Origin of the sequence: Candidatus Tenderia electrophaga (genome assembly GCA_001447805.1) — a bacterium.
Classification (GTDB): domain Bacteria; phylum Pseudomonadota; class Gammaproteobacteria; order Tenderiales; family Tenderiaceae; genus Tenderia; species Tenderia electrophaga.
In genome coordinates, this window is sequence record CP013099.1 from 1,494,782 (window position 1) to 1,610,124 (window position 115,343).

94 protein-coding genes, 1 tRNA gene and 2 pseudogenes (2 of these 97 running past the window's edge) are annotated in these 115,343 nt (G+C 59.4%); 61 read left to right on the forward strand and 36 right to left on the reverse strand.

Translation table 11 applies throughout. The features are described 5' to 3' along the window. Positions 1-2,211, forward strand: partial view of a hypothetical protein gene (locus Tel_06905; protein ALP52905.1) — the 3' portion only. The gene continues 5,154 nt to the left of window position 1, outside the view; the window shows 2,211 of its 7,365 coding nt (coding positions 5,155-7,365); its start codon lies off the left edge, out of view; its stop codon occupies positions 2,209-2,211. Between the two features lie 757 nt (positions 2,212-2,968). Here Tel_06905 and Tel_06910 read toward each other — a convergent pair. Together Tel_06910 and Tel_06915 are read right to left on the reverse strand one after the other, a co-directional pair. Then, positions 2,969-4,354 (reverse strand): annotated as a pseudogene (locus Tel_06910) (transposase). Between the two features lie 861 nt (positions 4,355-5,215). Continuing rightward, positions 5,216-6,853, reverse strand: coding sequence for a hypothetical protein (locus Tel_06915; protein ID ALP52906.1), 1,638 nt, complete (start codon positions 6,851-6,853; stop codon positions 5,216-5,218). Between the two features lie 473 nt (positions 6,854-7,326). Here Tel_06915 and Tel_06920 point away from each other — a divergent pair, with 473 nt between their 5' ends. The 9 genes from Tel_06920 to Tel_06960 all read left to right on the forward strand — a co-directional run bounded on the left by Tel_06920 (position 7,327) and on the right by Tel_06960 (position 18,671). Next, a complete protein-coding gene (locus Tel_06920; GenBank protein ID ALP52907.1) occupies positions 7,327-7,788 on the forward strand; it encodes a single-stranded DNA-binding protein in 462 nt (153 codons plus the stop codon). 139 nt (positions 7,789-7,927) lie between these two features. Further along, positions 7,928-9,097, forward strand: coding sequence for a succinyl-CoA synthetase subunit beta (sucC, locus tag Tel_06925; GenBank protein ID ALP54764.1), 1,170 nt, complete (start codon positions 7,928-7,930; stop codon positions 9,095-9,097). Continuing rightward, positions 9,097-9,969 (forward strand): succinyl-CoA synthetase subunit alpha, encoded by an 873-nt coding sequence (locus Tel_06930; GenBank protein ALP52908.1) that lies wholly within the window; start codon positions 9,097-9,099, stop codon positions 9,967-9,969. Before sucC ends, Tel_06930 begins: the two co-directional genes overlap by 1 nt. A gap of 8 nt (positions 9,970-9,977) precedes the next feature. Next, on the forward strand, positions 9,978-11,594 hold the full coding sequence (locus Tel_06935; GenBank protein ALP52909.1) for an NAD synthetase: 1,617 nt from the start codon (positions 9,978-9,980) through the stop codon (positions 11,592-11,594). A 61-nt stretch (positions 11,595-11,655) separates the two neighbouring features. Beyond that, complete coding sequence (locus Tel_06940) at positions 11,656-11,994, forward strand: transcriptional regulator (GenBank protein ID ALP52910.1); 339 nt, start codon at positions 11,656-11,658, stop codon at positions 11,992-11,994. A 197-nt stretch (positions 11,995-12,191) separates the two neighbouring features. Continuing rightward, positions 12,192-15,071 carry a 2-oxoglutarate dehydrogenase subunit E1 gene (sucA, locus tag Tel_06945; protein ALP52911.1) on the forward strand — a complete coding sequence of 960 codons (2,880 nt, stop codon included), beginning with the start codon at positions 12,192-12,194 and terminating at the stop codon, positions 15,069-15,071. Between the two features lie 57 nt (positions 15,072-15,128). Then, entirely contained in the window at positions 15,129-16,379 is a 1,251-nt protein-coding gene (locus tag Tel_06950; protein ID ALP52912.1) for a dihydrolipoamide succinyltransferase, read from the forward strand. An 8-nt stretch (positions 16,380-16,387) separates the two neighbouring features. After that, positions 16,388-17,824 carry a dihydrolipoamide dehydrogenase gene (locus Tel_06955; protein ID ALP52913.1) on the forward strand — a complete coding sequence of 479 codons (1,437 nt, stop codon included), beginning with the start codon at positions 16,388-16,390 and terminating at the stop codon, positions 17,822-17,824. Between the two features lie 322 nt (positions 17,825-18,146). Beyond that, positions 18,147-18,671, forward strand: coding sequence for a hypothetical protein (locus tag Tel_06960; protein ALP52914.1), 525 nt, complete (start codon positions 18,147-18,149; stop codon positions 18,669-18,671). Positions 18,672-18,682: 11 nt separating this feature from the next. Here Tel_06960 and Tel_06965 read toward each other — a convergent pair whose 3' ends face one another. After that, positions 18,683-19,012, reverse strand: a complete 330-nt coding sequence (locus Tel_06965) for a hypothetical protein (protein ALP52915.1) — start codon at positions 19,010-19,012, stop codon at positions 18,683-18,685. A gap of 120 nt (positions 19,013-19,132) precedes the next feature. After that, complete coding sequence (locus tag Tel_06970) at positions 19,133-21,013, reverse strand: histidine kinase (protein ALP52916.1); 1,881 nt, start codon at positions 21,011-21,013, stop codon at positions 19,133-19,135. 343 nt (positions 21,014-21,356) lie between these two features. Between Tel_06970 and Tel_06975 the strand changes: the two genes are divergently transcribed. The 17 genes from Tel_06975 to Tel_07055 all read left to right on the forward strand — a co-directional run bounded on the left by Tel_06975 (position 21,357) and on the right by Tel_07055 (position 41,637). Next, on the forward strand, positions 21,357-22,772 hold the full coding sequence (locus Tel_06975; GenBank protein ALP52917.1) for a nitrate ABC transporter substrate-binding protein: 1,416 nt from the start codon (positions 21,357-21,359) through the stop codon (positions 22,770-22,772). A 2-nt stretch (positions 22,773-22,774) separates the two neighbouring features. Beyond that, entirely contained in the window at positions 22,775-23,602 is an 828-nt protein-coding gene (locus Tel_06980; protein ID ALP54765.1) for a nitrate ABC transporter permease, read from the forward strand. A 4-nt stretch (positions 23,603-23,606) separates the two neighbouring features. Then, positions 23,607-24,506 (forward strand): nitrate/sulfonate/bicarbonate ABC transporter ATP-binding protein, encoded by a 900-nt coding sequence (locus Tel_06985; protein ID ALP52918.1) that lies wholly within the window; start codon positions 23,607-23,609, stop codon positions 24,504-24,506. A gap of 3 nt (positions 24,507-24,509) precedes the next feature. Continuing rightward, entirely contained in the window at positions 24,510-24,923 is a 414-nt protein-coding gene (locus tag Tel_06990) for a histidine kinase (protein ALP52919.1), read from the forward strand. Positions 24,924-24,956: 33 nt separating this feature from the next. Then, positions 24,957-25,397, forward strand: a complete 441-nt coding sequence (locus Tel_06995) for a cyanate hydratase (GenBank protein ID ALP52920.1) — start codon at positions 24,957-24,959, stop codon at positions 25,395-25,397. A 133-nt stretch (positions 25,398-25,530) separates the two neighbouring features. Continuing rightward, a complete protein-coding gene (locus Tel_07000; GenBank protein ALP54766.1) occupies positions 25,531-26,466 on the forward strand; it encodes a hypothetical protein in 936 nt (311 codons plus the stop codon). A gap of 199 nt (positions 26,467-26,665) precedes the next feature. Continuing rightward, positions 26,666-27,364, forward strand: a complete 699-nt coding sequence (locus Tel_07005; protein ID ALP52921.1) for an ABC transporter ATP-binding protein — start codon at positions 26,666-26,668, stop codon at positions 27,362-27,364. After that, positions 27,345-29,891, forward strand: a complete 2,547-nt coding sequence (locus tag Tel_07010) for a hypothetical protein (GenBank protein ALP54767.1) — start codon at positions 27,345-27,347, stop codon at positions 29,889-29,891. Before Tel_07005 ends, Tel_07010 begins: the two co-directional genes overlap by 20 nt. Beyond that, positions 29,888-31,039 (forward strand): hydrolase, encoded by a 1,152-nt coding sequence (locus Tel_07015; GenBank protein ID ALP52922.1) that lies wholly within the window; start codon positions 29,888-29,890, stop codon positions 31,037-31,039. Before Tel_07010 ends, Tel_07015 begins: the two co-directional genes overlap by 4 nt. Positions 31,040-31,464: 425 nt before the next feature. Continuing rightward, positions 31,465-32,142 (forward strand): flagellar biosynthesis protein FlgJ, encoded by a 678-nt coding sequence (locus tag Tel_07020; GenBank protein ID ALP54768.1) that lies wholly within the window; start codon positions 31,465-31,467, stop codon positions 32,140-32,142. 92 nt (positions 32,143-32,234) lie between these two features. Further along, positions 32,235-33,041, forward strand: a complete 807-nt coding sequence (locus Tel_07025; GenBank protein ID ALP52923.1) for a hypothetical protein — start codon at positions 32,235-32,237, stop codon at positions 33,039-33,041. A 23-nt stretch (positions 33,042-33,064) separates the two neighbouring features. Further along, the gene (locus Tel_07030; protein ALP52924.1) at positions 33,065-33,481 is read left to right on the forward strand and encodes a hypothetical protein; all 417 of its coding nucleotides are present in this window, start codon (positions 33,065-33,067) and stop codon (positions 33,479-33,481) included. A 110-nt stretch (positions 33,482-33,591) separates the two neighbouring features. Further along, complete coding sequence (locus tag Tel_07035) at positions 33,592-34,257, forward strand: hypothetical protein (protein ALP52925.1); 666 nt, start codon at positions 33,592-33,594, stop codon at positions 34,255-34,257. A gap of 164 nt (positions 34,258-34,421) precedes the next feature. Next, entirely contained in the window at positions 34,422-35,636 is a 1,215-nt protein-coding gene (locus tag Tel_07040; protein ALP52926.1) for a hypothetical protein, read from the forward strand. Between the two features lie 128 nt (positions 35,637-35,764). Next, positions 35,765-37,753, forward strand: coding sequence for a choline transporter (locus Tel_07045; GenBank protein ALP52927.1), 1,989 nt, complete (start codon positions 35,765-35,767; stop codon positions 37,751-37,753). 1 nt (position 37,754) lies between these two features. Next, positions 37,755-38,336, forward strand: coding sequence for a hypothetical protein (locus Tel_07050; protein ALP52928.1), 582 nt, complete (start codon positions 37,755-37,757; stop codon positions 38,334-38,336). Positions 38,337-38,610: 274 nt separating this feature from the next. Beyond that, positions 38,611-41,637, forward strand: a complete 3,027-nt coding sequence (locus tag Tel_07055; protein ID ALP52929.1) for a hypothetical protein — start codon at positions 38,611-38,613, stop codon at positions 41,635-41,637. 10 nt (positions 41,638-41,647) lie between these two features. Here Tel_07055 and Tel_07060 read toward each other — a convergent pair whose 3' ends face one another. Continuing rightward, positions 41,648-42,289, reverse strand: coding sequence for a hypothetical protein (locus Tel_07060; protein ALP52930.1), 642 nt, complete (start codon positions 42,287-42,289; stop codon positions 41,648-41,650). An 87-nt stretch (positions 42,290-42,376) separates the two neighbouring features. Between Tel_07060 and Tel_07065 the strand changes: the two genes are divergently transcribed. Then, positions 42,377-43,744, forward strand: coding sequence for a DNA repair protein RadA (locus Tel_07065; GenBank protein ID ALP52931.1), 1,368 nt, complete (start codon positions 42,377-42,379; stop codon positions 43,742-43,744). A gap of 71 nt (positions 43,745-43,815) precedes the next feature. Here the strand turns inward: Tel_07065 and Tel_07070 are convergent, their stop codons facing one another. Both Tel_07070 and Tel_07075 read right to left on the reverse strand, forming a co-directional pair. After that, complete coding sequence (locus Tel_07070) at positions 43,816-44,178, reverse strand: hypothetical protein (GenBank protein ID ALP52932.1); 363 nt, start codon at positions 44,176-44,178, stop codon at positions 43,816-43,818. A gap of 35 nt (positions 44,179-44,213) precedes the next feature. Further along, on the reverse strand, positions 44,214-45,356 hold the full coding sequence (locus Tel_07075) for a succinyl-diaminopimelate desuccinylase (protein ALP52933.1): 1,143 nt from the start codon (positions 45,354-45,356) through the stop codon (positions 44,214-44,216). 156 nt (positions 45,357-45,512) lie between these two features. Between Tel_07075 and Tel_07080 the strand changes: the two genes are divergently transcribed. Then, positions 45,513-46,265, forward strand: coding sequence for a hypothetical protein (locus Tel_07080; protein ALP54769.1), 753 nt, complete (start codon positions 45,513-45,515; stop codon positions 46,263-46,265). Between the two features lie 20 nt (positions 46,266-46,285). Here Tel_07080 and Tel_07085 read toward each other — a convergent pair whose 3' ends face one another. Further along, positions 46,286-46,960: a hypothetical protein gene (locus Tel_07085; GenBank protein ID ALP52934.1), complete on the reverse strand. Its 675-nt coding sequence runs from the start codon at positions 46,958-46,960 to the stop codon at positions 46,286-46,288. A gap of 236 nt (positions 46,961-47,196) precedes the next feature. On the opposite strand from Tel_07085, the gene Tel_07090 reads away from it, so the two are divergent. Next, on the forward strand, positions 47,197-47,490 hold the full coding sequence (locus Tel_07090; protein ID ALP52935.1) for a hypothetical protein: 294 nt from the start codon (positions 47,197-47,199) through the stop codon (positions 47,488-47,490). 39 nt (positions 47,491-47,529) lie between these two features. Here the strand turns inward: Tel_07090 and Tel_07095 are convergent, their stop codons facing one another. The 3 genes from Tel_07095 to Tel_07105 form a co-directional block, all read right to left on the reverse strand. Next, positions 47,530-47,877: an arsenate reductase gene (locus Tel_07095; GenBank protein ID ALP52936.1), complete on the reverse strand. Its 348-nt coding sequence runs from the start codon at positions 47,875-47,877 to the stop codon at positions 47,530-47,532. 90 nt (positions 47,878-47,967) lie between these two features. Next, complete coding sequence (dapD, locus tag Tel_07100; protein ALP52937.1) at positions 47,968-48,789, reverse strand: 2,3,4,5-tetrahydropyridine-2,6-dicarboxylate N-succinyltransferase; 822 nt, start codon at positions 48,787-48,789, stop codon at positions 47,968-47,970. A 23-nt stretch (positions 48,790-48,812) separates the two neighbouring features. Beyond that, complete coding sequence (locus Tel_07105; GenBank protein ALP52938.1) at positions 48,813-50,012, reverse strand: succinyldiaminopimelate transaminase; 1,200 nt, start codon at positions 50,010-50,012, stop codon at positions 48,813-48,815. A 75-nt stretch (positions 50,013-50,087) separates the two neighbouring features. Between Tel_07105 and Tel_07110 the strand changes: the two genes are divergently transcribed. Continuing rightward, entirely contained in the window at positions 50,088-50,972 is an 885-nt protein-coding gene (locus tag Tel_07110; protein ID ALP52939.1) for a hypothetical protein, read from the forward strand. Between the two features lie 351 nt (positions 50,973-51,323). Here Tel_07110 and Tel_07115 read toward each other — a convergent pair whose 3' ends face one another. Then, the gene (locus Tel_07115; GenBank protein ALP52940.1) at positions 51,324-53,717 is read right to left on the reverse strand and encodes a hypothetical protein; all 2,394 of its coding nucleotides are present in this window, start codon (positions 53,715-53,717) and stop codon (positions 51,324-51,326) included. 192 nt (positions 53,718-53,909) lie between these two features. Here Tel_07115 and Tel_07120 point away from each other — a divergent pair, with 192 nt between their 5' ends. Both Tel_07120 and Tel_07125 read left to right on the forward strand, forming a co-directional pair. Next, complete coding sequence (locus tag Tel_07120) at positions 53,910-54,476, forward strand: hypothetical protein (protein ALP52941.1); 567 nt, start codon at positions 53,910-53,912, stop codon at positions 54,474-54,476. A 321-nt stretch (positions 54,477-54,797) separates the two neighbouring features. Continuing rightward, positions 54,798-56,726, forward strand: coding sequence for a hypothetical protein (locus Tel_07125; GenBank protein ALP52942.1), 1,929 nt, complete (start codon positions 54,798-54,800; stop codon positions 56,724-56,726). Here the strand turns inward: Tel_07125 and Tel_07130 are convergent. The 7 genes from Tel_07130 to Tel_07160 form a co-directional block, all read right to left on the reverse strand. After that, positions 56,723-57,415 (reverse strand): hypothetical protein, encoded by a 693-nt coding sequence (locus Tel_07130; protein ALP52943.1) that lies wholly within the window; start codon positions 57,413-57,415, stop codon positions 56,723-56,725. The two genes, Tel_07125 and Tel_07130, sit on opposite strands and share 4 nt — an antisense overlap. 7 nt (positions 57,416-57,422) lie before the next feature. Beyond that, positions 57,423-59,666, reverse strand: coding sequence for a secretion system protein E (locus Tel_07135; GenBank protein ALP52944.1), 2,244 nt, complete (start codon positions 59,664-59,666; stop codon positions 57,423-57,425). 39 nt (positions 59,667-59,705) lie between these two features. After that, on the reverse strand, positions 59,706-60,959 hold the full coding sequence (locus tag Tel_07140) for a hypothetical protein (protein ALP52945.1): 1,254 nt from the start codon (positions 60,957-60,959) through the stop codon (positions 59,706-59,708). Then, positions 60,952-61,611: a GTPase gene (locus Tel_07145; GenBank protein ALP52946.1), complete on the reverse strand. Its 660-nt coding sequence runs from the start codon at positions 61,609-61,611 to the stop codon at positions 60,952-60,954. Before Tel_07145 ends, Tel_07140 begins: the two co-directional genes overlap by 8 nt. 31 nt (positions 61,612-61,642) lie before the next feature. Continuing rightward, positions 61,643-62,938: a two-component system response regulator gene (locus Tel_07150; GenBank protein ID ALP52947.1), complete on the reverse strand. Its 1,296-nt coding sequence runs from the start codon at positions 62,936-62,938 to the stop codon at positions 61,643-61,645. A gap of 134 nt (positions 62,939-63,072) precedes the next feature. Further along, entirely contained in the window at positions 63,073-64,305 is a 1,233-nt protein-coding gene (locus tag Tel_07155) for a hypothetical protein (GenBank protein ID ALP52948.1), read from the reverse strand. Positions 64,306-64,506: 201 nt separating this feature from the next. Next, positions 64,507-65,253, reverse strand: coding sequence for a hypothetical protein (locus tag Tel_07160; GenBank protein ALP52949.1), 747 nt, complete (start codon positions 65,251-65,253; stop codon positions 64,507-64,509). Positions 65,254-65,435: 182 nt separating this feature from the next. Here Tel_07160 and Tel_07165 point away from each other — a divergent pair, with 182 nt between their 5' ends. The 6 genes from Tel_07165 to Tel_07190 are packed head-to-tail and all read left to right on the forward strand — an operon-like array spanning position 65,436 to position 69,200. Further along, positions 65,436-65,696: a hypothetical protein gene (locus tag Tel_07165; protein ALP52950.1), complete on the forward strand. Its 261-nt coding sequence runs from the start codon at positions 65,436-65,438 to the stop codon at positions 65,694-65,696. Beyond that, positions 65,696-66,037, forward strand: coding sequence for a hydrogenase nickel incorporation protein HypA (locus Tel_07170; protein ID ALP52951.1), 342 nt, complete (start codon positions 65,696-65,698; stop codon positions 66,035-66,037). Before Tel_07165 ends, Tel_07170 begins: the two co-directional genes overlap by 1 nt. Beyond that, positions 66,037-66,810, forward strand: coding sequence for a hydrogenase nickel incorporation protein HypB (locus Tel_07175; protein ID ALP52952.1), 774 nt, complete (start codon positions 66,037-66,039; stop codon positions 66,808-66,810). Before Tel_07170 ends, Tel_07175 begins: the two co-directional genes overlap by 1 nt. A gap of 1 nt (position 66,811) precedes the next feature. Next, complete coding sequence (locus Tel_07180; GenBank protein ALP52953.1) at positions 66,812-67,045, forward strand: hypothetical protein; 234 nt, start codon at positions 66,812-66,814, stop codon at positions 67,043-67,045. Next, the gene (locus Tel_07185; protein ID ALP52954.1) at positions 67,042-68,175 is read left to right on the forward strand and encodes a hydrogenase formation protein HupD; all 1,134 of its coding nucleotides are present in this window, start codon (positions 67,042-67,044) and stop codon (positions 68,173-68,175) included. Before Tel_07180 ends, Tel_07185 begins: the two co-directional genes overlap by 4 nt. After that, positions 68,172-69,200, forward strand: a complete 1,029-nt coding sequence (locus Tel_07190; GenBank protein ALP52955.1) for a hydrogenase expression/formation protein HypE — start codon at positions 68,172-68,174, stop codon at positions 69,198-69,200. Before Tel_07185 ends, Tel_07190 begins: the two co-directional genes overlap by 4 nt. 46 nt (positions 69,201-69,246) lie before the next feature. On the opposite strand, the gene Tel_07195 is transcribed toward Tel_07190, so the two are convergent. Continuing rightward, positions 69,247-70,377, reverse strand: a complete 1,131-nt coding sequence (locus Tel_07195; protein ALP52956.1) for a phosphohydrolase — start codon at positions 70,375-70,377, stop codon at positions 69,247-69,249. Positions 70,378-70,740: 363 nt separating this feature from the next. Here Tel_07195 and Tel_07200 point away from each other — a divergent pair, with 363 nt between their 5' ends. From Tel_07200 to Tel_07210, 3 genes are all read left to right on the forward strand, one after another. Then, the gene (locus tag Tel_07200; GenBank protein ID ALP52957.1) at positions 70,741-71,823 is read left to right on the forward strand and encodes a hypothetical protein; all 1,083 of its coding nucleotides are present in this window, start codon (positions 70,741-70,743) and stop codon (positions 71,821-71,823) included. Next, positions 71,823-74,966, forward strand: a complete 3,144-nt coding sequence (locus tag Tel_07205) for an acriflavin resistance protein (GenBank protein ID ALP52958.1) — start codon at positions 71,823-71,825, stop codon at positions 74,964-74,966. Before Tel_07200 ends, Tel_07205 begins: the two co-directional genes overlap by 1 nt. Before the next feature lie 223 nt (positions 74,967-75,189). After that, entirely contained in the window at positions 75,190-75,876 is a 687-nt protein-coding gene (locus tag Tel_07210; GenBank protein ID ALP52959.1) for a hypothetical protein, read from the forward strand. 243 nt (positions 75,877-76,119) lie between these two features. On the opposite strand, the gene Tel_07215 is transcribed toward Tel_07210, so the two are convergent. From Tel_07215 to Tel_07230, 4 genes are all read right to left on the reverse strand, one after another. After that, on the reverse strand, positions 76,120-76,788 hold the full coding sequence (locus tag Tel_07215) for a hypothetical protein (GenBank protein ID ALP52960.1): 669 nt from the start codon (positions 76,786-76,788) through the stop codon (positions 76,120-76,122). 474 nt (positions 76,789-77,262) lie between these two features. Beyond that, positions 77,263-78,705: an urea transporter gene (locus tag Tel_07220; protein ID ALP52961.1), complete on the reverse strand. Its 1,443-nt coding sequence runs from the start codon at positions 78,703-78,705 to the stop codon at positions 77,263-77,265. A gap of 37 nt (positions 78,706-78,742) precedes the next feature. Next, complete coding sequence (locus Tel_07225; GenBank protein ID ALP52962.1) at positions 78,743-79,183, reverse strand: hypothetical protein; 441 nt, start codon at positions 79,181-79,183, stop codon at positions 78,743-78,745. 368 nt (positions 79,184-79,551) lie between these two features. Then, positions 79,552-81,156 (reverse strand): hypothetical protein, encoded by a 1,605-nt coding sequence (locus Tel_07230; GenBank protein ALP52963.1) that lies wholly within the window; start codon positions 81,154-81,156, stop codon positions 79,552-79,554. Positions 81,157-81,516: 360 nt separating this feature from the next. On the opposite strand from Tel_07230, the gene Tel_07235 reads away from it, so the two are divergent. The 3 genes from Tel_07235 to Tel_07245 are packed head-to-tail and all read left to right on the forward strand — an operon-like array spanning position 81,517 to position 83,651. Beyond that, the gene (locus tag Tel_07235) at positions 81,517-82,524 is read left to right on the forward strand and encodes an alpha-L-fucosidase (protein ID ALP52964.1); all 1,008 of its coding nucleotides are present in this window, start codon (positions 81,517-81,519) and stop codon (positions 82,522-82,524) included. Further along, positions 82,497-83,192: a peptidase C26 gene (locus Tel_07240; GenBank protein ID ALP52965.1), complete on the forward strand. Its 696-nt coding sequence runs from the start codon at positions 82,497-82,499 to the stop codon at positions 83,190-83,192. Before Tel_07235 ends, Tel_07240 begins: the two co-directional genes overlap by 28 nt. A gap of 12 nt (positions 83,193-83,204) precedes the next feature. After that, positions 83,205-83,651: a hypothetical protein gene (locus Tel_07245; protein ALP52966.1), complete on the forward strand. Its 447-nt coding sequence runs from the start codon at positions 83,205-83,207 to the stop codon at positions 83,649-83,651. On the opposite strand, the gene Tel_07250 is transcribed toward Tel_07245, so the two are convergent. The 4 genes from Tel_07250 to Tel_07265 form a co-directional block, all read right to left on the reverse strand. After that, positions 83,601-85,868 carry a carbamoyltransferase gene (locus Tel_07250; protein ALP52967.1) on the reverse strand — a complete coding sequence of 756 codons (2,268 nt, stop codon included), beginning with the start codon at positions 85,866-85,868 and terminating at the stop codon, positions 83,601-83,603. The two genes, Tel_07245 and Tel_07250, sit on opposite strands and share 51 nt — an antisense overlap. Continuing rightward, positions 85,852-86,910 (reverse strand): succinylglutamate desuccinylase, encoded by a 1,059-nt coding sequence (locus tag Tel_07255; GenBank protein ALP52968.1) that lies wholly within the window; start codon positions 86,908-86,910, stop codon positions 85,852-85,854. The genes Tel_07250 and Tel_07255 overlap by 17 nt, the downstream gene beginning before the upstream one ends. Further along, positions 86,910-87,815: a ribosomal protein S6 modification protein gene (locus Tel_07260; GenBank protein ALP52969.1), complete on the reverse strand. Its 906-nt coding sequence runs from the start codon at positions 87,813-87,815 to the stop codon at positions 86,910-86,912. Before Tel_07260 ends, Tel_07255 begins: the two co-directional genes overlap by 1 nt. Positions 87,816-87,885: 70 nt before the next feature. Then, on the reverse strand, positions 87,886-88,368 hold the full coding sequence (locus tag Tel_07265) for a ribosomal protein S6 modification protein (protein ID ALP52970.1): 483 nt from the start codon (positions 88,366-88,368) through the stop codon (positions 87,886-87,888). Positions 88,369-88,535: 167 nt separating this feature from the next. On the opposite strand from Tel_07265, the gene Tel_07270 reads away from it, so the two are divergent. Then, the gene (locus Tel_07270) at positions 88,536-89,741 is read left to right on the forward strand and encodes an S-adenosylmethionine synthase (GenBank protein ID ALP52971.1); all 1,206 of its coding nucleotides are present in this window, start codon (positions 88,536-88,538) and stop codon (positions 89,739-89,741) included. Positions 89,742-89,900: 159 nt separating this feature from the next. Then, positions 89,901-91,229, forward strand: coding sequence for a nicotinate phosphoribosyltransferase (locus Tel_07275; GenBank protein ALP52972.1), 1,329 nt, complete (start codon positions 89,901-89,903; stop codon positions 91,227-91,229). Between the two features lie 9 nt (positions 91,230-91,238). On the opposite strand, the gene Tel_07280 is transcribed toward Tel_07275, so the two are convergent. The 6 genes from Tel_07280 to Tel_07305 all read right to left on the reverse strand — a co-directional run bounded on the left by Tel_07280 (position 91,239) and on the right by Tel_07305 (position 97,070). After that, complete coding sequence (locus Tel_07280; protein ALP52973.1) at positions 91,239-91,739, reverse strand: hypothetical protein; 501 nt, start codon at positions 91,737-91,739, stop codon at positions 91,239-91,241. Between the two features lie 15 nt (positions 91,740-91,754). Then, positions 91,755-92,294, reverse strand: coding sequence for a hypothetical protein (locus Tel_07285; protein ALP52974.1), 540 nt, complete (start codon positions 92,292-92,294; stop codon positions 91,755-91,757). Positions 92,295-92,380: 86 nt separating this feature from the next. Beyond that, positions 92,381-94,192 (reverse strand): potassium transporter KefB, encoded by a 1,812-nt coding sequence (locus tag Tel_07290; GenBank protein ID ALP52975.1) that lies wholly within the window; start codon positions 94,190-94,192, stop codon positions 92,381-92,383. 56 nt (positions 94,193-94,248) lie between these two features. Then, positions 94,249-94,848: a nitroreductase gene (locus Tel_07295; GenBank protein ALP52976.1), complete on the reverse strand. Its 600-nt coding sequence runs from the start codon at positions 94,846-94,848 to the stop codon at positions 94,249-94,251. 321 nt (positions 94,849-95,169) lie between these two features. After that, positions 95,170-96,783 (reverse strand): nitroreductase, encoded by a 1,614-nt coding sequence (locus Tel_07300; GenBank protein ID ALP52977.1) that lies wholly within the window; start codon positions 96,781-96,783, stop codon positions 95,170-95,172. A 200-nt stretch (positions 96,784-96,983) separates the two neighbouring features. After that, positions 96,984-97,070 (reverse strand) — tRNA-Leu (locus tag Tel_07305). 123 nt (positions 97,071-97,193) lie between these two features. On the opposite strand from Tel_07305, the gene Tel_07310 reads away from it, so the two are divergent. From Tel_07310 to Tel_07365, 12 genes are all read left to right on the forward strand, one after another. Further along, a complete protein-coding gene (locus Tel_07310; protein ID ALP52978.1) occupies positions 97,194-99,524 on the forward strand; it encodes an exoribonuclease R in 2,331 nt (776 codons plus the stop codon). A gap of 6 nt (positions 99,525-99,530) precedes the next feature. Then, positions 99,531-100,268, forward strand: a complete 738-nt coding sequence (locus Tel_07315) for a 23S rRNA methyltransferase (protein ID ALP52979.1) — start codon at positions 99,531-99,533, stop codon at positions 100,266-100,268. A 129-nt stretch (positions 100,269-100,397) separates the two neighbouring features. Next, positions 100,398-100,781 (forward strand): 30S ribosomal protein S6, encoded by a 384-nt coding sequence (locus Tel_07320; GenBank protein ID ALP52980.1) that lies wholly within the window; start codon positions 100,398-100,400, stop codon positions 100,779-100,781. A 15-nt stretch (positions 100,782-100,796) separates the two neighbouring features. Beyond that, entirely contained in the window at positions 100,797-101,117 is a 321-nt protein-coding gene (locus tag Tel_07325) for a primosomal replication protein N (GenBank protein ID ALP52981.1), read from the forward strand. Between the two features lie 18 nt (positions 101,118-101,135). After that, the gene (gene rpsR / locus Tel_07330) at positions 101,136-101,366 is read left to right on the forward strand and encodes a 30S ribosomal protein S18 (GenBank protein ID ALP52982.1); all 231 of its coding nucleotides are present in this window, start codon (positions 101,136-101,138) and stop codon (positions 101,364-101,366) included. An 88-nt stretch (positions 101,367-101,454) separates the two neighbouring features. After that, entirely contained in the window at positions 101,455-102,378 is a 924-nt protein-coding gene (locus Tel_07335; GenBank protein ALP52983.1) for a hypothetical protein, read from the forward strand. Between the two features lie 31 nt (positions 102,379-102,409). Beyond that, a complete protein-coding gene (gene rplI, locus Tel_07340) occupies positions 102,410-102,862 on the forward strand; it encodes a 50S ribosomal protein L9 (GenBank protein ID ALP52984.1) in 453 nt (150 codons plus the stop codon). Positions 102,863-102,980: 118 nt separating this feature from the next. Beyond that, on the forward strand, positions 102,981-104,381 hold the full coding sequence (locus Tel_07345; GenBank protein ID ALP52985.1) for a replicative DNA helicase: 1,401 nt from the start codon (positions 102,981-102,983) through the stop codon (positions 104,379-104,381). Next, positions 104,378-105,454, forward strand: coding sequence for an alanine racemase (gene alr, locus Tel_07350; GenBank protein ID ALP52986.1), 1,077 nt, complete (start codon positions 104,378-104,380; stop codon positions 105,452-105,454). The genes Tel_07345 and alr overlap by 4 nt, the downstream gene beginning before the upstream one ends. A gap of 38 nt (positions 105,455-105,492) precedes the next feature. Beyond that, positions 105,493-107,670: an acyl-[ACP]--phospholipid O-acyltransferase gene (locus Tel_07355; GenBank protein ID ALP52987.1), complete on the forward strand. Its 2,178-nt coding sequence runs from the start codon at positions 105,493-105,495 to the stop codon at positions 107,668-107,670. A 9-nt stretch (positions 107,671-107,679) separates the two neighbouring features. Further along, the gene (locus Tel_07360; protein ID ALP52988.1) at positions 107,680-108,906 is read left to right on the forward strand and encodes a hypothetical protein; all 1,227 of its coding nucleotides are present in this window, start codon (positions 107,680-107,682) and stop codon (positions 108,904-108,906) included. A 251-nt stretch (positions 108,907-109,157) separates the two neighbouring features. Then, positions 109,158-109,844 (forward strand): hypothetical protein, encoded by a 687-nt coding sequence (locus tag Tel_07365; protein ID ALP52989.1) that lies wholly within the window; start codon positions 109,158-109,160, stop codon positions 109,842-109,844. 46 nt (positions 109,845-109,890) lie between these two features. Here Tel_07365 and Tel_07370 read toward each other — a convergent pair whose 3' ends face one another. Both Tel_07370 and Tel_07375 read right to left on the reverse strand, forming a co-directional pair. Then, positions 109,891-111,519, reverse strand: coding sequence for a diguanylate cyclase (locus Tel_07370; protein ALP54770.1), 1,629 nt, complete (start codon positions 111,517-111,519; stop codon positions 109,891-109,893). Positions 111,520-111,620: 101 nt separating this feature from the next. Then, positions 111,621-112,235: a hypothetical protein gene (locus tag Tel_07375; protein ID ALP52990.1), complete on the reverse strand. Its 615-nt coding sequence runs from the start codon at positions 112,233-112,235 to the stop codon at positions 111,621-111,623. 373 nt (positions 112,236-112,608) lie between these two features. On the opposite strand from Tel_07375, the gene Tel_07380 reads away from it, so the two are divergent. Together Tel_07380 and Tel_07385 are read left to right on the forward strand one after the other, a co-directional pair. Then, the gene (locus Tel_07380) at positions 112,609-113,115 is read left to right on the forward strand and encodes a hypothetical protein (protein ALP52991.1); all 507 of its coding nucleotides are present in this window, start codon (positions 112,609-112,611) and stop codon (positions 113,113-113,115) included. Between the two features lie 7 nt (positions 113,116-113,122). Further along, positions 113,123-115,343 (forward strand): annotated as a pseudogene (locus Tel_07385) (ATPase P); it runs 245 nt beyond the window's last position.

The following is a 115,343-nucleotide window of genomic DNA, read 5'->3' on the forward strand; positions in this document are numbered from 1 at the left end:
TTCACCAGCGCCGAAAGCCGTACCGCCAACACGGTTCTTGACGCTCTGGCGCGTCCAATACAGACACAAGCGGCGGGCCTCGAAGCGATCAGCCTGAGTTACGATGCCCGCGGCCGTCTTGCCACATTATCCCAAGGGCAAGGCGATGAACTCCGTACTACTACATTCGGGTATCACAGCAGCGGACCACAGGCCGGCCGACTCTCCAGCGCCACTGACGCCGTAGGGCGTCAAGCCCAATACAGTTACGATGCCGCTGGAAACGTGATCCGACAAACCTTGGCCGATGGCAGAATGATCGACTTCACCTATGATGCCAATGGCAACATGACCTCAATCACACCGCCCGGTCGGACCGCGCACCTGTTTACATACAGCGCCGGCGATCAGACCGCCCAATATAACCCGCCGGATGTAGGCGCCGGAACCAACGTCACCCAATACAACTACAACCTCGACAAACAACTGGAACTCATCACCCGTCCCGACGGTCAGACCGTAGATCCGGTCTACAACACCGTCAGCGGTAAACTGGAAATGCTTATTATCCCTAAGGGGAACTACCAGTACGGCTATGACACTGTGACAGGCCAACTGAACCAGATCACCGCGCCGGGCAATGAGGTCCTCAACTATACTTATGACGGTTTCCTGCCAATAATAGATACCTGGAGCGGCAGCATCGATGGCGTGCTGACCCGCACTTACAATAACGACTTCCGGATTACGAGCCTGTCAGTGAACGGCAATCCAATCAACTACAGCCACGACAACGACGGCCTGCTGACCGGTGTCGGGGCCCTGACACTCACCCGCGATGCTCAGAACGGCCTGCTAACCGGTACAGTCATCAACAGCCTATCGACCGGGCTGACCTACAATATCTTTGGAGAAGCCACGAACTACGCGGTCTCCAACGGCACTACATCCCTATATGATGCCGCCTACACCCGCGACAAACTCGGGCGCATCACCCGGAAGACCGAGACCATTGCAGGCGCCACCACCACCTATGATTACACCTACGATCTCGCAGGACGCCTGACGGCAGTCAAAACCAATGGCGCTACCACGGCCACCTACAGCTATGACGCCAACGGCAACAGAAGTGGTGGCACCTATGATGCCCAGGACCGCCTGCTCACCTTTGGCGCCAACAGCTACACCTACACCCCCAACGGCGAGCTTGAAACCAAAACCAACACCGGCCTGACCACCAGCTACACCTACGATATGCTGGGCAACCTCACCCAGGTCATCCTCCCCGGGGGGATGACCATTGACTACATTATCGATGGCCAGAACCGCAGGATCGGCAAGAAGATCAATGGCACCTTGACACAGGGCTTACTCTACCAGGATCAGCTCAACCCCATAGCCGAACTGGATGGCACAGGTGCCGTCGTATCGAGATTCGTCTACGGCACCAAGCCCAACGTGCCGGATTACATGGTCAAGAATGGCACAACATACAGAATCATCAGCGACCACCTGGGCAGTCCGAGGCTCGTTATCAACACCACTGACGGATCTGTCGCCCAGCGCATCGATTATGACGTATGGGGCAAAATCATCAATGATACCAATCCCGGCTTTCAACCGTTCGGCTTTGCCGGAGGCGTCTATGATCAGCATACCCAACTCACCCGATTCGGGGCCAGGGACTATGATGCCGAGACGGGAAGGTGGACCGCAAAGGATCCGATTCGGTTTGAGGGTGGGGATACCAATCTGTATACATACGTTTATTCAAATCCTCTTTCTTATATTGATCCATATGGGTTATGGGCTTGGAGCTTTGATGCCTTTGCAGGTCCTGGCGGCGGAATTACTATAGGTAGAAATGAAGATACGAGGGGTTGGTTTATAGAAGGTCGCGTAGGTATAGGTATAGGTGGTGGAGTTGCCTTTGATCCTTTTGATCAAGGTCCCGTAGCTAGACCTCAGTTGCCCCATCCATATTCTGAAGAGCCGTGCTCAGATTCTTCTTCATCTTCTACCGGGACAAGCGCTGGTGGTGCTGTTAATGCAGGTGTGACCATTGGAGCGTGGAATTTGGGTTATGGCGCTGAAGGAGGTGAAAATTTTGATGGTTCCAATACTTTCTATGGAAATAGTGGCCAATGGGGATCAAGTACTAATCCTAGACCTCCAAGGATCGGGGTCTCAGTAGGAGGAAGTGCAGTTGTAGAAGTAGGTGGTTGGTTCTAGGTCAATTGAAGAAGATAATAAAAAATTTTAGTTCTATGCCAGGGATTATGAAAGTAGTCTTTTTGGCAATGCTGATATCGCCTTTAGCAGTGGTTTCGGCTGCTTTTCCTGGAGTGGAAGGTTTAAGCTCTATGCTTGGTCATTTAAATCCTGATGAAAAACCAATAGCATTGATTTTATCTTTAATTGCTTCGATCCCTTCGTTTGTCTGTGCGATTTTGTTGGCGAAAAAAAAACGGGGGGCAATATTGTTGTTTCCCTTTGCTTTTGCTTTAGTTAGTGCTGGCCCGTTCGCATTTGAAATTATTTCAAATGGTTCTTCCGTTCTTTTGCCCTATTTATGGGGAATCATAGGGATTAGTGTCGGATTTACTGGGTATTTTTATTTTTCCAAAGAGTCAAAATTATATTTTTCAAACCAGACAGGTAGAGTGCGCTCAACGCACCAAAACGGTGGATGAAAAGCAAGTGTTGGGTTCAGTGCTACAGGTACGTTCCAAGGGTCATGGGGGATAGGGGATTTAGGCGATAGTCTAAATTGGTGGATGGATCTTTTTGGATTTCCTTCTGATAGCGCTTCAACCAGGGTAGTGTAAAGAATCTTTCGCACTTTTTGATCTGGCGGCTATTCATGCGGTCAGTTGTTCCTCCAGATGTTGCTTGTGCAACGCCTCCATGGAGAGGTAGCGTTTAATGCCCCATTTGGTGCCCGCGATGTGCCTAAGCCAAAATCAATAGGGTCAGTGTCGAATGGCACTTACTTAAGCTTCTTAGGGTGACCATTTTTCATCACTTCCGCTCTTGCTTCATGCCGTGTTCTCGTCAATAAGGGATAGGCTTTCGGTCTTCGCTTCACCGCTCTCGGTTCGATTCGGCCGGGACGATTCCCCACCTTTTTCTGCACCATCATGCGGAATAAATAACCGATATATTCATCATCCAAATACTGCGCGTTTTGTAGATAGATCAGCCATATCTGCAAGCAGTGCTTGAAACTTATACGTCTTGGGCTGATATCCGCCAGCAAGGCGGATTGTGCCATCATGAGGCGGATCAGGTTATAGGCAAGTAGATGGATCCATATTTCCTTGATCGCCATCTCGGGCGTTTTGCAACTGAGCACATTCATGCCCATAGTGTCTTTGATGTTGCGCAGGTCCAGCTCGATATGCCAGCGCATTTTGTACAGGGCTTTTAGCTTCTCTTTCGGGTAGTTGTTGTGATCGTCCAAAGTCGTGATCATTGTTTTGCCGCCGGCCTGGAATTCCCTGACCGTGAGTCTTTCTGGCGCCGTGTTATAGTCCTCTTCACTCATCCACTCCGGTCGTCGCTTGGGCTTGTCGATCACGATCAGATGATCGCGTTCTCCCAGCCTTTGACCGAGACGAAAATCTGTCACGCGCTTTCTGGAACCGTTCTGCTCCATTAGAATATCGATCCCGTCGGCCTGCATGGCGGCAATAAAGAAATAGGTGGCAAAGAAGGCATCGCCGAGCGCGATATCACCGGGCTGCAAGGTGTTCTGTATGGCGCGCAACAGGGTTTGTTCGTCACCCCCCTTGCCGTTGAAACGGCCGATCGCTGCATTCAATAGCGCACCGCTGGCCAGACTGGTGATGCCGACGATGCGACAAATGGGAAACCCTAAACCAGGCTGTTGACCGCGTTGTTGTGGGAATACGGCTTGGTTGGCAGCCGTGTCGGGCATCGTGACGGTGGTGCCGTCGATAATCCTGATGTGTCGACCCTGCCATTACCATTCATCAGGCGCTCGTTCGTCAAGCTGGTCGCCCAGATGTTGGGTCAGTTCTGCGACCATCGTCAAAGGCAATCGTTGCCTGGCACGACAATAGCCACCCGTGTATGTGCTTCGGGCGCTAAACCCGCCGGCGAGTCGCTGGACTGCTGCCTGGTTAACAATGCTCTGACAGGAACGATCGGCGCTCATGGCTTGGGCCAGGAACATGGATAAGGTTTCCGTAGGTGGATAGAGGCGTTCCCGGTGCTCGGGCAAGAGCGCTTCCACTTTGTCCAGCAGCGTGTCGCTGGTGAGAAGATTGAAGAAACGATAGCTGTTGCTGTTTCCACGGTATGCCTCAACTCGAGTATGTTGATGTTTTTTGGCAGTATGGCTAAGCTTCATCGAGACCGGTTCCTTTTGGTAGGTTGTGGGTTTGGCGATTTACACCCTACCATGGTGCCGGTCTTTCTATTTGATAATCAAGTGCTTGGGCTTAAGTAAGTGCCATTCGGGTCAGTGTCATTGATTTGTTCCAGTTCAGGATCAATAGAGTCAGAGTCATTGATTGCTAGTCCCGGCGGGATCAACTTCGTATGCTTGATCTCAACAAGGAAGATCAAATGGCCCGGTTACCACGACTCTATTTACCCGGCTGTGCCCAGCATATCATCCAACGGGGCAATAACCGGGACGCCTGCTTTTATGGCGAAGCGGATTACCAGGCCTATCTGGCATTCCTCAAAGACGCCGCAGCCAAATACCAGGTTGATATTCATGCCTTTGTATTGATGACCAACCATGTACATTTGCTGGCGACCCCGGCTGATGAACAGGGGATTGGCCGTCTGATGCAGGCGCTAGGCCGCAAGTATGTTCAATATTTTAATCACACCTATGGCCGCACAGGAACGCTGTGGGAAGGGCGCTATAAATCGACCCTGGTTGATGCTAACGCCTACCTGCTTACCGTGTATCGCTATATCGAACTGAATCCGGTACGGGCGGGAATGGTCGCCCATGCTTCTGAATACCCCTGGTCCAGTTACCCATCCAATGCAATGGGTAAAGCCATCCAACTGTTAACACCCCACCCTCAGTATGCTCAACTGGGCAAGACGGCGAAGGAACGGCAAAAAGCTTACCGGGCGTTATTCCGGGGTAGGATGTCGGAGCGAGACCTGGTGGCGATCCGTGAATTGATTTTCCGTATCCTGTCTCATCCGATTATGCGGATCAGCCCGGGGCGTCAGGCGCCGAGTTGTTTCATCGCGTTTCGAGGGGCTTCATCAATTTGCTCGCGCTCATATCGAAAATGACGCCCTCCAAGGCAATGGGCTGGTCGGCGTCGTAGATACCCGACCCCTGTTCCTGTACCCATTTGGTTTCACCGTCGAGGGTGATGATGCGATATTCGAGGCAAAAGGATTGTCCTTGAATCAGGGCCTCTTGGACGGCGTTCCAGACATCGTCTCGGTCCTCAGGATGAATCAATTCGCCGTAGGCGATACTTCGGTCGAGTATGAATTCATCGGCACGATAGCCGGTCAGGGCGTAGCAGTAGTCGCTGATGAACTCCATCGTCCAGTTGCGGTTGTACTGGCAGCGGTAAGTAATGCCGGGGATGTTGTTGATCAGGGTTTCCAGCGCCCGCTTGGTTTCCTGAATCTGCTTTTCGTAGTGCTTGCGTGTGGTGACATCCCATTCGAAGCCGGTGCAGCGCAGCGGGCGGCCCGTCGCGTCGCAGATCATGGCGCCCTTGCAGTGTAACCAGCGCATACTGCCGTCTTTGTGCCGGGCGCGGTATTCCACTTCAAACGGATGTTGCGGGTGGTGTTTGCTGGCTTCCAGGGTCTGATCGACGGCGACGCGATCCTCGACCAGAATGCGGCGACGCCAAGCGGCCAATGAGTTGGGCATTTCATCATCGGCGAATCCGAGAAAGCCTTTCATTTGCGGCGACGGATAAAATTCGATGCTTTCCCCTTGTTGTTCGTCGTATTTGAAATGCATGTCCCAGACACCGGCCTGCGATCCCTGCAGCGCCAGATTGAGGCTGTCTTGGGTTTCGGACATTTCTTGCAAGGCCCGATCGCGCTCGGCTACGGCGCTGACAAGTCGGCGATTATGTGCTTGCATCAAGCGGTAACGGTAGGTGAAGAAACAGGCGCCTAACAGCAGGCCCAACACGCCGACCAGCCACACTACCTTGGTGCCGTCCCAGTAGGCCGGCGGAGTGCCGTACCAGCGCCGATAGATGGCTTTGTATTCCTCGCTGACCAGCAACGGGGTGAGGGCCTGGTTGATGCGATTCAAGAGATCCGGATGCTTGGGCGCCACCGCCACGGCGCGTTTGATCTTCAGAATGTGCGGCGCCGCGACTTTGAGTCGCGCCGCCACGCCGCTGTCGACGGCAAAGCGCCAGCCCGCGCCCTCCGGATAGACCACCGCGTCCACCTGTTTGCTGAGCAGGGCGAACATGGCCTCGGCGATGGAGGGAAATACGATCTGCTGCGCCGACGACGTAGAGGTGACCGGGCCACCGATATTGGTTTCCACCACCGCCAGTTTATGCTCGGCCTGCAACTGAGCGTAGCTCATGTCGGCAGCGTCGCGGCGGGTGAACAAGACCAGCCGGGTGGTTGCCAGCGGCAGACTGAAGTCCATCATCTGGGCACGCTGTGCGCTGATGCCCATATTCGGAATCAGTTGGGCCCGGCCGTCGGCCAAGGCGCTTAGTACCTCACTCCAGTTGTCGAAGACGATGTATTCGACCGTGAAGTTTGCTTGCCGCGCCACTGCCTCCATGAGGTCGATGGCGAAACCGGCGGGTTTGCCGTCGCTGACGTGATAATGAGGCGGAAAGTGGCGCGGTACCGCGGCGATGACGGTGTCTGGTTCCACATCGGCGAGCCCGGGCTTCTCGCCACCGTGTGTGGCGTTTCCGGGGGTCGTCGCAGTCGCAGGGGGGTGGGAAATCTGCGCTGGCTGTGTCGGCTGAGACAGGGCGTGAGTCGACCAAGCCATGCAGAGAAGCATGGCGCAACCGAGCCGTAAACTGAATTTTGCAAATATTGGCTGCATCCGTGCCTATTCGAATTGCCGGCGCTCCGCGGTAATAGATTGGGCGCCAGTGCTCCCATCCTGTAACAAGGTATCGGCGTCGGCTGCGGCAAGTTTACGGCGGCCGGCGCGGGGCGTGGAAAATCGGCCGGAAAAATGGGATCATAGCCGCTACCGGGGGCGGAGTTCAGCGCTGTGGCCAGCGCCACGCCGGCGTCTGTGATGAACACAAGCTCATCACTAACTGTATGAATCATCGGGATTTGTCGGCTTCGGGCCGGGCGGCCCACATCATTTTATTAGGAGTTTTTTCCATGGCAAGAGGTATCAACAAGGTTATTTTAATCGGCAATCTGGGGCGCGACCCGGAAGTGCGCTATATGCCCAGCGGCGGCGCGGTCGCCAATCTGGCGGTGGCCACCTCTGAGAACTGGAAGGATAAAAATACCGGCGAGAATCAGGAGCGCACCGAATGGCACCGGGTGGTGATGTTCAACCGTCTCGGTGAGATCGCCGGTGAGTATCTGAAAAAGGGCTCCAAGGTCTATATCGAAGGCAAGTTGCAGACCCGCAAGTGGCAGGGTCAGGACGGCCAGGATCGCTACACCACCGAGATCGTCGCCAGTGAGATGCAGATGCTGGACAGCCGCGGCGGCGGCAGTTCCGATTACAGCGGCGACAGCGCCGGCAGTCGCGGCACCCAGCAGTCCGCCGCCCCGGCGGCCTCCGGCGGCAATAACGGCTTTGACGACTTCGACGACGATATCCCGTTTTAAACGAATCGCTTGAGTTGCCGTTATCCATGCCGAGTTGCAGCTGCGGCGTCTCCACCGCGACTCATCGCCCTGTCCGGGGCGGGTTCGCGGCGCAGACGCCGCTGTTGCATTGCGCAGCAATAAAAAGGGCGAATACGCGATGAATCTTCACGAATATCAGGCAAAACAACTGTTCTCGGAGTACGGTATCCCCGTCCTCAAAGGTGTGGCGGCCACCAGTGTGGCCGAGGCGCAGGCAGCGGCCAATGCCTTGGGCGGCGAGGGTTGGGTGATCAAGGCCCAAGTACATGCCGGCGGCCGCGGCAAGGCCGGCGGGGTGAAGCTGGTCAAGAGTCTGGACGAACTCAAGCGGGCGGCCGAGGGCTATCTCGGTTCGCGTCTGGTGACGCACCAAACCGACGCCAAAGGCTTGCCCATCAACACCGTGCTGATCGAATCCCTGTGCGCCATCGATAACGAACTTTACGTCAGCCTGATGGTGGACCGCGCCAGCGAGCGGGTAGTCATCATGGCCTCCAGCATGGGCGGCATGGACATCGAAGAGGTGGCCGCCACCCAGCCTGAAGCATTAATAAAAGTGGCGGTGGACCCGGTGACCGGGCTGATGCCTTACCAGTGCCGCAAGATCAGCTTCGGCATGGGGCTGCCGGGCGCACTGGCCGGGCCCATGACCAAATTGCTGATGGCGCTTTATAAGCTGTTCGTCGAGCGCGACGCCAGCCTGGTGGAGATCAATCCGCTGGTGATCACCCAACAGGGCGAGCTGCTGGCCCTGGATGCCAAGGTCGGCATCGACGGCAGCGCCCTGTACCGTCATAAAGACCTGGCCGCCATGCAGGACGCCTCGCAGGAGGACCCCACCGAGCACGAGGCGGAGCAGCACGGTCTGAATTACGTCACCCTGGACGGCGAGATCGGCTGCATGGTCAACGGCGCCGGGCTGGCCATGGCCACCATGGATCTGATCAAACTGCAGGGCGGCAATCCCGCCAACTTCCTCGACGTGGGCGGCGGCACCACTGCCGAGAAGGTGGCCGAGGCATTTAAATTGATTCTGGCGGATACCAAAGTGAAGGCGGTGCTGGTCAATATCTTCGGCGGTATCGTGCGCTGCAACCTGATCGCCGAGGGCATCATCGCCGCGGTGAAGGAGGTGGGGGTGTCCATCCCGGTGGTGGTGCGCCTGGAGGGGACCAACGCCCAGCAGGGCCGCGAGCTGCTGGACAACAGCGGCCTGTCCATCGCCAGTGCCGCCGATCTCACCGATGCGGCGCAGCAGGTTGTTGCAGCATCGAAAGGAGGTAACTGATGTCGGTACTGGTCAACAAGCATACCAAAGTGATCTGCCAGGGCTTCACCGGCAAGCAGGGCACCTTCCATTCCGAACAGGCCATCGCCTACGGCACCCAAATGGTCGGCGGCGTCACCCCCGGCAAGGGGGGGCAAACGCATCTCGATCTGCCGGTGTTCGACACCGTCGCCGATGCAGTGAAAGACACGGGCGCCGATGCCTCCATGATCTACGTGCCCGCCGCCTTTGCCGCCGACGCCATCCTGGAAGCGGCCGACGCCGGCATCAAGGTCATCGCCTGCATCACCGAGGGCATACCGGTGCAGGACATGCTGAAAGTGAAGGCCGCCCTGAAAGGGTCGGATGCACGCCTGATCGGCCCCAACTGCCCCGGTCTGATAACCCCCGGCGAGTGCAAGATCGGCATTATGCCCGGCGCCATCCATACGCCGGGCAAGATCGGCATTGTGTCGCGCTCCGGCACGCTCACCTATGAAGCGGTGTTCCAGACCAGCAACAACGGCCTGGGCCAGAGCACCTGCGTGGGCATCGGCGGCGACCCAATCCAGGGCACCAATTTCATCGATTGTCTGGAACTGTTTCAGAACGATCCCCAGACCGAAGGCATCGTCATGGTGGGCGAGATCGGCGGCACGGCGGAAGAGGCGGCGGCCGAGTATATCCAGGCCAATGTCACCAAACCTGTCGTGGCCTACATCGCCGGTGTCACCGCGCCGCCGGGCAAACGCATGGGCCACGCCGGCGCCATTATCGCCGGCGGCAAGGGCACGGCCGAGGAGAAGTTCAAGGCCCTGGAGGCGGCCGGGGTGGCGGTGGTACGCTCGCCGGCCGAGATCGGTGACAAGATGTTGGACGTGTTGGGCGGCTAAACTCACTCATGGTTAATCGTCTTCGCATCGCCATCGCCCAGCAGAACTTCATGGTAGGCGATATACCCGCCAATGTCGCCAAAGTCATCCACACTGCCGAGCGCGCCCGCGACGCGCTGCAGGCCGACCTGGTGCTGTTTCCAGAACTGACCTTGACCGGCTATCCGCCCGAAGACCTGCTGTTGCGTCCCGGTCTGCAAAAGCGGGTGCAAGAGGGGTTGGAGATGCTCAAGTCGGTGACCGGCATCGGCATGGTGGTGGGCTATCCCGAAGTGGCGGGTGAGTACCAATACAACAGCGCCGCCTTGATTGCCTCGGGTGGGATCCAGGCGGTCTATCGTAAACAGCACCTGCCTAATTACAGCGTCTTCGACGAGAAGCGTTATTTCGAGCCGGGTGAGGGCGCCTGCGTGTTCGAGATCAAAGGGGTCAAGCTGGCCCTGTCCATCTGCGAGGATCTGTGGCAGCCCGGAGTGATGGCCCGGGCCGCCGCCGCCGGGGCACAGGTGATGCTCAATCTCAATGCATCGCCCTTTCATATCAATAAATGGCAGGAGCGTGAGGCGGCCATGCGTGCGCGGCTGGCCGAGGCCGCCATGCCCATCGTCTATTGCAACCTGGTGGGCGGCCAGGACGAGTTGGTCTTCGATGGCCAGTCATTCGTGATGGCCGCCGACGGTACGGTGACCCAGCGCGCCGAAAGCTGTGTCGAGGGCCTGTACGTGGCTGAGCTGGAATCAGGCGAACAGGTCAAGCCTGTGCCCGCGACCATGGTCGAGCCCCTGCCAGTAGAGGCCGCCGTGTATGAGGTGCTGGTGTTGGGTACGCGCGATTATATCGAGAAAAACGGTTTTCGCGGCGTGGTCATCGGCCTGTCCGGTGGCATCGATTCCGCATTGACCCTGGCCATCGCCGTGGATGCCATCGGCCCCGAGCGGGTCGAAGGGGTGCGTATGCCGTCGCGCTTCACCGCCGATATGAGCCTGGACGATGCCGAGGCCGAGGCCCAAGCCTTGGGTGTGGAGTGTCACACCATCGCCATCGAGCCGGCCTTCGAGGCCTTTCTGGAATTGCTCAAAGATGAATTCGCCGGCAAGCCCTGGGACACCACTGAGGAGAACATCCAGGCCCGTTGCCGCGGCATCATTCTGATGGCGGTCTCCAACAAGAAACGCAAGATCGTGCTCACCACCGGTAATAAGAGCGAGATGTCGGTGGGGTATTGCACCCTCTACGGCGACATGGCCGGCGGCTACGCGCCCATCAAGGACGTACCCAAGACCCTGGTCTACCGGCTGGCCGAGTATCGCAATACCATTTCTCAGGTGATTCCGCAGCGCGTCATCGACCGGCCGCCCTCGGCCGAGCTGGCGCCAGACCAGCGGGACAGCGACAGCCTGCCGCCCTATGACATCCTCGATCCGATCCTGGAAAAATACATCGAAGCGGATCAGTCCATCGAAGACATCGTGGCTCAGGGTTTCGACGAGGCTGACGTCAGCCGGGTTGCCCACTTGGTGATCCGCAATGAATACAAACGGCGTCAGGCGCCGCCCGGCGTACGCATCAGCCGCAAGGCCTTCGGCCGTGATCGCCGTTATCCCATCACCTCCGGATACAAATAGGCCCTGCAAAGGCAGGCGGAAAGTGGCAGAATACAAACATAGTTAGCGCAAGGGGAGTGCGATGAAAAAAATCGAAGCAATTATCAAGCCTTTCAAATTGGACGATGTGCGCGAGGCGCTGTCCGAGATCGGCGTCACCGGCATGACCGTCCTCGAGGTCAAGGGCTTTGGGCGCCAGAAGGGGCATACCGAACTTTACCGCGGCGCCGAATACGTGGTGGATTTTCTGCCCAAGGTCAAGATCGAGGCCGTGGTGGCGGAAGACCAGGTGGAGCGCTGTGTGGAGGTGATCGCCGGCGCCGCCCGCACCGGCAAGATCGGCGACGGCAAGATCTTCATCACGCCGGTTGAACGTGTTGTCCGTATCCGCACCGGGGAAGAAGACGAATCGGCGATCTAATCCGATTTTTTCTGTCTAACAAAGGGCCCGGCCACGGCGGTTTGCGGGCCTTTTGTTTTTCCGGGCCGCCGTCAATGGTGGTAGGGCGCGGCAATTTAAAACTTTTTTGCAAAAATAGGCTTCAGAATGCTTGAGTTTTGTCTAAGCTTGACGACTAAGTGTATGGAGAATAAACAGAAACGGGCGAACAGCAGGAAATGAGCCAGGATAACTCGACGGATCGATACCAGCGCTTCTTGGCGCACAGTCACTTGTTCGGGGCGAATGCCCCGTTTATCGAAGAATTATATCAGCGTTATCTTCAGGATCCCGAGTCGGTGGAGCCGAGATGGCAGGCCTATTTCGAGCAGTTGCAGCTCGAGCCCGGCCCGGTCGCCTCGGACATCGACCACAGCGCGGTACGCAAGGAATTTTACCAATTGGTCCATGCGCGCCGCGGTACGCCGTCCACCGATACCAGCGGCGCGTCCGTGGCCATGGCCGCCAGCAAACAGGTGGCGGTGCTGCAGCTGATTAATGCCTATCGCGTGCGCGGCCATCAGCAGGCTGTACTCGACCCGCTGGGCTTGCAGGAACAGACCTCTATCTCTGAGCTGGACCCGTCCTACCATGCCTTGACCGAGGCAGACATGGACACGGTGTTCAGCACCGGTTCCCTGGTCGGCGCGCCGCAGGCCAAACTGCGCGACATCCTCGTCCACCTGCAGCAGACCTATTGCCGCTCCGTCGGCGCCGAATACATGCACATCACCGACACCATCCAAAAGCGCTGGGTGCAGCAGCAGCTGGAAGGCAGTCGCAGCACACCCAAATTCTCGCCGCAGATGCGCCATCACATCCTGCGCAAGTTGGTGGGCGCCGAGGGCTTGGAGCAATATCTGCATACCAAATACGTCGGCCAGAAGCGCTTCTCTCTGGAAGGCGGCGAGACCTTGATTCCACTACTGGATGAATTGATCTGGCGCGCCGGCAGCCAGAACGTCAAAGAGGCGGTCGTTGGCATGGCACATCGCGGTCGCCTCAACGTGCTGGTCAATATCATGGGCAAGAATCCGGCCCACATGTTCCAGGAATTCGAGGGCGTCTGCGATACGGAGAACAACACCTGCGGTGACGTGAAATATCATCAAGGGTTTTCTTCCGACATGAAAACGCCGGGCGGCACGGTGCACCTGGCGCTGGCCTTCAATCCCTCCCATCTGGAGATCGTCAATCCGGTGGTGGAGGGCTCGGTGCGCGCGCGTCAGCATCGTCGCCGCGATATTACCGGCAGTCAGGTGCTGCCGGTGTTGATTCATGGCGATGCCGCCTTCGCCGGCCAGGGCGTGGTGATGGAGACCTTGAATATGTCCCAGGCGCGCGGTTTTACCACCGGCGGTACGGTGCATCTCATCATCAATAATCAGATCGGTTTTACCACCAGCAACCCGCTCGACGCGCGCTCCACCATGTATTGCACCGAGGTGGCGCGCATGATTCAGGCACCTGTTTTTCATGTCAACGGCGACGATCCCGAGGCGGTGGTGTTTGTCACCCAGTTGGCGCTGGATTACCGTCAGCAGTTCGGCCGTGACGTGGTCATCGACTTGGTCTGTTATCGTCGCCACGGCCACAACGAGGCGGACGAACCCGCGGTTACCCAGCCGATCATGTATCAATCCATCCGCAGCCACGAGACCACCGTCAAGATGTATGCCCGGCGCCTGATTGAAGAGGGCGTGGTAAGCCAGGAAGAGGCCGACGGCATGCTCGATGATTACCGTGCCATGCTGGACGAGGGCAAGCTGGTATCGCGTGAACTGGCCACCGATGTGGATAAGGAGTTCGCCGTCGATTGGTCGCCGTATAAAAATGTGCATTGGACCCATGAGACTGACACCGCCCTGAGCCTGAAACAGGTCAGGGAGATTGCCCGCAAACTCACCACCATGCCCGATGGTTTTGAACTCCACTCGCGCGCCGCACGTTTGGTCGAAGACCGCAAGAAGATGGCGGCCGGTGAGAGTCCGCTGGACTGGGGCTTTGCCGAAAACGTCGCCTATGGCGGCCTGTTGCTGGAGGGTCATCCCATTCGCCTGTCGGGCCAGGACAGTGGCCGCGGCACGTTCTTCCATCGCCATGCCGTCTTCCACAATCAGAAAAAGCGCGGCATCTATGTGCCGCTGCAGAACCTGAGTGAGGACCAGGCCCACTTCCGTGTCATCGATTCCCTGTTGTCGGAAGAGGCGGTGCTCGGTTTCGAATACGGTTATGCCAGTGCGTCACCGGAATCGTTGGTGATCTGGGAGGCCCAATTCGGCGACTTCGCCAACGGCGCCCAAGTAGTGATCGATCAGTTCATCAGCGCCGGTGAAGTGAAATGGGGTCGGCTGTGCGGCTTGGTCATGTTTCTGCCGCACGGATATGACGGTCAGGGACCGGAACATTCTTCGGCGCGTCTGGAGCGATTCCTGCAGCTGTGCGCCGGCGACAACATGCAGGTGGTTTATCCCACCACGCCGGCGCAGATGTTCCATATGCTGCGGCGCCAGGCGCTGCGTCCCTACCGCAAGCCCCTGGTGGTGATGTCGCCCAAGAGCTTGTTGCGCCACAAGCTTTCCACCTCCAGTCTGGATGACCTGACCAAAGGTAAGTTTGAGGTGGTGATCGACGAGATCGATGCCATCAAACCGGCCCGCGTGAAACGCATCGTGGTGTGCACCGGCAAGGTCTATTTCGATCTGTTGGAAAAGCGCCGCGAGCACGATCTTGACGATGTCGCCATCATTCGCTTGGAGCAGCTCTATCCCTTGCCGGAGGAACGGCTGGCCGAGGTCTTAGGCCGCTATAATCAGGCCGCTGAAATCGTCTGGTGTCAGGAAGAGCCCAAAAACCAGGGGGCCTGGTATTTCATTCATCCGCGTCTGCGCGATTTGGCCGGCGACAACCAGCGGGTGCTGTATGCCGGCCGACCCGAATATGCCGCGCCGGCGGAAGGCCTGCTGTATTCGCATCAGGCGGCGCAGGCCGAACTGGTGGACGCAGCCCTCAAGGGCAAGGCGGAAGCGCAACAGCGCACCTTGCGCGCCGTCGGTTAAACAACAACAAACCTGTCTCTGCCGCTGCGAAGGCGGAACTGATTGAAGGGAGTCAATATGATTGAAGTCAAAGTGCCGGTCTTATCGGAATCCGTTTCGGATGCAACCTTGGCTCAGTGGCACAAGAAGGTCGGTGACTACGTCAAGCGTGACGAAAATCTGGTCGATCTGGAGACGGATAAGGTCATGCTGGAAGTGGTGGCGCCCCATGACGGTATGCTGGCCGAGATCAAGCAAGAGTCGGGGGCCGTGGTGGGCAGCGGCGAGGTGTTGGCGCTGATCGACGAAAACGCCGAGAAGCCGCACAGCGACGACAAGCCCGCGGCCGAAGCGGGAGACGAAAAACAAGCGCCCCGGGAAGAACCCGAGCCGGCCGAGACCGAAGCCAAAAAGGAGACGCCCGAGCCGGAGGCGCCGGCCGCAGCCATGAACTTCAGCCCCGCGGTGCGCAAGCTGATCACCGAAAACAAGCTCGACCCGTCTGCTATCACGGGCACCGGCCGCGACGGCCGCATCACCAAGGCCGATGTGCTCAAACATATCGAACAGCGCGATCAGCCCGCCGCCGCGCCGGCGGCACCGTCTACCTCGGAAGTGGGGGCCGGCGGCCGTCCCGAACGGCGCATGCCCATGACCCGCCTACGGACGCGCATCGCCGAGCGTTTGCTGGAGGCGCAGCAGACCACCGCCATGTTGACCACCTTCAACGAGATCAACATGAAACCGGTGATGGATTTGCGCGCCAAATATCAGGACAAGTTCATCAAGAAACACGACATTAAACTGGGCTTCATGTCCTTTTTTATCCAGGCCTGTTGCGAGGCCTTGAAAGAGTATCCGGTGGTGAATGCCTCCATCGACGGCAGCGACATCGTCTATCACGGCTTTTTCGATATCGGCGTCGCCGTGTCCACCGAGCGCGGCCTGGTGGTGCCCATTATCCGCGATGCCGATCAGATGAATCTGGCTGAAATGGAACAGGCCGTCGCCGAGTTCGCCGGCAAGGCACGCCAGGGCAAACTCTCCATGGAAGAGCTGAGCGGCGGCACCTTCAGCATCACCAACGGCGGTATTTTCGGTTCGCTGCTCTCGACGCCGATCCTGAACCCACCCCAAAGCGCCATCCTGGGCATGCATAAGATCGAGCAACGTCCGGTGGTGGAAGACGGTGAAATCGTCATTCGCCCCATGATGTACGTCGCCATGTCATACGATCATCGCATTGTCGACGGCAAGGAGGCAGTCTCCTTCCTGGTCAAGGTCAAGGACGTCCTGGAAGACCCCGCCCGCATGTTGCTGCAGGTATAACAAGGAGAATAATCATGGATCATTATGATGTAGTGGTTATCGGTGGTGGGCCCGGCGGTTATGTCGCGGCCATCCGCTGCGCCCAGCTCGGTCTGGAAACGGCCTGCATCGACGCCTGGCTCGACGAGGACAACACGCCGGCCCTGGGGGGCACCTGTCTCAATGTGGGCTGCATTCCGTCCAAGGCCTTGCTGGATACTTCACACCATTATCATCGCCTGCAACACGAATTCGCCGGTCACGGCATCAACGTCAAGGGCGCCAGTCTGGACATCAAACAGATGATGGCGCGCAAGGACGAGGTGGTCAAAAGTCTTACCGGCGGTGTCGCCGCCTTATTTGCTAAGAACAAGGTCACCTGGCTGCAGGGCTACGGCAAGCTGCTGGGCGAGAGCCAAGTGGAGTTCACCCCCCACACCAAAGGCAAGAAAAAGCCCAAGGCTGAAGCCCTCGAGGCGGACAATATCATCATCGCCACCGGCTCGGTACCGGCCACGGTCGATGCCCTGCCCGTGGACGGCAATCGCATCGTCGATTCCACCGGCGCGCTGAGCTTTACCGAGGTGCCTAAGCGTCTGGCGGTGATCGGCGGCGGCGTCATCGGCCTGGAGCTGGGTAGTGTCTGGAGCCGGCTCGGCAGCGAAGTGTCCGTATTGATTCGCCGCGATGAGTTCCTGCCCACGGTCGATCGTCATCTGGCCAACGCCGCGTTGAAAGAGCTGACCGAACAAGGTGTGGATATCCGCCTGGCCACCAAGACCAAGGCGGCCAAGGCCACCAGCCGCCAGGTGGTGGTGACTATTGAGGACAATAATGGCGAACAGGATGTTAAATTTGACAAGGTATTGGTGGCCACCGGTCGCTCGCCGAACACCGAAAACCTGAATGCCGAAGCGGCCGGTCTGGAGCTGGACGAGCGCGGCTTTATCGTGGTTGACGAACTCTGCCGCACCAATCTGCCCGGCGTCTACGCCGTCGGCGACGTGGTGCGCGGCCCCATGCTGGCGCACAAGGCCTCGGAGGAGGGCGTTGCCGTGGCCGAGCATATCGCCGGCGAGTTCAGCCACATCAACTACGCGACCATCCCCTGGGTCATTTATACCTGGCCCGAAATTGCCTGGGTGGGCAAGACCTCCCAGGAACTAAAAAAGTCCGGCGTCGATTTTAAAGAAGGCGTGTTTCCCTTCAAGGCCAACGGCCGCGCCCGCGCCATGGGCGACATGAGCGGTCTGGTCAAGATTATCGCCGATGCCCAGGACGATACCATTCTGGGCGTGCATATCATCGGCCCCAGTGCTTCCGAAATGATCGCCGAAGCGGTACTGGCCATGGAGTTCTCCGCCAGCAGTGAAGACCTGGCGCGGACCATCCATGCCCATCCCACCCTGTCGGAGGCCATGCACGAGGCGGCCTTGGGCGTGGAAAAGCGCAGTCTGCATATCTGACTCATGCGCGTTTATTCCCGCCTTTGCAAAAGGGGGCGTTCACCGCGCGGCAGGACACCGAACCCCTAATTTCCGTCGATCCCTTTTCCCAAGGGGAGGCCGGAGACGATACCGGCCATGCCGCCTTCGTCGTGCCTGCGACGTCAACCGGCGCCTGTTAAACACCCCCGACCACCTCTCGGGTTCTTTCTTCCTAACACAAGGGATGTCGCAATAAAATAGCGTCAATCCAAGATTTTACGGCCCGGAGAAATCAGGGTAGCATTGATCCCATCAAGCGTTTGGATCGGAACATCTTTATCATGACCGGTAGAAAACAATAATGAACCCACTGGAAAAGACCGTTGAGTCCCTGATCTTTCGCAGCCGCTGGCTGCTGGCGCCGTTCTTCATCGGCCTGCTCGTCGCCATCATCGCCCTGCTGGTGAAATTTGCCAAGGAATTGATTCATCTCATGGCCGGTTTGTTTACCAGTAGCGCGGAAGAGGCCATTGTCAGTATTCTGACCCTGGTGGACACGGCCCTGATCGCCAGCCTGCTCTTGATCATCACCTTCAGCGGCTATGAAAACTTCGTCTCCAAACTCAGTGTCGGCGAACATGAAGACCGTCCCGCCTGGATGGGCAAGGTGGGGTTTTCCGACCTCAAGCTCAAGCTTATCGGCGCCATTGTCGCCATCTCGGCAGTGGAACTGTTGAAGGCCTTCATCAACGTCCACCAACTGACTAACGAGCAACTGGCCTGGAAAGTGGGCATCCATCTGACCTTCGTCGTCTCGGGCGTGCTGTTCGCCGTCACCGATTGGATCGCGGAGAAGGGCAAGCACAAAGATGAGTCTCCTCACTAAGAAATACAGCCTCAGCAGGGGCTGCGCCTGAAGACGAAATGGCCGTAGCCCTCCACCTTAAATACAAATTCGTTTTCGCTCAGAGTCAAGATATCCATGTACACTGCGCCCGTCTCGTATTCGTGGCGTTGGAACAGCCGTCCGGCGCCTGAGTGACCGTCCACATTGAAACGATAGATCTGGTTTTCACCGGACGAATAGATTTGGCCATGGATTTGAAACCAGTCGCCATAGCGCTCGACGTTGACAAAGGCCTTGGCGGGTTGGCCGAGAGAATCCTTGCCGATAAAACAGCCACTTTGTGGCTGACCCTGGGCTGTTGCCGATAGCACGAAGACCATTAAGGCCGCAAAAACCCTTGTTTTTCGCAGGCACGGTTTTCGAATTTTTATCATGATGACCACCCGCAAGAATAGAGGCGATGGCATGAGTATAGACCCGAGGTCGGGGGTTTGCGCCCGCTAACAGCGGCTATAGTCCACTTTATTGATATTGAAACGCTTGATACGCGATGCCAGGGTGGTCGGCTTGATATCCAGCAACTGCGCGGCGCCGTTGGGGCCGAAGACCTTGCCGCCCGTGGCCTTGAGGGCGTTGATGATGTTTTCCCGCTCCCGTTGCCGGCGCTGCGTATCGGACATGATCTTGATTGGTCCCGTATCGGTCCGTTCCAGCGGATCCCCCGCGTCCACGGCCTCGGGCAGATCGAGCGTGAGCCGTTCGCCTTGGGCCAGGATCACGGCCCGTTCGATGACATTGATCAGTTCGCGGATATTGCCTGGCCAGGGGTAGGCCTGCAGTCGCTGCATGTCGGCCTTGCTTGGCTTTACCGCCGTCTTGTTGAATTTCTCACAGGCACGCTGAATGAAGTGGGAGGCGAGCAGGGGGACGTCATCGCGACGGCTGCGCAGCGCTACGGACTCGATGGGGAAGACATTGAGGCGAAAATAGAGGTCTTCGCGAAAGCCCTTGTCGCTCACCGCTTGTTTCAAATCGCGATTGGTGGCGGCGATGACGCGCACGTCGACGGCCCGGGTGCGGTTATCGCCGACACGTTCGAATTGTTGTTCCTGTAGTACGCGCAGCAGTTTGCTCTGCAACTCCAGGGGAATCTCGCCCACCTCGTCCAGAAACAGGGTGCCGCCGTCGGCCAATTCGAAGCGGCCGGCGCGGTCCGAGACCGCGCCGGTAAATGCGCCTTTCACATGGCCGAAGAACTCGCTCTCGAACAGTTCGCGTGGGATGGAGGCGCAGTTGACCCGGATCAGGGGACGACCGCTGCGCGCGCTGCTTTCATGAATGGCGCGGGCGATGAGTTCCTTGCCGGTGCCCGACTCGCCGCTGATCAGCACGCTGGCATCGGTGGGGGCCACCAGTTCGATCTGCTTGATGACATTGCGAATGGCGGCGCTGGCGCCGACGATCTCCTTGTAGTTGTGTTCGTTGCGGATCTCCTCCAGCAGGTAGGCGTTTTCCTGTTCCAGTTTGTTTCTCAGCGTCTCCACCTCGGCCAGGGCGTGGCGTAGTCTGGCCTCGGCCTCCTTGCGTTCGCTGATGTCGCGAAAGATCACCACCGCGCCCACCAGCTGACCGTTGTCCTCGATGGGGGTGCTGGTGTATTCCACCGGCAGGGCGCGGCCGTCCTTGCGCCAGAAGACCTCGTTGTCGACGAAATGGACCTCGCCGTCGGCAAAGGCGGCATAGATGGGGCAGCTGCGGCTGGGGTAGAGACTGCCGTCACCATGGCTGTGATGGATGGCGCCGTGGATGTCGCGGCCGATCAATTCTTCGGCCTTGAAGCCCAGCATGCGCTCGGCGGCCGGGTTGACGAAGGTGGTCTTGCCGTCGGCGTTGATGCCGTAGATGCCCTCGCCGGCGGCGCTGAGGATGAGGGCGTTCTCCCGTTCGATCTCCTGGAAGATATTCTCGATGGTCTTCCAACGGCGGATGCCGGCGCGGTGATAGCGCAGCGCCTCGGCGCGTTCCCGTTGCGCCAGCAGTTGCTCCTGATCGGCCAGGTTGAGAACGAGGTAGGGATGCTCGCCGTGCTCGACGCGACTGCCGGCCATCTCCACGGTGATGGGGTCGCCGTGGCGGTGATAACAGATGATGTCGTTGCACCAGCGACGGCCCTGGGTCATGACCGCCTCGGTAAACACCACCACGGCGGGGAGCTGGTCACGGAACAGTTCACTGGCCTTGAGGCATTGCATCGCCTCGCTGTCATACCCGAGTAATGTGCGCGCCGCGCGGTTGGCCTGGATGATGCGATTGCCCCAGGGATCGAGCACCAGGCAGGCATCGGCCTGGTATTCCAATGTTTGTGCCGCTAGTGACTGCATTGCTGCTCCGCGCTGTGGATGTATTCAATTTAAAACCCTATCAACATCCATGCCATGGCTACGAAGCTTCGTGGCGATGACTATGAAACTTCGTAGCATTACGAAGTTTCGTTGCCTGATTCACAGCTCAGTGATTTCGATGCAGGCATTCAAAAACAAGCGCTTAGGGTACTTTTACGGGGTTGGCACAGTCTCTGCAATAACGCTTTCGTAGGGCAATGAGAGCCGTCGGTGACACTTTATATAAACCGATTCGATCTGATTGCCGAGACAGGCGCGGCCGCACCTTTTCTGTGCGGCACGCTGAGATGACGAACCATTTGCAAGCAGAGGAAGCACGAGCATGTCCAACAAGAGCCTAGGTAACCCCTTCGATCCCCATATCAGTCTCAAACACGCCAAAGGCTGCGGCTGTTCTACCTGTGCAACAGGTCAGACGGTCGACGGCGAACTCAAGCAGCCGCTCGAGCAGGGCGCCGCTGAGTCTGAGGCACTGAACAGTTCCGAAGCAATCATGGACCGCGCCATCGAGAGCGCCATCGTGCGCGGCATGTTCGGCCATGACGAAATGAGCCGGCGTTCCTTCATGGGCATGGTGGGTGGCGGCACCATGGCGGCTATTCTTGGTTCGCTGTTGCCCATGGATGCGGTCAAGGCGGCGGTCAAGGACAGCCTGGGTCCATTGGAGAAGAAGAAACTCAATATCGGCTTCGTGCCCATCACCTGCGCCACGCCCATCATCATGGCCCATCCCATGGGCTTTTATGAGAAGTACGGCCTGGACGTGGATGTGATCAAGACCGCCGGCTGGGCGGTGGCGCGCGACAAATCGCTCAACAAGGAATACGACGCCTCGCACATGCTCACCCCTATGCCCTTGGCTATGAGCATGGGCGCCGGCTCCAGCGCCGAGCCCTACATCATGCCGGCGGTGGAGAACATCAACGGCCAGGCCATCGTGCTGCATGTGGATCACAAGGACAAACGCGATCCCAAGCAGTGGAAGGGCTTCAAGTTCGGCGTGCCCTTCGAATACTCCATGCATAATTTCCTGCTGCGCTACTACGTCGCCGAGCACGGCCTGGACCCGGACCAGGACATCCAGATCCGCGTGGTGCCGCCGCCCGAGATGGTGGCCAACCTGCGCGCCGGCAACCTGGACGGTTATCTCTCCCCCGATCCGTTCAACCAGCGTGCCGTGTGGGAGAAGGTGGGCTTTCTGCACACCCTCACCAAGGACATCTGGGAGGGCCACCCCTGCTGTGCCTTCGCCTGTTCCAAGGAGTTTGCGGTGAGCAACCCCAACACCTACGGTGCCTTGCTGCGTGCCATCATCGATGCTACTCATTATTCCTCCAATACCAACAACCGCAAGGAGATCTCCGAGGCCATCGCGCCCAAGAACTATCTCAACCAACCGGTGCCGGTGATCGAGCAAGTGCTGACCGGTTATTACGCCGATGGCCTGGGCGAGATCAAGAACGTGCCCGATCGCATCGACTTCGATCCCTTCCCCTGGCACTCCATGGCGGTGTGGATCCTCACCCAGATGAAACGCTGGGGCTATATCGAGGGCGATGTGGACTACAAGAAGATCGCCGAAGAGGTCTATCTGGCCGCCGATTGCGCCCAGGTGATGAAGGAGCTGGGCTACGAGCCGCCCGGCAAGACCTATGAAAACTACACCATCATGGGCAAGACCTTCGACTACAACAAGCCGGAGGAATACCTGAAGAGCTTCGCTATCGGGAGGACATGATGCTGCAGTCCATTAACATGCGCGCGGCGCTGGTCTCCGTCGGCCTGCTGATCCTCGCCCTGGGGATCTGGGAAGTGACGAGCCAGCCGCCCGAGGCCAGCAAGGCGATGACGGAGTACCAACGGCTGATGGGCGGTGCGGACCAGGAGGCCCGCGTCCCGCCGCCCTCGGCCATCATCGCCCTGGCCATCGAGGAGTTGAGCAACCCCTTCTATGATGCCGGACCCAACGACAAGGGCATCGGCATCCAGTTGGCCTATTCCATCTATCGTGTCCTGGCCGGATTTTTCATGGCCGCGGCGGTGGCCATCCCCATCGGTTTCGTGGTGGGCATGTCGCCGTTGATGTACAAGGCCCTGAATCCCTACATCCAGGTGCTGCGGCCCATCTCGCCGCTGGCCTGGATGCCCCTGGCCCTGTTCATCATCAAGGACTCGGAGGCCTCGGCCATCTTTGTCATCTTTATCTGTTCCATCTGGCCCATGCTCATCAACACCGCCTTCGGCGTGGCCGGGGTGCGCAAGGACTGGGTCAATGTGGCGCGCACCCACGAGCTGAGTCCGGTGCGCACCGCGCTGACCGTGATCCTGCCCGCCGCCGCGCCGACCATTCTCACTGGCATGCGTATCTCCATCGGCATCGCCTGGCTGGTCATCGTCGCCGCCGAGATGTTGGTGGGCGGCACCGGCATCGGCTACTACGTCTGGAACGAGTGGAACAATCTGGACCTGGCCAGCGTGATCTTCTCCATCCTCATGATCGGGTTGGTGGGCATGGTGCTGGATTTGATGTTGTCGGCGGCGGCCCGCTTCGTGCAGTACAAGGAGTAAACCCATGACACATGCATTTCTAGAAGTCGAAGGACTGGCCAAGCGTTTTCCCGGCGCCGACAACGGCGCGGGCCTGACCGTATTCGAAGACGCCAGTTTCCAGATCGAAAAGGGCGAGTTCGTCTGCGTCATCGGCCATTCCGGTTGCGGCAAGTCCACCATTCTCAATGTCCTGGCGGGGCTGGATCAGCCCTCCGACGGGGTGGTGATTATGAACGGCAAAGAGGTGGCCGGCCCCAGTCTGGAGCGCGGCGTGATCTTTCAGAACTACAGCCTGCTGCCCTGGCTGTCCACGGTGAAGAACGTCGCCTTCGGGGTGAAGGCGCGCTGGCCCCATTGGAACAAGGAGCAGGTTCACGAGCACAGCATTAAGTACCTGGAGATGGTGGGGCTGAAGGAGGCGGCCGATAAAAAGCCCAGTGAACTCTCCGGCGGCATGCGCCAGCGTGTCAGTATCGCCCGGGCCTTCGCCACCCAGCCGCAACTGCTGTTGATGGATGAACCCTTCGGCGCCCTGGACGCCCTGACCCGCGGCGTCATTCAGGAGGAGCTGATCAAGATCTGGTCGGCGAGCAAGCAGACCGTGTTCATGATCACTCACGACGTGGACGAGGCCATCCTGCTCTCGGACCGCATCCTGCTCATGACCAACGGGCCCTATGCCCGCATCGCCGAGTCGGTGCAGGTCTCCATCGAACGGCCGCGCAATCGCAACAGCGTCATCCACGATCCGGGCTATTACAAGATCCGTAATCACCTGGTGGACTTTCTGGTGACCCGTTCCAAAGAGTTGGCCGGCGGTGCCGGCGAGGCGACGGTGGAGACCCGCTTTGTCGATCCGGCCAAGGACGCGGGGGATATGCCCAAGGAAGAGGCCGAGCGTCTGGCCCGCACCGGGAGTTGAGCCATGGAGGGCCGACCCCCGTTTCCACCCTTTGACCTGGAGACCGCCCGGCAAAAGGTCCAGGCCGCCGAGGACGCCTGGAATAGCCGTGACCCGGCACGGGTCTGCCTGGCCTACACCGAGGACACCGAGTGGCGCAACCGCGACGAGTTTCTCAACGGCCGCGCCGAGGTCAAGGCCTTTCTGGAGCGCAAGTGGGCCAAGGAGCTGGATTACCGCTTGAGGAAATCGCTCTGGGCCTTCACCGGCGACCGCATCGCGGTGCGCTTTGAATATGAATGGCATGACGCCGCGGGGCAGTGGTACCGCGCCTACGGCAATGAAAACTGGGAATTCGCGGCCAACGGTCTGATGCACAAGCGCTATGCCAGTATCAACGACCTGGCCATTGCGGCCGAGGCGCGTAAATTCCTGTAACAACCTTAAGCAACGCTAGACTGGAGAAAACCCATGACCAAGACCGAAATGACCGCAATGATCCTGGCCGCCAAAGAGGCCAAGGGCAAGCGCTGGGAGGCCGTCGCCGAGGGCGTCGGCATGTCCCCGGTGTGGACCACCTCCGCCTGCCTGGGGATGAACTCCATGTCCGCCGACCAGGCCGCCGCCCTGTGCGAGACCCTGGACCTGCCCGACGAAGTGGCCAGCGCCCTGCAGGCTTGCCCGCACAAGCACTGGGACAAGACCATCCCCACCGACCCCTTGATCTATCGTTTTTATGAAATGATCAATGTCTATGGTGAGACCATGAAACAGATCATCCATGAAAAATTCGGCGACGGCATCATGAGTGCCATCGATTTCTCCATGGACATCGACAAAGAGGAAAACCCCGCCGGGGATCGGGTGGTGATCACCCTCAACGGCAAGTTTCTGCCCTACAAATCCTGGTAAGCACCTGCGCGCAGGCCCCGGCAGGACAGCCCTGCCGGGGGGCTTTGCCGTGGTGGATGCCGCGTGCGCAGGAACTGTGCTAAGGTCGTTGCGAGAGTTGTTCTAACGGACTAGACAGCGATACCCGATGGCCATGGCAGCACCCGAGACCCCGGCGCCCTTGCAATTCACTCAGCTCCACATCGATGTGGCGCGCAACGCCACCGACGACTTCAATCTGTTTCATGACCCCAACAAGTGGCAGCGCATCCGCGGCAATCCCTTCGGCGGTCCCATCGCGTTGGGTTTCCAGCTGGAGTGTCTGATTGAAGAACAGCTGCGCCTCTATCGTCAGGCCCATGACGAGACCGCTTTGGTGAGCGAGCACGGGCTGAGATTCAGTAACTATCAGTTCACCTTCGCCGGTGCCGCCAGGCCGGGTGAGGCGCTGCAGGTGGACATCAAAAAGTCACGCTTGACCACGACTGAACAGCCCGGTCTCAGCAATCGTGTGGTGATCAAGAACGGACGCGGGGTGGTGCTGATCGGACACAAGCGCGAATCACCGGCGCCTTTATGTCTCGCCGACGTCGACCTCGCTCATCTACCCGATCTCAGGCGGCTGCCGGATCGCAGTTATGTCCCGGGCGGTGATCTGTTCTGTAAACGCAAATTCATGAGCACCGGCCATGCCAAGAATTTTCTCACCGGCTCGCTGGCGGATCAGGCCGCCTGGTTCGACGAACTGGAGGAGAAGGTCAGATTTCCCGAAATGTTCCCCGCCGCGCTGATCTCCTGTGCCCTGCTGGAGCGGGCCTTCAAGGCGGGGCATGATTTCGAACAGGCGCCCATGGTCTATACCAGCCACCACATCTCGGTGGACCGCGCGTTGGCCGCCGGGCTGATGAGCAATGATGTCTTGCACCTGCTGGTGGACCAGGGCGAGGAGACCATGGCGGGGGGGCTGGGCGGGGCCGGCATCCCGCAACTGCGGCATCGCTGTTTCGGTCTGCTGGGCGACGGCGCTGTGTTATTTCGGGCCGAGATCGCCCTGGCGCCGTTGGCGGCGATTGTTACGAATCCGGCATAGTCGCTTAAAATCCCCCCTAGCCCCCCTTTACAAAGGGGGGAACTTGGAGCGGGCCGGCGCGTTTGGATTACGGGTATGAGAAGTCTAATGGTGCGGGCAGTGCACCCTACTCAAAAGTGAATCGTCTCCCGGATATTCCCCCCTTTGAAAAAGGGGGGTTAGGGGGGATTTATATTGCTCAGGCATAGCGCATCCCGAGATGCGCTACCCTATGGCCATGAGCGACGACACGTTTATCCAACTCCGACACATCCGCAAGGCCTATCAGGAAGGCGAATGCCAGCACTGGGTGTTCCGCGATCTCAGCATCGACTTCCGCCGCGGCGAGTCGGTGGCCCTGCTGGGGCGCAGCGGCACGGGCAAGACCACCTTGCTCAATCTGCTCAGCGGCATCGATCTGCCCGATGCCGGCGAGATCTGGATCGACGGCGATAATATCGCGCGCCGCTCGGAGACGCAGCGCACCCTGTTTCGCCGTCGACACATCGGTTTCGTGTTCCAGTTCTTCAATCTCATCCCCACCCTGACCGTGCTGGAGAATCTGTTGTTGCCGTTATCCCTGTCGGGGCGCCTGGATGATCAGGGCGAGGCCCGGGCCCTGGCGCTGTTGCAGCAGGTGGATCTGCATGGGCGCGCCCAGAGCTATCCCGATGTGCTCTCCGGCGGTGAGCAGCAGCGCGTGGCCATCGCCCGCGCCTTGGTGCACCACCCCAGCCTGTTGTTGGCCGACGAAGCCACCGGCAATCTGGACACCGAGACCGGCGCCCAGGTGCTGGCGCTGTTGTTTGACATGGTGGCCCAATCCGGCAGCACCCTGATCATGGTCACTCACAGCGAGGAGGCGGCGCGCCAGGCGCGGCGGGTGTTGAGCTTGCATGATGGCCGCTTTGTCGAGTAAGCGCCTGTTGTGGCGCTCGGCCGGGCGCCACCTGTTGCGCCACCCCTGGTTGATGGCCTTATCCCTGTTGGGGGTGGCCCTGGGGGTGGCGGTAGTGGTGGCCATCGACCTGGTCAACCACAGCGCCCAGCGCAGTCTGGAACTGGCCAATCAGGCCGTCGCCGGGCGCAGCACCCATCAAATCGTCGCCGGGCCGGCCGGGGTGGATGAGGCCCTGTATCTGCAACTGCGTATAGCGCAGGGCCTGCGCGACTCCGCCCCGGTGGTTGAAGGCCCGGTGGTGGCGCTGGATTTTCCCGGACGGACCTTTCAACTGTTGGGTACGGACCCGCTGGCCGACTCGCCGCTGCGCGATTACCGCAGTGAGCTGCAGGGCGAACGATTTCTGCGTCAATTGATGACTGTGCCCAACGCGGTGATGATGGCGGCGGGCACGGCCCGGGCCCTGGGGCTGGCGGTGGGGGACAGCCTGCGGGTGCGCAGCGCCGGCACGCTGCACAGTCTGCGGCTGGTGGGCCTGATGCAGCCGCAGGACCCCTTGGCGGCCCAGGGCATGGCCGATCTGTTGTTGGCCGATATCGCCACGGCACAGAGCCTCCTGGATCGTGTCGGTCGGCTGTCGCGTATCGACTTGGTGCTGGATGATGGCGCGCAGCTGGAACGGCTGCGCCAGGGCTTGCCCCCCGGTGTGCAGCTCATTGATCGCCAAGGGGCCGACCAGGCCCAGACCCAGATGACCGCCGCCTTTCGCACCAATCTCACCGCCATGAGTCTGCTGGCCCTGCTGGTGGGCGGCTTCATCATCTTCAACACCATGAGCTTCTCGGTGTTGCAGCGACGTCGTCTGTTCGGCTTGCAGCGGGCGCTGGGGGTGACGGCGGCGCAGCTGTGGCAGGTGGTGCTGGGTGAGGCCCTGGTGGTGGGGCTGCTGGGGGCGGGACTGGGTCTGCTGTTGGGCGTGGTCCTGGCCGAGGGCCTGCTGGGGCTGGTGACCCGCACCATCAATGATCTCTATTACACCCTGGAGCTGCGGGCGCTGCATATCTCTTATTGGGGCCTGGGCAAGGGCCTGTTGCTGGGCGTGGGCGCCACCGTCCTGGCCAGCCTGGTGCCCACCTGGGAGGCCACTCATACCCCGGCGCGCGCCACCCTGACGCGCTCCTATCTGGAGGCCCGGACCCGCCGTGCAGTGCGCCGGCTGGCCTGGGTCGGACTGCTGGCCATCCTCTGCGGGGCAATCTTGCTGGCCTATTCGGGCACCGGCCTGGGGCCGGCCTTTGTCGGACTGTTCGCCCTGGTGATCGGCTATGCCCTGCTGACGCCGCGCCTGGTGATGGGGGCGATCCACGTCGCTGCGGCCCTGTGGCCCCGCGGTCGCGCCCTGTTGGGGCGCATGGCCCTGCTGGGGGTGGTCAACGCCCTGAGCCGTACCGGCGTGGCCCTGGCGGCGCTGCTGGTGGCCGTGGCCACCATGGTGGGGGTGAGCACCATGGTGCACAGCTTTCGCGGCTCGGTGGTGGACTGGATCGAACACAGCCTGCGCGCCGACATCTATCTCAGCGTCGCCGAGGCGCCCGATCTGCGTCGCCATGGGCTGTCCCGCGACCTGGTCGACGCCATTCGCCGTCTGCCGGGGGTGACGGCCTTGAGCCTGGGGCGGGGCGTTGAGGTGCCGGTGGGCGCGCGCCGCCAAGCGATCGTCGCCCTGGACCTGCCGCCGCAGGGCTTCGCCGGCTATCAATGGCTGCAGGCAGTGGCGCGGCCCTATGCGGCGTTTCAGTCCGGCATGACCGTGCTGGTATCTGAGCCCTATGCCTATCGCCACGGCGTCGCGCTGGGCGATACCCTGTCCCTGCCCACGGCCCAGGGCGAGCGGAGCTTCCGGGTGATCGGCATCTATCGCGATTACGGCGCCGAGCACGGTCGTATTACCCTGCGCCGGGAACTCTACGAACGGCTGTGGCAGGACCCGGTGATTTCCACCATCGGTGTTTATCTTCAGGAATCGGCCGATGTCGCGCACATCATGGATCGTGTGCGCGCCCTGTTGCCAGCGCAAGCGCCCCTGCGTCTGCGCGCCAATGCCGAGATCCGCGCCGCCACCCTCCAAGTCTTCGATCGCACCTTCGCCATTACCGACGTGCTGCGCCTGCTCACCCTGCTGGTGGCCTTCGTCGGCATCCTCACCGCCTTGATGGCCCTGCAGCTGGAACGCGCGCGGGAGTTGGCCGTGTTGCGCGCCATCGGGCTGACGCCGCGGCAACTGTGGCTGTTGGTCAGCGGCGAGACCGGGCTGATGGGGCTGCTGGCCGGATTGTTGGCCCTGCCCTTGGGCCTGGTGCTGGCCTGGGTGTTGATCCATGTGATCAACCGCCGCGCCTTCGGTTGGGGTATGCCGATGGACGTGGATTTCATGCAATTGGCGTCGGCGCTGGGCTTTGCCGTGCTGGCCGCACTGCTGGCGGGACTCTATCCCGCCTGGCGCATGGCGCGCACCTCACCCGCCCTGGCCTTGAGGGGGGAGTGATGCGTCGTCTGCTGTTACTCAGTATGGTGCTGGTATTGATGCTGATGCTGGGGTGGTGGCTGCAACCGGGCCACCAGATACCGACGCCCGCGCAACAACAGGGTAGCGGCCTGGCCGAGACCCTGGCGGGCGACAGTGCGGGCTGGGCCCGCGCCACCGAGCGGCGTGAATTCTCATTCCCCGCAGACCACGGCCCCCATCCCGCGTACAAGACCGAGTGGTGGTATTTCACCGGCAATCTGCAGACCGAGGACGGGCGCCGCTTCGGCTATCAGCTCACCTTGTTTCGTATCGGCCTCAAGCCGGGCAGGGTAGCAGGCGCGCCGTCGGCGTGGCGCGCCAACCATCTCTACATGGCCCACTTCGCCCTCACCGATGTGCAGGGCGAACGTTTCCATTCATTCGAACGCTTCGCCCGCGCCGACCAACGTCTCGCCGGTGCCCAGACCCAGCCCTTCGCCGTGTGGCTGGAGGATTGGCGCGTCGAAGGGGGGCATGACGGCTTTCTGCCCCTGAAGCTTCGCGCAGCGCAGGGTGATATCGCCGTCTCCTTGAGACTCGACAGCGCCAAGCCGCCGGTATTGCAGGGCGAACAAGGTCTGAGTCAGAAGAGCGCCGAGCCCGGCAATGCATCCTATTATTACTCCTTCACGCGCATGCCGACTCGAGGTGAGATCCGTATCAAGGATCAGACCTTTCGGGTCCAAGGCCACAGCTGGTTGGACCGGGAGTGGTCCACCTCGGCGTTGGCGCCGGACCAGGCCGGCTGGGACTGGTTCGCCCTGCAACTCGACGACGGTCGGGACTTGATGTATTACCGCCTGCGCCACAAAGACGGCAGTGTCGATCGCCATAGCGCCGGCGTATTGGTCGGCCCGCAAGGGGATGTACAACGATTGGAATGGGATGATGTGCAGCTGGAGGTGCTGGACCACTGGATCAGTCCGCAGACCCGCATCCGCTATCCGGTCCACTGGCGTCTCACTCTCCCGGATCATGGCCTGCGACTGGACGTCACGCCGCGCCTGCAGCAGCAGGAGATGACTCTCTCGGTGCGTTACTGGGAAGGTGCCGTGGCGGTGACGGGGCAGGCCGACGGCGAGCCGATCATCGGCAGCGGCTATTTGGAATTGGCGGGCTACGAATAAAAAGGGGACGTTAGCTTTTATAGTTCGAAAGGCCTATGTGGTGGGCAGTAATACCTTCAACATTTCAGCGGCACTAAGATCAGCCGCGCAGAGGGGACCCTCTTGCTGGGCTACTATGTGGCGTATATCCTGTATCTGATTCCGGCTGCGGCACAGCACGATGCCTTGCCCCGTTTCAGTGCCGTCATGTTCTATTTCGTGGTCCCGCTCACGCTCATTACCTTGCTTACCTTAGTGCTCAGACAGCTCGGCCGTAATAAGAGTGCGGCGTCGTGAGTTATTGTATTGTGAGGCCAAGGACTATAATGGAGACATAAGTGAGGCACAACATGGATACGTCTGTATCAAAAGGAGAGGCTATGTCTATCGCGCCTTATGCCAAGCACTTGATCGCCTTCGCCGCCCCGATCGTATTGGCGCTGGTGATGGGGTTTGCAGTTCAGCGTCCCGGCGTGCCCGATTTTCAAGGATATGTCGCGGGTCCGGAACGTAAGCAGGCATTTTTTGAATATCTCTTGCCCCTGGTGGAGCAGCGCAACCAGGAAATTTTGCAGACTCGCCGTCGGCTCCAGAGCTGGAACCGAAATCGCCATGCCATCGGCGGCTGGGATGAGCGCCGCATCAAGGTGCTGGCGCAACGCTATCGCGTGGACGCTTTCGATATCCACAGTGATGCGGATTGGCAGACCCTGCTCAGACGAGTGGATGTGGTACCGCCCTCGTTGGCGCTGGTGCAGGCGGCCAACGAGAGTGCCTGGGGCACCTCGCGGTTTGCCCAGCAGGGCTACAATTTTTTCGGGCAATGGTGTTTCGAGGCGGGCTGCGGCCTGGTGCCCTCGAGTCGCGACGCAGGCAAGCGCCACGAAGTGGCCGTATACGACTCGCCGCGGGGCTCGGTGGAGAGCTATATTCGCAACCTTAATACCCATGCCGCCTATCGGCCGTTGCGCGAGCTGCGCGCCCAGTTGCGGGCCGCGGACAAGGCGGTGACCGGCGCCAAATTGGCGGCAGGATTGGAACGCTACTCGGAGCGCGGCAGTGAATATATCAGCGAGTTGCGGGCCATGATTCGCCACAATGAGTTGAGTCAATACGATCTGTGAGGGGGGTTCGTCCATGCCAGCGTCAGGTTTCGTGGTGCTTGGTGCGATAATGTCACTCCACATCCATTTTAATGTCATAACAGGGAGACCTCATGGTTTTACTTGAAGCGTTAGCGTTGCGGCAGACCTGGGGGCGCCGTATGTTGGCGTGCCTGGTCATGTGTTCCGGCCTGTCGGTGCATGCCGCCGCGGCGCAGGGCGTGGCCACGGAACTCACTGTGCGGGTAGTGGCGCAAGACGCCAAGTTGATCCAGGACTCGGTGGGTGGGGCGGCGATCGTGGTGCGTGACGCCGACACCGGCGAGGTGTTGGCCGAGGGGCGGCAACGCGGTGATTCCGGCAGTACCGACAAGATCATGCGCCAGGCGCATAATCGCGGCGAGACGATCTATGCCGTGCCGGGCGCGGCCCAGTTTGCTACTACGTTAAATTTGTCCCGGCCGACTCGAGTGGCGATCAGCGCCGAGGGTCCGTTGGATTTTTCTCAGGCCTTACAGTCGGTATCCACCACCTTGTTGATGCTGCCGGGTCATCACATAAGCGGTGACGGCGTGGTGCTGACACTGCACGGTTTTATCGTTGAAGTACTGGCGCCGGGCGAGCTGTCTGGGGCAGAAGCGGGCGCAGAGGTGGCCGTTGAGGCGCGGGTGCGCATGATGTGTGGTTGTCCCACCCAGCCCGGCGGCCTCTGGGATTCCAATCAATACACCATCAAGGCACAGCTGCTTAACGGCGATGAGGTGGTCGCCGAGACGCCTTTGCGCTATGCCGGCCGCAGCAGTGTCTTCAACGGCCAGATCACCGTGCCTGCTGTAGGCACGCAGCGGCTGCGCGTGGTGGCCAGCGATCCGGACGGGATCAACTTCGGTATGGCGCAGCTGCAATTGACGCATCAATGATCGCTGAATCCATATAGCACACCATGGCGGGTGAATCGGACAAGGAAATACTTTTGGTGTATGACAGGGAGTGCCCCGTCTGCGAACGATATTCTCAGGTGCTGCGCATCAAAGAGAGTGTCGGCGAGCTGAAGATCGTTAATGCCCGGGAAGACAGCGAGATCATGAAGGAGATTACCGCACGGGGCCTGGATGTGGATCAGGGCATGGTGCTGAAAATGGGTGATCAATACTACTATGGCTCCGATGCCATCCATGCCCTGGCGCTGATCAGCAGCCGCTCGGGTCTGTTCAATCGTCTCAATTATTGGATGTTTCGTTCCCGCACCTTGTCACGTATTCTTTATCCGTTGTTGCGCTGGTGTCGCAACCTGTTGCTCAAGATGCTGGGCAGGACAAGGATCAATAATCTCAACAGGGCGGGTAAGGAGAAATTCTAGAGAGCCTCGCCGGTGGGACGCACTTGAATTGATGGTTTCATCCCCCGTGTTTTGGATGCCCGATTGAGAGCGGTTACAATGGCGGCACATTTTTCGTCCTTGGCCATTGTATGAAAGCCGAATCCATACATCGTCGTTTGAGCTTCTTGTTGAAGGGGATCCTGCTGTTGGAGGCCGGTGTTGCCTTGTGGGGACAGCAATGGCTCACCGCGGCGATTACCCTCGGGATTATCGCCATTACCCTGATTCCCGTGCTGTTGCATCGGCGCTTTCGGGTTTATATTCCCCCCGAGTTCGAACTGCTCGCCATCGGCTTCATTTTCGCCTCTTTGTACCTCGGCGAAGTGCATGGTTATTACACCCGCTTCTGGTGGTGGGACATCGCCCTGCATACCAGTTCCGGGCTGCTGCTGGGAATCGTCGGCTTTTTGTTGGTGTATGTACTCAACGAAACGGAAAAGATCGACCTGCACATGAATCCCGGTTTCGTTGCCTTTTTCGCCTTCCTGTTTGCGCTGGGGATTGGTGTCCTGTGGGAGATCTTTGAATACGCCATGGACAGTCTGTTGGGGATGAATATGCAAAAGGCCATGTTCGGCGACCCTTCCGGCCTGACCGATACCATGTGGGACCTGATCGTCGACGCCTTGGGGGCTTTGGTGATCTCGATGCTGGGCTATGGTTATCTCAAGGCGGCCCGCAATGAATCATTCCTGTATCGCTGGATACAGGCCTTTATCAAACACAATCCGGCGTTATTTGATCGGCGCCGCTGACTGTCCCTGGCGTCTGGCCGGGCGGCTTGACGCCATTCTGCCCACGCATCGGGATTGAGATACGTCAATGCCTTTTTTCCCCAGGCCGTCAATAGTTGAAGCCCTCGTCCAGCGGTGCCCTCGTGTGTTCCGCAGTGCCCGCGGCGGCCTTGGAGCTTTGATCAATGCAGGTCACATGGTTAAAAATTAGCGTCACGGGGATGTGCTTGATCACCCCGGCATTGTTGTATGCGGCGCAGCAGGTCGACGCTCTGGAGCCCCCGGCCACACCCACCTCAGACGACATCCAGTTTGGTCCCTTGAGCGTCGGCGGCGCCATGCGGGTGAACTATACCGTTGGCGATTATCCGGAGACCGAGGGCGCCTCGCGCGCCGTGCGCGACGGCGGCAATTTTTCCCTGGACACCTTCCGCCTTAACCTGGACCTGCTCAGTGGCGCCTACCTCGGCAAGCTGGAGTACCGTTGGTATGACGGTTACAATTTTCTGCATACCGGTTGGCTGGGTTACCGCTTCGCGGATCAAAGCGAGTTGCAAGTCGGCGTGAATCGGGTGCCGTTCGGGCCGCATCCACACTACGGTGTATCGCAGAGCTGGTTTTTCGATCAACACTACTACGTCGGACTGGCCGACGATATGGATTTGGGCGTGCGCTATTCCAAGGCCCTGGGCGACTGGCAGTGGGACGTCGGCTATTATCTCACCGATGAAGGCAGCTATATCGGTTTTTCCGAAGATAGCGCCCGCTATTCCTATGATGTGGTGAACGAAAGCGGCGGCGGCTACGCAGAACGCCATCAAGTCAATCTACGCGGCGTCTACACCTTGTCCTATCACGACATCACCAATGAACTGGGCTTTTCCCTGCAATACGGGCAATTGGAGAGTCAGGGCCGCCACGACGACGGTGACCATCGCGCCGCCTCCTTGCACATGATCAACCGCTGGGGCGACTTTGCACTCACGAGTCAGCTCACTTACTATAGATATGATGTGGATGCCGCGCAGCCGCTGGGGACGGATCAGTTGGTGCAAATGGGCGCCTACGATTTTCCGGTGAGCGTGGCGGCAGAGGCGTGGATCCCGGCCTTGTCCTTGATTTACCGCCTCGAAACACCGGGCGTCGGCTGGCTCGATTCCGTCACGCCCTACGTCGAATACAGCGCGGTGCATAAACAGGTCAACGGCTTTAACGACAGCGAACTCATGACCTTGGGCGCAGCCTGGGCCAACGGCGGCTGGTACATCTACACCGATTTGGTGTATTCCAACGGCAATGAGTTTGTCGGCGGTGAAGCCGCTTTCGGCGATCGCCTCGGCGCCAACGCCGACGATACATGGCAGGCGCGCTTCAATATCAATTTCGGCCTCTATTTTTGATGGCCGGATGAAGCCTCGATTCCGGCTTGGGCGTAGCGGCGCTGCCTCAGGTCTTCGCCGTAGCGGCGCTGTTTCAGGTCTGCGCCGTAGCGGCGCAAGGGCGAACGCATTCCAACAGGAGTATTAGCGTGAATGATAATCAGACCGCGGAATTCCCCGCTGAGAAGAAAAAGTCGCAAATCAATCCGCCGGTGTTCTTCGGCTCTGCGGCGTTGATTCTGGCCTTTGTCCTCTTCGGCGTTATCGCCCCCGAGTTCGCCGCTACCGTGTTCACCGATGTGCAGGGGTGGATCGTCCATACCTTCGGTTGGTTTTACTTATTGGCGGTGGCGTTTTTTTTGTTGTTCAGTGTCACACTGGCCTTGAGTTCTTACGGCGATATCAAGCTCGGCCCCGAGCATTCCACCCCTGATTACAGCTATATGTCCTGGTTTGCCATGCTGTTCAGCGCCGGCATGGGAATCGGTTTGTTATTCTTTGGGGTTGCCGAGCCGGTCATGCACTTTACCAGTCCGCCGGTGGGCGAGGGCAGCACGGTGGAGTCGGCACGTGAGGCCATGTCCATCACCTTTTTCCACTGGGGCCTGCATGCTTGGGCAATTTATGCAGTGGTGGGTCTGGCGTTGGCCTATTTCGGTTTTCGTCACGGTCTGCCGTTGACCATACGATCGGCCCTATATCCGCTTATCGGTGAACGTATTTATGGCCCTATCGGTCATGTGGTGGACATATTTGCCGTGCTCGGCACCATGTTCGGTGTGGCCACGTCGTTGGGCTTGGGGGTGTTGCAAGTCAACGCGGGGCTGAATTATCTGTTTGAGATCCCCGAGTCTACCTTCGTCCAAATCGGTCTGATCGCCGTAATTACCGTATTTGCCACCGCTTCGGTGGTGGCGGGCCTGAATGCCGGCATCAAGCGGCTTTCCGAACTTAATCTGATACTCGCCGTCGCCCTGCTGCTGTTCGTGCTGGTCGCCGGCCCCACCCTGTTTCTGTTGCAGACGCTGGTGCAAAACACCGGGCTGTATCTCAGCGAAGTGATCAGTAAGACCTTCAACCTCTATGCCTATGAACCCAGCGGCTGGATCGGCGGTTGGACCCTGTTCTATTGGGGCTGGTGGATTGCATGGTCGCCTTTTGTGGGCATGTTCATCGCGCGCGTGTCGCGTGGCCGAACCATTCGTGAATTTATCTTGGGGGTGCTGTTCGTGCCGGTGGGATTTACCTTCATGTGGATGACCTTTTTCGGCGGTACCGCCATCAGTATGGAATTGGGTGATCTCCCCGGTACCATCTCCGAGGCCGTCGCCGCCAATGTGCCCACGGCGATATTTGTATTGTTCGAGCAGCTGCCATGGAGCCTGCTCGCCTCGGGTATCGCCACGCTTTTGGTGGTAACCTTTTTCGTGACTTCGTCAGACTCCGGCTCATTGGTGATAGACATCATCACCTCCGGCGGCCATGCCGATCCGCCGGTGTGGCAACGTATTTTCTGGGCAGTGATGGAAGGCGTGGTGGCCGCCGTGTTGTTGCTGGCCGGGGGGCTCACGGCATTGCAGACCGCCTCTATCGCCGGGGCACTGCCGTTTACCCTGATCATGCTGGTGATCTGCTACGGCCTGGTGAAGGGGCTGCGTATGGAGGGGGCGAAGCGCCTGGCGCAGGGGGTGCCGGCGACGCCGATCATGGGCGGCGCCAAGGTGAATTGGCGGCAGCAGCTTAAAAAACTGATCAGCTATCCGGATGAGGCCGAGATCTCCCGTTTTCTCGCCGCGGTGGTGAAACCGGCGTTGGATGAGGTGGCGGCGGAGATTCACAAGTCCGGTTTGGAGGTGAATGTCGCGCATGGGGACAAGAGTGTCGAACTCACCGTGCAGCAAGGCGAGTCCCAAGCCTTTGTCTACGGCGTATACGCGGTCAGTCATCTATTGCCGACTTTTGCCTTTCCCGAGTTCGACGCCAGCGTGGACGAGAGCAAGCGCTATTACCGCGCCGAGGTTCATCTCAGCGAAGGCAGTCAGCATTACGATGTGCACAGTTATACCAAGGAGCAGTTGATCGGTGACGTCCTGGCCCAGTATGAAAAGCATATGCACTTTCTTCACTTGGCGCGCTAGCGTGGCCGGATACGGTATAGGGGCGCTGTGCGCGGCCCTGGTCCTGTATGCGGGGGCGCCGGCCGCGGCGCAATCGCCGTCATTGCCCAAGGCGGTATTCGGCTTTGAGCTCGGCACGGTGTTGGATCAATCATTGCGCCGGGGCTGCGATTTGGGGGAGTGGTGCGCGGTGTTGCCCCGCCAGCGCCAGCCCGAATTCGATCGCTATTCGGTGCGCATCACGCCGTCACAAGGGCGCATCTATCGTATCGCCGCCACGCGGTTTGTGGATGATCTACACACCTGCAAGGCCCAGGCGCGGGACTTGATGGCGATGCTTGAGCGTAACCACGGGATCCGCTTTGAGACGGTCGCGCCGGAGCGCGTCGCGCCCCTGGTGCGCGCTGCCTGGCGTTGGGCGCTTACGCCGCCGCCTGATTGGCAGGTTGAATATGATACCGCCTATGAGATCGATATCCGGTGCAAGGGACCGGCCGTGGGGGTCAATGCCGGCGGCGCCGGTCGTTCGGTGCCGGCGGCGACTTTGAAGGTGTTTTTCAACGATTTCAGACTGCTGCAACAAGAGCAGCCCGACAAACCTTAAGGGGTTTTTAAGGGGGGCTGCAAGTGGGTGCATCGACACGACGCCGGGTTGAAGCTATACATAGTGTGACGGCTGGTTCGGCCGTGGGTCTGCAGTCTCACTGTCAGTGGATTGCAATAATGCCCATGTGGCGCATAAACCGCTGCATAGGCCCTAAACTCGTAAAGAATGCCTCTGTCCTCGTGACGGGGACGCCGGTTCCGGCGCGGCTGCAGTCCTTGGGGGTGCGACTTCCATGATGTCACGTTTTCGGCTCAATCGAAGCCATACACAATTGCTTATTGTCTACCTGGTACTGTCTGCGGTCTGGATCGTGTTGTCCGACTACGGATTACGTTTACTGATCGATGACGTGGACAGCTTGACCCGTGGGCAAACCTTCAAGGGTTGGGTCTTTATCACACTCACCGGATTGTTACTCTATTTATTACTGCGCTGGCAGGAGCGTAAGACCCTCAGTCTGAAAAACCAGGTGGAGCGTTTTGCACAGACATTCGGTCACGTCCCCTTGGGGGTGGCCTATCTCAATATCAGCGGTGAATGGGTGGAGGTTAACGACAGTTTGTGTCGCATGTTGGGCTGCGGCCGCGGTGAACTCCGACAGTTGGATTTTGTGACAATGTGCACCGTCGGGAACACGGCGGTGGATAGCACTGATATGCGCCGCTTGTTTTGGGGGGATGTGGATACCCTGTCCGTAGAAACGGACTTTAGACGCGCCGACGGGGCGCGACTGCCGCTACGGGTGACAGGCACCCTGGTGCGAAATGCCCGCGGCGAACCCAGTTATGTGGTCGCTTTTTTTGAAAATCTGAGTCGCCAGCGGCACATCGAGCAGCGCCTGCGCGATCATTTGGAGAACTCGCCGCTGGCCGTGCTGGAATTGGACAGAAATCTATGCGTTAGCTATTGGTCGCCGCAGGCCGAGATCATGTTCGGCTGGTCGGCCGCCGAGGTGTTGGGCCGCCCGTGGATAACCTGGCGCTTTATCCACGATGAGGACCGGCAATGGGTCGAGGACGCCACCGCCGAACTGTTGAGCCGGCGCAGCAGCCGCTCAGTGATTCGCAATCGTAACTACACCCGTAGCGGCGAGGTGCGCGATTGCATTTGGTATAACTCCATTCTCATCGATGAGCAGGGGGATGTGTTGTCCATACTCAGTCAGGGCAACGATATCACCGAGCGTGAGCAGGCTTACCGCGAACTCAGAGATGCAAAAAAGCTGTTGGAAAAGATCTTCGTCAGCCTGCGCGAAGCGGTGTTCGTAATCGACCCCAAAGACCGCCGCATTGTCGCATGTAACGATGCGGTCACCGAAATCCTGGGTTATCGGCCCGAAGAACTCATCGGCCGGGATACCGAGATGCTGCATGTAGACCATGAGCACTTCGAACGATTTAGCCGAGACTACGACGCCAAACTGGCGGAAACGGGTACGGTGCAAATGGAATATCAGCTGCGGCGTCGTGACGGTACGATTATTGATACGGAAAACACCATCACGATGATCGACGCCGGCGAGGCGTTGGAAGCGACTCAAGTCGTCAGTGTGGTGCGCGATATCAGCGCCCGCAAGCAAGCGGCCGAGCAGCAGCGTCTTGCGGCCATGGTGTTCGATAATGCCAATGAGGCGATCGTAATCGCGGATGCCGAGCGCAGCATCGTGTACACCAACCCGGCATTTCATAAAATGACCGGCTACGCCGCCGAGGAAGTGAAAGGTCAAGGACCGACCATGCTGGATCCAGGCATTCACGACGATACCTTCTACAACACTATGTGGGAGACCGTCGACCACGACGGCCATTGGCAGGGCGAGGTGGCCAGCCGGCGGCGCAACGGGCAGACCTATCCGACCTGGTTGTCTATCAGTGCCGTGCGTAATGCAGCGGGTGCGGTGATGAACTATATCCTTATCGCCACCGATCTCAGCGAGCAGCGCCGCCTGGACGAACGTGTGCGCTATCTGTCGTTTCATGATTCGGTAACCGGCCTGCTCAACCGGCCTGCTATGGTTGAGCGTCTTGAACAGGCCATAATTCATTGCCAACGAGCCAAGCGCGATGTGGCCGTGCTAATCCTCAATATCGACCGTTTCAAAATGGTCAACGATTCCCTCGGACATGCCGTCGGCGATCTGCTCCTCAAGCAGGTGGCGCGAGACTTGCGGGGCGCCGTGCGGGCGGGGGATAGTGTCGCGCGCTTGGCGGCGGACCAGTTTGTTGTGGTGCTCTCGGAGCTGGCACGGCCCGACGATGTCGGTCCGGTATTGGAAAAGATCACTGCGAGTGTCGGCAACCTTCAATCCATCGACGGACAGGAAGTGTATGTGGGTTTCAGCATCGGCGTCGCCCTGTATCCCCGTGACGGCGACCGCAGTGAGGTGCTGGTGCGAAATGCCGACGTGGCGATGAACCAGGCGCGGGCGGAAGGCGGCGGGCGCTACCGTTTCTTTACCCGCCAGATGCACGACCGGGCCGTCGACCTTCTGGCCATGGAGGGCGAGCTGCGCCGTGCCGTTGAGCGCGGTGAATTAAAGGTGTGTTATCAGCCACAGATCAGTGTTGTAAATGAAAGGATCGTCGGCGCCGAAGCCCTGCTGCGTTGGCAGTCTAAGCGTTATGGCGCGGTTTCGCCGGCGCGCTTTATTCCCGTGGCCGAGGCCAGCGGCTTGATTTTGCCCATCGGTCGTTGGATCTTTGAACAGGTGGTCCGGCAGACCCGGATTTGGCGCGACGAGGGATTGTTGAGCGGTAGCGTGGCGGTGAATCTGTCGGCACGCCAATTCCGCGAGGCACAGCTGGCGCAGACGATACGCGAATCGCTCGATCGAGAAGGTCTGCCCGCCGAGGCCCTGGAACTGGAACTGACCGAGAGCCTGGTTATGGAGGACGCGGTCCAGGCGGCCAAAATCTTGGCTGAACTCAAGGCCATGGGGCTGCGACTGTCGATGGATGACTTCGGTACCGGTTATTCATCGTTGAGCCATCTCAAGCGCTTTCCGTTCGATACCCTCAAGATCGACCAGTCCTTCGTGCGCGACATCACGGTCGATTCCGACGATGCCGCCATCGCCGATTCCATTATCGCCATGGCGCATGCTATGGGCATGCGCGTGATTGCCGAGGGGGTGGAGGACGCCGAGCAGCTGGCCCACTTACGACGCCGCGGTTGTGATTTCGCCCAGGGCTTTTATTGCAGCCCGGCAGTGGACCCGGAAACATTCCAGGCCTTGCTGCGCGGCGATTGGCGCTTGCAAGATCAGGCGTCGAGATTGGAACACAGCCCGGGGCCATGAGCCGCCTGGATTATTCAGAGCTGAGGTAAATATCTCCATACCAGGCCATGGCGCTTTGTCCGGTATCGTCGCTGTCGCTCATGATGGCGATCGCGTTGGCTTCATCGATGTCTGCGCCGAACAGACGTTTGAAATCCTCGCGCACGTTGCGTTTTTCCGTGATCCACTGATCGGTGTCAGCGGCGCCCGATTGCACGGCGATCATCTTGGCGTTGCCGGTATAGGCATTGTCCCAGGTGGTGTCGACGGCTTGGTTGCTGGACCAGACGTAATTGATGGCCTTGGTCTTCCAGAAAAACAGGCCGCCCGAGACCACCACGTAGACCCGCGCCGGGTAATCATCGCCCTGTTTGCTGCGCTCGTTGTGGCCCGAATAAATGTTGTCCACTCTCCAGGACCAGTTGAGGTAGGGCGTTTTATTGAGATCGATGTCGATTTCGCGAAACAGGCCCGAGGCGCTGGCCTGGGTGTCGGCGCGCAGGACCTTGCGGCCGTTCATTTCGACCACTTGGTAATCGGTGTGCCCGGCGAATGACTCCTCTTCCCACCCGTCTAGTCCGCTCTGGGAAAAATCGCCTAGCGTGACAGTTGCCGCCAGCGCGGTGCCGCTGATACACATTGATAGAATGGCCCAGTGCTTGCTTCGACGCATGTCGACTCCCGTGATAAAGTTGTAGGATTGAATTGGTCGCCGTCGGCGACCGCTCCTTACACGACATTCTGAGCTGTTTTTCCCGGTATGGCCAAATCAAAAACTGTCTATAGCTGCACCGAGTGCGGCGCGCAGCAACCCAAATGGGCCGGTCAGTGCCCGGACTGCAATGCCTGGAACGCCATGGTGGAGGTGGTGGCGGTGGCCGCCCCGGCCAAGTCCAATCCGCGCTTTTCCGGCTATGCCGGCAGTGCCGAGGCGGTGGTGCAGTCCCTGGCCGAGGTCAAACCCGGCGATGTGGCGCGCACTCCCACCGGCCAGACCGAGCTGGACCGGGTGCTGGGCGGCGGCTTGGTGCCGGGTTCGGTGATCCTCATTGGCGGTGATCCGGGCATCGGCAAATCCACCTTGTTATTGCAGACGCTGGCGCTGCTGAGTGAACAGTTGAACACGCTCTACGTCACCGGCGAAGAGTCGCTGGAGCAGGTCAGTATGCGCGCCCACCGTTTAAATCTGACTGCCGACAAGGTGCGGCTGCTGGCCGAGACCAATATTGAGGCCATTCTCAATCACGCCCGCAACGAGCAGCCCCAGGTGGTCGTGATCGATTCCATCCAGACCATCTACACCGAGTTGCTGCAGTCGGCGCCGGGGGCGGTGGCCCAGGTGCGCGAGAGCGCCGCGCAACTGGTGCGCTACGCCAAGAAGAGCGGCACGGCCCTGTTTCTGGTGGGCCATGTCACCAAGGAAGGTACCCTGGCCGGGCCGCGCGTGCTGGAACACATGGTGGATACGGTGCTGTATTTCGAGGGTGACAGCAGCAGCCAGTTTCGCGTGGTGCGCGCCATCAAGAATCGCTTCGGCGCGGTCAACGAACTGGGCGTGTTCGCTATGACCGAGAAGGGGCTGAAGGAGGTGAGCAATCCCTCGGCTATCTTTTTATCGCGTCATCAGGAACAGGTGCCGGGCAGCGTCATCATGGTCACCCGCGAGGGCAGCCGGCCGCTGCTGGTGGAGGTGCAGGCGCTGGTGGCGGAGAGCCATCTGGGCAATCCGCGCCGCGTCACCGTGGGCCTGGATCAGAACCGCCTGGCCATGCTACTGGCGGTGCTGCAGCGCCACGGCGGCATCGCCACCTACGACCAGGACGTCTTCATCAACGTGGTGGGCGGGGTGCGCGTCACCGAGACCGCCGCCGATCTGCCGCTGTTGCTGGCCGGGCTCTCCAGCCTGCGCAACCGGCCCCTGCCCAAGGACATGATCGTCTTCGGCGAGGTCGGGCTGGCGGGGGAGATCCGGCCGGTGCAGGGCGGCCTGGAGCGCTTGAAGGAAGCAGCCAAGCACGGCTTCAAGCGGGCGGTGGTGCCCAAGGCCAATGCCCCCAAGCGCGGCAGTCTGCAGGATATGGAGATTATCGCCGTGGAACGACTGGGCGATGCGGTGGATGTGTTCTAGCCCGGCTTTCTCGCCACCGTTGGCAGCGAGATGAAGCGGAGGATGGGAAGTGCGGGCGAGTCCCGGGCGGCCTATTTCCAGTTGAGCAGTTCCAGCTCCCGGTTCAACAGCGCCGCGTCGCCCAGGTTCAGCTCCACCAGGCGGCGCAGGTGGGCGACGCTGTCCACATCGATGTTGGCGACTTGCAGGCCTACACGGCCATCCTGACGATGGGCCACGGCCACCTCGGCGGAGATGACGGGGCCGGCATCGGAAAACAGGATCTCGGCGTTTAACTGCTGCCCGACCACCGGGTCCCAATCCTCAGGCGCCCTGACCAGCAGGCCGTTGAGCGAGATATCCAGCATGGCGGTACGCCATTCCTTGCCGCCCGTGCTGAGCAGCACGGTGGCATCGAAGGGGATGCGGCTGAATCGTCTTTTTTCGTCAGTCACGGCGGGCTCCTTATTGATTGTGCATCTTGAGTTAGTTATAGCAGCAATTGTTCCAGAATCTTCTCGTATATATCGGACAGGGTGTCCAGATCCGCAACACTGACACACTCGTTGACCTTGTGGATGGTGGCGTTGACCGGCCCCAATTCCAGCACTTGGGCGCCGGTGGGGGCGATGAAACGACCGTCGGAGGTACCGCCGGCAGTGGATAGCTGGGTATCCCTGCCGGTGACTGCGCGGATGGCGCTGCAGGCGGCGCTGACCAACTCGCCCGCCGGGGTCAAAAAGGGCTGACCGGAGAGGTTCCAGTCGATGCAGTAGTTGAGCCCGTGCTGGTCGAGAATGGCCTCGACCCGCTGTTGCAAGCGTTCGGCCGTGGTCTCGGTGGAAAAGCGAAAATTGAACACCACTTCCACCTGGCCCGGGATGACATTGGTGGCGCCGGTGCCGGCGTGGATGTTGGAGATCTGGAAGGTGGTGGGCGGAAAGTGCTCGTTGCCTTTATCCCACTCCGTGGCCGCCAGCTCGGCCAGCACCGGGGCGAGGCCATGCACCGGGTTGTCGGCCAGATGCGGATAGGCCACATGGCCCTGCACGCCGGTGACGATGAGACGCGCGCCCAGGGAACCGCGGCGGCCGTTTTTGACCACGTCGCCGACCTGCACGCTGCTGCTGGGTTCGCCCACCAGGCACCAGTCGATCTTCTCCTGGCGTTGTTCCAGGGTCTGCACCACTTTGACGGTGCCGTTGATGCTGGGGCCTTCCTCGTCACTGGTGATGAGGAAGGCGATAGCCCCCTGGTGCTGCGGATGCCGGCCCACAAAGCGCTCGCAGGCGGTGACCATGGCCGCCAGGCTGCCCTTCATGTCGGCGGCGCCGCGGCCGTAGAGCAGCCCGTCGCGGATCTGCGGCTCGAAGGGATGCGAATCCCACTGGTCCAACGGCCCGGTGGGTACCACGTCGGTATGGCCGGCGAAGGCGAGCAGCGGTCTGCTGTCGCCGCGCCGGGCCCAGAAATTATCCACCTCTTCGAAGCGCAACGGCTCGACCCGGAAACCGATGGCCTGCAGGCGCGCGATCAGGGTCTGTTGACAGCCGGCGTCCTCCGGTGTGACCGAGGGGCGGCCGATCAGATCGAGGGCGAGCTGCAGGGTGGGGGATAGCTTGTCGTCGCGCACGGTTGACCTTTCTGTTTGTGAATTCAATGCCTTGATTATACATCCCTGGCCGCGACGCTGGCGCCGCGAGCATGTAATATGTGCAGTTTCGCACACGCATACGCAAGGAGAACAACATTGCTGGGTAAGCTGATAGGCGCGCTGCTGGGATATTGGCTGGGTGGTTTTCTCGGTCTGCTGATCGGTCTCATTCTGGGGCATCAGCTGGACAAGAATCTGATTCGGCTGGCCGGGGGCTTTGTGCTCAGCTCCCTGGCCAAACACCAAGTCCAGGTTCAGCAGATCTTTTTTGAGGCCACCTTCGGGATCATGGGCCACTTGGCCAAGGCCGACGGCCGCGTCTCCGAGCAGGAGATCGCCTTGGCGCGCCAGGTGATGCAACGCATGGGGCTGAACGACAATGCCCAGCGCATGGCCGTCGACTATTTTGGGCGCGGCAAGCAGCCGGATTTCGATCTGGATGCCATGCTCGAGCGCCTACGCACGACACTGCGCGGTCAACAGAACCTCACCCGCATGTTCATCGAGATCCAGCTCAGCGCCGCCTTTGCCGACGGTCAGCTGCAGGCCAGCGAGCGCGAGGTGATGGAAAAGATCTGTGTCCAGCTTGGCTTCCCCCTGGATGCCTTCGAACGGCTGGTGAACATGATCCAGGCCGAGATACATCACCAGCAGGCCGGACGTGATCAAGGGCCGTCCCTGGAAGACGCCTATGCCATCCTCAATATCGATGAGACCGCCAGCGATGCCGAGGTCAAGAAGGCTTATCGCCGCCTCACCAGTCAACACCATCCGGACAAGCTCGCCGCCAAGGGGCTGCCTAAGGAGATGATGAAGCTGGCGGAAGAAAAGACCCACGAGATCCGCAGCGCCTACGAACGCATCCGCGAGACGCGCGGGTTTAAATAACCCCTGCGGCAGTGCCTGTCTCAGGTCTTTGAATGGGAGAGACGCCTGGTGTCATCGCCATGAGTATTTCCCTTGCAGGACAACACGAATACCAGGAACTCGAGGCAGCCGAACAGCAATAAGAGATAGGCGAATAACTCGCTTCCCTCCTCTACAATGCGTGCTATCAGTCGTAGATAGTGCTCTTGCAGCGCGGCCTCCCAGAATGCCTGGCGGCCGAACAAGCGCGAAAACACGACGGCCAGGAAGGCGGATAACAAGATGCCCGCCGGCGCCGCGGCCAAGATGCGTAGGATCTGTTGCCTGAGGAAAAAGCCGTGTTTCCAGACGATGAATAAGATGTACGCCAACAACAGGCTGACGATGGCCTGCCAGGCGCCATCGAAGATATATTGGTCGAGTATCTGATCCAGCTCGCGCACACTGGCCATCAAGGGGAGTATGGCCAAGGTCACAAAGCCCTCATTGAGCACGGGCATCTGTCGGGCGCAGATCGCCAATAGGATGCCACATGAGACCAGAAGCGTAATCTGCGTCCACTCCAAAATGCCGTTCTCGGCAACGATGGATTCGCTGTCTTGGTCCTGGACCATCATGCCGAGGATCTGGAATACCAGTGCCGAAACGGCCACATAGAACGAGATCCTGAGGGCAGGCGACACTACCTGGCGTTGCCCCGTCAGCACTTGATCCATGATGCGCCGCCCACCTGTTCGTATACGAACAGGTGAACTAGATAGTCTTGCCTTCGTTGAGGCCCCTTTGTAGAGCTGATCCATGGCAGATCTTCCTTGTCTCGAGTATCGGGCTTGCACGCTATTCACCGAAGTGTAAGCCGAGTGCGATGTGTAAAAATATAGTTACTCCCTGTACCGTACTCAAGTATATCGACATCTTTCTGGGCGAGGCGACATCCCCGCTAAAAACAGGGGTGATCGAAGCGGAAAACCCCAACTGGCGCGTGATACCCGACCTGGCCACCGACGCATCCATCCTGGAGGTGATTAATGACGCCGGTGAGCACTATATTCCCGACGTCGACATGCAGACCGGGCGCAAGGCGCTGGAGTGTTACAGCTCTCAGGGTGAGGACTTCAACTCGGTGCGCGGCGAGACCTGGTGGCGGCGCACCTATCAACGCGGTGATTGGCGCATTAAAATCATCACCCGTACCGTCCTCACCTCCAGCGCCACCGATTTTTATCTTCGCGGTGCTTATCGATAATGCGTTTGCGCGTGTGCGCCGGGAATTGTTCGGCGACGACTACTTAAAAAGCGCTTCGTACTCTTCAGGCTTGAAACCCACCTGCAGCGTCTTGCCCGTATCCAGCACCGGACGCTTCACCAGGCTCGGCTTGGCCAGCATCAGCGCGATGGCCTTGGCCGCGTTGACGTCCTCGCGCTCCGCCTCGGACAGCTTGCGCCAGGTCAGGCCGCGGCGGTTGACCAATGCCTCCCAGCCCAATTGCTTGACCCAGGTCTTGAGCTGTTTCTCATCCAGCGCTGCCTTTTTGTAGTCATGGAATTCGTATTCAACACCGTGCTCGTCCAGCCACTTGAAGGCTTTCTTCATGGTGTCGCAGTTCTTGATGCCGTAGATAGTCGTCATGATCTGTTATTGAAATTGTTAACCGCGAAGGACGCGAAGGGACGCAAAGAAAAATCCTTAGCGATCCTTTGCGTCCTTCGCGGTTAGATGTATTTATATATCCCGCAGCAGTTCGTTAATACCCACCTTGCCGCGGGTCTTTTCGTCCACCTGCTTGACGATCACGGCGCAGTAGAGGTTGCAGCTGCCGTCCTTGGAGGGCAGGCTGCCCGAGACCACCACCGAACCGGCCGGGATGCGGCCGAAGCTGACTTCGCCGGTTTCGCGGTTGAAGATCTTGGTGCTCTGGCCAATGTAAACGCCCATGGAGATCACCGAACCCTCTTCGACGATCACGCCTTCGACGATCTCGGAGCGGGCACCGATGAAGCAGTTGTCTTCGATAATGGTGGGGGCGGCCTGCAGCGGCTCCAATACACCGCCGATGCCGACACCGCCGGACAGATGCACGTTCTTGCCGATCTGGGCGCAGGAGCCGACGGTGGCCCAGGTGTCGACCATGGTGCCGCTGTCCACGTAGGCGCCGATGTTGACGTAAGAGGGCATCAGCACGGTGTTGGGGGCGATGTATGAGCCTTTGCGTACGGTGGCGGGCGGCACCACGCGCACGCCCGAGTCGCGGAAGTCGCGCGAGTTGTAGTCGGCATACTTGGAATCCACCTTGTCGAAATAGTTGGTGAAGCCGCCCTTCATGAAGGAGTTGTCCTGAATGCGGAACGACAGCAGCACCGCCTTTTTCAGCCACTCGTTCACCATCCAGTCGCCGTTCACCTTTTCGGCGACGCGCATGTCACCGTTGTCCAGCTTGTTGAGGGCTTCCAGTACAGCCTCTTTCACATGGGTGTCGACGCTGCGCGGGCTGATGTCGGCGCGGTGTTCAAAGGCTTCTTCGATGATTTTTTGCAGATCAGACATGGGTTACAACTCCGTGTTTGTTTTTAAAGAGAGTTAATGAAATTCTTGATGCGGTTGGCGGCATCGACGCATTCATCCTGCGGCGCCACCAGCGCCATGCGCACATGGTTGGCGCCCGGATTAGCGCCGTGGGCGTCGCGCGACAGATAGCTGCCCGGCAGCACGGTAACGTTCTGTTCTGCGAACAGACGCCGGGCGAACTCGGCATCGTCGATGGGCGTGCGCGGCCAGAGATAGAAACCGGCGGCGGGCTGTGTCACTTCCAGGGCATCGCCGAGAATATCGAGCACCGCGGCGAACTTGGCGCGATAGAGCTCGCGGTTGTGCTGCACGTGGGTTTCATCCTGCCATGCCTTGATACTGGCGGCCTGGTGATAGGGCGGCATGGCGCTGCCGTGATAGGTGCGATAGAGCAGGAATTTCTGGATCAGCTCGGCATCGCCGGCGACAAAACCGGAGCGCATGCCGGGCAGGTTGGAGCGCTTGGAGAGGCTGTGAAACACCACGCAGCGGCGGTAGTCATCACGGCCCATCTGCGCCGCCACCTGCAACAGCCCGACCGGGGCGTTGTCTTCGTCCGGATAGATCTCGGAATAGCACTCATCGGCGGCGATGATGAAATCATGCCGGTCCGCCAGCCCGATCAGCCTCTCCAGCGTAGCGCGGTCGATCACGGCGCCGGTCGGATTGCCCGGGCTGCACAGATAGATCAGCTGACAGCGCTGCCATACCGGCGCGGGCACGGCGTCGAAATCGGGCAGATAATGGTTGTCCGCGCTGCAGTTTAAATAGTAAGGTTCGGCCCCGGCGAGCAGGGCGGCGCCCTCGTAGATCTGGTAAAACGGATTGGGCATCAGCACCAACGGAGGATCGGCGCTGCGATCCACCATTGCCTGGGCGAAGGCGAACAGCGCCTCGCGCGTGCCGTTGACCGGGATGACGTGGCGCTCGGCATCAATACTGCCCGGCGGCAATTGAAAACGGGCGCTCAACCAGTCAGCGGCGGCCTGACGCAGCGCTGGCAACCCCTTGGTGGTGGGGTAATTGGCCAAGCCATGCAGATGTGTGAGAAGCTCTTCCGCCACGAATTGCGGCGCCTCGTGCTTGGGTTCGCCGATGGAAAGGGCGATATGGCCGAGCCCCGCGGGCGGCTGAGCGCCGGACTTGAGGCGGGCCAGCTTCTCAAAGGGGTAGGGCTGTAATTTGTTCAGATCCTGATTCATGGGGCCGTAACGTGCCTGGTTGCCGCCGGCCCATGAGCCGACGCTTACACAAAACGCAGCATTATATCACCGACCATGCCACTCAGACGATTTTCAGACCTGTTCCCCGTCCTCAGCCTGCTGTTCGTCGCCACCATCTGGGGCCTGTTATGGCTGCCGCTGCGCGGGCTCGATAGTGCTGGCATGAACGGCCTGTGGAGCACCCTGGTGGGCTACAGCGCCGCCCTGCTGCTGGCCCTGCCCATGTTGTGGCAGCTGCGGCGCGAGCTGCAGGACAACTTTCCCGCCCTAGTCGGCATCGCCCTGGCCAGCGGCTGGTGCAATATGGGGTTCATCCTCGCCGTGCTCGACGGCAACGTGGTGCGGGTGGTGCTGTTGTTCTACCTCTCGCCGCTGTGGGCCGTGTTGCTGGGCCACTTTATTCTCGGCGAACGCATGACCCCCTACGCCAAGTGGGTGATGACCGTCGCCATGTGCGGCGCGCTGATGATGTTATGGACGCCCGAGCTGGGCTACCCCTGGCCGCAGGACAGCGCCGACTGGCTGGCGCTGTCGGCAGGCTTCGCCTTCGCGCTCTCCAACGTGCTGGTGCGCAAAAACCAGCACGTATCCGTCGCCAACAAGGCCATCGCCGCCTGGTGGGGCGCCATCCTGCTGGCAGTTGGTCTGCTGGCCCTAGGCGACCCTGCTGTGCCGCGAGTGGGCCTGGAGATCTACAGCGGCGCCGTCCTGCTGGGCTTGTTCGGTTTGGCGTTGGCCACCATCGCGGTGCAATACGGCGTCACCCACATGCCGGTGCACCGCTCGGCGGTGATTATGCTGTTCGAACTTGTAGTCGCCACCACCTCATCACAACTGTTCACCGACGAGGTGGTGCGCCCCATCGAGTGGTTCGGCGGGGCGTTGATTCTGACGGCGGCGTGGCTGATGGCGCGGCGCCAGGTCGAGGTGGGGGAGTAAGGTCTGCAGCGCTAATCACCCTTAGAGTGGGCATTATTGTATGCCCATGGGGCTATTCTTATCCGGCATGGACCGATTTGCGCCAAGAAATTTATGATGCACGGCTTCTGGGTGTTGATCCGCAGATCCATCGGCTGAAAGGCAACGATTACCGTCGCGCATCTGCGACAAATTATCGCACTCCCTTATCGGCCAGGCTGCATGCTATAAAGGCAAGACCGACCCGTGTTACACATCAAGAATCAAAAACCGCCGGAACCGCATGGTGCCTTTATCGTCGTATGAAGCTCATCGGCCAAATGACTGATCAATCCGGCTTTAAGTCGTAACCTAATGGGACGCCACTGGCTTTCAGCCGGTGGAGTATTCACGTTGAGATATGGGCAGCTCGATTCGAAAACAGGTGCCTTGCCCGGGTTCGCTGGTGGCAGTGATCCGTCCATGATGTTTTTGGATAATGCCATACGACAAGGACAAGCCTAGCCCGGTGCCCTCACCGACTGGTTTTGTGGTGTAAAACGGCTCAAAGATGCGCCCCAGGTCCTTGGCCTCGATGCCTTTGCCGGTGTCGCAGAATTCAACCCACACAGCGTCCCGCGCTCTACCGCTGGTGATGGTAATGGTGCCGCGGTCATCAATGGCATGGCAGGCATTGACCAACAGGTTGAGAAATACTTGATTAAGCTGTGCAGGAATGCACTCTATGACGGGTAAGTCACCGAACCGCTTGATTACGTCGGCCTTGTATTTGAGTTTATTGTGAACGATATTCAAGGTGCTATTGATCCCCGTGTGAATATCGGCGGGTTGCCATTCGATAGTCTCGACATGGGAAAATTCCTTAAGGTCTTGAACGATCTGACGGACGCGTTCGATTCCTGCTCGCGACTCGTTCATCAGGTCGGGAAGATCCTCACGTAGATAGTTGAGCTCCATCTTCTGCCTTATTGCAACGATATCTTGCCACAGGCGATTGTCAGGCGCTATACAACGCTCTGCATGTTCATACGCATCAATAAGCGCTATTAATTTATTGACATAGTCCATCAGGGTAGTGAGGTTGGAGTTCACATAACCGATAGGGTTATTAATTTCATGGGCAACGCCCGCAGCGAGCTGACCAACGGAGGCCATCTTCTCCGATTGCAGCAATTGCTTCTCCGTCTCCTTTAGTTTCTCATCGCGCAGCTTGATGGCTGCCTCTACCTGTTTACGCTTGGTGATATCGCGCAGAATGCCCAGATAACGGAACTTGCCGGAGAACTCCATGCTGACGATTTGCAACTCCAGTGGGAAGCTGTGACCGTCCTTGCGCAGACCCTCTAATTCTCTGGGACCTTTTTCGATAATCTTGGAGATGCCCGTGGCGTGGTGCCGTGTCAGGTATTGGTCGTGTTGGGACTGATACGGTTCAGGCATTAGGGCAGAGATATTCCGGCCGGTCAGCTCATCGACGCTGTAACCGAATATGCTTAAGGCGGCTGGGTTTATGCTTTCTATCACGCCGCTTTTGTCGATGATAATGATGCCATCGGCGGAGTTATCGAAGATGGCCTTATGGCGGCTTTCACTTGACGCCAGGGCAGCCGAAGCCCGTTTCGATTCATCCAGGGCCACGCGCAGCTGGCGGGTTTGCTTCATGACATTTTGTTCGAGCTCGATATTCTTTTGTTCAACTAGGGCCCTATGGCGTTGTTGCTGCCGCACAACCAACATCAAGGCCACACACAGCATCAGCGAGACGATGCCGCTTGACCAGGCGAAGGTTTCAGCTGACTTTACCTCCGCAGCCCGCCAGAAGTCGGCATCGGGTCTGCTGCTCCAGAGCAGCCAGCGTAAGGCCTGATCATGAAGGTGAATATCTTCAATATTCGAGAATATCAGATTTGGATCGGCCTTCCCCTGACGCAGCCAATCCCACGAGTCCCGCCAGCTTGAATAGTTGTCTGCGGCAAGGATGACTCTTTCGGTCGGGGCGATCAATACAGGATTGCTTTCAACAAGGTCCTTAAGCAGGGCGATGACGGGTAGGGTGCCGATCACGGCGCCGCTCATTTGGCCATTGCTGCCATACACCGGCACGATGAACATGAACACGCTAGCGGACTCAGTGAACTTGAGTAGTTTCCATCCGTCTTCCATGAGTTGCGGTGCACTGGAGTGGACTGTCAGCATTCCCGGATAATTGGCGGCCCGCGCGCTTTTCAAGTCGGGAAAGTCACCCCGAAGGCGCTCCAGATGTTGCCGAATGAGTTGCATCCTGTCCCGCACCAATCTGCGCGCAGAGGCATCGTTCTGTATCTCATCCCGCGTGCTGGAAAACTCAGAGGTGAGCGTGGCAAGCTCGGGGTGAATGCGAAACTCGGGATTCAATGCCAGCATCGGCAACATCGGATTCTGCGTGGTTACCGGTACATCGGTCTGTGGGGCCATGATATACAGGGAGGTCAAGCCAACGTTGTCGCGCAATGTTGAAAATACCTGTTGTATTATATGGAAATCACCGGCATTAAGTTTGCTCACATCTCGGCCCGCCGCGCGGATGTCTGGCAGGTTTGCGACCATGTGCAGGTTCTGTTGTATCAACAGGATGGTGCTTTCAAGCCTGTCCTTCTGCCGACCGGCATCATGTCGGAGCGAGTCAGTGTAGTGCTGCCTATTTACCTCTAAATCGGTCTCATATTTATAGATCACGGCGCCGATAAGAATTATGAGCAATAGCAGAGGTAGAAGATAGGTTCTCATATCTTTAACCCATTCTTATTTGTTGTCTACATATTGTCGGTCATCATCCATGTTACTTGATCCGGCCGCATACCTTGACACCCCGGCGTCGACGCTGATCGAACGTCGAAATACAGGGGGGTCGCTGTAATGTGCGGGCGGATTGACTGCCAGGGGCCGCCACACATTGCCCGTTATAGACAAGAGGTTCATATGCCATCGGTGACAGCTACAGGCAACGAGGTTGTTTATCAGATAGACCACGATAACCGCCTCATCGGTTTCAACAGTGAATGGGATGCATTTGCCGTGACAAATGATAGCCCCCATCTGGTCCACGGCAATATCATCGGCCAATTGCTGTGGGATTTTATTCAGGACCCCGAGACACACCATCTGCATCAAACGTTGTTACAGCGAGTCAGGCAACAACAGCGTCCAATAATTCTGCCGTTTAGATGCGACTCAGCAACCCTGCGGCGATTTATGCAAATGGAAATCCTGCCTTTGCCCAAAGGCACAGTGGAGTATCGCTGCCTCACCCAGCGGACAGAGACACGCGAGGCGGTTAGCCTACTAGAGCCAAACGCCAAGCGCAGCGACCAAGGCCAGTTATTGAGGATGTGTAGCTGGTGCAAAAAGATTGCCGTTAATGATGACTGGATGGAGGTCGAGGATGCCATCAGACAGCTTCAGCTCTTCGCCAGCGCAACCTTGCCTGGCATATCCCATACCATGTGCGATGCCTGTCTTCACAAGTTATCTATGGAGCCGGACTAGCTAGTGTTCTAGCCCACCCCATTCGTGTACCTAGGGCGCGTTTGCCTGCCTAGGGGTATAGCGTCAGATACTATTCTATAATCGTCTATTTTTTCTATAGAATTCTGCATTTCGCATCCCCTGGGTGGCTTGTCGATAATCGCTGATCAGATCATTAAAAAATCATGTTGGCCTTCCGATATATAAATAAACCAATTATTCGGGGCGCAATTTTGAATCACTGTGTCATTAGCCCACAAGGGTGTGTCGACGTTCAAGAACCGCCTGTGGGCAGAGGCTATGAACACGTCTGAAGTACTGAAATCCATCCTGGATACGCTAATGGACGGGGTCATTATGATGGAGAGCGATGGTACTGTGTTCGCCTTTAATCCTGCCGCCGCTCGTATTTTTGGTTACCCAGCGGAGCAAATTATAGGATGCAACGTCAATGAATTGGTGCCGGCGCCTCACAAAGGCCAACATGATATTTATTTAGAGAAATATCTTCACGGTGGTGAGAGCAATCTTGTCGGCAAGGGCGTGCGCGAACTCATGGCGCAGCACCGAGACGGGCATACGCTGCCGGTAGAACTGGCCATCAGCGAGGCGCTAATCAATGGGCGGCGCATGTTTATCGGTATCGTGCGTGACATCTCCAAGCGCAAACAGGCGGACGAGGCTATGCGGCTGGAACGAGAACGCTTTGAGCTCGCCATGCGCGGCAGCACAGACGGGCTGTGGGACTGGAATCTGCTTACCAACGAGGTCTATTACTCACCGCGATGGAAGGAGATGCTGGGCTATAAGGATGAAGAACTGGCCAATAGTGTAAAAAGCTGGAGCGAGCACATACACGACGAGGATCTGCCTAGAGCCTTGCGCACGGTAGATGCCTATGTGGGCGGCGAGATCGATGAATATCATATCGAATATCGCATGTATCACAAACAGGGCATGGATGTGGATATTCTCTCTCGTGCCATCTTGCTGTGCGATGAGGCGGGAAAACCGCTGCGCCTAATCGGAACCCATGTGGATATCACCCAACAGAAACAAATGGAGGCGCTGTTACGTGAGTCGGAAAAGCGTTTCCGCACCATTTTTGATTCGGCGCAAGACGCCATGATGCTGTTGGATGACAACGGCTTTGTAGACTGCAATCCCGCCACCCTTAAGATGTTTGGTTGCGTCGATCGGAAGGACTTTACCCGTCTCCATCCCGCCGATCTCTCTCCACCGCGACAGCCTGACGGAGCTGACTCTCTGAATCAGGCAAATGAACAGATAGCCATCGCCCTGCAAGAGGGGAAGCATTTTTTCGAGTGGCGTCACCGCAGAAACAATGGCGAGGAGTTTTCTGCTGAAGTGTTGCTGAGCGCGATGAAGCTTAGCGGCCGGCGGGTGTTGCATGCCACCGTACGTGATATCTCCGCACGCAAGGCGGCCGAAAAGAAGCTCAAGGAGGCCCAAGCCCAATTGCTGCAATCGGAGAAACTGGCCTCCATCGGCCAGCTCGCCGCCGGGGTGGCTCACGAGATCAACAACCCGGTAGGCTACGTTAATTCTAACCTCGGTTCGCTGAAGCGCTATATCAAAGACTTGCTGGCGCTGGCACAGCAATATGAGGCCTTGGAGTCACAGTTGCCGGACAATAAGGCCAAAAGGGCCTTGATCTCGTCTAAGGAAAGACTGGATATCGAGTTTCTTAAGCAGGACTTGGACGATCTAATCCAGGAGTCGCTGGAAGGAATAGACCGCGTCAAACAGATCGTGCGGGATCTGAAGGACTTCTCTCACGTGGACGAGGCGACATGGGAAATAGCTGATGTCCACCACGGCATCAACAGTACCCTGAACATTGTTCACAACGAACTCAAATACAAGGCTGAGGTCATCAAGGAGTACGGGGAGCTGCCGACGATCTACTGCCTGCCCTCCCAGCTCAACCAGGTGTTTATGAACCTGTTGGTGAACGCTGGTCATGCCCTCCAAGACAAGGGGAAGATCTTTATCCGCACCGGCGTCCAAGGCGGCGACCATGTGTGGATCGAGATCGAGGATACCGGCGCCGGAATTCCGCCGCAGAATCTAAAGCGGATCTTCGAGCCGTTTTTTACCACTAAGGAGGTGGGTAAGGGGACGGGGCTGGGGCTTTCACTGGCCTATGGCATTATCGAGAAACATCAGGGCACTATCGAAGTGGACAGTGAACAGGGCCGCGGTACCCGCTTTCGCATCTTGTTGCCCGTCGGGCGCGGAGATACTTAATCCGTAGCAGCATGGAATAGATATTCCAGATCATCGAGTCCTTCGTCGATACTGTACGGGATATCCTTGGCGAACAGATCCAACTGTACGATGGCGTTGACCGCGGCGTCCTCCGCGCAAGCGGCCCGTAGCCGCTGGGCAAAGGCCCGGTTGACGGTTTGCAGACGCTTATAGATGGCGCGCAAACCGGCCAAGGAGAGGTCCGCCTCCTTACCCGCCTTGGCTTCAAAGTACTGGAACAGCAAATAACTGGAGACCGCTCGATAAGCGGTTTCTTCATCACTGGCAAAGGGGAGGTGAAATCGCGCCATAGGCCTGAGGAAGGTCATGTCGGGGCAGGCGCTGGTGGCCATAACCAGTCCCAGTAAGGAGCTCAGGCCGCGCTGCACACTGCTCTCGGCCGCATAATAGCGGTTGGGGGTCTCGACCTCGATGCGACTGAGTTGGTGCGATTCCAAGTCCCCGCACTGCTGGATCAAAGGCACCAGATTCGCGGCGACGGGGCAGCGAGGAGTGATGTCTCCGGAAAGGGGGCAGTGGGGGCAGCGATGATAGTCCAGCCGGGTCCATGCCGGCCACTGGTCGTAGCTAGGTTCAATCTGCAACAGGGTGTCGGCGTTGAGATCAAGATCAAATAGCTTTGCTTCGGTGCCGACGACAAAGCGGTAGGTGATGCGAAAGGTGTCCATTGCCAAGTTAGCCTCGTACTTGCGTACCCAGGACCCGAAGTATTTCCTCGGCCGTGGTGAGACCGGCGCTCACCTTTTGCTGTCCGTCTTCGATCAGGGTGGAGATACCCTCGGCCTTGGCCAGTTTGGCGATTTCGATAAGACTGGCGCCCGACGAGATCAGGTCCTTCATGTCGTCACTAGGCACCAGGATTTCATAAAGGGCGACACGCCCGGCATAACCCGTGCCATTACATTTTGGACATCCCGTACCCTTGAAGAATTTCATGCCGGCGTCCTGGAATAAATCACCAAGTTTATAGCGCAGCTCGGTTTCTGGCGTGGCCTCGGCACGACAGTGAGAACAGATTCGCCGGGCCAAACGTTGCGCAACAATGGCCTCTATGGCGGAAGCCACCACATAGGGCTTGAGTCCTAAGTCGAGCAAACGGGCGATGGTGGCCACCGTGGAATTCGTGTGCAGGGTGGAATAGACCAGGTGTCCGGTGAGGGCGGCATGAAAGGCCACTTCCGCCGTTTCAAAATCTCGGATTTCCCCCAGCAGTATGACATCGGGATCCTGACGCAGGATGGCGCGCAAGACAGTGGAAAAGTCCAGCCCGATCTTCTCCTTGATCATCACTTGACCGGCCATGTCCAGGAAATACTCCACTGGATCCTCAATGGTGACATAGTTTTTTTCCGGCGTGGCATTGTGCTGCAGCAGGGAGTACAGCGTGGTGGTCTTGCCACTGCCGGTGGGACCGGTGGCCAGGATAATCCCCTGGGGCTTAGTGACCACATTCTCGATGCGGGCCAGATTGGACGGCGACAGCCCCAGCTCACTGAGGCGCTGGACGCTGGCGTTACGGTCCAGCAGCCGCATGACGACCTTTTCGCCGTTGATGGTAGGCAGGGTGCTGATGCGCAAGTCGATGATGCGCATGGGGGTCTTGACCGTGATACGTCCATCCTGTGGTCGCCGCCGCTCGGTCACATCCAGCTCCGACATCACCTTGATGCGCGACACCAGGGCCATGTGGATGCCATGGGGAAAATGGATCTTATCGTGCAACACCCCATCGATACGATAACGCACCGCCACGTTCTTGGTGCGCGGATGGATGTGAATGTCGCTGGCCCCCAGCCTGACGGCTTCCAGCATGATGACATTGGCCAGCCGAATGGCCGGGGGTTCCTCGGTGCCGTGCAGCAATTCCTCGAGGCTGAGGTCCTCATCTTCCTCGATGATGACTTCTATCCCCTCGCTTGGGTCGTCATTGTCGAATATGGTCTGCAGGTCGTCTAGTCCGATATCTTCACCATGGATCTCGGCGAGTTTTTCCTTAATCGCCTGGATATTCGCCATCACCGGCTGAATCTCCATACCGATGCTGAACTTGAGATCGTCTAACAGGCCCATATCCATGGGGTCGGCCATGACCAGGGTTAAGCGTCGCTGGCTCTGGCGAATGGGCAGCACCCACTGCTTTTCGCAGAAGCTGCGCGGGAGCAGCGCCGCGACGGCCGGGTCTACCTGGATCTCGGGCAGGGACACCTCTTCGATCATGAGATCCTGTTTAAGGATGTTGCGAATCTGCTTTTCATTGACCCAGTCGCGCTCCAGAATCATTTTGATAATAGGCTCGCGGCGCTGCTGTTGCAGTTTATATAGTTGTTGGATCTGCTGATCGTTGAGCAGATTGCGTTTGTGCAACATGATGGCCAGCTGGCTGCGATTCGTTACCGTCAATTTGGCAAGTTCATCGATCTCTTTGGCATTGCGCTCATTCTGCTGCTTGAGTGCCTTGTTCTTCTGAATTAGATCGTATTGTTCCAGAGCCAGGGCCACAGTCACCCGCAGATCATCGTCGTTCCATGGCTTGAGTATGAATTTATAGACTGCGCCGTCCTTGATGGCGCCCATCACCGCCTCGGTGTCGGCATGACCGGTCAACATGATACGCATGAGATCGGGATGCTTTTCCCGTGCCTGACGCAGCAACTGGACGCCATTCATGCCCGGCATCATAAAGTCGGAGATGATCAGCTGGCAGGGCTGGCGCTCCAGCAGGCCCAGGGCCTCTTCACCGCTCATGGCCACGTGGATCTGGTAGTTCTCCTGACGAAACACCCGCCGCAGGGCATTGAGCACGCCCGATTCATCATCCACCAGCAGGATGTGATAGCCCCCCGGCTGCTGCTTCGCCGGGGTATCACCGAGGGGGGACGATGGATTATCCCCGGTAAACAGAGAAGCGAAGCGGGACATGGTCAAAACCCAGTGGTAAGCAGCAGCGTTGGATACATATTAGTGACCCCGAGGCAACGGCAGTGAAAGGGTGAATATGCTTCCCTTGCCCTGCCGACTGGCGACACGGATCTCCCCGCCATGGCACTTGACGATGTCCCGCACCACGGCAAGGCCCAACCCCGTCCCCTGGCCCACCTCTTTGGTGGTAAAGAAGGGATCGAAGATTTTATCCATAATTTCATGATTGATACCTACGCCCGTGTCGGCGAATTTCACCAACACCCTGTCCCGTTCCAATCTGGTCTCAACTAATATTCGGCCGTTCTTATCGATAGCCTTAATCGCATTCTGCAATAGATTCATGAAGGCCTGACCCAGGTGACCCGGGTTGCAGATCACAGCCGGCAAATCAGCTAGGTCAAGGCGAAGCTGAGCCGGGCCCGTCAGCTCGGGGAGCACGATATTGCAGGTATTGCGGATGATGTCGTTAATGTCGCAGGCCTCTTCCGCGTTCTTGTCTATGGCGGAAAAGCCCTTCAACTCCTGCACGATCACGGCGATACGCTCCGCCCCGGCGATACTTTCCTGCAGCAGCACCTGGAAATCAGTCATCACAAAATCCACATCCTCGTCTTCCAGATAGGACTGGATTTTGTCGGGCGCGGCGCCCGCTGTCGTTAGCTCCACCAGCCCCGCCATGGCCTGGAGATAGGTCTGGGCTGTGGCCAGATTGCTCTTGACGAAGCCGATGGGGTTGTTGATCTCATGGGCGACCCCGGCCGCCAGTTGGCCCACCGAGGCCAGCTTCTCGGTCTGGTACAGCTGTCGTTGCGTCGCTTCGATAGTCCGTACCTGCTCGGCGACACGCTGCTCTAGTCCCTCCGACAACTCCTTGTAGCGTCGTTCGGATGCCAGCAAGGCGGCATGTTGTTGCTTGAGTTGCTCATAATCTTCGTTGACGGCCTGCAGGTGCAGCGACGAGGCCATCAGATAGCGAACACTGCTGTGCAGCAGCATCTCCAACCACGCGACCGCCGCCTGTCCTTGCGCCCCGGCCCGGGGAGAAACATGAAGATGGCCGACGAGGTCCATCTGCACCCGGATGGGGAGACGAACGCTCTCCATGTTCTGCGCCGCACCGATGACACAATTCCCATTGCACGCGCTGATCCAGATCGGCTCACCCAGCATGCGCACTAAGGTGCTTAACAGTTTCTCTGCATTAATGCCGCTCATCAATTCGCCCAGGTTGAACTCCCGATCGAAGTCCTGCAGCGGCAGGCAGGCTTGGTTCTGATCGTTCTCAGTCACGTCCGACGCCTCCTAACAGCTGGTCAATGAACTGCTGCTGGTCCAGCTGATGATGGCTTGCCAAGCCGAGTTCGGTGTCGACCTGCCGGTAAACCCGTGCCAGCAGGCCCCTGAAGGTTTCGCATACCCCCTCGCCTTGCAGTGCGCTGGCAAAATAGACCGGCCAGGGGGTATGGCCCCAGCGGCCTATAACGTCCTCTTCGCTCACGATAGGGGACAGGTCACGCTTGTTGAACTGGACCACCAGCGGCAGGGCATCGAAGTCCAGGCCCACCCGGGCGGCATTAGCCGCCAGGTTTTCAAAGGATTCGGCGTTATTAATGCTTTGGTTTTGTTGTGAATCGGCAATAAAGGCGACGCCGTCGGCGCGAGACAATACCGCCTTGCGGGTACTGTCATGGGCCACTTGGCCGGGGACGGTAAATAGCTTTATCTTGATCGCCAAACCGGTATTTGTCACCACTCCCAAGGGCAACATGTCAAAGAACAGGGTCCTGTCGTTCTTGGTTTCCAAGACCATCAACTCGCCCTTTCTGTCAGGGGCGATCACTTCATGCAGCTGTATCAGGTTGGTGGTCTTGCCGCTTAAGGCCGGTCCGTAATAGACCAGCTTAAGGATCAACCTGTTTGAAGTCTCATCATATTCCGACATGTCACACCATAAGCCTGCTGCAATTTCACCGTCAACGGATCCGCTTCATGGCGATTTGTATGTCCAACTTTTCCCCGGAGGTCCTGGAGAAACGATGGATCCGTTCAATCATATGTTCGTCCAGAATATGGCCTTCGGAAAGGATTAATATCCCGTGACGGGTGAGCAAGTCCTTCGCCAGCACCATGCCCACCCTGAGCTCCTTGTCATCGATCTTGACAGAGGCACTGCGGACCTCATTGGTGACCTGTTTGTTCGTGGTGATAAAGGCATCGATGACCTTGGGGTCATAGAGCCGGCCCCTATAGCGCAGCATGTGCTCCCGCGCCTCGGCCTCGGTCAAGCGGTGCGCAGACGCACCCCCATGCTGCAGTGTGTCGTAGTCATTGACGGCCGCTAAAATCCGCGCACCCAGTGGAATATCGCCTCCGGCCAGCCCCTCGGGGTAACCACTGCCGTCAAAATACTCATGATGACTGCGAATCAGTTTCGCAGCCTCATGCAAGGGTTCAAAGCCCATCAGGACCGCCTCCCCTAGAACGGGGTGCTTAGCTAACACCCGTTTCTCCTCCGGTGTGAGTGTCTTAGTCGGGCGCATGATGAGATCAGCTGGCAGTCCTATCTTTCCGATATCATGCAGCAGGGCGGCGAAGAATATCTGCTGTGTCTGCTCCTTGCCAAGGCCCAGCTTCTGTGCCACTTTTTGCGCCAACTCGGCCACTCGTTTCGAGTGACCCGATGTGGCGCCCTCGCTTAACTCAATCAAGTTGGAGAAGGTCTTGATGGAAGAAAAGTAGCTCTTTCTCAGAGACTCATGGGCCACCCTCAATTCCTCGGTGCGCTCTTCGACTTTCCTTTCCAGGTTTGAATTCAGATCCTTTAGCTCTTCGTTCTGACGTTGAGTCAGTTTTAGCAGGCGCTCGCGCTCGGCCTGGAGGAACTTGGTCTCCAGGGCATTATGAACGGTGAGCTTAAGATCGTTTTCCTCCCAAGGCTTGCTAATGTATTTGTATATGTGGCCTTCGTTGACCGCCTTGATTGTGGAGCTGAGGTCAGCAAAACCGGTGAGCAGAATGCGAACGGTCTCAGGCCAGCGACTTGACACCGTTGCCAGTAACTGGGCGCCATCCATTTCCGGCATACGCATGTCGGATATAATTATATCCACTTCGGTTTTTTCGAGTATTTCCAACGCCTCGGCGCCGCGTTGTGCCGTGAGCACTGTATAGGGAAGCGGCCTAAAAATCCGTTTCAGCGATGACAGAATATTCTGTTCGTCATCGACGAGTAACAATGTGGAGTAGTTTGCGGGTCTGGGTTCCTGCATTGATATGTTCACTATCCCTTACGAGACATGACCCTGTCGTTCGATTGTGGAGTTCGATATCTGGTTGATGCGATCATCGGAAACACACTCCGATGCACGCCATGACCCTCTTCTGAAGCAGCGGCTGGTGTTCATCACAGGATCTCTACATCTCCGTCAGCACCCCCGTCGATCTCGTGATTTAGCGGAATGGTGACAGTGAATACGGTACCAAGCCCTGGAGTACTGTCTACTGATATTCTGCCATTATGTTTATCTATAATGCTTTCGGAAAGTGACAGACCAAGCCCCGTGCCTTTGCCGACAGGTTTTGTCGAAAAGAAAGGGTTGAATATCTTTTCAGCGATTTCCGGCTCAATTCCTGAGCCATCGTCAGCGATCTTGACCTGGATATATTCACCATCCGCAACGGATGTCGTTATTGTGATAGTGCCGTGGTCCTCGATGGCGTGGGCCGCATTTACCAGTAAGTTCGTGAATACCTGGTTTAATTGCGACGGAATACATTCAACATGCGGCAAGTCACCATAGTTTTTGACGATCTCCGCTTTGTATTTGAGTTCGTTATGGACGATATTCAAAGTACTATCTATACCTTGATGAATATCCGAATACATCCATTCGTCCTTATGTGCCCGAGAAAAGTCCTTGAGATCTTGGACGATTTTCGTTACCCGATTTATACCTTCCTGAGATTCACTCACCAAGTCCCCCATATCTTCCAGCAGATAGTCTAGGTCAATGTTTGACTTTATTTCTCTGAGATGGGCAATGACGTGTTCATCGACTAGGTGAGCTTCGGCATTCCTGTAGGCGTTAACAAGCTTCAGTATATCCGCCAAGTATTTTTTTAATGCGCCAAGATTGGAATTGATGTAGCCGATGGGGTTGTTGATCTCGTGAGCGACACCCGCTGCAAGCTGTCCGATGGTCGCTAGTTTTTCGGCTTGGAGAAGCTGTTCTTTGACCTCTTTTATCTCGCTGTCCTTTGTATATTTATGCAATGCTATTTCAATTGCGATATGCAGTTCCCTTTCCCGGTATGGCTTTAATAGATAGGCATAAGGTTCGGTTATCTTGGCTCGGTCGAGCAAGCGCGTCTCATCATATGACGTCAAGTAAAGCACTGGCACTTCGTGGTTCGACAGGATTGTTTCTGCTGCATCGATGCCGTCCAGCTCCCCATCTAGGACAATATCCATGATCACCAAATGCGGTTTCAGTTTGAGGGCCAAAGCCACCGCTTCCTCACCGTTACCCGTCTTGCCGGCCACCCCATATCCGAGCGCCTCAAGGTTGATGCAGAGGTGATTCGCTATATCGCTGTCATCTTCTACAACGAGTATTTCCGTTCTAAGCTGTTCCATGCTGTTGTTGCCCCCGTAATTGCCTTGATTTATATCGGCAACAAAATGTTTCAGATTAGTGAGGTATGTTGCAAAATCATTATTTTTTGTAGCCAAATTACATTGTTACGGGGCAAGGCTCGTGGCAAAACACGGTGGGGCACGATGCTGTGGTGCCCAAAGAAAGGCACCGTTATCATAGGGGTAAGCGATTGCGCGCGGTTAATTGAGTAATTTTGCAAGGGTTATGATTACAAACTCGTCGGCTCCAAAACGGGAGGCCGTAATGTGAAGCTTGTCACCGTTGTCGCGCGTGATGATGGCGCTCCCGGAGTGCAATAGGCGATCGAGCGACGCTTGCGGCAATAACTGTAAGGCTTCCTGAACTCCGTGTTCCCCGCGAGCAAACATAGTCCGTGCTGCACTGTTGAAAGATATCACGCTGCCGCCGGGATCCATGCCCAACACTGCTACGGGGAGATGTTCAAGAATTTCGTCAGCCTGGTGGCGCTTTTCTGCTACGGCGTCTTGTAAGGTAGCGCCCTCAGCACCGGGGGGGATCGTTCCGTCAGCGGCGTCAAAATATACGCGGTTCTTTTCTTCGTAATACTGGAAGGCATTTTTTACGCTTTCACAAAGCTCGGCGTCATCCCACGGTTTAGTCATGAATTTGTAAATGGCTCCCTGATTGATTGCGTCGGTCACCGAGCTTAAATCGGTATAGCCACTTAACATTATCCTCACGCTGGCCGGATGGGATTGTTTGGCCTTGGCCAGGAATTCGGCGCCATTCATCTCCGGCATGCGCATGTCCGAGAGGATGACGTGGATGTCGTTTTGATCCAATAAGTCCAACCCATCGCGCCCGCTATTGGCGGTATAGATCACATAGCCGTCACTGCGCAACAGGCGCTTAAGGGCGCGGATGATATTCTCTTCGTCATCGACGATGAGCAGTGCCTTGTCCATTTGCCACCTGAGTAAGTCGTTGTCTCGAAATATTCTAGCGGCATTTTTCGGGCAAAAATTAACCTTCCAACTCAGGGTCGGCCGGATTTGTCGCTCAAATTATCGACGAGGACCGTGGGCAGGCAGGGCCTGTGGACAGTCTCAACACTCGTTGTTTTTTCGTTGGCGTCAGTCATCTCGTTATGGCATTTTATAAACTTAACTCAGTGATCCGGATGGATCGCATCCATATCAGTCAGGGGGAGGCGGCGCGCGGACCGATGCTGCACTGGGTCAGGCTGGAGAATGAGCGTATCGTGGAGTACCACATCTCGGCGCCGACGGAGTGGCGACGACGGGCGGGAAGATGCGGGTATCTGAAAATGAAACGACATTGCGACTGCAGGCCACGTTGGCTGGACGCCATCGACCCCTGTGTCGCTTATGAGCTGAGGCTGCACTGATGCATGAGATATCGTTGTGCCAAGGCGTGTTGAGGGTGATCGAGGAACACGCGGCGCTGCAGCAGTATGTCCGGGTCAAAACCGTCTGGCTGGAAGTAGGCGCCTTGGCCGGGGTGGAGCTGGAGGCGCTGCGTTTCGGTTTCGATGTGGTGATGAAGAACTCTATCGCCGCCGCCGCGCAACTGGAGATCATCGAGCGCCCCGGCCGCGCCTGGTGTCTACAATGTATGAAAGAGGTGCCGGTGCAACGGCGTTTTGACGCCTGTCCCGATTGCGGCGGTTATCAGCTGCAGGTCAGCGGCGGGGAGGAGTTGCGGATCAAAGAACTGGAGGTGGAGTGATGTGTGTGACATGCGGTTGTAGCGGTGGCAACGAGATTGGGGGAGTGCACATGGATGACGGACATCATCATCACCATGCCCGCGCCCCCCATCTCAGCGCTGCGCGCAAGGTGCAGATCGAGACCGATATCCTGGCCAAGAACAACGCCTATGCCGCGGCCAACCGGCGCTTCTTCGCCGCGCAGGATATTCTCGCCCTTAACCTGGTCTCCAGCCCCGGATCGGGCAAGACCACGCTGCTGACCCGTACCATCACCGATCTGCGGGCGCAGCTGGAGATGGCTGTGATCGAGGGCGACCAGCAGACCAGCCACGATGCCGAACGCATCCGCGCCACCGGCGTGCAGGCCTTGCAGATCAATACTGGCAAGGGTTGCCATCTGGACGGTCACATGATCGGCCATGCCTTGGAAGAACTACAGCCGTCGGGCGACAGCGTGTTGTTCATCGAAAACGTCGGTAACCTGGTCTGTCCCGCCGCCTTCGATCTGGGCGAGGCGCACAAAGTCGTTATCCTGTCGGTAACCGAGGGGGAGGACAAGCCGCTCAAGTATCCCGACATGTTTGCCGCCGCCGATGTGATGATCCTCAACAAGGTCGATCTGCTGCCCTATGTGGCGTTCGATGTGGATCAATGCGTGGACTATGCCCGCCGCGTCAATCCAAATATCGAGATCCTGCAGCTCTCCGCCACCCAGGGCCTTGGTCTGGATGGATGGTACGGCTGGATAGACGCGCAGCGCCAGACGTTGGCGCAGGCGAAGGAGGCCTGATATGTGCCTGGCCATCCCCGCCGAGGTGCTCACTATCAGCGCTGACGGTGATACCGCCCTGGTCTCTTTGGGCGGTGTAAAAAAGCAGATCTCGCTGGCCCTGGTGGAGGCAGTGAAGGTGGGGGACTATGTGTTGATTCACGTCGGTTACGCCCTCAACACCATCAGTCCGGAAGAGGCGCAAAAGACCCTGGACTTGTTCGCCGAGGCCGGTATGTTGGAGCATGCGCAATGAAATACATCGACGAATTCCGCGATCAAGGGGCGGCCCGCCACATCGCCCTGGCCCTGCGCAAAGAGGCCCGGCCGGAGCGCCATTACCGTTTGATGGAGTTCTGTGGCGGCCATACCCATGCCATTTTCCGTTACGGCGTGCAGGACCTGATGCCCGACAATGTGGAGTTCGTCCACGGCCCCGGTTGCCCGGTATGTGTGCTGCCCATCGGTCGTATCGACGAGGCTATGCAGTTGGCGCAGAGACACGGCGTCACCCTGTGCACCTACGGCGACATGATGCGCGTGCCGGCCGGGCAGCGGCGCAGCCTGATGCAGGCCAAGGCCGACGGCGCCGACATCCACATGGTCTATTCCACCCAGGATGCCCTCAAGATCGCGCGCGACAATCCGGACAAACAGGTGGTGTTCTTCGCCATCGGCTTCGAGACCACCACGCCGCCCACGGCGGTGGCCGTCAAACAGGCCGCGGCGGAAGGTTTGCAAAACTTCAGCGTATTCTGCAATCACGTGCTGACACCTGCGGCCCTGGGGGCAATCCTGAACGCACCGGAGCCGGTGGACATCGACGCCTTTCTCGGCCCGTCCCATGTCAGCACCGTCATCGGTAGCCGCCCGTATGAGCCGTTCGCCGAACACTACGGCAAGCCCATCGTCATCGCCGGCTTCGAGCCGCTGGATGTGATGCAATCGGCGCTGATGGCGGTGCGCCTGCTCAATGAAGCGCGCTGCGTGGTGGAGAACGAATATACCCGCGCTGTCACCCGCGACGGTAATACCAAGGCGCAGGCGCTGGTGGACGAGGTGTTCGAACTGCGCGACAGCTTCGAGTGGCGCGGCCTGGGGCTGATCCCGGAGAGCGCCTTGAAAATCCGGCCGGCATATGCCGAGTACGATGCCGAACGGCGCTTCGCGGTCAGCGCCGAGCCGGTCACCGATGTCAAAGGCTGCGCCTGCCCCGACATCCTGCGCGGTCAGAAAAAACCGGTGGAGTGCAAACTGTTCGGCAGCGTCTGCACGCCGGAAAATCCCATGGGTTCGTGCATGGTCTCATCGGAAGGCGCCTGCGCCGCGTACTGGTCCTACGGGCGTTTTCGCGGTGAGCAGAAAAACAAGGCGGGCGTGGCATGAGTCCCCGCCTGAACTTAGCACACGGCGTGGTGGATATGAGCCACGGTGGCGGCGGCCGCGCCATGGCCCGTCTTATCGAGACGCTGTTTTTGAAACATCTGGACAACGAGCTGTTGCGGCAGGGCAATGACCAGGCCCGCTTTGCCGTCGCCGCCGGGCGCATGGTGATGAGCACCGACGCCCACGTCATCGCGCCGCTGTTCTTCCCCGGCGGCGACATCGGCAGCCTGGCGGTGCACGGCACGGTCAACGACGTAGCCATGTCAGGCGCCACACCGCTGTATCTCTCCGCCGCCTTTATATTGGAGGAAGGCTTTCCCCTGGCCGCATTGGAACGCATTGTCATCAGCATGGCGAAGGCGGCGCGTGACGCCGGGGTGGCCGTGGTCTGCGGCGATACCAAGGTGGTGGAAAAGGGTAAGGGCGATGGTTGCTTCATCACCACCGCCGGGCTGGGCGTGGTGCCGGAGGGTGTCAACATCTCCGGCGAGCGCGCCCGGCGCGGTGACGCCATCCTGGTGAGCGGCAGCGTGGGCGATCACGGCGTGGCCATTTTGTCCAAACGTGAACACCTGGAATTCGATACCGCCATCGAATCGGACTCCGCCGCCTTGAACGGCCTGGTCGCCGACATGGTGCGCGCCGTCCCCGATATCCATTGTCTGCGTGATCCCACCCGCGGCGGCCTGGCCGCCACCCTCAACGAACTGGCCAGGCAATCCCGGGTGGGTATGCAATTGCAGGAAAGCGCCATCCCGGTGCGCCGGGAAGTGGCTGCGGCCTGCGAGCTGTTGGGCTTGGATCCACTGTACATCGCCAATGAAGGTAAACTGATCGCCATCTGCGCCGCCGAGCATGCTGATGCTCTACTGACGGCGATGCGCCATCATCCCCTGGGACGAAACGCCGCCGTCATCGGCCGGGTGATTGAGGATGATCATCAACTGGTGCAGATGGAAACCGCCTTCGGCGGCCAGCGCGTTGTCGATTGGCTGTCGGGCGAACAGCTGCCGAGGATCTGTTAGCCCGCGCGTCGATCGGGACCTGCATTTGGATGTCGCCGACAGGCGCCTAGGTCCCGTAGATATCTTCTTTGAAGCGCCGCTGAATTTTCTCTATTTCATCTTCGTTCTTGATCAAGGCGTTGACACAATCGCTGTCCAGTTGTATGCCCGCCACCTGTTTCAGCCAGGCGAAGGCGGCGTCATTGCTCCAGGCCTCTTTGTAGGGACGTCTGCTGGTTAAGGCATCGAACACGTCGGCCACTGCAACGATACGGGCCTCCAGCGGTATATCGGCCCCCTTGTGCTCCCTGAGGTATCCTTGTCCGTTTATTGCTTCATGATGAAATTCGGCAATATTGCGCAGCATATCTACATGTTCGATAGTCTCTAGACCGAAGTTGGCTAACAAGCTGTCGATGATTTCCCGGCCTTTTTTTACGTGGGTTTGCATTATCAGTTTTTCTTCATCAGTGAGCTTGCCGTTTTTCAACAAAATATTATCCGGGATGCCAATCTTTCCGATGTCATGCAGAGGTGAAAACAAAAATATGTGTTCGATGAAGTCGTCGTCGAGATGGTGCGATTCCGACAATTCGGCGGCGATCAACTTGGCATACCGCGACATGCGGTCGAGGTGGCTGCCGGTTTCCGAGTCACGTAGGTGGGTGATTTCGCCGGTGGTTTTGAGTGCGGCTGCCAGTGTTTTTATATTGGACAGTTCATTGATGACCATTAAGCTGAGTAGATGGCCGAAGATGTCGAGATGATTCATGTCCTCAGGCGCGAATACATCAGGTTCATGACTGTTGAAAAATATAAAACCGAGCAATGCGCCTTTGTTAAACATGGGCATGGTATAGCTGGCTGCATAGCCATGACGACCGATACGGGGACGGTGGGTCGAGTTTTCCTCCTCTTGAGTGACCGTGTTGCTTATTACATTTGGCTGGCCATCTGTTATCAGCGCCTGCAAGTTTGGTACGTCTTGTAGATAGCCATGCTCATGCCCGGGAAGCGAGGATGCCTCACCGCTATGCAGATAGGCGTTCAGGGCGCCGGTTTTCGGGTCATAGAGGGTGATGGCGATACGGGCGACATAGGGGAAGTAGTGCGTTACCACCTTGTGCGCATGGACGAGTTTTTCATTTAAGGGGATGTCTTGATTGAGGGCTGCAAGGATGTCTTTGTGTTTTTTCATCTTGTCTTGAGCGTTCCAGGCTGGTTTGATCCGGAAATAAGTACCATAAAGAATTAATGGATATTGCAACTATTGGTGTCTATCTGCTCTGATCGGCAGGGTCAGCCGACAAGTTAACGTGTATTGAAAATATTCTTGCGGCCGGCCAGCCTTGAGTGTTTCGCCGTTGCTTCGCGGAACAGGCCGGAGGGGATGACGACCAAGTTCGAAATACAGACAGGGTTACCAGTATGTATAACAAAGCTCTCGATAAGGCGTTTGCGCTGGCTTTGCATTACGCTTGATGTCGGACACCAGTGTGTTTATTCTGAACCAGACCGTTGCCGCGGCTTCAACAGTATTGACCCGCTAAGGAATAGCTGAATGTCCCGCTCCTGGATCGTTACCAGCATCATCGTTGCCGTCATAATCTTTTGGGTGTTATCCGGGGTGTTCATTCCCAATGCTGATCCCCATGCGCAATCGGTGCCGCCGGCCGAGAATATAATCCCCAAGGTACGTGTACAGGTGTCCAGCGCCGAGCCGATGGCCAGCCGTTTGAATCTGCAGGGCCAGACCGTCGCTGATCGTAAAGTGACCCTCCGTGCCGAGACCCATGGGGTGGTGGAGGCGGTCTTGGTGGAACGCGGCGTGCGAGTGCAAGCGGGCGAGCTATTGGTGCGCCTGGCCATGGAGGATCGCCGCGCCAAACTGGTGCAAGCCAAGGCGTTGCTGGATCAACGTCAGGCCGAGTACGAGGCGGCGCAGCGTCTGCAGGAGGGGGGCTTTCAGGCGCAGACGGCGCTGGCCCGCGCCAAGGCGGAAGTGGCGGCGGCCCGGGCTGCGGTCGAGCTGGCGCAGCTGGAAATAGAACGGGTGAGCATCCACGCGCCGATTGCCGGCATCGTCAATCAACGCCATCTGGACGTGGGCGATTTTGTCGATCGCGGTGAGCCGGTAGCGACCATTGTGGATCTGGATCCGATTCGCATCGTCGGCCAGGTCTCCGAGCGCTTCCTGGATCAAATCCACCGCGGCAGCGCGGGTGAGGTGCGGTTGCTCGACGGTCGCACGGTGACCGGTACCGTCAGTTACGTGGGCGCCGTGGCCGCCGAACCCACCCGCACCTTTCCGGTGGAGCTGGAGATTCCCAATCCCGACGGTCGCATTATCGAAGGCGTGACGGCAGAACTGGCCCTGCCCATCCGCCAAGCGCGCGCCCACCGTGTGCCGCCGTCGGTGCTGACCTTGTCCGACAACGGCGCGCTGGGCGTGAAGGCCGTCAGCGACGCGAGCAGGGTGGTGTTCCATGAGGTCAAGGTGCTGGGCGATAGTCCCGAAGGGATTTGGCTGGGCGGTCTGCCTGATGAGATTCATCTGATCACGGTGGGCCAGGAGTATGTGCTGAGCGGCCAACGCGTCGACGCCGTGCCGGTGGGCCGGTTGCCCGCGGCGCAGGCCCGATAATGAAACTGATCGAGAGCGTCCTCGGCCATTCGCGCACGGTCATCGCCGCCCTGGTATTGTTGTTCATCGCCGGTAGTTATTCCTATATCTCCATCCCCAAAGAGGCCGAGCCCGACGTCGACATCCCCTTCATCATCGTCAGCGTGACCCTGGAAGGCGTCTCGCCCGAGGATGCCGAGCGCTTGATGATCCGGCCCCTGGAAGAAGCGCTGCGCTCCATCGACGGTCTGAAGCAGATGACCGCCTCGATCTTCGAGGGCGGCGGCAATGTGATCCTGGAATTCAGCGCCGGCTTCGATGCCGACGACGCCGTGCAGGACGTGCGTGAGGCGGTGGACCGCGCCCGGCCTGAACTGCCTGAGGCCACTGACGAGCCGGAGGTGACCGAGATCAACACCAGTCTGTTTCCCGTATTGATTACCACCCTGTCCGGCGACGTGCCGGAACGCACCCTGGTGCGCCTGGCGCGGCAGCTGCGCGACGAGATCGAGGGCATTCCCGCGGTGCTGGACGTGGCCATCTCCGGCGACCGCGAGGAGGTGGTGGAGGTCATCATCGACCCGCTGCTGGTGGAGAGCTACGGCCTGCAAGGCAGTGAGGTGGCGGCCTTGTTGTCGCGCTCCAACCGCCTGGTCGCCGCCGGTGATCTGGAGACCGAATCGGGGCGCTTCGCCGTCAAAGTCCCGGGGCTGTTCGAATCGGTGGAGGATATTCTCAACATGCCGGTCAAGGTAAGTGGCGATGCGGTGGTGCGCTTTCGCGACATTGCCGATGTGCGCCGCACCTTCAAGGACCCCAACGGCTTCGCCCGGGTCAACGGTTATCCCGCCGTGGCCTTGGAAATCAGCAAACGCACCGGTGAGAACGTCATCGACACGGTCGCGCAGGTGCGCCAGGTGGTCGACGAGATGAGCGCCAATTGGCCAGAGGCGGTTCGCATCGATTACAGCCAGGACCAGTCGGAATTCATCCAAATGATGTTGCATGATTTGGAAAACCACGTGGTTACCGCCGTGGTGCTGGTGATGGTGGTGATCGTCGGCGTATTGGGTTTTCGTACCGCGTTTCTGGTCGGGGTGGCGGTGCCCGGGTCGTTTTTGTGTGCCATCCTGGTGCTGCATCTGTTCGGCATGACAGTGAACATGGTGGTGCTGTTTGCCCTGATCCTGTCGGTGGGTATGCTGGTAGACGGCGCCATCATCGTCACCGAATACGCCGACCGTAAAATGGCCGAGGGCCTGGACCGGCGCGCTGCCTACATCGCCGCTTCAAAACGCATGGCCCTGCCCATAATCTCCGCCACGGTCACAACCTTGATGGCCTTCTTGCCCATGCTGTTCTGGCCGGGCATCGTGGGTGAATTCATGAAGTACTTTCCCATCACCCTGGTGGCCACTATGACTGCCTCACTGGTAATGGCGCTGATCTTCATTCCCACCCTGGGCGCTTACATGGGCCGTCGCGGTGCCAATGGTCGTGGCGAACTGAAGCGCCTTGCCGTGGCCGAGCAGGGCGATTTGAGCCAGATAGACGGCTTCGGCGGTTGGTATCTGAAAGTGTTGCGCAGCGCCTTGCGTCATCCGGGCCAGGTGTTGCTGGTCACCGCGGCCTTGCTGGTGGGTATTTGGCATAGCTACGCCATGTACGGCAAAGGCCTGGAGTTTTTCCCCGATGTGGAGACAGACTTCGCCGCCATCCTGGTTCATGCCCGCGGCAATCTGTCCATCTACCAAAAGGACGCATTGATGCGCGAGGTGGAACACCGTGTGCTGCAGTTGTCCGATGAATTCGACAGTGTCTATACCCGCACCGGCAGCGCCGGCGGACTGGGTTGGGAGGTGAGCGAGGATGTCATCGGTCAGATCTCCCTGCAGCTTGCGGACTGGGCAGAGCGGCGCCAAGCCAGCGAGATTCTGGCCGATATTCGAGAGCGCACCCAGGACCTGGCCGGGATACGGGTGGAGGCACGCCGCCAGGAGGCCGGCCCGCCGGTGGGTAAACCGGTGCAGGTGCAGCTGGCCGCGCGTGTCCCCGAGCTGCTGCCGGTGGCGGTGGAAAAGCTGCGCCGTTTTATGACCCAACTGGAGGGCTTGGAGGACGTGGAAGACGATCGACCGCTGCCGGGCATCGAATGGAAGCTGGCTGTGGATCGTTCCCAGGCCGCCAAGTTCGGCCTTGACGTCACCGCCGTGGGTGACGCCATCAGGCTGGTCTCCAACGGCCTGGTGGTGGGCACCTACCGCCCCGACGACAGTGACGACGAATTGGATATCGTGGTGCGTTATCCCCACCACCATCGCACCGTTAATGAACTGGACGACATCCGCGTAGCCACCGGCGCGGGGACGGTGCCCATCAGCAACTTTGTGCAACGCAGCGCCCAGCGCAATGTCGGCACCATCAATCGTGCCGACGGTCGCCGGGTGATGGCCGTGCGCGCCGACGTGGCCCCCGGCGTGTTGGCCGACGACAAGATCCGCGAAATCCGCGCCTGGCTGCAGCAGGGGGCCGATTTGCCCGCCGGAGTGAGTTGGACCTTCAAGGGGCAGGAGGAAGAACAAAAGGCCGCGCAACAATTCCTGGTGCAGGCCTTCTTCGTGGCGATATTCCTGATGGCCATTGTCCTGGTGACCCAGTTCAACAGCTTCTTCAGCGCCTTTTTGGTGTTGTCGGCGATCATCGTATCCAGCATCGGTGCCGTGGCCGGTTTGCTGCTTACCGGTCAGGCCTTCGGCATCGTGGTCACCGGAGTGGGCATGATCGCCCTGGCGGGGGTGGTGGTGAACGATAACATCGTCTTGATCGATACTTACGACCAGCTCAAACAAAACGGTGCCGAGCGCACCGATGCCATCCTGCGCACCGGGGTATTGCGTCTGCGGCCGGTCATCCTCACCACGGTCACCACGGTGCTTGGGCTGTTGCCCATGCTGCTGCGTCTGAATATCGATCTGATTAACCGCGACGTCGCCTATGCCGCGCCCATCACCGATTGGTGGGTGAGCCTGGCCACGGTGGTGGTGTTCGGCTTAATGTTTGCCACCGTGCTGACCCTGCTTATCACCCCATGCGCGCTGAAATTGCAGGCGGATTTTCACGCGTGGCGGCAGGCGCGGCGTCATGGAGCGGCGGCGGAGCGCTGACCCTCGCCTGATTCTGCATGGGCCATGCGGCGGCGGTCATTAATATTGAGAATGAAACCGTGTGCAGACGCGATAATCGAGGTGATTTCAGATCATGAAACGTCGGGCGTTAACGGGCCTGGTGGTTTTCTTGCTGCTGTTGACTGCAGTGCCGTTGCGGGCGACTGCTGAGGTCTCTTCGTCCCGGGACAAAACCGCGAGTGCCGGCGACGCCGACAGAACTATGGCGTGGCACGTTCAGGCCGGCGCCCTGGTATTGGCGTGGCCTGAATACGAAGGGGCTGACAAGTACGAGGTTAAGGCATTTCCCCTGATCGGCGCCGAGTACAAACGACGTTTCTTTATTAATTTTATCAACGGTGCCGGTATGTACTTGCTGAACAGCGGCGCGCTGCAGCTCGGTACCGGCGTGGCGTATGCCTTCGGCCGCGATGAGGATGATTCCGCCCACCTGCGGGGCTTGGGGCATATCGACGGCGGCGCCTTGTTCAATCTTTTCGGAGAATACACTAGCGGCCCCTATTCGCTCGGCGCCAAGTATCTTAATCAAGTGTCGGGTGACGATACTGGCTACATGGTGGAGGTAGGCGCGGGCTACCACAGCAGGGTCCGCGGCGACCTTATCCTTAAGTATGGGATGCAGGCAACGTACGCCGATTCGGACTACATGGCGTCGTTCTTCGGTGTCAGCCAGGCGCAGTCCCTGGCGTCCGGCTTGGTTGGCTACTCTGCCGCGGCCGGCTTCAAAAGCGCGGCGCTGCAACTGCGCAGCATTTATTTGCTGTCGCCCAAATGGGCCATGCAGGGTCACATCAAGCTCGAACGCTTGCTGGGGGATGCGGCGGACAGTCCGGTAGTGCAAGACGAGCGCCAAGTCAGCCTTGTGCTGGGACTGGTCTATCACTTCTGAGCCTGTTGCACCGAAGTGAATCACCCGGCCGCGCTATCAAGCGCCTTGCATTACGATGCCCCTGCGTTTTATTCGGGCCAGGGACGGGTCTGAAGACGTGCACCAAGCGGTCGATCAACAATACTCTCCTAGGGCGAGACGTGTTTGCGCGTGGGGTAGAGGGTGTCGATAGGCGGTGAGCCCGGGGCGCGTGCGCCCCGGTTTGATTTTTAGCGTGAATACGGCCAGCTAGGTTTGGCCGGGTCAGTCCCTCACACGTTCCACCACGATTTTGGCCACGGGATTGCGCCAATCCATCGTCGCGGCGACTAGATCGCCGATGCCGTGCACACCGCTGTGAATGTGCACAAAGCCCTCGCCGCTATCATTGGGTGAATAGCCTTCACCGCCCAGCCCTGCCACTGTTGAACTCAGTTCGTCATTGGTCTCGCTGCCGGCGTCATAGGCATTGGCGAAGTAGGTGACGCTGTGCCTTCCGCGCGGCAGGGGCAGGTCCTTAATGGCGAAAAAGGCGTCATTGGTGGCGCCGAGCATGGCGGCGACGCTGATTGAATTCGCGCCATGCTTGGCCTTGACCATGACGCTGGTGGACTGGCCTGGAAAGGTCATACCCATGGTGCTCACCTGGGCATCGCTGACCGCGTCCATGGACATAAGTTTGGCGGCCATGGGCTGGCCGTTGCCGGCTTCGGCCAACATGGCCAGTTCATCGCTGGGCGCCTGGCCGGCTGCGAAAAAGGCCAGGCCGTTGCGATGGACCGCGGCCATGGTCGGGGCGAAGGGTTGGCCGGGTGTGAGGTTGGTTACGCTCACTTTGTAGGTCTTGCCGGGGCCGGCGGCCTGGGCGGCGGGGGTGGCCAGCACCGCTGCGGACAGCAGGCATCCGATGAATATAGGGTGTGTCTTGCGCATGTCAGTTCTCCCTTGAATGTGGTCGTTGATTAAGCTCTGGACGCGCTTAGGCGTCGGGAAAACTATGCAGGCAAAATGTCACGGAAGCATCACGGCGAGATTGTATTTACTACTGGCGCGGAAATAATGAATACTCATCTGCCGAAACCGTTGGCCGCATGGGAGCGGCCATCGAGCGTACAGGGGCGTATTGACAGCATGTTTCGGAAAATGAATATTTTCTATTAGAGACGTGTTAGTACGTTATGGGACAACAATGCGAACAGGGGAGCGGGGGCGGAGCAGGATCTCTGGGTGGCTTCACCTGATCCGGATAAGCGGCTGGACGCTGGATGAAGTTTGTATGATTACCGGGCTACCACAGCTGACGCTTGCGCCAGTCGCGCACCAACAGCACCAACAGCACGATGGGCGAAATGGCGGTAACGGTCAGGGCGATACTCACGAGCATACTTAGAAACTGTTCTGAGATGATCATTGTGTTTTCTCCGGATTGACCTCTTGCAGTGTCGACCAGTCAAAGTCTTGCGGCCACCACCAGGTACTCGCCAGCACGACGACCATGGATACCGCCGCGCCGATCAAGGCGGCCACATAAAAGCCAATCAGGAAATACGAGGCCAGGCCAACGGCGGTGCCCAATACCATGGCCAGGGTCGCGCCGGTGGTGTTGGTCTGGCGCCAGTACAGTCCCGCCACGATGGGCCAGATGGTGCTGGCGACAAAGGCGCCGGTGAAGTACAACAACTCGGCCAGGGTCCCCAGGCGCGGCAGGCAGATCAGCCAGGTCGACAGGCCCAGCAGTACAACGATGACCTTGGCCGCCTTGCGCAGCTCCTGATCACTGGCATCGGGGCGCAAGTGACCGCGATAAATGTCTTGAGTGATCAGGTCGGTGGTGGCCGCGAGCAGGGAGTCGAGACTGGAGGCGAGGGCGGAGAACACCACGATAAAGACCAATACCGCGCCGCCCACGCCCAGCAGCTTGGCCGCCACCATGGGGCCGATCATGTCGGCGGCCGGCACATTGAGATCCAGCGCCGGGGCGGATAAGGCGACAAAGCCGGCCACGATGGGGATGGGCATCCACATCACGCCGGCGGTGAGATAGGCGGGAAATCCCACCTCTTTACGAAACGCGAAGGCGCGGCTCCACCACACGTTGGAGTGGAATATCTCGCCCACGCCGAACAATAGATTGTTGAACAGAAACATGATGGCGGCGGGCATTAACAGGTTGAGCAGCTCGGGACGTTCCTCGCGCACGGCGCTGTGGATGTCATCGAAGCCGACGTGTTGGATGGCCAGCCAGGCCAGTGCGACGATGCCGACAAGTATCAAGATGGTCTGAATAAAGTCGGTGCCGATGACGGCACGCAGACCGCCGAGCAGGGTGTACGCGACGCAGATGACCAGGATGACCGTCATCCCGAATTGATAGGGAATGCCGGTCAGGGCGTTGATCAGTACCCCGCCGGCCATGCCCAGACTGATCAACCAACCCAGGCCGTAAAACAGGGAGATTACCAAAAATACGCGCCAGGCGGTCTTGCCGTAGCGCAGGCGGATAAAGTCACCGCTGGTATAGCCGTGAGGCAGCAGGCTGCGTATGCGTCGCGCCAGCGGCGCGAACAGCATCAAACCAACCGAGCCCAGGGAATAGCCCACCATGCCCCAGATGCCCAGTTGCAGGGAGAGTTGCGGCGCCGCCATGGTGGTATTGCTGGTGACCCAGGTGGCCATGGCGGTGGCCACGCCCAGGGCCATGCCGACATTACGACCGGCCAACATGAAGTCCTCCAACTCGGTGGCCTTGCGACCCCAATACCAACCGAGTATGACCCACACGACGCTGAAGATGGCCAGGATCAGCCAGCCGATCTGCGGGTCCAGGATTGCGCTATTGACGGGGTCCATAATGTGCTCGATGAGTTAAGCGTGGCTTGATGAGAGGTCAGGCGTCGCGCTGTGCCTTGCGCGCGCCCTTGATGATGACGGTGACGGTCGCGCCGAAGACCACGGCGCCGGCGGCGAAAAAACTCAAGGCGCGGGATAACGGGTGATGGGCAACCGCGACACTGACCGGCGTGCTCCAGGGCGTGTTGCGACCGTCTACGGAGGCGCGCACCCGATAATAGCGTGTGCCGTCGCGTTGACCGCTGATGACCCGTGCGAGATCGGGCCCTTGGTATAGGCGTCGTGCGCCTGAAAACGTTTGCTCGCTGGATTCTTGAAGCTCGAATTGTGGGACCGCTGAGCCCGTCTGGGTGGGCAATTTCCAGCTGACTTGGTAATAGCCCCCCGTGGCGACTTCGGTATTACTGCTTATTTCCGGGGCGGGCAGACCTTGGGCGTGGCTGAGCGGGGACTGGGCCCACAACACTATGGCGAGCATGAGCGGGATAATGCCTAAGCCCCATTGCCTGATCCTCAATCTGTTGGGATTGAACGTCTGCTCAAGTGTCACGGTGTTTTCCTTAAGGTGTCATTACAATCTCGGCGGAAGCGTTTGTCGACGCAGCGTTTCAGTGTCTCACCCATAATTTAACTGAGCCACACACCTATGGTAGTGAAAAATATATTATGTTTTTTTACCCTAACATTGGATGGTTCACATCACAAGAAGCGGGTCTGCGCTTACGCGCCTCGCCGGTCTTGCCCGTGGAGAAGCGTGCTTGGTGCCGAGGCTCAATCTCGATTAGCGCGGTGATGGGCCGGGCGGGCACAAGAAGCGGAAAGACACCAAGTATTGGCCCCTGGCGGCTACGCGGCGGTCGCTAAGGGCAGTTCAATGAAGAATGTCGCGCCGCCTTCGGGACGGTTGTAGCAACCGAGGTTACCGGCGTGACTATGAACAATATGGCGGCTGATGCTAAGCCCCAGCCCGGTGCTGGCCGTGGCGGTTCGTTTTGACGGAGTGGCTTGCCCGAATTCGGTAAAGATGGTCTCCAACTTATCGTCGGGAACGCCCTCGCCGGCGTCCGACACCTCCAGACGCCAATAGTTATCCGTGATTTTGATTTGCACGTCCACGTCGGTATTGGGTGGCGAATACTTGATGGCATTGGACAACAGGTTCACCACCGCCTGTTGGATGCGCATGCTGTCGATATTGAGTTGGATGTCACGCGTCGCTGCCGTGGGGCCCTGTAGGGTAATGTTGTAATCAGCCGCATAGGGATGAACGTCGTCTATGGCCTCGACAATGACCGGTAATACAGGCTGCATGAGCTTGTGAAACTCCATTTTGCCGGATTCGAGTTTTTTCAAATCGAGAATGTCGTTAATCAGCCAGTTCAAGCGCTTGCAGTTGCGTTCTGCGCTGCTTAATAAATCCTCGCCTTGAGGACTGTCCTTTGCAATTACGCCGCTGTTGATCAAGCGGATCACGCCCAGAATAGTGGTCAAAGGCGTGCGCAGTTCGTGGGTCATATTGGTAAAGAAACGGCTCTTGTCTTCGTTCGCCTGTTCGGCTATTCGTTTGGCGCGTCGGGTCGCCGCATTGGAGATAAGCAGGCTATACAGCAGTACACAGATTATGGTCGAGATACCCAGGCCCAATGCCCACACCCAGTTGAGTTTGCGCGCCTCTATGGCCCAGCCGCCGATCGGGGCGGCGGCCAGGAGCCAGGCGCCTTCCGGCAATGAGATGGGCATGATGTCGCTCTCGGCGGCCGCGAACAGCCCCGCCTCGCCGAAGAACACGGCCCCTTCGTGTCCCTTGGCGTCTTCCCCTTTGAGGGCAATTCGCAGTGAAGTGGTGGCCTCATTGATGCCGGTCTTATCGAGAAACATTTCCAGGTCCAAGACCACACTGGTCATACCCCAGTAAGTCTCCTTTTCGTCATCCAGAAATATGGGGATGCGACTGACCAACCCCCGGCCGCCTTGTACCAGTTTCACCGGGCCGGCGATCACCGCTTTGCGTGCGGCGATGGCATGGAGCACCGCGTCGCGCTGGCGGGCGTGCGCCAAATAATTCAGGCCTATGGCACTCTCATTGCCTTCCAAGGGATAGATATGGGAAATGACATTGTCTTTCGCCAAGCCGATGTTTCGGATATAAGGCGCATGCTGGATAATACGTCGCGCCATGTCGGCAAACTCAGCTTGGGTAAGGTCTGGATTGGCGGAAACATAGACCAGTGCCCCCATGGTCAGATTCAGCGTGGTATTGACTTCATATTCGATATCGCCCCTCAGCGCACTGACGCGCTCGTGGACGCTTTCCTGCAGTTGCGCGCGGAGATTGGCGCGCTCGATGCGGACCAAATAGTTGACAAGTGCAGTACAGAAAAGAAATACGATGAGCACGACCCCCAAGGCAAACAGCCGTTGGCGCAGCGGGACTCGTATGCGATCCGGCATGTTATCGGTTGTCCTTAAGGCGCACGCGTTGTGTCATGAGCCTGATCAATTGGGTCGTGGGTCATTGTAAACGTGAGGCGGCCGTGCGGGCGATTCCCGCAAATAAATTCACGCCTGTTGCTCAATAGTGCCAGACTGGGCCGCCTGTTAAACCACAAAAATACACATGTAATGGTCGCGCCGGTTGGTCTGTTCGCCGGGTGCAGGACTGTGACGCGACAGCGGGAATTTTTTGTTAGAGTGGTATTCGCTCCATGCGCTTGCTTGAGATAACAGACCGAGGGGGTGTGCTTTTCGGGACGCCCAACTGCAATCCGGCCTGCGTTTATTATTTCTCCCGGCATATCGGCATTTATAATTATGGCTCCTGACGAATCATTACTGCATCTGCCGCCGCGATTGAAACGGCAGGATGGTGCAGTTCGCCGCATCGGTGTGGAACTCGAACTGATCGGCTTAGAAATCGGCGCCCTGTCACGCATTGTCGCTGACCATTTCGGCGCCGAGGTGGACGTGCGCAGTCAATACGAGCATAAAATCAGCGGTGATCCGCGCGGGGCGTGGTCCGTCGAGCTGGACTTCGCCTTTCTTAAGGAGAGGGGGCGTAAGTCCAGGCAACGCGAAAATTTTATGGCGGAGTTGGATTCCATAGCGGAGGACATATTACGCGTCGGGGCCGAGCACGTGGTGCCGCTGGAGATTGTCAGCCCGCCGCTGCCCATGGATCGTTTAAGCGACATGCAGGCCTTGATCGAGCGTCTGCGCCAGGCCGGCGCCCAGGGCACCAAGGCCGGTTTGGCCTATGCCTTTTCCATGCAGTTCAATCCGGAGTTGCCGGGCACGGACGCCGACACCATTGTGCGTTATCTCAAGGCGTTTTTATGCTTGTTCGACTGGTTGAAGCACCGCGCCGAGGTGGATTGGACGCGCCGCTTGACCTTGTTTATCGATCCTTTCCCCAAGCCCTATGTGCGCAAAGTCGTCGATCCGGATTATTGGCCGGACCAGGATGCGCTCATTGAGGACTATCTCGCGCTCAACCCTACCCGTAACCGGGCGCTGGACATGTTGCCCCTGTTCGCGCATTTGGATAGTCAACGCGTCACGGCGGCGGTCGATGATGCGCGCATCAAGCCGCGACCGACACTGCATTACCGCTTGCCCAATTGCGAAATCGACGAGCCGGGCTGGGGGCTTTACCGCGCCTGGGATGAGTGGTTGCAGGTGGAACACCTGGTGGCGGAGCCGCAGCGCCTGGACAGCCTGTGCCGCAAATATACGACGTTTTTGGACCGAACCCTCAGCGGTTTGTTTGAGGATTGGAAGCAAGAGGTAATTCCATGCTTAAAGGCAAGCAGCGACCTTTAATCGCTGTGACGGGGCCCCGGCGGCGCGGTTTGATGCCGCGCCTGCTGGTGCATTTGGGCATTCTCCTGGCCGGTGGCCGCGGCACCCAGATGACACCGGCCAGCCCCAAGCCCGCGGCGCCGTATCACGGCGTCGTTATCAGCGGCGGACATGATGTGGACCCGGTGCTGTACGCGCAGAAATCCGAAGTGACACCGCGTTATGATCCCGAGCGCGATGCCTTTGAGTCCGAGGTCATAGACGATGCGCTCAAGCGCAATCTGCCCTTGCTGGGTATCTGCCGCGGTGCCCAGCTGCTGAATGTGCGGCTCGGTGGTGATCTATATCAGGAATTGCGTAGCCGTCGTCTGCAGACGTCGAATCGCTGGACCATCTTTCCCCTGAAGACCCTGCACGTTCACGACAACACCTGCCTGTGCGATCTGCTCGGCAGTCACAGCGCCCGTATCAACAGTCTGCACAACCAAGGCATTAACCGGCTCGGTCAGGGTTTGCAGATCTCGGGGCGAGACCTGGATGATATCGTTCAGGCGGTCGAAGATCCGGCGCGACCGTTTTTGGTGGGCGTGCAGTGGCACCCCGAATTTCTGCTGTATATGCGCCGCCAGCGGCGCCTGTTCAAGGCGCTGGTGGAGGCGGCAAAAGAATGTCGTGACCGGGACTGTTAAGCGAGTGTAATCATGGAAGCGTATCTCAGCCTGTTCGGGTTCGCCTTTCTTGCCGCCACCATCCTGCCGGCCTATTCCGAGGTCATGCTGGCCGGCATGGTGGCGGCCGGGTACGATCCGTTCATGCTCTGGGCCTGGGCCACCGCCGGCAATACGCTTGGATCGGCGCTGAACTGGGTGCTGGGCCGTTACCTGCTGCACTTCAAGGATCGGCGTTGGTTTCCGTTTCGATTGAATTCATTGCAGCGCGCCCAGTCCTGGTTTCAGCGCTACGGCGTGTGGACATTGTTGTTGGCCTGGATGCCCGTGGGCGGCGATGCGCTCACCTTTATCGCCGGCATGATGCGCGTGCGTTTTATAGTATTTTTTGTCCTCACCGGTATAGGTAAGGGTGTGCGTTATGCCATTCTACTCGGCCTGTTGGATATTATCGGACAGCGCATCGGCGCGGGTCATTAATCCCGCGATCCAAGCCTGACCCAGACTGATACCGCCGTCGTTAGGCGGGGTCTGGCGCGCTAGGTAAGGTCTTAGCCCGCGCTGCTGCAAGCCCGTCATTACACCCCTGGCCAGCACATGATTCAGAAAACAGCCGCCGCTCAGCAGCACGATCTCGGTTCCCTGGGTGCGGGCGGCCTGCGCACTCCATTCACACAAGGCCTCGATCAGGCTGCCGTGGAATAGGTTGGCGCCGCGTACCGCCGGGCAATCGATGAGCCGAGTCAATAATGGCGTGAGATCGAGTTGACCGTTGTCTATCACCCAGCCATCGTCCATCACCTCGGTCTGCGTGACCAGGCCTTCCAACAGCATGGGGGCCTGGCCTTCGAAACTCACCTTGAGTTTGACGCCGAGCAGACCGCAGGCGGTGTCGAACAGCCTGCCGCAACTGGAGACTTCGGGGGTATTGATATTTTTCTCCAACAGCTGATGCAGTTGTCGGGCGGCCGGCTGTTGCGCGAAGCGTTGGGCGATTTCAGTGCCGCGGCCGATGTGATGCAAAAAGGCGGCGGCCATGCGCCAGGGTTCGCGCGCGGCGATGTCGCCGCCGGGTTGTTTGATGTGATGCAGATGACCGAGGCGTTGACAGCGCGCACCGTTGTACCACATCAATTCCCCGCCCCAGGGGGTCTGGTCCGTGCCCAGGCCGAAACCGTCCAAGGCCAGGCCGACGGCGGGGTCGGTGATGTGATGCTCCGCGGCCACCGCGGCCAGGTGGGCATGGTGATGTTGTACGGCATAGGCCGGAATGTGAAGGCCTTGGGCATGGCGCGTGCTGTGGAAATCGGGATGCAGATCGTGGGCGACGCGCTGCGGCTGCACGTCCAGGATGGCCAGCAGGCGCTTGATGCTTGCTTCGAAAAAGCGCAGTGAGGCGGCATTGTCCATGTCGCCGATGTGTTGCGAGACAAAGGCCTCGTCGCCACGCGTAACGCAGATAGTGTTTTTTAAATGCCCGCCCAGCGCCAGGGTGGGGGGGATTTCATGGGGCAGCTTGACGGCGCGCGGCACGTAGCTGCGGGCGCGGCGTATAAAGCCGGGGCCGGTGTCGGTGACGCGCATCACCGTGTCGTCGCAAGGGATGAGAATGTCGCGGTTGTGGTCGACGATGGTGTCAGCTATGTGGCCCAGCCGTTGGCGCGCTTCGGCGTTGTCGATCACCAGCGGTTCGCCCCCCGGATTGGCGCTGGACATCACCAGTTTCAGCGCCTGCGGCTGCTGCAGCCAGTCCGTGCCGTCGGGCCGTCCGGCGGCCTCGTGGAACAGCAGGTAGTGCAAAGGCGTATAGGGCAGTAACAGGCCCAGCCACTGCAAGCCCGGGGCGATGGACGCGGCGAGTGTCACGCTGTTTCCTTTCGGTAATAGCACGATGGGGCGTTCGGGGCTGTCGAGCACTGTTGCCCCTGCGTCGTCCAGTTCAACCAGTGTGGCAGCGCTATTCAAATTGGCCACCATCACGGCGAAGGGTTTTTCTTCGCGATGCTTACGTTGCCTGAGCCGCTGTACCGCATCTTCATTGCCGGCGTCGCAGACCAGATGAAATCCGCCCAGGCCCTTGACCGCGAGAATCTCGCCGCCATGGATGCGCGTCAGGATGTCCGCTACCGGCATGGAAAGTCTCGGCCCACATACCGGGCAGGCGGTGGGTTGGGCGTGGAAGCGGCGATTGCCCGGCTCGTGATACTCCGTGGCGCAGTCGGCGCACATCTTGAAACCGGCCATGGTGGTGTTGGACCGGTCATAGGGCAGGCTGCGCGTGATGGTATAGCGTGGCCCGCAATGGGTGCAGTTGAGAAAAGGATAACGATAGTAGCGGCTGTCGGGGTCGAACAGTTGTTCCAGGCAGGCCGGGCACACCGAGCTGTCGGGCGGGATACGGGTGGTGACCGCGCCGGTCGCGCTGCTGCGTATGGCAAAGCCCTGTTCCTGCTGCAACGGAATTTCCTGCGTGATGATGTGATCGATGCGTGCCAGCGGCGGGGGCTGCTTGCCCAGCGCCTTGATGAATTCCGCGCTTCGCCTACCTTGGATCTCGATAGTGACGCCCTGGCCGTCATTGAGTACCCAGCCCGTGAGTTGATGCTGTTGTGCCAGGTTGTAGACATTGGGGCGCAAGCCGACCCCCTGCACCAGACCTTTGACTGAAAGCCGAAAGCGTTTAGGTGATGGGCCCATCGATGGAAGGCGGTTGGTCGTTCTCGGGCGTGTGTACTTCGGCGAATTCTTCAACCATGGCCGCCGCCTCGTGCACATGTTCGAAACGGGCGATGTGAAACAGGGCGTCGCCCTCATTGACCAGGGGCAGATTGGTGCGGCCGATGACGATGCCGCTGAAGGGCGAGGTGATCTCGACCTCGCGTTCACCGAAGGGGTCAGAGATCACGCCCAGCAGGGTATTCTTTTTTACCCAGGTGCCCAGTGCCACCATGGGTCGCAGGATACCGCTGCCCGGCGTGCGTACCCAGGAGCTGGAGCGTGCCGTCACCGGTTCGAAGGTCTTTTTCTTAGTGCGCGTCTGCGGCAGCATTTCGAGCTTGCGCATGACATTGATAATGCCCCGCACCCCGGCTCGGATCGAGAACTCGTCAAAGCGCAGCGCCTCCCCCGCCTCGTAGAGCAGCATGGGGATGCCGCGCTCGTCCGCCGCCTCGCGCAGCGAACCGTCGCGCAGGTTGGCGGAAATGATGACCGGCACGCCGAAGGCCTGGGCCAGACCCGCGGTTTCCGCATCGTCCAGGTTGGCGCGGATCTGGGGCAGATTGTTGCGGTGGATGGCGGCGGTGTGCAGGTCGATGCCGTAGCGGCATTTGGCGACGATTTCCGTCATGAACAGGTGCGCCATGCGCGCCGCCAGCGAACCCTTTTCCGAACCGGGGAAGCAGCGGTTCAAGTCGCGCCGGTCGGGCAGATAACGCGAGTGGCTGATGAGGCCGTGGACGTTGACAATGGGCACCGCGATCAAGGTGCCGCGCAGGTTCTTGAGTTGGGGCAGCTTGAGAATGCGGCGGATGATCTCCACCCCGTTGATCTCGTCGCCATGGATGGCGGCGCTGATGAACATGCTCGGTCCGGCATATTTGCCGCAGATCACGTGCACCGGCATGCTCATAGGGGCGTGGGTGTAGAGCCGACCCGCCGGCAGGTCGACGGTGATGCGTGAACCCGGTTCGACTGTGACCTTGTTGATGGTGATGGCGGAATTCTTCTTGCGCTGCATCAGCCGCGGCCTTTGGTACGGGTCTTATGCGGTTTGGCGTTTTTTTCCAAAAACTGGACGATCATGCCCGCTACATCCTTGCCGGTGGCGGCCTCGATGCCTTCCAGGCCGGGCGAGGAGTTGACCTCCATAATCAACGGCCCGCGTCCGGAGCGTAGGATGTCGACCCCGGCCACGTTCAGGCCCATGACCTTGGCGGCCTTGATGGCGGTGGCGCGCTCCTGGGGGGTGATCTTCACCAGCGAGGCGGAGCCGCCGCGATGCAGATTGGAACGAAACTCGCCCTCCAGCGCCTGACGTTTCATGGCGGCGACCACCTTTTCGCCGATGACGAAGCAGCGAATATCGGCGCCGCCGGCCTCCTTGATGAACTCCTGCACCATGATGTTGGCCTGCAAGCCCATGAAGGCCTCGATAACGCTTTCCGCCGCTTTGCGCGTTTCCGCCAACACCACGCCGATGCCTTGGGTGCCTTCCAGAAGTTTGATGACCAGGGGTGCGCCGCCCACCATCTTGATCAGATCCTGCACATCGTCGGGTGAATGGGCGAAGCCGGTGACGGGTATGCCCACCCCCTTGCGCGACAACAGTTGTAGCGAGCGCAGTTTGTCGCGGGCGCGGGTGATGGCCACCGACTCGTTCAGTGGGAACACCCCCATCATTTCGAATTGACGCGACACGGCGGTACCGTAAAAGGTGATGGAGGCGCCGATACGCGGAATGACCGCATCGAAGCCGCTCAGGTTCTCACCTTTGTAATGGATCTCGGGATTGGCGGAGCTGATGTTCATGTAGCAGCGCAGGGTGTCGATGACCCGCGCCTCATGGCCGCGCTGTTGGCAGGCTTCCACCATGCGGCGGGTGGAGTAGAGCTTGCTGTTGCGTGAGAGGATGGCGATATTCATGATACAACTCCCTGTCGTTTATTGCCTGTGAAAATAATGTGAGCGGAAACCTGCGCGTAGACTGGGTATATCAGGTTTCGTCCCAGTCTAATGCGGCGGGGTCGGGCTTGCCCAGCAGGAAGGAGGCATCCGGCCGCACCAGCAGGCGTCCCGCCATGGCGGTGCGTCCCAGCAGCATGCGAAAGCGCATATTGTCGCGGTTGGTGAGTGTCAGCTCGACGGGCCATTGCAATTCACCCGCCTTGAGCAGGGTTGAGATGACATAGCGATTTTCCGTATGACCGCCGGAATCGGTGACGTTGCGTTGATCGATCACCTCCGCCTCGCAGAAGGTTTCCACCTCGGTACTGTGCTGGCGTGGATGCATGCCGAAACGGACCCAGGTCGCGCCGCCCTTTAAATAAGGCTCCACCATAAACGTGTGTAAGGCCGAGGTGCGGGCGCCGGTGTCGATCTTGGCCTTGAGCCAGGGCAGGCCCAGCTCGGGTAACGAGACCCATTCGCGCCAGCCGACGGGCGTGTGTTTGTCCTGGGGGGGTGCCATTTTCATCATTTACTCAATGCGGTCAGGAACGTTAATGAATACCTTGATTGGGCGCAAGACGCAATCTTGACTATGCAAAATCCGGCCTCCAGCCGGTGCTGCAATGCCCCATTCCGTTTTGTGGTAGAGGGTCTATTCTTTAAAAATAGCCGCCGTAATTGAATGCGAAAAAGTCCATGGCCGAGATTTTCGTCACATCGCTCAGCAGTGGCTCGCCCACCGCCTCGCCGATCGAGATCGTCGAGCGCAAGGGGCTGGGCCATCCTGATACCCTGTGCGACGCCCTGGCGGAGGCCCTGAGCCTTGCCCTGTGCCGCTACTATCTGGAGCACTTCGGCCTCATTCTGCATCATAACGTGGATAAGGCCCTGCTGTGGGGCGGCACCACCGAGCCGGCCTTCAAGGGCGGTCGCGTCACCGCGCCCATGGAGATCTTCCTGGCGGGGCGCGCCACGCGCGAGTTCAGGGGCGCAAAGGTGCCCGTCGAGTCGCTGGTCGAGGAGACCTGCCGCCAGTGGCTGAATCAAAACCTGCACGCCCTGGACGCCGAGCGCCAGGTAAAACTGCACACCATGATCCGGCCCGGTTCCCGCGAGTTGGTCGAACTCTACCTGCGCCAGCAGGCGCGCGGCGTGGCGCTGGCCAATGATACCTCCTGCGGCGTCGGCTATGCGCCGCTGGATGAGCTGGAGCAGCTGGTGCTGGCGGTGGAGCAGCATCTCAACTCCGCCGCCGTGAAACAGGCCCACCCCGAGACCGGCGAGGACATCAAGGTAATGGCTGTGCGTGAGGATGACACTATCCACCTTACCATCGGTTGCGCCTTTGTCGATCGCCATATCGCCGACATGGACGACTACATGGCGAAAAAGGGCCAGTTGGCGGCGCTGGTCAACGAGGTCGCGCACCGCTACACCGCAAAACAGCTCGATATCAGTATCAACGCCGCGGATGGCATGGAGCCGGATTCGCTCTATCTCACCGTCACCGGCACCTCGGCCGAGGCCGGCGATGACGGCGAGGTGGGGCGTGGCAACCGGGTCAACGGCCTGATCACCCCTTATCGCCCCATGAATATGGAGGCCGCCGCCGGCAAGAACCCGGTCACCCATGTGGGCAAGCTTTATACCATCATCGCTCAGCGTGCCGCTGCCGCGTTGGTGAATGAAATCGCCGAGGTGGAGGAGGCGCGGTGTTATCTGGTCAGTTGCATCGGTCAGCCGGTGGGTGAGCCGCAACTCGTCGATGTGCAGGTGCGGCTGGCCGATGCGGCGCGGCTCGCCGCCGTCAAGGCGGAGATCCAGGCGATCATGCGCGCCCATCTGCAGCGGGCGGCAAGCATTCGGGACGAATTGATCGCGGGCGGGATCAAGGTTTATTGAAAGGCGAGATTGGAGACAGTTTTCATTATTACTGCAAACAGGGAGGCAGATGATGACTGCAAAACAGGTTCGGTTCGGTGATGCTGCGCACGGCGTGCGGACCCGCGAGGAGATGCGCGGTACGGGCGCGGAGTCTATCGAGTTGTCCGGGGCCGAAGCATGAAATCTATTGATAGTGCATTGCTGACCGACCTTTACCAACTCACCATGCTGCAGGGCTATTACGAGCAGGGTATGGATGAGACGGCGGTGTTTGAGTTTTTCGTGCGCGACCTGCCGCCTGAACGCGGCTTCCTGCTGGCCGCCGGCCTGGAGCAGGTGTTGCAGTATCTTGAGGGTCTGTGTTTCACCCGTGAGGAACTGGATTACCTCAAGGAAACCGGCCGCTTCAGCGACGCCTTCCTCGATTCGCTCGCGGCGTTGCGTTTCACGGGGGATGTGCACGCCATGCCCGAAGGGACCCCCTTTTTCGCCAACGAACCCATCCTGCGGGTTGTCGCGCCCATGCCCCAGGCGCAACTGATGGAGAGCCGCGTGATCAACCTGTTGCATTACCAGACCCTGGTGGCCTCCAAGGCGGCGCGCTGCGTGCTGGCCGCGCCCGGCAAACTGCTGGTGGATTTCGGCATGCGCCGCGCCCACGCCGGCGAGGCCGGTCTGTTGGCGGCGCGCGCCTCGTATCTGGCCGGTTTTGACGGCAGCTCCACCGTGCTGGCCGCGCCCGCCTTCGGCGTGCCTATTTATGGCACCATGGCCCACTCCTTCGTCCAGGCCCATGACCTGGAGGCGGCGGCCTTCGAACACTTCGCCCATGCCCAACCCGACAACGTGGTGTTGTTGATCGACACCTATGATACCGAAGCGGCGGCGCAGAAAGTGGTGGAACTGGCCGCGCGTCTGCAGGGCATCAACATCAAGGCGGTGCGGCTCGACAGTGGCGATCTGTTCGACCATGCCCGGCAGGTGCGCGCCATCCTGGACGCGGGCGGTTTGCGCCAGACGCGCCTGTTTTGCTCCGGCAACCTCGATGAATATCAGCTGCAGGCCTTTATTAAAAACGATGTGCCTATGGACGGCTTCGGGGTGGGCACGCTGATGGACACCTCGGCCGATGTGCCTTATCTGGACTGCGCCTACAAACTGCAGGAGTATGCCGGTATCGCCCGGCGCAAGCATTCCGAGGGTAAGGAAACGTGGCCGGGGCGTAAGCAGGTGTATCGGCGCTACGCTGAAGACGGAGTGATGTCAGCCGACATTGTCACTCTGGAGGACGACGTGCAGGAGGGCAGGCCGCTGATCCGGCCGGTGATGCGGGATGGCCGGCGCGTGCAGCCGCCGCCTGCGCTCAGTGAGTCACGTGATTATGCGCAGCGCGAGTTCGAATCGCTGCCGGGTGAACTAAAGCGGTTGGAGGAGCATCGCTACCGTGTGGAGATCGCCACTGTGCTCAAACAGCTGGCCCACGACGTGGATCTGCAACAGCACTGACGGGCCTATCTAATTACTGAAGAGTACGCCGATACCGAAATGAAAGCGTGTCTCGGGTGAACCGCCCCGCGCTTTGGACCAGAGATGCAGCCGCTCAATAGCCACCACCGGATAGGTGTACTCGCTCTCGCCGATGCGCCCTTGGCGCGTCTGCTGCAATGTGCCGCTGACGCTGATCAGGCGTCCCTGGGCATAATCGGTGGTTTCCAGATAGCCGCTTTGCCGGGCAAGAAAACGTCCTAAGGGTGCCTCATCGAGGTCGGGGCGTTGGTTGGAATCCAACGGATAGGCGAGGACTTCGAGTTGTGTCGCCTCCTTGAGATTGGTGCTGGCGATAATCACGCCACCCCATAACACGCGAGTCCCCTGTAGCGAATCGGCCTTGGCCGCCGCCTGTTGCGGCGTGATATCAAGAGCGATATTGCTCGTGTCGAATTTTGGCGTGGTGGCGCACGCCTGCAGCAGTACGGCGGCGAGTATCAATGCCAGGGTAGGGTGAATTTTATTCATGATGATAGATCCGGCTTACCAACGATAGGGTGGATAAGGTCTGTGGTAGAAAGGCCCGGGATAGTAAGGCCACCACGGGTCATAATACCAGGGCGGCGGCGGATCGTAACGCGCCGGCTCGGGTTCCGCCCCCCACAGGTAAGAAGTGCTTACCGTGACGATGGGAAACGTATAGCTGTATTCACCGATGGGCCGGGTGGACTCGCCCTTGATGGTGCCGGCCACGGTAAGCCTTTGCCCCGCGCCATAGACGATGGGGTCGATAAAGCCGGGAAAACTGGCGATGAAGCGCCCGTCGCTTCTGCTGCCGCTCATGGGTTCGCCATGGCTGTCCAGCTCGCGGCTGACAACCTCCACCCAGGTGCGGTCGCGCTTGTTCTCCACCTGGGTGATAACGCCGCCCCATCGTACGGCGCTACCGGTAAAACGCGGCCCGTCCTGGCGTACCTCGGCGACAGTGGGGTTGCCGGGCGGCGGCTCTTTGATTGGGATTGGAACCTGGCTGGCGCAGCCGCCGAGTAAGGCAATGATAGCGGGATAAAAAAGGCGTTTCATAGAAGAGACTCGCAATCTTGCTTGAATGGGTTCCAGCTACGTCCTGTTATAGTCCAAGCAGGCGCTGCCGGACAAGGCCGTTCATGTCAATCGCGCCCGGACTGAGGATCGCTGGCCCGCTGTGAATCCTCGGCCCACGCATCCTGGTCGAACAGATCACGCAACTCCTGCGAGGCCTGTTTGGCCGATTCGATCAGTTGCTCCTCGTCGTGATAGAACTGTTGCTGGCGTTCCATGAGCTGATCATCGTGTGCGCGAAAGCGCTCCACTGCCTCGTCGGCCCGCGCCGGCGGGATGCCCAGGCCGGTGAGCACATGGCGGGTGAGTTCCAGGCTGGAGAACAGCAGCTCGCGGATCACCGGATCCACCCCCAGCTCTTTTAGACGATAGCTGTGTACCCGATTGCGAGCCCGGGCCAGCACCTTGACCTGGGGAAAGTGGCGCCGCGCCAGTTCGGCGGTCTTGAGCGAGTCCTCCATGTCGTCGATGGCGATCACCAACAGCCGGGCCTGGTCCAGCTTGGCGGCGCGCAACAGCTCCAGCCGCGTGGCGTCGCCGTAATAGACCTTGTTGCCGAAGCGGCGCACGAAGTTCAATTGGTCCAAGCTCTTATCCAGGGCGGTGAAGTGGATGCCCTTCATGCGCAGCACGCGGCCGACGATCTGGCCAAAGCGACCGAAGCCGGCGATGACCACCGGGTTCTCCTCCTCATCGATGCTGTCGTATGTCATCGTCTGTTCGCGGCGCTCGCGCCGCCCGGCGATCCGATCGTCGATGTACAACAGCACCGGGGTCAGGGCCATGGAGAGGGTGACCACCATGATGAGCAGGTCCGACAGGGTCGCCGCCAGGGTGTCCGCCTGCACCGCGGCGGCGAACAGCACAAAGGCGAACTCGCCGCCCTGGGACAAGGTCAGGGCCAGCTTGCGCGCGCAGGTGACATCGCCCAGGCGCCAGTACCCCAGGCCGTAAAGTACCATGAACTTCACCGCCACCAGGGCCAGGGCCAGACCGATCACCAGGGCGGGTTGGTGGGTGATCAATTGCAGGTCCACGGACATGCCCACGGCGATGAAGAACAGTCCCAGCAACAGCCCCTTGAAGGGCTCGATCTGGGCGCTCAGTTCATGGCGGAATTCGGAGTCGGCCATCAGCACCCCGGCCAGGAAGCTGCCCAGGGCCATGGACAGGCCGGCCCAATCCATGAGCAGGGCCGTGCCCACCACCACCAGCAGGGCCGCGGCGGTGAACAATTCGTGATTGCCGGCGGCGCTGACCATGCGAAACAGGGGGCGGAGCAAATAGTGACCGCCGATGATGACCAGGGCGATGAGGCCGATGGCGCGCACGATGGGCCAGAGCATGCCCGCGTCGTTAAGATCGGTGCCCGTGGTCGCCAGCAGGGGGATGATGGCCAACAGGGGGATCACCGCCACGTCCTGGAACAGCAGGATGGAGAAGCTGGCGCGGCCGTGCTGGGTCATGAGTTGATTACGCTCGGCCAGGGTCTGCAGGGCGAAGGCGGTGGAGGACATGGCCAGCGCCAGGCCGACGATAGCCGCGCTGAGGGGCGTCACCCCCAGGGCCCAGGCGGCCAGGCCGATGGGCAGGGCGGAGAGCGCCACCTGCGCCCCGCCCATGCCGAACACCGGTTTGCGCAGCGCCCAGAGGCGGCTGGGTTGCAGCTCCAGACCGATGATGAACAGCAGGAACACTATGCCCAGCTCGGCGAAGTGCAGGATATTGTCCACATCGTAAATCAGCCCCAGGCCGTCGGGGCCGATCACCAGTCCCGCCGCCAGATAGCCGAGCACGGCGCCCAGGCCCAGTTTGCGAAACAGGGGCACCACCAGCACCGCGGCCAGCAGAAAGATCGCGCCTTCAGCCAATGACGACATGGCCCTCTATCCTGTCACGCTGAAATGGTCCAGGGAAAAACCCCGCCGGGTCCGTCTCATGTCAGCGCTTCGCCCCAGCGGCCGGCGAAACAGATCTCGCCCAGAGGTCGGCGTCGACGCGGAGCGGTCTCCGCTTGGCGAAACTCTTCGTCCAGGGCCTGCGCCGGCGCCGGCTTGCCCACGGCGATGACGGCCATGGGGGTGTACTGCTCGGGGATATTGAAGGTCTGGCGCGCCTTGTCCTGGTCGAAGCCGCCCATTTGATGAGCCGCCAGCCCCAGGGCGGTGGCCTGTAGGCAGAGGTTCTCGCTGGCCGCGCCGGTGTCGTATTGCCCCCAGCGGTTGGGCTTGTCGTTTTTGTGAAAATGGCTGGCGGCGTTGGCGATCAGCAGCAAGGGCGCCGCGCCGGCCCAGCGCTGATTCTTCTCCGCCAGGCAGGCCAGGGCCGACGCCCAGGCCTGTGGATCGTCGGCCTTGTGGCACACCACATAGCGCCAGGGCTCGTCACCGAAGCAGGAGGGGGCCCAGCGCGCCGCCTCCAACAGGGCGGTGACCTGTTCGGCGCTCAGGGATGCATCCGGGTCCAGGGCGCGCGGGCTCCAGCGCGCGGCGATCAGCGCGTGGATGGGGACCGAGGTTTGGGCGGGCTTTTCCATGACGTTCTCCTTTCGTCCTGTTCATAATGTTTAGCAAGGCTTGTTCCAGTTCCATGCTTCCGGGCAGGGCGCCGCGCCGGGCCAGGACGGGACTGCCTTGCAGGCCGAGGGTCGGTGCGCCCCGGCACCCACTTGGTGCGGTCGACATGGAGGAGAAGGTGTACTGAGTCACCACCGCCGCCGGGCCAGCGCAGGGTATATGCTCACATCTTGCGCCGGGCCTGGCAAATCGGCGTCAGGGCTGCAATCAGCGCGTATAGGCCTTGTCTCACCGTCGCGCCTTGCGTCTATGCAAAGCGGTCTCGTGTGTAGGCGCTGTGCTTAGCGTTGCAGGTGCGCATAGGGCGGATCCGTCTGGATGCGTGTATCAAAGACCCCTTTGCCGACGGTGAAGTGATACAGGCTCTGCCAGCGTTTGTCCTGAATCCCCAATACTTCATGCACGGCATCGTCGAAATAACAACCGATGCCGGTGCCCTGGATGCCGGCGGCCTCAGCCTCCAGGTACAGCACTTGGCCGATCATGCCCGCCTCCCAGTACAGTCGACGATAGTGCCAGGCGCCGGCTCCAAGCACCGAGGTATCGGCGATCATACCCAGGCTGAAACAGCTCTGGCCGGCGATGCCCTGGTGGCAGGAAAGCGTGGCGGCCAGGGTCTGGCTATCGGCATGGACCAGCTTGTACAGCGGCAGGTGCTCGGGGCACGCGTCGACCTGTTGCCACTGGAACTGTTCACGGCCGAGGGCGGACTTGAACGCATCAAGGCTATGGGGATTTCTGACCAGGGCATAGAGCCCCGGCGCCAAATCATGGACGCGATGGACAAACAGCACCATGTTAATGCTGTCGCGCCAGGGCGTGCAGTCCCAGGGCGGCAACCTAGGGCGTGGCAGGGTCATGTCCAGCATACGCAACAAGGCGTCCCGGCCGATAGGCGTTTGGCCGTCGAAGGCCTGGGCGCTGCGGCGCCGGCGGATGAGGGCGGCGGCCGTCAAATCGCAGGGGCTATTCAGTGGCGCGGGACGCGCGTCAAGGTTTGCTTTAGCAGCCTCGGTCACCGGCTTTCGGGCCGCTCGGCTTACCTCATCGATGATGGGCCATCGATGCAGGTGATGAGGCGACAACACATTGGCTCGCCCGGACCATTCCCCGTGGTTGACGCTGTCGATCAAGCGGTCAATCGCGACAGCGTGCCTTGCGCAGCCGCTGCTGATGTGCAGCAGCAGGTCGGGATGTTCACGTTCGGCATCGCCGAAGTCAGCGGCGCGCGCGAGGCCGAGCAGGGTGGCCTGTTGTGAGTCACTGATTCGATCCAGCAGCTGCACGCGCCAACCCAAGGCCGCGGCGCCGTAGCGCAGGGCGGCGAGGGCGTGGCCGGTGTCCAGTTGGCAGTAACGGTAGGCACGTTCGCCGTATTTCCAGGCCTCGCGCCAGTGGATGGCGCTGATGCCGATTAGCAAGGTATCCGGCGGCAGGACGTCGTCCTGGAATACACAGCGTTGTTCCAGTTGATGGTCGCGACTGAGATAGTGGTGCACACCGCCGGCCAGATCGCCCAGGGTGTTGCAGATCACATAGGCCTCCTCGGCGTGCAGGTTGCCGCTGGAGGGATTGCAGCGCAGGGCCCACCTCGCCTCGCCGTAGCGCTTCCAGGCGCTCAGGCCCAGGGCCAGTTCCAGCAGGCCGCCAAGGTTTTCCAGGGTGAGCGGCTGCGCTTCGATTGTGTCCGGCGCATATATATCTATATAGAGTGACGCCAGCCGGTCGGCGATCAAAGGCAGATCGGTCTTGGCGGCACCCTCGAACCAGCGGAAGGCCTCGGGCTGGTCGTCCCAGTCCAGGGCCTGCGGTCCCGCCGCGTAACGCTGCAGCTGGTGCTTGGTGATATCGTGATAGTGGCGCACGACATCGTGGTCGGTTTTATCATCTGTCATCGCGCTATTGTCCCTCTTCACGTCTTTGTCGCATAGCGGCCAACGGGACCTCAAGGTGTTGTTGGCAACCGCCATCAGGGTGACGTCGATCGGGTGGGTGTGGACGGCAATACTCCGATCATTCAGGATGACTGTAAATCACGGGAATTCCCCGCTCAAACCGATATGATCGAGCTGACAAATGAATTATATATGTGGGATGGTGCCGAGGAGAGGACTTGAACCTCCACGGGGTTGCCCCCACTAGCACCTGAAGCTAGCGTGTCTACCAATTTCACCACCTCGGCATGAAGAAGTGAAAAAAGACGTGTCAACGTCTGAGGCCGCGCACTTTAGCAAGATTAATTCGCGTCGTCAATCGCTTGGCGTGTACAATGTGCGCCAAGTTAAATGATAGGAAAATCAAATCGATGACCAAACGCAAACCCCAGGATCCCAACTTCGAACGCGAGGCGCAAAAATACGATAACCCTATCCCCAGCCGTGAGCTGATCATGGAGATGCTGGCCGACGAGGGCGAGCCCATGTCGATGAAACGGGTGGCGGAGGCCTTGGGGCTGGAGAGTGAGACGGAGCTGGAAGCCCTGCGGCGGCGATTGCGGGCCATGGAACGTGACGGTCAGCTGGTGCGTAATCGCCGCGACCGTTTTGGTTTGGTGAGTAAGATGCAGCTCATCTCCGGCCGCGTGATCGCCCATCCGGACGGATTCGGCTTTTTGGTGCCGGACGACGGTGGCGACGATCTGTTTCTGTCGGCGCGCCAGATGCGCACTCTGCTGCACGGTGATCGGGCCCTGGCGCGGGTCTCCGGCGTCGACCGCCGCGGCCGTCGTGAGGGCACGGTGGTGGAGGTGCTGGAGCGCGCCAACAATGAAGTGGTGGGGCGCTTCATGCTGGAGCACGGCATCGGTTTCGTGGCGCCGGACAACAAGCGCATCACCCAGGACATTTTGATTCCGCCCGAGGGCCGCGGCGGCGCCAGCAGCGGCCAGATCGTGGTGGCGCGCATTATCGAACAGCCCTCCAATCGGGCCAAGCCCATCGGTGAGATCGTCGAGGTGTTGGGCGATCACATGGCGCCGGGCATGGAGATCGACATCGCCATCCGCGCCCATGAATTGCCGCGCGAGTGGCCGCCCGAGGTCAAGGACGAGATCCGGGTGTTCGGTCGTGAAGTGGAAGAGGCCCACAAAGCCGATCGCGAGGATCTGCGTGACCTGCCCCTGGTCACCATCGATGGCGAGGACGCGCGCGATTTCGATGACGCGGTGTATTGCGAACGCCAGGGCAAGGGTTGGCGTCTGCTGGTGGCGATCGCCGATGTGTCCCACTATGTCGATTTTGACAGCGCCCTGGACAAGGAAGGGCGCACGCGCGGCAACTCGGTGTACTTTCCCGGGCGGGTCATCCCCATGCTGCCCGAGGTGCTGTCCAACGGCTTGTGTTCTCTCAATCCGAAAACGGACCGTTTGTGCATGGTGTGCGAAATGGAGCTCACCGCCGCGGGGGCGGTGCGTGATTTCCGCTTTTTCGAGGGCTTGATGCGCTCGTCGGCGCGCCTGACCTATAACGAGGTGGCCACTATGGTGGTGGAGCGCGACATGGCGCTGCGCCGCGAACACCAGCAGCTGGTGCCGCACCTGGATAATCTGCATGAGTTATATAAGGTGTTCCGCGCGCGGCGTGATAAGCGCGGCGCCATCGATTTCGAGACCACCGAGACGCGCATCGTCTTCGGCACCGAGCGCAAGATCGACCAGATCGTGCCGGTGGAACGCAACGACGCCCACAAGCTGATCGAGGAATTCATGATCGCGGCCAATGTCTGCGCAGCCAAATTCCTGCTCGACAACAAGATCCCGGCGCTGTATCGCGTGCATCAGGGGCCCTCGGAAGAAAAGCTGACCGCCCTGCGCGAATTTCTCTCCAGTGTCGGTCTGACCCTGGGCGGCGGCGACGAACCCGAGCCGAAACACTACGCCAAGATTCTGGATCAACTGCAAGGTCGGCCCGACGCCCACTTGATCCAGACCGTGTTGCTGCGCAGCCTGCGCCAAGCGGTCTATACGCCGGAGAACAACGGCCACTTCGGCCTGGCCTTCGACGCCTATGCCCACTTCACCTCGCCCATCCGACGCTATCCCGATTTGTTGGTGCATCGCGCCATTCGCCATGTGGTGCGCGGTAAGCCGGTGAAACAATACAAATACGGCATGAGCGACATGCTGGCCTTCGGTGAGCATTGCTCCATGACCGAGCGGCGCGCCGACGAGGCCACCCGCGACGCGGTGGACTGGCTCAAGTGTGAGTATATGCAGGACCGGGTGGGCGAGGAGTACGACGGCATCATCTCCAGTGTCACTGGCTTCGGCCTGTTTGTGGAGCTGGACGACATCTACGTGGAGGGCCTGGTGCACATCACCTCGCTGGCCCAGGATTATTACCAGTTCGATCCGGTGCATCACCGCCTCATCGGCGAGCGCAGCAACAAGGTCTACGGTCTGGCCGGCAAGATCCGGGTCAAGGTGGCGCGCGTCGATCTGGAACGCAAACGCATCGATTTCGAACTGGCCGAGAGCGAGCTGGAGGCCGGCGCTAAGGGCGCGCCGAAAAAGAAAAAATCGAGCCGACAGCGCAAACGGGGCAAGGGTGACGCGGCCAAACCGGCGGCGGCTGAAAGTGAGGCGCCCAAGAAGAAAAAGAGTCGCCGTAAGCGTAGTCGCAAGAAGTCGCCGAAGTAGGTTTTTATGTCCATCGTGTTCGGTATCCATGCGGTGGAAGCGGCGCTCAAACAAAGCGCTATCGCGGAATTATGGCTGGCTGAGAGTCAGCGCCCCAACGCCCGTCTCAACCGCCTGCTTGACCAGGCCAAACGCGCCGGGGTCAGGATCCAGCACCGGCCGCGTGAGGCGTTGGACCAACTGGTGCAAGGCGAGCGGCATCAGGGCGTAGTCGCCCGGCTGGCGGCTGTCGAGCCCGCAGCCAGGCCGCCGGACCTGATGGCGCTCATCGACGGCCTGGACCATGCGCCCTTGCTATTGGTGCTGGACGGCGTCACCGATCCCCATAATCTGGGCGCCTGTCTGCGCTCTGCCAATGCCGCCGGTGTCGATGCGGTCATCGTGCCCAAGGACAAGGCGGTGGGCCTGACGCCGGTGGTGCGCAAAGTGGCCTGCGGCGCGGCCGAGACCACGCCCTTCTATCAGGTCACCAACCTGGCCCGCACCCTGCGCGAGCTGCAGCAGGCCGGCGTGTGGCTAGTGGGGGCGGCCGGCGAGGCCGGGGCCAGTCTCTATGAGACCGATCTGCGCGGACCCCTGGCCTTGATGCTGGGCAGCGAGGGCAAGGGCTTAAGACGCCTGACCCGCGAGCACTGCGATCTGCTGGTCAAGATCCCCATGGCAGGGGCGGTGGAGAGTCTGAATGTCTCGGTGGCGACGGGGATATGTCTGTTCGAGGCGCTGCGCCAGCGGAGTGCGCGTTGATCTTTGGCCGCGCAATTGCATCCCCCTGGAAATTCCCGTAAAATCACGCCCCTTGCCGCCAGGCGCGGCGAAACCTCCTTGCCTTACCGCATGGTGCGGAAGGCTACATAGCCATAGGGAGCTAGATAAATGAGACATTATGAAGTCGTGTTCTTGGTCCACCCGGACCAGAGCGAGCAGGTTCCGGCCATGATCGAGCGTTATCGTTCAATCGTCGAAACCGAAGATGGCCAGGTCCATCGTCTGGAAGACTGGGGCCGTCGTCAGCTGGCATATCCCATCGCCAAGGCCCACAAAGCCCACTACGTCCTGATGAATATCGAATGCACTCAAAACAGCATCGATGAGCTGTCCAGTGCCTTCCGCTTCAACGACGCCGTGATCCGCAACATGATCATCCGTCGTGACGAGGCCGTGACCGAGCCTTCCTTCATGGTCAGGAGCCGGGATGATGATCGTGATGACGATTCTTCATCGCGCTCTGACAAGAGGTCGGATTCGGAAGCCGCCTAAGGCGTAGCAATCCCATTGCACAACCAACTGGTGTTGTCAGGCGTTGTCTGCAAGGCACCGGAAACACGGTACAACCCAGCGGGTATTCCTCTGACGCGCTTGTCAGTGGAGCACCGCTCCCGCCAGATTGAGGCGGGCTTGGAGCGAGAGGCCTACTGCCGCATCGTGGTGATCGCCACCGGGCAAGAACTCTCAAAGAAGGCCCAGGCCCTGAGCCAGGGGCAGGCGGTCAAAGTGGCCGGCTTTATCAGCCGCGCCGACAGCCGCCAGGGGCAGGCCATGCTTGTGCTGCATGCCCAGGCGCTCCAAGGGTTGGCATCATTGGATCAGGAATAGATAGTTTAGGAGATCAACATGGCTCGTTATTTTCGTCGTCGCAAGTTTTGCCGGTTTACCGCCGAAGGTGTGAAAGAGATCGATTACAAGGATCTCAACACCCTGAAATCGTATGTCACTGAAACCGGTAAGATCGTGCCCAGCCGCATTACCGGCACCAAGGCCCGGTATCAGCGTCAGCTGTCCACTGCCATCAAGCGCGCCCGTTATATCGCGCTCTTACCCTATAGCGACGCGCACAGGAAGTAATATGCATGCCGACCCACAAGTCGGCATTTGTTTTCACCGCAGGGAAGGTCGGGAGTAAGCTCAGATGCGTGGCTTAGGCGCCTACATTATGCGCGGGCCGCTGCAGGCCATGCTGGTGACCGCCGCTCTGGCGCTGGTATCGCTGGTGCCGATTCTGGGCGTGGTGAGCATGCTCAGCGGTGCGGCGCTGGCCCTGGTGACGCTGCGACACGGCGCCCGGCAGGGTATCACCGTGCTGCTGGGCGCGGGGGTGATTACCGGCGTGTTCATGTATTTCGTGTTCGGCGCCATGGCCTTGGGTTTTGTGTTTCTGTTGTTGTGGTTGCCCTTGCTGCTGCTGGCCCTGGTGCTGCGCAGCAGCGCCTCGTGGTCCATCGTGATCGATGCGGCGACGGCGCTGGGATTGGCGGGAATCGTGGTGTTCTATCTGCTCACGGGCGATCCGGTGCAATTCTGGCAGAATGTACTGAGCCAGATGGTTGAGCTCATGAGCGCCCAGGGCGGTGGCATGGAGGGGATGGAGACGATTCAGAACCAGCTGCCCATGTTTTCCCGTTGGCTGACCGGCATGCTGGCGGGGGCGCTGGTGATGGGACAGATATTGAGCCTGATGGTAGGGCGCTGGTGGCAGGCGCTACTCTACAATCCGGGCGGCTTTCGGCAGGAGTTTCTGGAGTTGCGTCAGAGCCGCCTCGCTGCCATGGTGCTGCTGGCGATTCTGGTGCTGAGTCTGCCGGACCTGGGGGGCGTGAGTGACATGGCGGGTGACATGATGATTGTCATGGTCACCGTCTACAGCATTGTAGGACTGGCCCTGGTGCACGCCTTGGTGGACCGCACCGGGCGGCATGTGGGTTGGCTGGTGGCGCTGTATCTATTTTTGTTCATCCTGCCGCCGCAGGCCATGTTGTTGTTGGCCAGTGCCGGCTTTGCCGACAGCTGGGTGAATTTTCGGAGGCGCTTGTCATCGCTACAGCAGAAATCCGATGATGATCGTAATGACAATCAATAAGTTAGCTTAACTACTTAAGTAGAGGTGTGAAATGGAAGTAATCTTGTTGGATAAGGTGACCAATTTGGGCGGCTTGGGCGACCAAGTCAAGGTACGTCCCGGTTATGGTCGCAATTACCTGATTCCTAACGGTAAGGCCGTCATGGCCACACCGGACAACAAGGCCTATTTTGAAGAACGTCGCGCGGAGCTGGAAAAGGCTGCGGCGGAGGCCAAGGCCGCCGCCGAGGCGCGTGCGGAGAAGATCAACGGCACCAGCGTTGAGATAGCCGGCAAGGCCGGCGAAGAAGGCAAGTTGTTCGGTTCCGTGGGGACTGAGGACATCGCCGTGGCGGTGGCCGCTGCCACCGGCACCGAGGTGGCCAAGCATGAAGTGCTGCTGCCCAAGGGTGTGCTGCGCAATGTCGGCGAATACGAGGTCGAGCTGCAGCTGCATGCCGATGTCAGCGCCGAAGTGAAGGTGGTCGTGGTCGCCGAGGCCTAAGCCGGTCGCGGGTCGGCGGCTGTCCCCCAGCCGCTGGCCCGAATCTTGACGGCTTGTCTTTTCGCCGGACTTGCCGCATTGTTACCGTGTTCCGGCCACTGTCGTTAAGCCACTAAAAATGCCAGAAACATCCCCAGTCCCGTTCGCTCAGGATGAAATCCTAGAGGCCCTGAAACGCCCGCCCCATTCGATTGAGGCGGAGCAGTCCATGCTTGGCGGACTGATGCTGGATAACTCCACCTGGGATCAGGTGGCCGACCTGGTCGGCGAAGAGGATTTCTACCGCAAGGACCACCAGCTTATCTTTCGCGCCGTGCGCCGGCTCAGCGAGGAGGGCACGCCCTTTGACGTGGTGACCCTGTCCGAGTGGCTCGACAGCCATAACGACCTGGATAACGCCGGCGGTCTGTCGTACCTGGGCATGCTGGCCAACAACACCCCCAGCGCCGCCAACATCAAGGCCTACGCCAACATCATCCGCGAGCGCTCGGTGCTGCGTCAGTTGATCAGCGTCGGCACCAAGATCTCCGACAGCGCCTTCAATACCGAGGGGCGCAATAGTGTCGAATTGCTGGACGATGCTGAGCGCATGGTGTTTGAGATCGCGGAGAAGGGCGCCAACCAAAAAGGCGGCTTTGCGATCATCAAGGATGTGTTGGTGAATGTGGTGGATCGCATCGACCACCTCTTCAATCAGGACGGTTCCATTACCGGCCTGCCCACCGGCTATAACGACCTCGACGATATGACGTCCGGCCTGCAGCAGGGTGACCTGATCATCGTCGCGGGCCGCCCTTCCATGGGTAAGACCACCTTCGCCATGAATATCGCCGAACATGCGGCCATGACCTGTGACAAGCCGGTGGCGGTGTTCAGTATGGAAATGCCGGCCGACTCCTTGGCGATGCGTATGATTTCATCCCTGGGCCGTATCGACCAGAACAAGGTGCGCAGCGGCAAGCTTGACGATGACGACTGGCCGCGCCTGACCTCGGCCATCGGCATGCTGCAGGAAAAACCGCTCTTTATCGATGATACCGGAGGCCTGTCGCCCAACGAACTGCGCGCCCGCTGTCGCCGCCTCATGCGCGAACACGGCCAGTTGGGGTTGATCGTGATCGACTACCTACAGCTTATGCAGGTGCCCGGTTTCAAGGAGAACCGTACTGCGGAAATCTCTGAAATCTCACGCTCACTTAAAGGTCTGGCCAAGGAAATGGACACGCCGGTGATCGCCTTGTCACAGCTCAATCGTAGTTTGGAGCAACGGCCCGACAAGCGCCCGGTGATGTCGGACCTGCGTGAATCAGGTGCCATCGAGCAGGATGCCGACGTCATCATTTTCATCTACCGCGACGAGGTTTACAAAGAGGACAGTCCCGACAAGGGCACGGCCGAAATCCTGATCCGCAAACAGCGTAATGGCCCCATCGGCATGGTCCGCCTGACCTTCCGGGGCAAATACACCCGCTTTGAGAGTTTTGCCCATGATATTTACGACGCCGGGGATTTCGAATGAGCTTCGCCGTCGAGGCGCACATCGATCTGACGGCACTCCGGCATAACCTCCAACGCGTTCGCCAAGCCGCGCCCGATGCCAAAATCATGGCTGTGATCAAGGCCAACGGCTACGGCCATGGCATGGTCCAGGTCGCGAAAGCACTCCATGAGGTTGATGCCTTTGCGGTGGCGCGTCTGCATGAGGCGCTGGCGTTGCGCCAATCAGGCATTGAAAACACCATTGCAGTCTTGGAAGGCTTTCAAAGTGCAGCCGATCTCGACCAATTCGCCCGCCATGCCTTGCAGCCGGTTATTCACCACGCCCGTCAGATCGAGCTGTTACAGCAGACACGCCTCAGCACGCCCTTGCAGGTCTGGCTCAAAATCGATTCGGGCATGCATCGCATGGGCGTGGCGCCTGAGAATGCCCGCGAGTGTTGGCAAGGGCTGGATGCCTTGGGGAGCGTAGCGGCGGTGCGACTCATGACCCACCTGGCCTCAGCCGACGTGCGCGACAGCAAGCAAACCGAGCAACAGCTGGAGACATTTCAGCAGGCCATCGCGGGTATTGACGCCGAGACCAGTATCGCCAATTCGGCCGGTGTGCTGGGGTGGACTCACAGCCACAGCGACTGGGTGCGTCCAGGCATCATGTTGTACGGCGTTTCACCCTTTTGTACGGGCACCGCGGCCGATGACGATTTGCAGCCGGTGATGACCCTGAGTTCACGCTTGATCGCCGTTAACCACGTCAAGCGCGGCGATGCCGTCGGTTACGGTGCCAGCTGGGTGTGTCCCGACGACATGCCCCTCGGGGTGGTGGCTTGCGGCTACGGCGACGGTTATCCGCGTCATGCGATAGCGGGCACGCCGGTGTTGCTCAATGATGCTTGCGTCCCCGTGGTGGCGCGGGTGTCCATGGATACGATCTGTGTCGATCTGCGCACTCAGCCCAAGGCCGACATCGGCGATCCGGTCGTGTTGTGGGGCAAAGGACTGCCGGTGGAGGAGATCGCTGCGGCGGCGGGCACTATTCCGTATGAACTGTTGTGCGCGGTAAGTCGCCGGGTGAACCTTCACCATCAGGCCTGAACTTCGGCCAGCCGGGGGCGAAGCGTGAAAGGCAAGCAATGATCAGGATTCTGGCATCGATACTGCGCTGGTTGCTGGCGCGTTTGTATAAGATCGAGGTCGCCGGCCGGCACCACCTGGACGACCTGGATGAGAACGTGTTGGTGGTGGCCAACCACACCTCGTTTCTCGACGCCTTGTTGTTGTATCTGTTTCTGCCGTTTCCGGTGACCTTCGCCATCAATACCCATCAGTCCCGCCAATGGTATGTGCGTGCCTTCAGGGACGTGGTGCGTCTGTTTCCCTTGGACCCGGCCAACCCCTTGTCGATCCGCACCCTGATCCAACAGCTGCAGCAAGGCGAACGGGTGGTGATCTTTCCCGAGGGACGCATTACCGTCACCGGCGCCCTGATGAAGGTCTATAACGGCCCGGGGTTGGTGGCCGTCAAGAGCGGCGCCCAGGTCTTGCCGGTGGCTATCAACGGCGCGCAGTACACCACCTTTTCGCGCCTCAAGAACAAGGTGAGACTGCGCTGGTTTCCCAAGATTACGCTCACCATCATGGCGCCGCGCCGTATCGAACCGCCGCAGAATCTGCGCGGTCGTGATCAGCGTGAATACGCCGGCAAGCGGCTGTCCGATCTTATGGTGGAGATGGTGTTCCAGGCCGATGCGGCCAACCACAATCTGTTCAAGAGTTTGCTCGACGCCCGCAATATCCACGGCGGTTCCCATGGCGTGGTGGAGGATCCGCAGAAGACCCGTCTCAGCTATAACGATCTGTTGCTGCGCATCATCTTGCTGGGCCGGTGGTTTAAGACTCGCACCGGGCGAGGCGACAAGGTGGGCGTGCTGCTGCCCAACATGAACGGCGCGGTGGTGACATTCTGGGCCCTGGTGGCCCAGGACCGGGTGCCGGCCATGCTCAATTTCACCGCCGGCGCGAAGGGGATGGTGTCGGCCTGTGAGACGGCCGGCCTCAAAACGGTTGTTACGTCGCGCCAGTTTATTCGACGCGCGGATCTCGATGAGGCGGTCGCGGCGTTGGCGGACAAGGTGGAGATCCTCTATCTGGAGGATCTGGCCAAGGACATCGCCCGCGCCGATAAGTTGAAGGCCTGGATCGCCAGCCGCCTGGAGGCGTTGATCAACAGTCAGGTCGATTGCCAGACCGATCCCGATGCCGCGGCGGTGGTCTTGTTTACCTCGGGCTCCGAGGGCGTGCCCAAGGGCGTGGTATTGTCACACCGCAATCTATTGGCCAATATTCGCCAGCTCACCACGCGTTTTGATTTCAACGCCCACGATGTGCTGCTCAACGCCATGCCCATGTTCCATGCCTTCGGCCTGACCGGCGGTACCTTGCTGCCCATCCTCAGCGGCATGCGCACCGTGCTCTATCCCTCGCCGCTGCATTATCGCGTCATTCCCGAGTTGGCCTACGATACGGGCGCCACCATTCTGTTCGGCACCAATACCTTTCTGGCGGGCTATGCCAAGGCCGCCCACCCCTACGATTTCTACTCGGTGCGTTATGTCTTTGCCGGGGCGGAGCGGCTTAAACCCGAGACCCGTGAGCTGTGGCAGCAGAAATTCGGTGTGCGCATTTTTGAAGGTTACGGCGCCACCGAGTGCAGCCCGGTGGTGGCGGGCAATACGCCCATGGATTATCGTCCCGGCAGCGTGGGTCGGCTGATGCCGGGCATGGCGTATCAGCTCGAGGCTGTGGCAGGTTTGGAACAGGGCGGTCGGCTGCATGTGCGCGGTCCTAATGTGATGGCCGGCTATCTGTTGCATGATCGGCCCGGTGAACTGGTGGCGCCGCAATCCGTGTTCGGTCCCGGTTGGTACGATACCGGCGACATTGTCACGATCGATGCCGATGGCTTTATCTATATCCAAGGTCGCGTCAAACGTTTCGCCAAGGTGGCCGGTGAGATGATATCTCTATCCGTAGCCGAAAACCTGGCCGCCAAGCTCTGGCCCGATGAACAGCATGCCGCGATCGCGGTGGACGATCCGGGCAAGGGTGAGAAAGTCGTCTTGCTGACGGAGCGGCCGGGCGCCGATCGTTCCGCTCTGCTGGAGCAGGCCCGCCGCGAGGGCGTGGGCGAACTCGCCCTGCCGCGCCAGGTGATCACGGTGTCGCAGATTCCGCTGTTAGGCATCGGCAAGATCGATTATCTGCGCGCCGCCGCCTTGGCGGAAGATCGGCTCGCGGCACATCGAGACTAAGCTGGGCGCGTGATCAACCGTCGTCATTTCCTGGTACTGCTGGGCCTCTTCGGTCTCGCCGCCGTGGGGCTGCGCTATTGGCCGCGGCAGGGTTGGTGGAATCCCTGTCTTGAGGGACCGATTCCAGCGGCGTTGCTGCAACACGAGTTGCTTCAGGCCGCCTGGCAGGGTATTGATCCAAACCAGGTGTGGGACAGCCACGTCCATATCGCCGGGGTGGGGGACGGCGCCAGCGGTATCCATATCGATCCGGACATGCGTTCCCCCTTACATCCCATTCAGTACGCCCAGTTCCAGTTCTATCTTGATGCCGCCTGCGTCGATGACGTCGACAGCATCGATGCAGCCTATGTCGCGCGGCTGCTGCATCTGCAGCGGGGATTCCAGTCGCGCAGCCGTCTCATGCTGCTGGCCTTGGATTATCGCCACGATCAGGCCGGCCGCGCGCAGCCGCAGCAAAGCCAGCTATACGTGCCCAATGAATATGCGGCCGCCTTGCATCGGCGCCATCCCGAGGCCTTTGAGTGGATCGCCTCCGTTCATCCTTACCGGGAGGATTGTGTCGAGGCGCTGGCCTGGGCGGCGGCCCACGGCGCTCGGGCGGTCAAATGGTTGCCGTCGCTAATGGCTATCGACCCGGCATCGAAACGCTGCGACGCGTTTTATGCCGCCTTGAGGCGCCACAATCTGCCCTTACTGACCCACGCCGGCTCCGAATACGCCCTGGATGTGTTCGGCTCGCAACGGTTCAATCATCCGCTGCTGTTGCGCTATCCCCTGGAACAGGGCGTGACCGTCATCGTTGCCCATTGTGCCTCTCTCGGCAGCGCCCCCGATCTGGACAAATCGCCGCATGCGCCAGCGCGCCACAATATGGAATTCTTTGCCCGCCTGATGGCGGAACAGGATTACGAGGGACAGCTCTACGGCGATATTGCCGCGATCACGACAGTTAATCGCAGCCTGGATGTGATTCAGACCCTATTCACACGCGAGCAGTGGCAGCATAGACTAATCAATGGCTCGGACTATCCGATTCCCGGTGTCATGCCCCTGTATGCGCTTGAGCGTTATGTGGCGGCGGGCGTCCTCAGCCGGGAGGCCGCCCGGCTGTTGACCGAGATCAGACGCTACAATGTCTTATTGTTTGATTTCCTCCTCAAGCGCAGTCTGTGTTTCGACGGTGCCAGACTTGGGGCTCAGGTGTTTGAAACGCGCCGACTGTTTTCCGTTTAAAGCGATATCGGCATGGTTTGCGATGCAGATGCCGGACTATTGAACCAAGCGGGACGGTTTTTCGACGGTGACGGGTAATCACGGTGTACCCTGGTGACGGGGACGGACCCCTGGCTCAGGGGGTATTGTGATAAGAATTATGTGCAAGGACGTGAATCATTTTGGCGAGATTAGCGCATCATCGAAGACCTGATACGTCAGGTGAAAACAGCGTGCCTCCGAGGCTGCGTTGCGGCGCTACGGCGGCATGTTTGACCGTGCTGCTGTGGGGCTTGATTATGGCCGGATGTAGCGCTACGCGGCCCGAGATCGATGCACCCAGCGCAGTGCAGCAATTGCAGATGCAGATAACTCGCCTGGAGCAGCGCCTCGCCGAGAAAGAGCGGGAGATCAATCGCCTGAGGGCCCAACAGCAGGGCCGGGCGAAGGAGTTGCAGCAGAGCGCCAGCGAAGCCGCGCAGGCCGAGGTCAAGCTGCGTCGGTTTGCCACCGAGGCTGATGTAGTCTCGCGGCTGGCCGAGGTGGAAGTGGCCTTGGAAACGTTGCAAAGCCGCTTGGGCAAGGATCGACAGGCGCCGCTGCAAAGCACGGCCCAAGGTTTGCTCGACGCGGCCTCAAGCGCCTTTGACCGAGGTGAACTCAGTGAGGCCGCAGAATTGGCGGCCCAGGCGCGGCAATTGATTGACATGCTCAGCGAAAATTTAGCCGCAGCGAATCTGCAGTCGGCGCCGGAAGTGCCCTTCAAAATCACCATCCCATTGCGCACCAAGACGGACACGCGCCTGCGCCGTCAGCCGGACCCGAACGCCGCCGTACTCGATGTGTTGCAGCGCACCACGCCGGTCATCGTGCGTGCTTACCGTGGACCATGGTTGCAGGTCCAAACCGAGGCGGGCGATTCAGGTTGGGTGCTGGGCGAGCTGCTCGAGCCGCGCTAGGGGTGGGCGCCGCGCGCGGCCGCTGCATTACAATTATTCGAGTATGTCAAAGGGCGCAATGAACCCGGTTGCGACCGGCATGCTTGGCTGCGTAGAGCACCTCGTCGGCGCGCGCAATAATGGCCTCTATATTTTTGTCGCTGTCGCGTATACCGGCGACGCCGATACTGAGGGTCACCGCCAATGACTGTCCCTCGAATTGACAGCATTTGTCTCGAATCGCACCGCATATGCGCTCCGCCAGATCCCGCGCGGTAGCGGTGTTTGTTTCGGGCAACACGATGACAAATTCCTCGCCGCCGTAGCGTGCCGCATAGTCGACACTGCGGATTGATTGGGTCAGGATGTGAGCGACGCTTTTCAATACTTCATCGCCGGCCAGATGGCCGTAGCTATCATTGAGCGCCTTGAAATGATCGATATCCAATAACAGCACGGCGAAGGGATGGCGGTGGCGTTCATAACGCGCCAGTTGATCGGTCAGAATATCATCCAGCTTTTTGCGGTTGTAGAGACCGGTGAGATTATCCGTAATCGAAAGCCGTTCCAGCAGCTGGTTTTGCTGTTGCAGGGCCTGATTGGCCGCCTCGACTTGGGCATGACTGTGACGCAGATGCTCGGTCATCTGATTGAATACCCGGGTGAGACGGCCGATCTCATCACGTCGCGTTACCGGAAGCGCTATCTCCAAATCACCGGCGGCGACACGGTCCGCGGCGCCGGTCAGGCGTTCCAACGGTGTGACGATGGAGCGCCCCATCCCCCAGCCGATCAAGGCCACCAGCAGCGTCAGTCCTCCCAGCAGGCTGAGAAACAGATTGCGAAACGCCGTCCATGCCTGGTAGATCTCGTCGCGGTCCCGCTCGGCGACCACCAGCAGGGGCAGAGTCCCTGCGGTGTCGGCGAGCCCGAGGACTTCGCCGGTTAAGGGACGCTCATAAACGATGGGTTGGCCCTGATGCTGTATCAGTCGTTGGACTGTCCGCGACTCCAGTGGGGATAGCTCGCTGGACCGGGCTAGGGTATCCAGTAATGGTCTTCCCGCCCGGTCCATGAGCACCACGTATCCCGCAGATATGTCAGACCTGTGTTTCAGCGTTGGGGCCACACTGTTCAGATCGACCACCGCAACCAAGGCGCCGATAATTTTGTCGTCGAGCGACAGTACCGGTACGGCCAAGCTGAAGGTCGCGGTGTGGGCGCTGCTGTCCCAATGCGGCGCGTCGATCACCACACCCTTGGTTGCGGCGTCTTCGGGCCACGGCGCCGACAGGGAGACGACAGCGCCTGTCTGGGCACTGCTGGCCACCTGCTTTCCGGAGGCGTCAAGCACGGTCAATTGCAGCAGCGCATCCAGTTTCTGTTCCACCAGCCGCAGATAGTGCGGCAGCATCTGCAGTGCGTTATCGCCGTCAGCGGTGTCGTTGTGTTGGGCGATGCCGTTGATGACCGTATTTGAATTGGACAGCGTGCGTAAGCCGTCGACGCGTTCCTTGAGCCAGAACTCCAGTTCGCGACGGGTGTCGCCCGCCAGCACACGCAGTTGGTGTGTGACATTGTCGGCGATCATGGTCTCGTTCTGCCAGAAGGAAAGCAGGCCCAACCCCGCTGAGGGGATCAGCGTGGCCAGAACGGCGAAGATTAGAATCTTGCTCTTGATGCTGCTTACCGCGATCACGACAGCCCTTCGTTCGTCGGATATCAGTCAGCAAGTTACACAGAAAATGGATTGTAGGCCAGTGTTGGAGCGTCGTGTATAGGCGACAAATTGAGGCTTTACTCAAATTCGTCCAAGCCGCTTTCCTTTTGTTCCAGTTCCCGGGCCCAACGTTCTTCTACGCTCTCGTCGGTATTCACCGATTCTTCTTCGAGTTTGGCGTTTTGGGTCGGCAGCACGTCATTCTCGTAGCGTTTGAAAATAACGATCTTGTCGCTGGCGTGCACTTGTACCAGCTTCAGGCATTGACCTTTGGCCGAGGTGAACTTATTCAGCTCGCCCACTTCACAGCGATCGGCGCCGTGTACGCGAATGTAGTCGATGTCGTCGCAAGGGAGACCGCTGAAGGTGATTTCGTTAAAGCGGTCGTTGGTGGGTTTGAGGTGCTGAAAGCCTTTGGTGACTGTCTCGTAGCGGACCTCTTCATCGACGTAGGCGGAGAACATGAAAATAATGCTGGTAATCTTGTCGGCCAGATCATTTTTCAGCCTCAGGCCGACACGGCAATAGGCCGCACCGGACTCGGTAAATTCCACGCTGAGGCGGGCGTAACGGTTGTCGGGTGGTGTGTTTTTTATGTACTCCCAACTGTGGTCGTCCTTGAGGAGAACACGCTTGCCGTTGACGGCGACGGCCTCGGTATCCGCCATGACGCTGGGGCTGGTGAAGATCAAAAAGGCGAAAACTGTTGCAAGTCTGCGTGTCATGCGGAAATACCCGTCGTTGTTGGCTGCGCCGTTGAGGCGTAAAGACCGCATTATAGGCCGCCTGCCTGTCGACTCACAAAGCCATACTTTGGGAGCCCAGGCCGGCGCTCCATTGAGGGGGTCGCCGCGAGGCCGCAGGGCCATCAAATGTCCTAAGTTAAATAGTGGATTTTAATAACGTTTTCTCTATATCGCGGGGCGTGCTCGTTAGCGAGGGTGGCCGCCATGCCGGGGCCAAAAAGCTGGTCTACTATAAATATGTATTGGTTTTAGATGTATCGAATGCTAATATGCGCAAAGAGCTTATGAAATATAGGTGTATATTTGATAGGTGTATACCATGGCAAATGAGACAAAACAGGAACCCGCTTGGCGCAACCCCTGGGTTTGGACCTTGGCGAGCATCATGGGTGTGACCTTGCTGGTAAACATTACCCTGATCACCATCGCCTTTTTGGAACCGCCCGGCTTGGTTGTGGACGACTATTACGAGAAGGGAAAATCCTACTTGTATAATAAGGCCCAGCGCGAAAAAGACCTCGCCCGGCTGGCTTGGGACTTGGAACTGGATCTGCCCAAGTCACCGCAACTGGCCGAGCCCCAGCCCTATTTGGTGCGGGCGGTGGACCGCAACGGCCGTCCCATCGAGGGGGCGCGGGCTGAGTTCGCCGCCTTTCGTCCGGTCGAGCACGGCCATGATTTCGTCGTCGCCATGCAGGATGTGGGCGCCGGTTATTATGCCGCCAATGTGGACTTCGGGCTGCCGGGCAACTGGGATTTGATCGTCACGGTGCAGCAGGGCGAAGATAAACTCGATATCGCCGAGCGCATTTTCATCGACGATTAACCGCCCTATGTCAGTCGCCGCCGAGACGTGTTTCCATTGCGGCCTGCCGATCGAGCCTGCGGCACGTCAGCAGGGGCTGATCAAGGGTTGCTGTCATGCATTCTGTTGTTCCGGCTGCCTGCTGGTGTGTCAGACCCTCCACGAATCCGGTCTGGCCGGTTTCTACGACAAGCTCAAATCCAAGGATGCCCTCGCCCCGCCGCCCCGGGCCGCCCGCGACCTGGAGCAATTCGACCTGGATGACGTCCAGGCCGATTTTGTCACCACCCGCGACGACATCAGCGCGGCCACCGTGTTGGTGGAGGGTATCCACTGCGCCGCCTGTGTTTGGCTTATTGAACGCGCACTCGGCGATTTGGAAGGGGTGCTCACCGCCGAGGTGAATATGGCCCATCATCGCCTGCGGTTGCGCTGGCAGCGCGACAGCTTGTTGTTGTCCACTGTGTTGAAGCGCCTGGCGCAGATCGGCTACCAGGCCGTGCCGTACACCCCCGAGGCGGCGGAAAGCGAGGCGGCCAAGCGCCATCGCGCCCTGCTGTATCGCATGGCCTTCGCCGGTTTCGGCGTGATGAATATTATGTGGATCTCCATCGCCCTGTTCGCCGGTGCCTCGTCGGCCTCCGGTATCGACCCCGAGCACAAACAGTTCTTTCATTGGATCAGCCTGCTCATTGCCACGCCGGTGCTGCTGTATGCGGGTTGGCCTATCATCCGCTCGGGACTGCGCGGTCTGTTGCACGGCCAGTTGACCATGGATCTGCCGGTGACCATCGGCGCCCTGGCGACTTACGCCTATTCGCTATGGATCACCCTGCGGGGTTCGGGTGAGGTCTATTTCGATACCGTGGTGACCTTCCTGTTCATCATCCTGGTGGGGCGCTATCTCGAGGGTGTGTCGCGCCGCAATGCCACCTCGGCCACCCGGCGTTTGATGGAGCTGCAACCGCGCAGCGCCCTCAAGTTGACGCCGGCGGCCGAACCTCAGCGGGTGAGCGTGCGCAGCCTGCGTCTGGGTGATCGGGTGCTGGTGCGCCCCGGTGATAAGGTGCCGGTGGACGGTCGGGTCATGGAGGGGCGTTCCGAGATCAGTGAGGCCATGCTCACCGGCGAGGCTCAGCCGGTGTTGAAACAGGACGGTGATCGCGTCGTGGCCGGCACGGTCAATGGCCAGGGGGCCCTGGTGGTGCAGGTGGAGCAACTGGGCCAGGATACCGCTTTGGCCAAGATCATCCACCTGGTGGAGACGGCCCAAGGCGCCAAGGCCCCCATCCAGTGCCTGGCCGATCGCATTGTGCCCTGGTTCGTCGCCGCCACCCTGGGCCTGGCGGCCGTCACCTTCTTCGTCTGGCTGCGTCAGGACGTCGATACCGCCCTGCTGGCGGCCACCTCGGTGCTGATCATCACCTGTCCCTGTGCCTTTGGCTTGGCCACGCCCATGGGCATCGCCGTGAGCGTGGGGCACGGCGCCAAAAACGGCCTATTGGTCAAGAACGGCGGGGCCATTGAGGGCCTGGCCGGGATCAGCCATGTGGTGTTCGACAAGACCGGCACCCTCACCGAGGGAGAACTTACGGTGGCCGGCATGCATGTCAATCCGGAATCGACATGGGACGAGGCCGAGATCCTGGGCCTGGTGGCCGCGGCGGAGTCGCGTTCAGAGCATCATGTGGCCAAGGCCGTGGTCGCCTATGCCAGACAACGGGGCGGTGAACACAGAGACGCGCAACTGGACAGCTTTCACAGCCTGCCGGGCCAGGGCGTGGAGGCGCAACTGCGAGGGCGTCGGATTCGCATGGGGAATGCCGCCTTGCTGGCGGGCCGGGCCTTGTCCACGTACATGGCCCGACAGCAGGCCCAGATCGAGGCGCAGGGCGGCAGTGCCGTGTTTGCCCTGATAGATGATCAGGTGGTCGCCATCTTCGGCCTGCAGGACCGTATCCGTGAAGAGGCGAGGGCGGTGGTGACGGCCCTGCGGCAACGGGGCATGGGCGTGACCCTGCTCACCGGCGACAGCCGCGCCGCCGCCGAGAAGGTGGCCGAGGCCCTGGGCGGCATGGCGGTGATCGCCGAGGTGTTGCCTCAGCACAAGGAGCGGGTTATCAGCGAGCTGCAGGCCCGGGGCGAGAAGGTGGCCATGATCGGTGACGGCGTCAACGATGCCCCGGCCCTGGCCCGCGCCGATGTGGGCATCGCCATGGGCGGTGGCACCGACGTTTCCATGGACTGCG

Bases quoted from the DNA above. Each gene is read 5' to 3' on its own strand.
- Tel_06920 (ALP52907.1), top strand. From the start codon at position 7,327: ATGGCAAGAGGTATCAACAAGGTTATTTTAATCGGCAATCTGGGGCGC.
- sucC (ALP54764.1), top strand. From the start codon at position 7,928: ATGAATCTTCACGAATATCAGGCAAAACAACTGTTCTCGGAGTACGGT.
- Tel_06930 (ALP52908.1), top strand. From the start codon at position 9,097: ATGTCGGTACTGGTCAACAAGCATACCAAAGTGATCTGCCAGGGCTTC.
- Tel_06935 (ALP52909.1), top strand. From the start codon at position 9,978: ATGGTTAATCGTCTTCGCATCGCCATCGCCCAGCAGAACTTCATGGTA.
- Tel_06940 (ALP52910.1), top strand. From the start codon at position 11,656: ATGAAAAAAATCGAAGCAATTATCAAGCCTTTCAAATTGGACGATGTG.
- sucA (ALP52911.1), top strand. From the start codon at position 12,192: ATGAGCCAGGATAACTCGACGGATCGATACCAGCGCTTCTTGGCGCAC.
- Tel_06950 (ALP52912.1), top strand. From the start codon at position 15,129: ATGATTGAAGTCAAAGTGCCGGTCTTATCGGAATCCGTTTCGGATGCA.
- Tel_06960 (ALP52914.1), top strand. From the start codon at position 18,147: ATGAACCCACTGGAAAAGACCGTTGAGTCCCTGATCTTTCGCAGCCGC.
- Tel_06965 (ALP52915.1), bottom strand. From the start codon at position 19,012: ATGGTCTTCGTGCTATCGGCAACAGCCCAGGGTCAGCCACAAAGTGGC.
- Tel_06970 (ALP52916.1), bottom strand. From the start codon at position 21,013: ATGCAGTCACTAGCGGCACAAACATTGGAATACCAGGCCGATGCCTGC.
- Tel_06975 (ALP52917.1), top strand. From the start codon at position 21,357: ATGTCCAACAAGAGCCTAGGTAACCCCTTCGATCCCCATATCAGTCTC.
- Tel_06985 (ALP52918.1), top strand. From the start codon at position 23,607: ATGACACATGCATTTCTAGAAGTCGAAGGACTGGCCAAGCGTTTTCCC.
- Tel_06990 (ALP52919.1), top strand. From the start codon at position 24,510: ATGGAGGGCCGACCCCCGTTTCCACCCTTTGACCTGGAGACCGCCCGG.
- Tel_06995 (ALP52920.1), top strand. From the start codon at position 24,957: ATGACCAAGACCGAAATGACCGCAATGATCCTGGCCGCCAAAGAGGCC.
- Tel_07000 (ALP54766.1), top strand. From the start codon at position 25,531: ATGGCAGCACCCGAGACCCCGGCGCCCTTGCAATTCACTCAGCTCCAC.
- Tel_07005 (ALP52921.1), top strand. From the start codon at position 26,666: ATGCGCTACCCTATGGCCATGAGCGACGACACGTTTATCCAACTCCGA.
- Tel_07010 (ALP54767.1), top strand. From the start codon at position 27,345: ATGGCCGCTTTGTCGAGTAAGCGCCTGTTGTGGCGCTCGGCCGGGCGC.
- Tel_07020 (ALP54768.1), top strand. From the start codon at position 31,465: ATGGGGTTTGCAGTTCAGCGTCCCGGCGTGCCCGATTTTCAAGGATAT.
- Tel_07025 (ALP52923.1), top strand. From the start codon at position 32,235: ATGGTTTTACTTGAAGCGTTAGCGTTGCGGCAGACCTGGGGGCGCCGT.
- Tel_07030 (ALP52924.1), top strand. From the start codon at position 33,065: ATGGCGGGTGAATCGGACAAGGAAATACTTTTGGTGTATGACAGGGAG.
- Tel_07035 (ALP52925.1), top strand. From the start codon at position 33,592: ATGAAAGCCGAATCCATACATCGTCGTTTGAGCTTCTTGTTGAAGGGG.
- Tel_07040 (ALP52926.1), top strand. From the start codon at position 34,422: ATGCAGGTCACATGGTTAAAAATTAGCGTCACGGGGATGTGCTTGATC.
- Tel_07060 (ALP52930.1), bottom strand. From the start codon at position 42,289: ATGCGTCGAAGCAAGCACTGGGCCATTCTATCAATGTGTATCAGCGGC.
- Tel_07065 (ALP52931.1), top strand. From the start codon at position 42,377: ATGGCCAAATCAAAAACTGTCTATAGCTGCACCGAGTGCGGCGCGCAG.
- Tel_07085 (ALP52934.1), bottom strand. From the start codon at position 46,960: ATGGATCAAGTGCTGACGGGGCAACGCCAGGTAGTGTCGCCTGCCCTC.
- dapD (ALP52937.1), bottom strand. From the start codon at position 48,789: ATGTCTGATCTGCAAAAAATCATCGAAGAAGCCTTTGAACACCGCGCC.
- Tel_07105 (ALP52938.1), bottom strand. From the start codon at position 50,012: ATGAATCAGGATCTGAACAAATTACAGCCCTACCCCTTTGAGAAGCTG.
- Tel_07110 (ALP52939.1), top strand. From the start codon at position 50,088: ATGCCACTCAGACGATTTTCAGACCTGTTCCCCGTCCTCAGCCTGCTG.
- Tel_07115 (ALP52940.1), bottom strand. From the start codon at position 53,717: ATGAGAACCTATCTTCTACCTCTGCTATTGCTCATAATTCTTATCGGC.
- Tel_07120 (ALP52941.1), top strand. From the start codon at position 53,910: ATGCCATCGGTGACAGCTACAGGCAACGAGGTTGTTTATCAGATAGAC.
- Tel_07125 (ALP52942.1), top strand. From the start codon at position 54,798: ATGGACGGGGTCATTATGATGGAGAGCGATGGTACTGTGTTCGCCTTT.
- Tel_07130 (ALP52943.1), bottom strand. From the start codon at position 57,415: ATGGACACCTTTCGCATCACCTACCGCTTTGTCGTCGGCACCGAAGCA.
- Tel_07135 (ALP52944.1), bottom strand. From the start codon at position 59,666: ATGTCCCGCTTCGCTTCTCTGTTTACCGGGGATAATCCATCGTCCCCC.
- Tel_07145 (ALP52946.1), bottom strand. From the start codon at position 61,611: ATGTCGGAATATGATGAGACTTCAAACAGGTTGATCCTTAAGCTGGTC.
- Tel_07150 (ALP52947.1), bottom strand. From the start codon at position 62,938: ATGCAGGAACCCAGACCCGCAAACTACTCCACATTGTTACTCGTCGAT.
- Tel_07155 (ALP52948.1), bottom strand. From the start codon at position 64,305: ATGGAACAGCTTAGAACGGAAATACTCGTTGTAGAAGATGACAGCGAT.
- Tel_07160 (ALP52949.1), bottom strand. From the start codon at position 65,253: ATGGACAAGGCACTGCTCATCGTCGATGACGAAGAGAATATCATCCGC.
- Tel_07165 (ALP52950.1), top strand. From the start codon at position 65,436: ATGGCATTTTATAAACTTAACTCAGTGATCCGGATGGATCGCATCCAT.
- Tel_07170 (ALP52951.1), top strand. From the start codon at position 65,696: ATGCATGAGATATCGTTGTGCCAAGGCGTGTTGAGGGTGATCGAGGAA.
- Tel_07175 (ALP52952.1), top strand. From the start codon at position 66,037: ATGTGTGTGACATGCGGTTGTAGCGGTGGCAACGAGATTGGGGGAGTG.
- Tel_07180 (ALP52953.1), top strand. From the start codon at position 66,812: ATGTGCCTGGCCATCCCCGCCGAGGTGCTCACTATCAGCGCTGACGGT.
- Tel_07185 (ALP52954.1), top strand. From the start codon at position 67,042: ATGAAATACATCGACGAATTCCGCGATCAAGGGGCGGCCCGCCACATC.
- Tel_07190 (ALP52955.1), top strand. From the start codon at position 68,172: ATGAGTCCCCGCCTGAACTTAGCACACGGCGTGGTGGATATGAGCCAC.
- Tel_07195 (ALP52956.1), bottom strand. From the start codon at position 70,377: ATGAAAAAACACAAAGACATCCTTGCAGCCCTCAATCAAGACATCCCC.
- Tel_07200 (ALP52957.1), top strand. From the start codon at position 70,741: ATGTCCCGCTCCTGGATCGTTACCAGCATCATCGTTGCCGTCATAATC.
- Tel_07205 (ALP52958.1), top strand. From the start codon at position 71,823: ATGAAACTGATCGAGAGCGTCCTCGGCCATTCGCGCACGGTCATCGCC.
- Tel_07210 (ALP52959.1), top strand. From the start codon at position 75,190: ATGGCGTGGCACGTTCAGGCCGGCGCCCTGGTATTGGCGTGGCCTGAA.
- Tel_07215 (ALP52960.1), bottom strand. From the start codon at position 76,788: ATGCGCAAGACACACCCTATATTCATCGGATGCCTGCTGTCCGCAGCG.
- Tel_07220 (ALP52961.1), bottom strand. From the start codon at position 78,705: ATGGACCCCGTCAATAGCGCAATCCTGGACCCGCAGATCGGCTGGCTG.
- Tel_07225 (ALP52962.1), bottom strand. From the start codon at position 79,183: ATGCTCGCCATAGTGTTGTGGGCCCAGTCCCCGCTCAGCCACGCCCAA.
- Tel_07230 (ALP52963.1), bottom strand. From the start codon at position 81,156: ATGCCGGATCGCATACGAGTCCCGCTGCGCCAACGGCTGTTTGCCTTG.
- Tel_07235 (ALP52964.1), top strand. From the start codon at position 81,517: ATGGCTCCTGACGAATCATTACTGCATCTGCCGCCGCGATTGAAACGG.
- Tel_07240 (ALP52965.1), top strand. From the start codon at position 82,497: ATGCTTAAAGGCAAGCAGCGACCTTTAATCGCTGTGACGGGGCCCCGG.
- Tel_07245 (ALP52966.1), top strand. From the start codon at position 83,205: ATGGAAGCGTATCTCAGCCTGTTCGGGTTCGCCTTTCTTGCCGCCACC.
- Tel_07250 (ALP52967.1), bottom strand. From the start codon at position 85,868: ATGGGCCCATCACCTAAACGCTTTCGGCTTTCAGTCAAAGGTCTGGTG.
- Tel_07255 (ALP52968.1), bottom strand. From the start codon at position 86,910: ATGCAGCGCAAGAAGAATTCCGCCATCACCATCAACAAGGTCACAGTC.
- Tel_07260 (ALP52969.1), bottom strand. From the start codon at position 87,815: ATGAATATCGCCATCCTCTCACGCAACAGCAAGCTCTACTCCACCCGC.
- Tel_07265 (ALP52970.1), bottom strand. From the start codon at position 88,368: ATGATGAAAATGGCACCCCCCCAGGACAAACACACGCCCGTCGGCTGG.
- Tel_07270 (ALP52971.1), top strand. From the start codon at position 88,536: ATGGCCGAGATTTTCGTCACATCGCTCAGCAGTGGCTCGCCCACCGCC.
- Tel_07275 (ALP52972.1), top strand. From the start codon at position 89,901: ATGAAATCTATTGATAGTGCATTGCTGACCGACCTTTACCAACTCACC.
- Tel_07280 (ALP52973.1), bottom strand. From the start codon at position 91,739: ATGAATAAAATTCACCCTACCCTGGCATTGATACTCGCCGCCGTACTG.
- Tel_07285 (ALP52974.1), bottom strand. From the start codon at position 92,294: ATGAAACGCCTTTTTTATCCCGCTATCATTGCCTTACTCGGCGGCTGC.
- Tel_07290 (ALP52975.1), bottom strand. From the start codon at position 94,192: ATGTCGTCATTGGCTGAAGGCGCGATCTTTCTGCTGGCCGCGGTGCTG.
- Tel_07295 (ALP52976.1), bottom strand. From the start codon at position 94,848: ATGGAAAAGCCCGCCCAAACCTCGGTCCCCATCCACGCGCTGATCGCC.
- Tel_07300 (ALP52977.1), bottom strand. From the start codon at position 96,783: ATGACAGATGATAAAACCGACCACGATGTCGTGCGCCACTATCACGAT.
- Tel_07310 (ALP52978.1), top strand. From the start codon at position 97,194: ATGACCAAACGCAAACCCCAGGATCCCAACTTCGAACGCGAGGCGCAA.
- Tel_07315 (ALP52979.1), top strand. From the start codon at position 99,531: ATGTCCATCGTGTTCGGTATCCATGCGGTGGAAGCGGCGCTCAAACAA.
- Tel_07320 (ALP52980.1), top strand. From the start codon at position 100,398: ATGAGACATTATGAAGTCGTGTTCTTGGTCCACCCGGACCAGAGCGAG.
- rpsR (ALP52982.1), top strand. From the start codon at position 101,136: ATGGCTCGTTATTTTCGTCGTCGCAAGTTTTGCCGGTTTACCGCCGAA.
- Tel_07335 (ALP52983.1), top strand. From the start codon at position 101,455: ATGCGCGGGCCGCTGCAGGCCATGCTGGTGACCGCCGCTCTGGCGCTG.
- rplI (ALP52984.1), top strand. From the start codon at position 102,410: ATGGAAGTAATCTTGTTGGATAAGGTGACCAATTTGGGCGGCTTGGGC.
- Tel_07345 (ALP52985.1), top strand. From the start codon at position 102,981: ATGCCAGAAACATCCCCAGTCCCGTTCGCTCAGGATGAAATCCTAGAG.
- alr (ALP52986.1), top strand. From the start codon at position 104,378: ATGAGCTTCGCCGTCGAGGCGCACATCGATCTGACGGCACTCCGGCAT.
- Tel_07355 (ALP52987.1), top strand. From the start codon at position 105,493: ATGATCAGGATTCTGGCATCGATACTGCGCTGGTTGCTGGCGCGTTTG.
- Tel_07380 (ALP52991.1), top strand. From the start codon at position 112,609: ATGGCAAATGAGACAAAACAGGAACCCGCTTGGCGCAACCCCTGGGTT.